The 98,918-nt window shown below is 59.2% G+C and carries 72 protein-coding genes and 6 pseudogenes (1 of these 78 running past the window's edge); 47 read left to right on the top strand and 31 right to left on the bottom strand.

Annotated elements, in window-relative coordinates; all coding sequences use genetic code 11:
- From AV059_RS22665 to AV059_RS01085, 7 genes and pseudogenes are all read right to left on the bottom strand, one after another.
- Positions 1-254 (bottom strand): hypothetical protein (locus tag AV059_RS22665; RefSeq protein WP_228841681.1); only part of this gene is annotated, 254 nt, incomplete at its 3' end.
- On the bottom strand, positions 251-868 hold the full coding sequence (locus AV059_RS22660; RefSeq protein ID WP_228841680.1) for a hypothetical protein: 618 nt from the start codon (positions 866-868) through the stop codon (positions 251-253). The genes AV059_RS22665 and AV059_RS22660, both read right to left, overlap by 4 nt.
- 138 nt (positions 869-1,006) lie before the next feature.
- Complete coding sequence (locus tag AV059_RS22655) at positions 1,007-1,150, bottom strand: hypothetical protein (protein ID WP_228841679.1); 144 nt, start codon at positions 1,148-1,150, stop codon at positions 1,007-1,009.
- Positions 1,147-1,662: a hypothetical protein gene (locus tag AV059_RS22650; RefSeq protein WP_228841678.1), complete on the bottom strand. Its 516-nt coding sequence runs from the start codon at positions 1,660-1,662 to the stop codon at positions 1,147-1,149. The genes AV059_RS22655 and AV059_RS22650 overlap by 4 nt, the downstream gene beginning before the upstream one ends.
- Positions 1,659-4,349, bottom strand: a complete 2,691-nt coding sequence (locus AV059_RS22645) for a hypothetical protein (protein ID WP_228841677.1) — start codon at positions 4,347-4,349, stop codon at positions 1,659-1,661. The genes AV059_RS22650 and AV059_RS22645 overlap by 4 nt, the downstream gene beginning before the upstream one ends.
- 227 nt (positions 4,350-4,576) lie before the next feature.
- A pseudogene (locus AV059_RS21335) lies at positions 4,577-4,795 on the bottom strand (IS6 family transposase); the annotation flags it as partial.
- 185 nt (positions 4,796-4,980) lie between these two features.
- Complete coding sequence (locus AV059_RS01085) at positions 4,981-6,033, bottom strand: hypothetical protein (protein ID WP_058991322.1); 1,053 nt, start codon at positions 6,031-6,033, stop codon at positions 4,981-4,983.
- A gap of 534 nt (positions 6,034-6,567) precedes the next feature.
- Here AV059_RS01085 and AV059_RS01080 point away from each other — a divergent pair.
- The 3 genes from AV059_RS01080 to AV059_RS01070 are packed head-to-tail and all read left to right on the top strand — an operon-like array spanning position 6,568 to position 9,057.
- Positions 6,568-7,401, top strand: coding sequence for a phosphoenolpyruvate hydrolase family protein (locus tag AV059_RS01080; RefSeq protein WP_058991321.1), 834 nt, complete (start codon positions 6,568-6,570; stop codon positions 7,399-7,401).
- A gap of 1 nt (position 7,402) precedes the next feature.
- A complete protein-coding gene (locus tag AV059_RS01075) occupies positions 7,403-7,828 on the top strand; it encodes a cupin domain-containing protein (RefSeq protein ID WP_058991320.1) in 426 nt (141 codons plus the stop codon).
- Positions 7,829-7,830: 2 nt separating this feature from the next.
- A complete protein-coding gene (locus tag AV059_RS01070) occupies positions 7,831-9,057 on the top strand; it encodes a Tm-1-like ATP-binding domain-containing protein (protein WP_058991501.1) in 1,227 nt (408 codons plus the stop codon).
- Between the two features lie 17 nt (positions 9,058-9,074).
- Here the strand turns inward: AV059_RS01070 and AV059_RS01065 are convergent, their stop codons facing one another.
- The 3 genes from AV059_RS01065 to AV059_RS01055 form a co-directional block, all read right to left on the bottom strand.
- Positions 9,075-10,439, bottom strand: coding sequence for a bifunctional UDP-sugar hydrolase/5'-nucleotidase (locus AV059_RS01065; protein ID WP_058991500.1), 1,365 nt, complete (start codon positions 10,437-10,439; stop codon positions 9,075-9,077).
- 241 nt (positions 10,440-10,680) lie between these two features.
- Positions 10,681-11,592, bottom strand: coding sequence for an acetamidase/formamidase family protein (locus AV059_RS01060; RefSeq protein WP_058991499.1), 912 nt, complete (start codon positions 11,590-11,592; stop codon positions 10,681-10,683).
- Positions 11,593-11,878: 286 nt separating this feature from the next.
- Positions 11,879-12,985, bottom strand: coding sequence for a tubulin/FtsZ family protein (locus tag AV059_RS01055; RefSeq protein WP_058991498.1), 1,107 nt, complete (start codon positions 12,983-12,985; stop codon positions 11,879-11,881).
- Positions 12,986-13,215: 230 nt separating this feature from the next.
- Here AV059_RS01055 and AV059_RS01050 point away from each other — a divergent pair, with 230 nt between their 5' ends.
- From AV059_RS01050 to AV059_RS00965, 18 genes are all read left to right on the top strand, one after another.
- Complete coding sequence (locus AV059_RS01050; RefSeq protein ID WP_369815284.1) at positions 13,216-14,328, top strand: FAD binding domain-containing protein; 1,113 nt, start codon at positions 13,216-13,218, stop codon at positions 14,326-14,328.
- A gap of 129 nt (positions 14,329-14,457) precedes the next feature.
- Entirely contained in the window at positions 14,458-14,967 is a 510-nt protein-coding gene (locus AV059_RS01045; RefSeq protein WP_058991497.1) for a universal stress protein, read from the top strand.
- 176 nt (positions 14,968-15,143) lie between these two features.
- On the top strand, positions 15,144-15,380 hold the full coding sequence (locus AV059_RS01040) for a twin-arginine translocation signal domain-containing protein (protein ID WP_058991496.1): 237 nt from the start codon (positions 15,144-15,146) through the stop codon (positions 15,378-15,380).
- A gap of 85 nt (positions 15,381-15,465) precedes the next feature.
- On the top strand, positions 15,466-16,308 hold the full coding sequence (locus tag AV059_RS01035; protein ID WP_058991495.1) for a hypothetical protein: 843 nt from the start codon (positions 15,466-15,468) through the stop codon (positions 16,306-16,308).
- On the top strand, positions 16,305-19,988 hold the full coding sequence (locus AV059_RS01030; RefSeq protein ID WP_058991494.1) for a hypothetical protein: 3,684 nt from the start codon (positions 16,305-16,307) through the stop codon (positions 19,986-19,988). The genes AV059_RS01035 and AV059_RS01030 overlap by 4 nt, the downstream gene beginning before the upstream one ends.
- Positions 19,985-20,566, top strand: a complete 582-nt coding sequence (locus AV059_RS01025) for a BREX protein BrxB domain-containing protein (RefSeq protein ID WP_058991493.1) — start codon at positions 19,985-19,987, stop codon at positions 20,564-20,566. The genes AV059_RS01030 and AV059_RS01025 overlap by 4 nt, the downstream gene beginning before the upstream one ends.
- Positions 20,563-24,405: a hypothetical protein gene (locus tag AV059_RS01020; RefSeq protein ID WP_058991492.1), complete on the top strand. Its 3,843-nt coding sequence runs from the start codon at positions 20,563-20,565 to the stop codon at positions 24,403-24,405. The genes AV059_RS01025 and AV059_RS01020 overlap by 4 nt, the downstream gene beginning before the upstream one ends.
- Before the next feature lie 59 nt (positions 24,406-24,464).
- Positions 24,465-25,385 (top strand): MarR family transcriptional regulator, encoded by a 921-nt coding sequence (locus AV059_RS01015; RefSeq protein ID WP_058991491.1) that lies wholly within the window; start codon positions 24,465-24,467, stop codon positions 25,383-25,385.
- A complete protein-coding gene (locus AV059_RS01010) occupies positions 25,382-26,194 on the top strand; it encodes a DUF6036 family nucleotidyltransferase (protein ID WP_058991490.1) in 813 nt (270 codons plus the stop codon). The genes AV059_RS01015 and AV059_RS01010 overlap by 4 nt, the downstream gene beginning before the upstream one ends.
- 85 nt (positions 26,195-26,279) lie before the next feature.
- Positions 26,280-26,960, top strand: a complete 681-nt coding sequence (locus tag AV059_RS01005; protein WP_058991489.1) for a hypothetical protein — start codon at positions 26,280-26,282, stop codon at positions 26,958-26,960.
- Positions 26,953-28,674, top strand: a complete 1,722-nt coding sequence (locus AV059_RS01000) for a hypothetical protein (protein WP_058991488.1) — start codon at positions 26,953-26,955, stop codon at positions 28,672-28,674. Before AV059_RS01005 ends, AV059_RS01000 begins: the two co-directional genes overlap by 8 nt.
- 136 nt (positions 28,675-28,810) lie before the next feature.
- Positions 28,811-33,181, top strand: coding sequence for a BREX-5 system adenine-specific DNA-methyltransferase PglX (gene pglX / locus AV059_RS00995; RefSeq protein WP_058991487.1), 4,371 nt, complete (start codon positions 28,811-28,813; stop codon positions 33,179-33,181).
- Positions 33,182-33,190: 9 nt separating this feature from the next.
- Positions 33,191-33,622 (top strand): hypothetical protein, encoded by a 432-nt coding sequence (locus AV059_RS00990; protein ID WP_058991486.1) that lies wholly within the window; start codon positions 33,191-33,193, stop codon positions 33,620-33,622.
- 2 nt (positions 33,623-33,624) lie between these two features.
- Positions 33,625-35,817 (top strand): BREX-5 system phosphatase PglZ, encoded by a 2,193-nt coding sequence (gene pglZ, locus AV059_RS00985; protein ID WP_058991485.1) that lies wholly within the window; start codon positions 33,625-33,627, stop codon positions 35,815-35,817.
- A 74-nt stretch (positions 35,818-35,891) separates the two neighbouring features.
- On the top strand, positions 35,892-40,088 hold the full coding sequence (gene pglX, locus AV059_RS00980; RefSeq protein WP_058991484.1) for a BREX-5 system adenine-specific DNA-methyltransferase PglX: 4,197 nt from the start codon (positions 35,892-35,894) through the stop codon (positions 40,086-40,088).
- An 82-nt stretch (positions 40,089-40,170) separates the two neighbouring features.
- On the top strand, positions 40,171-43,086 hold the full coding sequence (locus tag AV059_RS00975; protein ID WP_058991483.1) for a helicase-related protein: 2,916 nt from the start codon (positions 40,171-40,173) through the stop codon (positions 43,084-43,086).
- 102 nt (positions 43,087-43,188) lie between these two features.
- Entirely contained in the window at positions 43,189-46,377 is a 3,189-nt protein-coding gene (locus AV059_RS00970) for a PD-(D/E)XK nuclease family protein (RefSeq protein WP_195156598.1), read from the top strand.
- Positions 46,370-50,008 (top strand): exodeoxyribonuclease V subunit beta, encoded by a 3,639-nt coding sequence (locus AV059_RS00965; RefSeq protein ID WP_058991482.1) that lies wholly within the window; start codon positions 46,370-46,372, stop codon positions 50,006-50,008. Before AV059_RS00970 ends, AV059_RS00965 begins: the two co-directional genes overlap by 8 nt.
- Before the next feature lie 809 nt (positions 50,009-50,817).
- On the opposite strand, the gene phnE (AV059_RS00960) is transcribed toward AV059_RS00965, so the two are convergent.
- Genes phnE (AV059_RS00960) through phnD form a run of 4 tightly spaced genes read right to left on the bottom strand, consistent with a single transcriptional unit; the run spans position 50,818 to position 54,442 of the window.
- Positions 50,818-51,612: a phosphonate ABC transporter, permease protein PhnE gene (gene phnE / locus AV059_RS00960; RefSeq protein WP_058991481.1), complete on the bottom strand. Its 795-nt coding sequence runs from the start codon at positions 51,610-51,612 to the stop codon at positions 50,818-50,820.
- On the bottom strand, positions 51,612-52,427 hold the full coding sequence (gene phnE, locus AV059_RS00955; protein ID WP_058991480.1) for a phosphonate ABC transporter, permease protein PhnE: 816 nt from the start codon (positions 52,425-52,427) through the stop codon (positions 51,612-51,614). Before phnE (AV059_RS00955) ends, phnE (AV059_RS00960) begins: the two co-directional genes overlap by 1 nt.
- A 5-nt stretch (positions 52,428-52,432) precedes the next feature.
- Complete coding sequence (gene phnC, locus AV059_RS00950) at positions 52,433-53,248, bottom strand: phosphonate ABC transporter ATP-binding protein (protein ID WP_058991479.1); 816 nt, start codon at positions 53,246-53,248, stop codon at positions 52,433-52,435.
- 15 nt (positions 53,249-53,263) lie between these two features.
- Positions 53,264-54,442 (bottom strand): phosphate/phosphite/phosphonate ABC transporter substrate-binding protein, encoded by a 1,179-nt coding sequence (gene phnD / locus AV059_RS00945; RefSeq protein WP_195156597.1) that lies wholly within the window; start codon positions 54,440-54,442, stop codon positions 53,264-53,266.
- 299 nt (positions 54,443-54,741) lie between these two features.
- Here phnD and AV059_RS00940 point away from each other — a divergent pair, with 299 nt between their 5' ends.
- Both AV059_RS00940 and AV059_RS00935 read left to right on the top strand, forming a co-directional pair.
- Positions 54,742-56,043: an MgtC/SapB family protein gene (locus tag AV059_RS00940; protein ID WP_195156596.1), complete on the top strand. Its 1,302-nt coding sequence runs from the start codon at positions 54,742-54,744 to the stop codon at positions 56,041-56,043.
- A 121-nt stretch (positions 56,044-56,164) separates the two neighbouring features.
- Complete coding sequence (locus AV059_RS00935; RefSeq protein WP_058991477.1) at positions 56,165-56,956, top strand: HAD-IIA family hydrolase; 792 nt, start codon at positions 56,165-56,167, stop codon at positions 56,954-56,956.
- A gap of 53 nt (positions 56,957-57,009) precedes the next feature.
- Here AV059_RS00935 and AV059_RS00930 read toward each other — a convergent pair whose 3' ends face one another.
- From AV059_RS00930 to AV059_RS00910, 5 genes are all read right to left on the bottom strand, one after another.
- Positions 57,010-57,954 carry a glycerophosphodiester phosphodiesterase gene (locus AV059_RS00930; RefSeq protein WP_228841674.1) on the bottom strand — a complete coding sequence of 315 codons (945 nt, stop codon included), beginning with the start codon at positions 57,952-57,954 and terminating at the stop codon, positions 57,010-57,012.
- 374 nt (positions 57,955-58,328) lie between these two features.
- Entirely contained in the window at positions 58,329-59,468 is a 1,140-nt protein-coding gene (locus AV059_RS00925) for an ABC transporter ATP-binding protein (RefSeq protein ID WP_058991476.1), read from the bottom strand.
- A 9-nt stretch (positions 59,469-59,477) separates the two neighbouring features.
- Complete coding sequence (locus AV059_RS00920; RefSeq protein ID WP_058991475.1) at positions 59,478-60,380, bottom strand: carbohydrate ABC transporter permease; 903 nt, start codon at positions 60,378-60,380, stop codon at positions 59,478-59,480.
- A gap of 1 nt (position 60,381) precedes the next feature.
- The gene (locus tag AV059_RS00915; RefSeq protein ID WP_058991474.1) at positions 60,382-61,266 is read right to left on the bottom strand and encodes a carbohydrate ABC transporter permease; all 885 of its coding nucleotides are present in this window, start codon (positions 61,264-61,266) and stop codon (positions 60,382-60,384) included.
- Positions 61,266-62,462, bottom strand: coding sequence for an ABC transporter substrate-binding protein (locus tag AV059_RS00910; protein ID WP_058991518.1), 1,197 nt, complete (start codon positions 62,460-62,462; stop codon positions 61,266-61,268). Before AV059_RS00910 ends, AV059_RS00915 begins: the two co-directional genes overlap by 1 nt.
- A 440-nt stretch (positions 62,463-62,902) precedes the next feature.
- Here AV059_RS00910 and AV059_RS00905 point away from each other — a divergent pair, with 440 nt between their 5' ends.
- The 8 genes and pseudogenes from AV059_RS00905 (at position 62,903) to AV059_RS00875 (ending at position 72,868) form a co-directional block, all read left to right on the top strand.
- The gene (locus AV059_RS00905; RefSeq protein ID WP_058991473.1) at positions 62,903-64,021 is read left to right on the top strand and encodes an NADH:flavin oxidoreductase; all 1,119 of its coding nucleotides are present in this window, start codon (positions 62,903-62,905) and stop codon (positions 64,019-64,021) included.
- 727 nt (positions 64,022-64,748) lie between these two features.
- The gene (locus AV059_RS00900; protein ID WP_058991472.1) at positions 64,749-65,069 is read left to right on the top strand and encodes a hypothetical protein; all 321 of its coding nucleotides are present in this window, start codon (positions 64,749-64,751) and stop codon (positions 65,067-65,069) included.
- Between the two features lie 272 nt (positions 65,070-65,341).
- Positions 65,342-65,464: pseudogene (locus AV059_RS23110) on the top strand (transposase); the annotation flags it as partial.
- 370 nt (positions 65,465-65,834) lie between these two features.
- Positions 65,835-67,004: a beta-ketoacyl synthase N-terminal-like domain-containing protein gene (locus AV059_RS00895; protein ID WP_058991471.1), complete on the top strand. Its 1,170-nt coding sequence runs from the start codon at positions 65,835-65,837 to the stop codon at positions 67,002-67,004.
- A 29-nt stretch (positions 67,005-67,033) separates the two neighbouring features.
- Positions 67,034-67,465 (top strand): Zn-ribbon domain-containing OB-fold protein, encoded by a 432-nt coding sequence (locus AV059_RS00890; RefSeq protein WP_058991516.1) that lies wholly within the window; start codon positions 67,034-67,036, stop codon positions 67,463-67,465.
- 756 nt (positions 67,466-68,221) lie between these two features.
- Positions 68,222-69,409, top strand: a complete 1,188-nt coding sequence (locus AV059_RS00885) for an orc1/cdc6 family replication initiation protein (protein WP_050036536.1) — start codon at positions 68,222-68,224, stop codon at positions 69,407-69,409.
- A gap of 237 nt (positions 69,410-69,646) precedes the next feature.
- A complete protein-coding gene (locus AV059_RS00880) occupies positions 69,647-70,396 on the top strand; it encodes a helix-turn-helix domain-containing protein (protein ID WP_058991470.1) in 750 nt (249 codons plus the stop codon).
- A 60-nt stretch (positions 70,397-70,456) separates the two neighbouring features.
- Positions 70,457-72,868: a cation-translocating P-type ATPase gene (locus tag AV059_RS00875; RefSeq protein ID WP_058991469.1), complete on the top strand. Its 2,412-nt coding sequence runs from the start codon at positions 70,457-70,459 to the stop codon at positions 72,866-72,868.
- Positions 72,869-73,007: 139 nt separating this feature from the next.
- Here AV059_RS00875 and AV059_RS00870 read toward each other — a convergent pair whose 3' ends face one another.
- Both AV059_RS00870 and AV059_RS00865 read right to left on the bottom strand, forming a co-directional pair.
- Positions 73,008-74,246, bottom strand: a complete 1,239-nt coding sequence (locus AV059_RS00870) for an MgtC/SapB family protein (protein WP_058991468.1) — start codon at positions 74,244-74,246, stop codon at positions 73,008-73,010.
- A gap of 218 nt (positions 74,247-74,464) precedes the next feature.
- Positions 74,465-76,030, bottom strand: coding sequence for an AarF/ABC1/UbiB kinase family protein (locus AV059_RS00865; protein ID WP_058991467.1), 1,566 nt, complete (start codon positions 76,028-76,030; stop codon positions 74,465-74,467).
- 292 nt (positions 76,031-76,322) lie between these two features.
- Between AV059_RS00865 and AV059_RS00860 the strand changes: the two genes are divergently transcribed.
- The 8 genes from AV059_RS00860 to AV059_RS00825 all read left to right on the top strand — a co-directional run bounded on the left by AV059_RS00860 (position 76,323) and on the right by AV059_RS00825 (position 86,764).
- Positions 76,323-76,817 carry a hypothetical protein gene (locus AV059_RS00860; RefSeq protein ID WP_058991466.1) on the top strand — a complete coding sequence of 165 codons (495 nt, stop codon included), beginning with the start codon at positions 76,323-76,325 and terminating at the stop codon, positions 76,815-76,817.
- A gap of 3 nt (positions 76,818-76,820) precedes the next feature.
- The gene (locus AV059_RS00855) at positions 76,821-78,326 is read left to right on the top strand and encodes a UbiD family decarboxylase (RefSeq protein WP_058991465.1); all 1,506 of its coding nucleotides are present in this window, start codon (positions 76,821-76,823) and stop codon (positions 78,324-78,326) included.
- Positions 78,323-79,726 carry a UbiD family decarboxylase domain-containing protein gene (locus tag AV059_RS00850; RefSeq protein ID WP_058991464.1) on the top strand — a complete coding sequence of 468 codons (1,404 nt, stop codon included), beginning with the start codon at positions 78,323-78,325 and terminating at the stop codon, positions 79,724-79,726. Before AV059_RS00855 ends, AV059_RS00850 begins: the two co-directional genes overlap by 4 nt.
- 170 nt (positions 79,727-79,896) lie before the next feature.
- On the top strand, positions 79,897-81,579 hold the full coding sequence (locus AV059_RS00845) for an acyl-CoA synthetase (RefSeq protein WP_058991463.1): 1,683 nt from the start codon (positions 79,897-79,899) through the stop codon (positions 81,577-81,579).
- A 45-nt stretch (positions 81,580-81,624) separates the two neighbouring features.
- The gene (locus tag AV059_RS00840; RefSeq protein WP_058991462.1) at positions 81,625-82,791 is read left to right on the top strand and encodes an acyl-CoA dehydrogenase family protein; all 1,167 of its coding nucleotides are present in this window, start codon (positions 81,625-81,627) and stop codon (positions 82,789-82,791) included.
- Positions 82,791-84,575: an acetyl-CoA carboxylase biotin carboxylase subunit gene (locus tag AV059_RS00835; RefSeq protein WP_058991461.1), complete on the top strand. Its 1,785-nt coding sequence runs from the start codon at positions 82,791-82,793 to the stop codon at positions 84,573-84,575. The genes AV059_RS00840 and AV059_RS00835 overlap by 1 nt, the downstream gene beginning before the upstream one ends.
- A gap of 2 nt (positions 84,576-84,577) precedes the next feature.
- Positions 84,578-86,296, top strand: a complete 1,719-nt coding sequence (locus tag AV059_RS00830; RefSeq protein ID WP_058991460.1) for an acyl-CoA carboxylase subunit beta — start codon at positions 84,578-84,580, stop codon at positions 86,294-86,296.
- 3 nt (positions 86,297-86,299) lie between these two features.
- The gene (locus AV059_RS00825; RefSeq protein WP_058991459.1) at positions 86,300-86,764 is read left to right on the top strand and encodes a MaoC family dehydratase; all 465 of its coding nucleotides are present in this window, start codon (positions 86,300-86,302) and stop codon (positions 86,762-86,764) included.
- A gap of 41 nt (positions 86,765-86,805) precedes the next feature.
- On the opposite strand, the gene AV059_RS00820 is transcribed toward AV059_RS00825, so the two are convergent.
- Both AV059_RS00820 and AV059_RS00815 read right to left on the bottom strand, forming a co-directional pair.
- Positions 86,806-87,528: a class I SAM-dependent methyltransferase gene (locus AV059_RS00820; protein ID WP_058991458.1), complete on the bottom strand. Its 723-nt coding sequence runs from the start codon at positions 87,526-87,528 to the stop codon at positions 86,806-86,808.
- Between the two features lie 42 nt (positions 87,529-87,570).
- Positions 87,571-88,404: a CoA ester lyase gene (locus tag AV059_RS00815; protein WP_058991457.1), complete on the bottom strand. Its 834-nt coding sequence runs from the start codon at positions 88,402-88,404 to the stop codon at positions 87,571-87,573.
- A 214-nt stretch (positions 88,405-88,618) separates the two neighbouring features.
- Between AV059_RS00815 and AV059_RS00810 the strand changes: the two genes are divergently transcribed.
- Positions 88,619-89,494, top strand: a complete 876-nt coding sequence (locus AV059_RS00810) for an amidohydrolase family protein (RefSeq protein ID WP_058991456.1) — start codon at positions 88,619-88,621, stop codon at positions 89,492-89,494.
- On the opposite strand, the gene AV059_RS00805 is transcribed toward AV059_RS00810, so the two are convergent.
- The gene (locus AV059_RS00805; RefSeq protein ID WP_058991455.1) at positions 89,491-90,252 is read right to left on the bottom strand and encodes an enoyl-CoA hydratase/isomerase family protein; all 762 of its coding nucleotides are present in this window, start codon (positions 90,250-90,252) and stop codon (positions 89,491-89,493) included. The two genes, AV059_RS00810 and AV059_RS00805, sit on opposite strands and share 4 nt — an antisense overlap.
- A 74-nt stretch (positions 90,253-90,326) precedes the next feature.
- Positions 90,327-90,983 (bottom strand): helix-turn-helix domain-containing protein, encoded by a 657-nt coding sequence (locus AV059_RS00800; RefSeq protein ID WP_079990689.1) that lies wholly within the window; start codon positions 90,981-90,983, stop codon positions 90,327-90,329.
- Between the two features lie 106 nt (positions 90,984-91,089).
- Here AV059_RS00800 and paaA point away from each other — a divergent pair, with 106 nt between their 5' ends.
- The 6 genes and pseudogenes from paaA (at position 91,090) to paaE (ending at position 93,988) form a co-directional block, all read left to right on the top strand.
- On the top strand, positions 91,090-92,031 hold the full coding sequence (gene paaA, locus AV059_RS00795; RefSeq protein ID WP_058991453.1) for a 1,2-phenylacetyl-CoA epoxidase subunit PaaA: 942 nt from the start codon (positions 91,090-91,092) through the stop codon (positions 92,029-92,031).
- A gap of 5 nt (positions 92,032-92,036) precedes the next feature.
- Positions 92,037-92,210, top strand: a pseudogene (locus tag AV059_RS23105) (PacF protein); the annotation flags it as partial.
- A 48-nt stretch (positions 92,211-92,258) separates the two neighbouring features.
- Positions 92,259-92,564: pseudogene (locus tag AV059_RS23100) on the top strand (PacF protein); the annotation flags it as partial.
- Positions 92,564-93,397 carry a 1,2-phenylacetyl-CoA epoxidase subunit PaaC gene (paaC, locus tag AV059_RS00785; protein WP_058991451.1) on the top strand — a complete coding sequence of 278 codons (834 nt, stop codon included), beginning with the start codon at positions 92,564-92,566 and terminating at the stop codon, positions 93,395-93,397. The pseudogene AV059_RS23100 and the gene paaC, both read left to right, overlap by 1 nt.
- Positions 93,390-93,824, top strand: coding sequence for a 1,2-phenylacetyl-CoA epoxidase subunit PaaD (gene paaD / locus AV059_RS00780; protein WP_058991450.1), 435 nt, complete (start codon positions 93,390-93,392; stop codon positions 93,822-93,824). Before paaC ends, paaD begins: the two co-directional genes overlap by 8 nt.
- Positions 93,821-93,988, top strand: a complete 168-nt coding sequence (paaE, locus tag AV059_RS22220) for a 1,2-phenylacetyl-CoA epoxidase subunit PaaE (RefSeq protein ID WP_004594293.1) — start codon at positions 93,821-93,823, stop codon at positions 93,986-93,988. Before paaD ends, paaE begins: the two co-directional genes overlap by 4 nt.
- A gap of 111 nt (positions 93,989-94,099) precedes the next feature.
- On the opposite strand, the gene AV059_RS00775 is transcribed toward paaE, so the two are convergent.
- From AV059_RS00775 to AV059_RS21790, 5 genes and pseudogenes are all read right to left on the bottom strand, one after another.
- Positions 94,100-95,551, bottom strand: coding sequence for an aldehyde dehydrogenase (locus AV059_RS00775; protein WP_058991449.1), 1,452 nt, complete (start codon positions 95,549-95,551; stop codon positions 94,100-94,102).
- Between the two features lie 147 nt (positions 95,552-95,698).
- Complete coding sequence (locus AV059_RS00770; RefSeq protein ID WP_004594295.1) at positions 95,699-96,157, bottom strand: MaoC/PaaZ C-terminal domain-containing protein; 459 nt, start codon at positions 96,155-96,157, stop codon at positions 95,699-95,701.
- A 55-nt stretch (positions 96,158-96,212) separates the two neighbouring features.
- Positions 96,213-96,391: pseudogene (locus AV059_RS21795) on the bottom strand (IS6 family transposase); the annotation flags it as partial.
- A 100-nt stretch (positions 96,392-96,491) separates the two neighbouring features.
- Positions 96,492-96,977: an NUDIX hydrolase gene (locus tag AV059_RS00765; protein WP_058991448.1), complete on the bottom strand. Its 486-nt coding sequence runs from the start codon at positions 96,975-96,977 to the stop codon at positions 96,492-96,494.
- Positions 96,978-97,205: 228 nt separating this feature from the next.
- Positions 97,206-97,397, bottom strand: a pseudogene (locus AV059_RS21790) (IS6 family transposase); the annotation flags it as partial.
- Between the two features lie 110 nt (positions 97,398-97,507).
- Between AV059_RS21790 and paaI the strand changes: the two are divergent.
- Positions 97,508-97,903 carry a hydroxyphenylacetyl-CoA thioesterase PaaI gene (gene paaI, locus AV059_RS00760; RefSeq protein WP_058991447.1) on the top strand — a complete coding sequence of 132 codons (396 nt, stop codon included), beginning with the start codon at positions 97,508-97,510 and terminating at the stop codon, positions 97,901-97,903.
- 3 nt (positions 97,904-97,906) lie between these two features.
- On the opposite strand, the gene paaK is transcribed toward paaI, so the two are convergent.
- Positions 97,907-98,918, bottom strand: partial view of a phenylacetate--CoA ligase PaaK gene (gene paaK, locus AV059_RS00755; protein WP_058991446.1) — the 3' portion only. The gene runs 278 nt beyond the window's last position; 1,012 of the gene's 1,290 nt are visible here — the last part of the coding sequence; its start codon lies beyond the right edge, outside the window; it ends in the stop codon at positions 97,907-97,909.

Below are 98,918 nucleotides of genomic sequence, written 5' to 3'. Positions count from 1 at the left end.
ATCACAGTCAGTTGTCGAATCCGGCCCGTCGGCGGGTCAGCAGGGTCGTCGACACCCTCCGCATCGAAAATGTCGCTGGAGATGTCGCCGTTATCTGTGGCCTGGAGTCCCTGATCGAGACGCGCAATGTAGTCCGCGCGTTCCCGAACGTTGGCCGAGAACAGCGTGTCCCGTGCGTTCGAGAACGTTCGCTCGTGGGCCCCATCGGCGCGGAGCAGATCAGCATCGATCGCATCCTGGACAGACTCGTTCACGGCGTCAATACACGCTTCGATCCGTGTTCGGGGCCGTGGCTCTCTGCACCCTTGACGACCACATCGGCGTAGAGGGCTTCCAGGAACGCTTCCGAGTCGTTCACGTACGGTCCCCTGGTGAAGTCACGGAGTTCCGAATCGAGTCGTCGTCGCCACTCGTCGGCATCGTCCTGCACTGCCTCGAACAGGGCTCGAACGTACACGTCGGCGACGAATTCGTCCGGACGGTCCGGTGCTTCCCGTGTGGCGGTCGATTCGATCCTGGCGCTCACGATCTCGAGCCACTCGTCGGTCACCAGGCTGTCGGTGTGGGTTCGACCGACCGTCGCGAACGCCTCGGCGAAGATCCGTTCGAAGATGTCGGCTCGGTCGAGCTCGATCCAGTCGAGGGAGAACTGGTCGTCGAGAACCGACAGCACCTCGATTACACAGAAGCGGACCTCCTCAGACTCGACGCCGGCGGCGTGTCCGAGTGCTCCACCGAACACCGAGGCCACGTACACGACTGGATGTGGTGGATTATCCGGCGCGGTCGCAGCCGTTTCGATCTGTGACAGCACCGCCTTGACCAGTCGCTCGTGCGTGCGTTCGCCAACGTCAGACCGAGTCAGCACCGCAGTCAGAATCTCTGCGTCGACCGCCGCGACGCGTTGAACCAGGTCGTCTCGTCGGGCTCGTCGATGGACTCGCGACTGTGACGTAGCGACTGGACGAGCACCGTGACCCACTCCTGGGTACGACTCGATGCGCCATCAGCCGCCCATCGAAACGGCTGCGCCGCCGTAGACGTCTGCGAGGAACTGAACCGGGTTGTCGACCGATTCGGCCGAACTCGCCCGTGCTTCGATGCAGTCCGTGATGCCAGTGTACCACGTGTGCTCTTCGCGTGGCGTCACACTGGGGTCAGGTTCGGCCAAATCGCCAAACATGTTCCACTCGTCCCAGTGGCCCGACTCGGCCGACCCATACATCCCGTTCGTCTCGACGCTGTCGTCCGAATCGGCCGAGTCAGGTTCGAACCCTGAACGGCTGTCGAAAGGGCGTCGCGATACACGGCTGTCAGATGCTGGGTCCGTTTCTGGGTTGACTCCGTGGCGGCACCACCCCGTGTCACTGACTCGTCGTAGAGTGCCATCCAGTCCTCGAAGCCCAGGGAGTCGTCGAACGGAATCGATTTTACGCCGTACGGGTACTGACTGACCTGATCTGGGTATTGCTGCTCGACGTTGCCAAAGGCCGCGAGGGCCGTGGCGTGCAGCACTGCCCGGAGTTCCTGTTCGGCGTCGAAGTGGCCGGCGTCTGTGATGGAGTCGACGAAGACGGTGACACGTCGCAAACAACTGCTCGGCGCGGTCGAGGTTGCCCGTCTGGACGACGGTCCGAACGCACCCCCGTAGGCGTCCGTCACGAAACGCCTCGGGATCCACGTCGAGTGTCGACACTGTCGCTGTGTTTGCCATGCTGCGCCCGACGGCATCGAGCCAGGGGCCGATCCGGTCGTCCGAACACTCGTGTTCGAACACCCACTGGCCGACAGCGGCGACGTAGGACGCTTCGAGCATCCGCTGGTCCGGCGTCCTGATCGGTAATGATCGCGACCGCGTCGCTGGCACGGGACTGGATATCGGCCACCCAGTCAGCCATCGCCTCGGGCGAACAGTCGCCGTCCGCGACGGCCCGAGCATGGACCCGAAGCTCTGTGCAAGCACGACCGTCGTAAAGTGATCGTTGGGACTCGAAGCGTACTGGCGAACGAGTGAGACGATCGTCGCGAGACCGCCGTTCGCTGCCGGCTGGATTCTCCGCCCGTCGGACGATCCGGCCGACGGCCTTCCCGTAGACGAAGTGAAGCGGAAACCGCCACCCGTCGTCCGCGACCATAGCGTGAAGCGTTTCGTCGACACACCCGATTGCGCCGTGGTTTACCACCGATCCGTCCGGCGGCTGTGCGAGCCTCGCCAGTGCACCCGAGAACGCGGTGGCAAACGGCTCTAAATTCCCGCCGATACTCTCCTCGTGGGGATTCGATACCTCGTTCGTGACCTCTAACACACCGAGTGCGACCGCGTGGACCCACTCGTCAGTTCTCGGATTAGCCAACGCAACGGCTGTGATTGCGGTCTCGTAAACTTCGCCCCGGTACTGGAGAGCCCCCTCCGTGTCGGAACTCCGATTCCGCCCCACGTCCGCCACGAGGTCGTCGACAAACGAGAGCCACTGCTGTGCTGCGTCGGGCCCGTGTGTCGTCGAGACGATGTCGACAACCTCAGCAAGAACACGCCCCACGAACGCCCCATCGAGTGCGTGATCCGGAACACTCGCAATGGCTGCCAGGGTGCTCTGGTCGGCGACCGACTCGACGTCGACGTTCCGACGAGACGGGAACTGCACCGTGTTCCAGCCAATTGCATCCAGTAGCTCCTGCGCAACGGCTGCCGGGTCACGATCAGTCTCGACGCTCGGATCCTTGACCGAGAATTCGACGCGGTCAGTCCAAGCTGGAAGTTCGTCACAGCCAGCCCGTTCAGCGATCTCGTCGAGGCGCTCGCGATTGGTGTCGTCACAGATGAGCAGCGCGCCGGCACAACTTCCGTCCCCGACCCACTCGGGGAGTGCTCGGACGCCATCGTCGCCGAGTATCTTCGCTGGTTCGGCCCCGTACGTCGCGACGACGACCGTGTTCGGTGTCGCTTCGACCCCCGTCCGAATCTGGTCGGGGTTTCTCAGGTCGGGGAGTTTGACGGTCGTTCCCCAGTCCTCGAGTTCCGAAGCGAGTGTGGCAGCGACCTGTCGTTTTCCGCTCGATCTCGGGCCACTGAGGACGACCAGCCCGCCATCGAGCGCATCGAGGAGGTCGTCGCCACCGTTGCCGTCCTCTCCGTCGACGAACGACCGCCAGTCCAGCCCCTCCTCGTCGGTCTCGTCAGCCTCCTGAATCGTGCCCGGGAGCTCACGCTCGGCAGCAGCCTCGTGCAGTGCCTCCGGCCCGTCCCAGTGCCAGGCACCGACGAGTGGCGAGGAGCCATACGCTTCAGGGTCCGTGGAGACGGTTTCGAGCGATGCACTCTCCGACTGGAGCGCATCCACTGCGTCGTCGAGTGCTTCACGAGACACGTCGAAGATCGATTCCTCGTCGTCAGCCGTGAGACGCTCGCGAATCCGTGCTCGCATCGACTCCCCGGCGAAGACCTGGAGGTGGTCGACTGTTCCGGGCGGGAGATCCAGGGCACGTTCCAGTGCCTCAGCAGTCGGTGAAAGTGTCCGATTTCGAACGAGGGAATCGAGCCAGTCCCCGTCCTCGGCGATTCCAACGGCGACGAGCGCGAGCGCAGCCAGAACCGCTGGCGACCGCTCGTTCGGGATTCGGCTGGGGAGACCCCCTCTCGGAAGGAGTCGTGCGATGACATCCGCGAACTCGCTATCGAAGGGACCGCTCGTAATCTCATATCTCTCGAACACTCGTCTGACATCGCCAGGCAGGAGCACTGCCGACGTGTCGTGTTTCGAGAGGGGGAGAAACGCTTCCGGCGTGACTGTTCCGTCGTACCATCCCAAGTGCTCTTGCAGTTCCGAAGTGGTGAAGTAGTAGGGTGGATATCTGGCTCGTTCCAGGACGGCGGCTCGCTCGTCGTCACCCAACCCGTGCGTTCCACCTGAGAGACGCTGTCGAACCTCGTCGATTGCTGTCCCGGCAGCAGTCGGCGGCGTTCGAACCACCACTACCCTGTCGACAGTCTCGATGAAACTGCCCGACACGCCCAGATCACTCCGGCAGAGCCAGTCGAAACTCCGGGGATTGGTGACGAGTACTGCGCCACCCGATATGGAAAACAGCGATTTCTGCCCGTACTCGTAAAGGTAGGTCGAGAGGGACTCGTCGTCGAGGGCGAACGCTGCTGAGACGAAGTCCTCGACGATTACGAGTTCCCCGTCGTCAGCAACGTCCGTCTCGGGCAGTCGCTCGACGGACTGCCCCAGTGGCCGTAGCTGCTGTGATGTTCCGATACCTGGTGCACCGAGAACGAGGGTTACCTCGCCCAGTTCGATGGTGTCTGCCAGTTCGTCAGGTCTGACTTCTTGTATCGTGGTATCCATGAGTGTACTGCAACCGACCCTGTTGACGACTCGTCTGAGAGAACGACAACGGTAGGTGGATATATCCAGTTCGTCATGAATTTAATATAACAGTTTCTATTAGGCGGTAGTTATCCACTGATCGCCGGTCTGACTACAGCTCTTGATCTGGCGGCCGCGTCGATTCGCACGTCTGGTGGACCCAGGCCTATGTTTACGGTGCTCCGTTACTCCAACCGAGGTAATGTTTAGTTTGGAGCATTGTGCCAGCGAGCGAAACTCTGGAGCCAATTTTCAGCTGTCTTCGGTTCGACGTGACTGAAACAGTTTGAAAACGAAGAAGTTCGTCGTTTTATTTCTCGAAAGATACGTTCGACAGCATTCCGATTTCCGTGGCGTTCTGTCTGAAATCGGCGCCCGAATCGTTGCAGTGCAGCTTGGAGATGTTTCGCGCCATCGACGAGAAAACGGCGGTTTCGACATCACCAAATCTATCCAGTCTCTACTACCGCTGAGGCGGGCGATTTCTGGCATGAACCACTAAGAAATTCTCCCGCCTCACTTTTGATACTTAACTAAACACGACCGCTGAAGTCGCCAGAAGATCTTAGTAGCTAATTCTTGGTGATGCTTATCATCAGGATCTTGCCGCTCAGTCAGATATCTGTTTGAAACTCTGAATGGCGACTACGATTTTGTTTTGGGACGGAATATCCCGGACACTGTACTCATGTGGGTGCTGCTGATCGTGTGGATATTCGTCCGGTTGTGGGACATCATACGTTTTGCTGCCGCGGAAATCGCTCAGGAACTCTCGGGTGAGCATCGGTTCCACGAACGCCAGCTGTGACCCCTCTGTGTCACCGATATACCCTTGAATGAGTGTGTTGCTGAAGCTAGTAGGATCACCTCGACCGTCGGGGCTGCTTGGGAGTTCAGGCGCATCGTTAGGAGCTGCGTGTTCACCCATGTCTGTGATATACCGCTCATCAGCGACTGCCGGAGGTGGTCGCGCATACCCTTCTGGAAGTTGAGTGAAGTCGAAATTTGTCTCGATTCCGTCCGCTGTTTTGATATCGTACGGCGGAAGCTGAGGCCCCTCAACGTCATCTACTGTTGCGGGGTCACGCATATGAAAGTGGACATCGAAGTGTGGCTTCTCCCACGCTCCGTTACCACCAAAATGGCCGTCTGGATTCCAGTTGAGTCCTAAGAAGGTAAACGGCGTGCCAGCCGCATCTGGGAACGGCACAAAGAACTGGAGTGACTGTTTGAAATGGATCGTTGCCGCTTGTCCACTAAACCGATACTTATCAGTCTCCACAGGATTGTCTATCTCATTTATTTCTGTCTCGCTTGGAAGCCCTTCGAGTGCCGTGTGGTCGAACTCGACCCCGTGATACCTCGGCTCTCCTGACGGTGTTTCACTCGTAAACGTTCGCACCTCCCCGTTTCCGAGGGTGGCTTTCCGTCCATACTCAGTGATTCCACTCGGCGGAAAGTCCTCTGCGCGATTGCTGCTATCTCCAGAACCCATCTCGTCGGACCGCACCTGTCTAGCAACTGGTGTGGCCAGACCGACTCCCCCCAATATCGCACTTCCAGCAAGGGTCGACTGAAGTAGCGTCCGCCGATTTAGGGTGAACGTCGGCTGTTCCTCTGACTGACTCTCCTCTTTTCCTTTCGGGCTGGATTCTTCCACCATACTGGTTAAATATAGCTCTGTTTACACTTTAAGCTGTGCGCAAATAGAACCGTGTACCTACAACAAGTGTACCGTCATATCGGTCCGAAACCCTGTCCTGTGAATCGGACTGTGTCAACAACTAGTGCTTAATTGAGTGAAGCGGCCGGTGTTGGCTGGATCGCAAGCCGCAGAATCCAGCGCCACCGCTGCGAGACTGTACCGAGTGTCGTAGCCGGCGCTGGAGCATTGCTGTGGACAGCGCCGAAGGGCCCTCGTGCGTCGAACGTCGTCCGGCAGTAATACCGAGACATTCCCGTCGCTCACTGCGGCAGACAACACGCTGGAATTTCCGGACGATGCCACTTTGGGGTAGTCCTATCTGTGGACCGCCTCGGGGCCAAGCCCGACACACTCGGCTAGCTCCGCCTGTCGATCCGTTCTGACCGATTGACGGCGGCGGTCTATGACCTATGGTAATATTATGTGTCGTGGTAACTCCCCGTAATCATCAAAAAATTAATTACTATATTATGAAATGGTTCTATCTGACGTATGGAATTTACACGGCAGGAGTCCCTTGATCGACTTCAGGAAACAGTATCGGGCGGCGATCCGGTCATCGGCGCAGGTGCAGGGACCGGTATCTCAGCGAAGTTCGCCGAGCGGGGTGGCGTCGATCTACTGATCATCTACAATTCCGGTCGCTATCGGATGAACGGCCGGGGGTCGCTGGCTGGCCTCCTTCCTTACGGTGACGCCAACGAAATCGTCGTCGAGATGGGCCACGAAGTGCTTCCAGTCGTCGAGGACACGCCAGTTCTCGCCGGCGTCAACGGGACCGACCCGTTCCGACAGATGGATGTGTTCATCGAGAGCCTGAAACGGCGCGGGTTCTCGGGCGTCCAGAACTTCCCGACAGTGGGTCTCATCGACGAGGACAGCGGGTTCAGACAGAATCTCGAGGAAACGGGGATGGGCTACGACAAGGAAGTCGACATGATCCAAGAAGCGGCCGAGCAAGGAATGCTCACCTGCCCATACGTCTTCAGCGAGGAGCAGGCCCGCGAGATGACTGAGGCCGGAGCGGACGTGGTCGTCTCACATATGGGACTGACTACATCTGGTGATATTGGTGCCGAGACGGCACTGGACCTCGATGCCGCAGCCGAGCGCGTTCAATCCCATCACGACGCCGCAAAAGAGGTAAACGAGGACGTACTGGTGATCTGTCACGGCGGCCCGATCGCATGGCCCGACGATGCCCAGTACGTACTGGAACACACCGAGGGTGTCGTCGGATTCTTCGGTGCGTCGAGCATCGAACGCCTCCCGACTGAGGAGGCAATCGAAGCACAGGCCCGCAAATTCAAGGATATTACCCTCTAAAATGACTGATCACGAATACTTCATCACTCCTGATGACGTCGAAAGTCAGCTCTTCGATTGGGGCGTCCTGAAGTGGCTGAGCACGCCTGAGGTGACGGGTGGCGAGCGCTTCAGCGCTGGCGTCGTCAAACTCGAACCCGGAAAGGGCCATGAGCGCCACTCGCACCCCGACAGCGACGAGATCCTTTTCGTCATCCGGGGCGAGGGTGAACAAGAGGTCGCCGATCAGACACGCGATATCTCGGCCGGCGAGATGGTGTTCGTTCCTGAAGGCGTCGAACACGGAACCGTCAACACCAGCTGGGAACCGCTGTTACTGCTCGCGGTCTACGCGCCACCGGGTCCTGAAGAGGTACTCCGGGACCTTCCTGAGTGTGAGATCGTCCCGCCGGGCGAACTGCCGACACCCGAGAACATGGAGGAGTGAGTATGGCCGTCACAATCGTTGGGACGCTCGATACGAAAGGCGAAGAGATAGGTTTCGCCCGAGATGTCCTTCGCGCGCAAGGCGTTGACGTACACATCATCGACACGGGCGTGGTTGGCGACCCGGAGATCGATCCGGACACTGCTGCGAGTGCGGTCGCCGAAGCGGGCGGCACCACGCTGGGGCACCTTCGGGACGATGCCGACCGCGGTGAGGCAATCGAAGCGATGGGCAAGGGCGCAGCGGCGATTGTCCAACAGCTACACGATTCTGGCGACCTCGACGGTGTGCTCGGACTCGGCGGCTCGGGCAACACCTCGATCGCGACCACGGCGATGCGGGCGCTGCCGGTTGGTGTCCCAAAAGTGATGGTCTCGACGATGGCCTCCGGCGACACTGAACCGTATGTCGGTGCCACTGACGTGATGATGTTGTATTCGGTGGCTGATATTGAGGGACTCAACCAACTCTCCCGGAAGGTGATTGCTAATGCTGCCCTCGCGATGGTCGGGATGGTCACGAACCAGCCAGACATCGAAATTGAAGACCGCCCCACTATCGGAATCTCGATGTTCGGCGTCACCACACCGTGCGTCCAGACGGCTCGGGAGTATCTCGAAGAACGAGGCTACGAGACGATCATCTTCCATGCGACTGGGACCGGTGGGAAGGCGATGGAGGACCTCGTGAGACAGGGCGTCATCGACGGCGTGTTGGACGTGACGACGACGGAGTGGGCCGACGAGCTTGTAGGGGGTGTGCTTGCTGCTGGCCCCGACAGGCTGGACGCCGCCGCGGAGACGGGCACGCCACAGGTCGTCTCGACGGGCGCGCTGGACATGGTCAACTTCGGGCCACGAGACTCCGTCCCCGAGGAGTTCGAGGAGCGGTACTTCCATATCCACAACCCACAGGTAACGCTGATGCGGACAACGGCCGAGGAGAACGCTGAGCTGGGCGAGATCATCGCGAAGAAGCTCTCGGCAGCGAACGGGCCAACTGCTCTATACATTCCACTTGGAGGTGTTTCGATGCTCGACGTCGAGGGAGAGGATTTCCATGATCCCGACGCCGACACAGCCCTGTTCGAGGCACTCAAAACAAATCTGGCTGAATCGGTCGAACTGGTCGAGATGGAGACCGACATCAATGACGAAGCGTTCGCCCGGGCACTGGCCGAACAGCTTGACGCGTATATGCGAGAGGTAGATCTCGCTCCGGGGGAGTGACCCGGGCTTCTGGACCGTCAGCAGTCCTGAAGTCGTCCACCCACCTGGACAGTGATGCCCTCTTCACGAGCGTAGTCTGTGACAGTCTTGAACGGGAGACCGAACGAATCGGCGGTCGTCTCGTGTGGAATCGGCCAGTCATCGCTGTAGACGACGTAGGAGTTGGTGGCAAGGCTGTACTCTCGACTGGCTTCGAGACTCTGGCCGTTGACGGCCACACCGATTAGCCGTCCAGCCGCGGAATCGTACTCGACGGTCATTCCGCTGACGTCGCCGTGCCAGAGCCGTCCGTCCTCGCGGTGGGGACGGAAGGCCGCCTCCAAGAGGGCTCGTAGCTGTTCACCCGTGACGTGGAGGGCTTCTACCGTACCGCCGAAGGGGTGTACACTGGCCACCTCGCCAGCCGTGACTTCGCCGGACAGGGGTCGCCCCTCTCGAAGACCGCCATTGTGGACGAAGCTGACATCGGTATCAGCCGCCCAGCGATAGGCGTCGGCCACGAGATTGCCAACACGACTCTCGCCGCGGGTTCGCCGGTCGAGACCTCGATGGATCGGGTCGTCGACAGTGGCAACAGTCTCCAGCAAGCCGACATCGGCCAGCTGCTCGCGTGTCGTGTCAGCCACGGATTCGTCGAGAGGTCCCTCAGCTGTTGAGTGACGGGTGGCACTCGGCGAGCAAGTCCCGTCGAAGAGCTCGATTTCCCAGACCACCTGCCCGTTCGCTCCGGGACGGACGACCAGTGTTCCGTCGACAATCTCGTGGCGTTCCGTGTGGACGTGGCCGCCGAGGACCACGTCGACGCCCTCGACGGCCGCAACGGCGATCTCTAGGTCGCTCCGCAAGTGTGCGAGAACGACGAAATGATCGACACTGTCACCGAGTTCACTGACCGCTGTCCGCACGCTCTCGACCGGACTGGTCACGGTCAGCTCTGACGCGCCGGTGGGTGCAATCCGGGGAGTCGCCGGATCGATGACGCCGACGAATCCGACTCGCCGCCCGTCTCGGTGCAGGACCGTCGTTCCGTCTAACCCAGCGAATGGAACGCCACGCTCGTCCTCACTCGCCCCTTCAAAAACGTTCGCGACGATCCACTCCTGTGGACTCTTCGAGATCACGTCTAGAATGGGGGCAGTCCCAAAGTCGAAATCGTGGTTCCCTACCGTCTCGACGTCGGTACTCACTGCCCGGAAAAACGGCATCGCTTGATGCCCCTCGTAGTAATGGGCGAGGACACCCGGTGCAGTGTTGTCGCCGGTGCCAGCGACCACTGTATCCTCACCGCGGATCGACCGGATCGTTCCGGCAAGCCGACCCATTCGCACGGGGTCGTCGCAAGCGTTCTCAATGTCAGAGTAGTGGAGCAACCGGATCGACATCTTTCGGAACCGATTCCAGTGGGGCATAGAAGTGGATACCGTTTGCTTCTTGTGAGGGGACCGATAGCAGAAGCTGTCGGTTCTGGAAGGTCGCGAGTTCGTTCAGCGGTTACACCGGGTTCAGCGCCACTAGTTTGCGGAATACCAGTAGCAGGGCGAGTAGAAATCCACGATCCAGATGAGTGTCCCCATTGAAATTGTCGTCCTGCTAAGTACCAACAGGACTGACTCGCCGCGATAGTTAGAATGGATTTGAGAGATATTCGTTCGGAATTGAGTTACGCACAGTAACGAGTGGGTCGACGACTTGGCTGATTTCGAGGCCGCCAACAAGGCTCGAAAAGAGGTAGGCGTCGGTCAGCGTGTAATCGTGTTCGGCAGCGAGTAATTTGATGAGGTCCTCGTTTGCCATCTTGACCGCATCTTCCATCGTTTCGGCACTTGCAATCGTCTTCCACGCGTCACCAGTGTCGACGAGTGGGCGCTCAAGGTCGACAGCAGCGTCAGCGATTACTGAGACGGTGACGTCGATTTCGGTCCCGATTTCGGCACCAGTACCACACATTTCACCGTCTGCCATCGCAGCCTTCGAATCACCCATCGCTAACATCGCACCGTCTTGGAACACCGGAAAATATGCTGTCGTCCCGGTGGTCATAGCCGTCGTATCGAGATTTCCGCCATGGTCGTGTGGCGTCAAGGTCGACATCGCTTCTTCGGATGTTGCCACGCCAATGGTCCCGATGACAGGGTCAACTGGGATCTCCATATCCTTGAACGAGAGTGACGTACCGTCGTTGGTTATCTCCGTCACGCGCGTCGCTGGGTGTTCGATGTTTTCGTGATCCTGCAGGAGTCCAAACCCCGGTGCCGTAATTACGCGACCCAAGTCCTCGTTGACTCGTACGTCTTCGATCTCAACCTTGAGGACATCGCCGGGTGTGGCTCCTTCAACAGCGACCGGCCCTGTAGCCGCATTCACTTCTTCAGGGATCGCATCCATCAGATCAGCGTCTGACTGAACGGCTTTGTTCAGGCTATCGATGGTTTCAAACGTGAGTGATTCCCCGTCTGCAGCCGTATACAGCGGTTCCATGTTCGGAGCGAACTCATACACATGGCCATCTTTGTATGATATGACATTCCGTGCCATCGTACGATTTCGTTGAAAACTGTCACTTATAAATCTATTTGAGTGGAATCTGCTTTATCTCGGTTTTTCGGGACTTCGGGCCATCGCTAAACTGGGACGCTCCATCGACTTACCTTCGAAGGTCAGACGATGCGAGCGAAGAAAGTCGCAACTGGTAGAGTCCGTGGTTGTCAGTTGACGTGTAGCTGCACGGACGGTTGCCACTCGACAGTTCCACTCACATGTCCCCACCCCACGATGATTTGCTAAAGCTATGTGTACTAACGCGAGAATCTAACGGGCCGTCTTATTCCGATTCGTCGATCAGCGTTTTGAGTTCCACCAGCCGCGGCAGTTCTGAAACGCCGCTGAGTACGACCAGAACCGACAACGTGTTTCGACCGGGCGTCGGCATATCGCCGCTTCGCACCTCTGGTGACTGGAGCTCCTCCGTGAGCCATCGCCGCCCGTCGGTAACGGCGTCCCGGATCAACCACTCAGGCGGTCCGGCAAACACGGCCAGGGCTCTATCGACCGAATCCAGCCCGCACTGGGTCGTCAGTTTGCCGCGTACAGCGCGGCGAAGTGTCGTCTCGACGGCGTTGTATGCCTCGATTTCGTCGACGTCGTCTGAGCTGTCGCCGAGAAAACGGTTCTTGAGCTGGTCTATGACTGTCCCGTCACCCCCGCCATCGGCCGATTGCAGGTCCTGACTGGCGTAGCCAAGCGCCGTGAAACCTGAGTCTGAGAGGGTGTTGATTATTTCGCTGGCGTCGACGACACTCTGGCCGACTGCCTCGGATGCCGTCGCCTCGCCTGCTGCGAACAGCGCCGCCAGCCGCGTCACGACCGTCTCGTTCAGTGTCTCGGCGGCCGCCTCGACCGTCTGCCCGCTGCCGAGCCACGCTTCGTTATCGAACAGTATCTGCCCGTCGACGGTCGATTCCAGCGCCCGGAGTGCTTTGATGGTGTTCGCGGCTGCTTCGTCGTCTCGGCCGGCGGGCAACACCGCCAGACAGTAGACTGGGATCGTGTAAACCTCTCTGAGCGCATCAGCAATGTGGGCGGTGGCGCCGCTACCCGTCCCGCCAGCAAGCCCGGCCACGAGGACGATTGCGTCGATATCGCTCGTCACCAATTCATCTATTGCCCGGCGCACTTCGAGCCGTTCGTCTTCGATGGCGGCGGCACCGTTCGTCCGGTCCCCGTTCGTTCCGCTCCCGTTTGTTTCGGAGAGTCCGAAGGTGTGCCGACGGTCGTCCGGAAGTGCGTCGAGTTCAGTGAGTGCTTCGGTGTCCGTGTCGAGGGCACAGGCCGCGCCGAGATACGTCGTTTCGCGGCGTTCGTTGTCCTGCCATAGCCGCTCGACGATCCGGCCTCCAGCACCACCGATTCCGACTGCCGCGACTCGCATACGTCGCATTTAGTGTAGACTGACATTAATAGTCCGACTCGGTGTGAAGCAACCACTGGTACTTCGTAGTATGATAATTTACAGCGGAAGCGGCGCAGGAGTTTCAGTAGCGCCTCACAGGACTGTGTTCGGGATCGATACTGTCATCGGCCGGTGACCAGAGGCCTTTCGTACGGCAAGCGCTGAGAGGGGCCGTGTCTCAGGACCTCGCCAACGAACCATCCGATTCCCTGTCCGTCACCATCTCCGGCGGGTCGATGGGCGGCCTGTTTACCGGCATCGCTCTCGGCAGTGCAGGCCACGACGTAACAATCGCCGAACAATCGGCTGGCGACCTCCGAAGTCGCGGCGGCGGCATCGTCGCCCAGCAGTCAATCCGCCAGTTCCTCTCGCGCCACGAAATCGTCGACCCAGCGAACATAACTACCCGAGCCAGTGAGCGGCGCTTTCTGACCGCTGACGGCGATGTACGGACATCGACACCAGATTCAATGGTGTTCACCTCCTGGGACGCTGTCTATCGGCAGTTGCGAGCGGCGTTCCCGGATGACCGGTACCACACCGGTCGGACTGTCACGGGCGTCAGGGCCACAGACGGCACGGTTAGATTCGCCGACGGGGATCGGACCACCGCCGACTTGGTCGTCGCCGCCGACGGCGGGCGGTCTACAGCCCGGGCACAACTGTTTCCCGACACCGACGCGGAGTTTGCTGACTACGTCGCCTGGCGTGGTGTCGTCCCGGAGGCTGACGTTTCGGACGCGATCATCGACGCGTTCGATGGCCGTTTCACCTTTTATCAGGGGAAGCGAACGCTCATCCTCGCGTACTTCATCCCGGGCGAGGATGGCAGCACCGCCCCAGGTGACCGCCGTCTCAACTGGGTCTGGTACGATACGCTCTCCGGGCGAGAGCGTGAGACTATTTTCACTGACACAACAGGAGCGAGCCAGCAGTTCAGCGTGTCGCCGGGGCACCTCCAAAACTCGGTCGAAACGCGCCAGCGCGAGCGGGCGACCGAGATACTGCCGCCCGTGTTCGCCGACCTCGTTGCAACAACAGCGGCTCCCTTCGTGCAGGCGATTTACGACCTGCAAATCCCCCAGATGACAGTCGATAGAGTCTGTCTGCTCGGTGATGCGGCGTTCGTCGCCCGCCCGCACACGGCCGCTGGCACTGCGAAGGCGGCCAGCGACGCCGTCGAGCTAAAAGCCGCTCTCGACCGCCACAGTTCGCTCGGAGACGCACTGGCGTCCTGGGATGATGCCCGGACCAACTACGGAGCGCGTCTCGTTGCGCAGGGCAAGCGAATGGGCGACGAACGGTTGTCACTTGGGAGTTGATTGACTACCGTTCTACGTGCGGGTTTTCTCGGGTATAGGTTCGGTACTGGCTCTTAGATTCGGGCGCTGTCTTCCCGCGTTGTAAGAACGGACGGTATGTTACTTGTCTACTGCTCCGGTAGTCAGCATATGACACTCGTTGTGCCGTTCGACGGCTCCGAACTGGCCGAGGCAGCACTCGTTCGGGCGACGGAATTCGGCACTGTCTTCGAAGAGGACGTGTTGGCAATCAGTGTTATTCGGAACGAGAATGCCAAGTACGCCCGAGAACGCGACTGGATCGGGCCGAACGAAGAATTCGATCTGGAGACAGTCGTCACCTCACTGCATGAACAGGTGATGGACCTGTGTCCGAGTTCGGATTTCCGCCATACAGTCGTAGATCGATACGCGCCGGCTGGGGCTGTAGCGAAAGCTATCCGTAAGATGGCCAAGAGAGAAGACGCCTCAATGGTATTCATCGGGAGCGAAAACGCCGGCCACCTCGTCACGAGCATCAGCAGTGTCGGCGGGTCGATTGCCTCGGACGACGCCTACGACGTCGTCATCGTTCGCCATCGGAACCCGTCCAAGATCGCCCAGCTCAGGAACAAGTCCCCGCACAGACAATCGAAATCCGATTTTTATCTCCCGGAGTAGGTACAGATAGTCTTCGACAAGTCAAGTATTGAAAACAGAAGCCCGTCCTTAGACCATTTTTCGCCGAATATTTTCGTGCCCCGTCTCACAAATTGGGAACCTGTAGTATCGTTCATTTAGCAAAGGCCGTGGGTCCCACGTATGCAGATACACGCTGTCCAACGGAGTGATGTCCGGTGCAGCTGTCACGGCGCGACTTCCTGACCGCAGCGGGCGCTGGGACGGTCGGCGCGCTCGCTCCCGGTGAGTCGCTCCATCTCGTAACTGACACCCGTCCGGGCGATGTTAGCGGAGCTCTCGAAGATCGTACCTCGGCACCGCCACGGGTGGCCGTCGAACAGAAGGAGTCCGGGGTGTGGGCGCTACAGATATCCAAGACCGTTCCTGACCCAGCCGAAGACGTGACCTGCTAACCGACGCTTGAACGCTCGGGTTGCCAGCCGTCCCCGGTTCGCTTTTCCCTATCAACTAAGTGGTGTGGCTGGTTCGAGATGATATATGACTCTCCGCACCGACGGGAGGGGTGCTTCTCTACCGTCGCTCGACTCGACATTTTCTGACGACGAAGTGACGATGGTTCTCACTAAATGCGGGCTTCTCGTTGATAGAGCGGAGACGCTTGCTCGACTGTACGCCCATCATCGGGACTGGACGGTTGTCGAAGAGAAGTGGATCGAAGAGCGATTTGACGAGCGCAGCACGCGTGGGAGTTCGAAAGGAATCTACCGCGCTCTCAGTTCGCGGTTCAAGACCGCTGGTAGCGAGCTTCCGTCTATTGTCCAGCTCCCCTCTGTACTCGACCAGTGTGAAACGGTACGTGACAAAGCGCAGGTGTTGTATTTCTATTTGCTGGAAGACGATCCCCTCGTGAAGTACACGGTGCATCGATACGTCGACCGCCTGCAGGAGTCCGGTGTCGACGGACTGGGCTTCGAGCAGGAGACGTTAGAGCGTCTCCTAAGTGAGTTCCATTACGACGACGGGAGCGAGTTTGACTATGCGGAATCGACGACGCGCCGGTGGGGAGAGGGGCTCCGATCGGTGCTGCGCGATATCGGTGTTCTCGACACACAACAGACCTTGCAGGGACAGATCCCAAATCTCGGGTCGACGCCGTTACTCGTCGCATCAGGCTACTCGTGGGAGAGCCAAGGCGACGACTGGCTCTCCCAGCCGACCGGCTGGCTCTACCTCTTCCAGTCGGACCAGTACTGGGACTCCCTGGCCGAGCGCGTGAGCGACGATCCGAACTGGGAAGCGAGCGGGATTCACGGTGAATTACGGCTCCAGCCGGTCGACGACACGTACGGCTGGGCTGAACCGTGGGAGGGCGAAGTATGACAGACGAGGGCTGGTTCGCCGCCGATGTCGGGAGCGACTTCGAGGAGTCCGTGCGCATCGATCGCGAAGACGACGGGCGGGATCACCGGCTGGACTCGATCGATACCTACCACGTGACGGAGGAGTCCGAGGACTTCATGTCCGACTTCTTCTCGCGCCTGCTTGGCCGTTCCGAGGATATGCGGTCGGGTGCGAACTACTGGCTCTACGGGTACTACGGGAGCGGGAAGAGCCACCTCCTCAGCGTGCTTCGTGGTCTGTTAGACAGCGAATGGCTCCGACAGCGAGATCAGGTCTGGGAGCAACTAACCGATGGTCGTGAGCTTGACACGCTCGAATTCACGTGGTCGTCGATCCACGATGAGTACGAGGTCATCCCGATCTCGGTGAACCTCCTGAAGCATCAGGGCCAGAAGAAACTGAGCTTCAGCGAGATTGTCCTCCGCAGTGCTCATATGTCGGAACGGCTCACCGGTACCGAGGGAGGGCTCTCGTCGCAGCTCGACGTCGCCTTCTTCGAGGACTGGTACCGGACGACCGACGCGTGGGACAACCGGACCCCCAACACCCAAACGGCACTCCGGAGTACGGTTGACAGCCCCGAGAAGTACGACTGGGAGGACGTTCAGCAGTACAACGCTCTCGCGGACGCCGTTCTACCCACCCTCTTCGAGCAGGAGACCGGCACGGTGGATGGTCTAGACGACCTGATGCCGTCTGATCTCGACCCGCAGGCGATGGTCGAGCGCCTCGAACAGTTGCGGAGCGACCGCGAAGCAGAACTCGGCCGCCCAGTCAAACTCGTGCTGTTGCTCGACGAGGTCAGTCTCTTCATCGGGACGGATTTCGACCGCCTCACCGAGTTGCAGACGCTCGCGGAGAGCGTCGACGAGACCGGCGACGGCGACATCCAACTGGTGGCGACGGCACAGGCCAAAATCGAGGACGTCCAGCCGCAGTTCGCGGCTCGCGGGGCCGACTTCAGCATCGTCAAGGACCGGTTCCCGCATCGGTTTGGCCTGCCGAGCCGACACGTCGGCGAAATATCGACGCAACGGCTACTCAAGAAGTCGGAAGCCGGGAGGGAGGGCACGGAGCGCGTCCTCGACCGAACCAGCAACGAACCCGAGACACTGCTCGTGTACTCCGGCATCGAACAAAACACCGAACCCCCGCTCGACAACATCGATCGCGAGCGTCTCATCGAGTTCTATCCGTTCCTCCCGTATCAGCCACCGCTGTTCCTCGAGATCCTCTCGAACCTCCGGCAGGAAGCACACGACCCGGCGAAGTCGATCTTCTCGGGAACCGCACGAGCGATTCTGGCCCTCGTTCACGGACTCCTGCAAGAGTGGCTGGAGGCCGGCAACGAGACCAACGTCATTTCGCTGGTCGACTTCTACGACCTCATCGAACCGGAGCTCGATGACATTACGCCACAGGACGTGGGCGTCATCGAGGAGATCGAGGAACAATACGAGGCAGGCCAGCTGGAAGAGACCGACGTGGATGTCGCGAAGGCCGTGCTGCTCCTCCAGCACATCCCGGACACCATTCCGATGTCCGAGCGGAACCTCGCAGTCGCCGTGTTGAGCGACCTCGATGGCCCGACTCAGTTCCAGATGGAGAACCGCGTCGAGGATTCCCTCCAACGGCTTCGGAAATTCATCCGCCCCACGCACGACGAAACCGGGCCGAAGTACGCGTTCACGCATCCTGAAGAGCGCGAGATCATCGAGGCCGCCGAGGAAAATCTCGACAATCCGGACTGGCAGTCCATCATCGAAGCCGTGGACAGGTATCTCTGGGAGGACATCGTGCGCGACCTCTCACTGCCGACGTCGGCCGAGTACGGGGATACCGGCGAGCAGTATCCCGTTCGCTACGGATTCAGTATCGACGGGATCGAACTCGATACAACGGTCGACGCTGAGGACGCACTCGATGTCGAGGTCGCCGTCGAAGGAATTTCTCCCGTTGCAGCAGACGTCGACTACGACGGCGACCCGCTCGAATGGACGATTGGGCAGGACGGACTCGACGATCTCCGAGATAGCCTCATCGAGTGGTGGTCGCTCAGAGATGCCGTCGGAGACCATACGCTCCCACAGTCCGTCGAGCGTGACCTCTCCGACCGCGGGGCTCGCGTTCAGAGCAAGCTCGCGGGGGCCCTCAATAGCGGGGCATTCGACATCAAGGATCGAGGCGATCAGATCGGGGGCATGGGCACGGGAGTCGAGGAGTATCTCGATGTCAACTATCCCGACGACTTCCATCCCGTAATGCTGCAGGTCAGCGACGAACACTTACAGGAGCTCCAGGGCCTCTCCGCCCAGGACCCGCTCCCTGTGTGGGCCCAGCAGATCGATGTTGCGACCGAAGACCCCGAAACGCACGGTGGGTCGATCCAGAACAACGTACGCGCCTTCACCGGCCGACAGTTGAAGCAACGCGGCGGGAACCTCGCGATGGCGACGGTCCTCGACGGCATTGTGAAGAAGAAGCCGATCTACGAGGACGCCCGCCCGGCGCTGTGTGCAATTATCTGGGGCCTCTGCCGGAAGGGGGACTTCCTGCCCGTCGACGAAACGGGTGACTCCCTCGAACTCGACGCAGTCATCGATCTGAACAAACTGACGACGACACGTCTCAAGATCGCGGGGAATGGCGGTGTCCGAGGAACTCTCCGCGAGGGCGGATTCATCGACTCGACGGAAACCATCCCGGACGGAATCGTCAGGCTACAGTCCGCGAACGACACGCTCGAAGGTCGACTCGGTAGTCTCGTGGAGGACGTCAAACTGGTCGCCGAGAGTGACATTCAAACGAGACCCGTCCGCAACCTCCTTGAGTCGTTCGTCGAGGAGCTCAAAGCCGAGCAGCAGAGTGCGATCGACCGAAGAGAGGCCGTCAAGTCACGCAACACTGACTGGGAGGACATCGTCGAAGCAACCAATAACGCCCAGGAGTGGTACGACGACGCCGAGGAGGTGTGGAGTTTGCGCCTGCCCGCGCTCACACGAATCGACGCACAGTTGACTCTCGCCCAGCAGTCGTACGACTGGCTGACCGAGGAGTGCGACACGGCCAGCCAGACACTTCGCGAGAGCATCGACGACTACGATGGCGAGTGGTGGACACACGATGGCTGGGATCGGTTCAACGACGCCCAAACCACTGTACCGGCGCTTGACGACGCGATCGAGACCGCATGGCACTCGCTCCGAGCGGAAACTGAGATCGATGCGTTCGTCGACGAGTTGCAGGAGCATCGGTGGATTCAGCCCGCGAGCGAGTTCGGTTCGAACGTTCGGCCGGCCTTCGAGAGCGAGTACATCACACCGCTCCGCCGAGCTGCATCGTGGCACGAGGACGTCTCGGACGCGGTGTCGATGGTGATCAGCGGAACGACCAACGCCGAGGCTGACGACTCCATTCGAGCGACGAACACACTCCTCGACAGCGAACCCCTCGCTGTGGTTGCAGGCAGCGACATCGACGAATTACGGGATACGTTCGAAGAGCTACAGACACTCGTTGGGGAGCAGTCTCCCACAGACATCACGGCGATCGGGGTTCTCCCGTCGGATCGCGGACCGCTGGACTCCGAACTGGAACGGCTCGTCGAACACCACGACCTCAGTATCGAGCGGACTGAAACGGGGGTGATCATCCGATGACGACCAACCGTCCCTTCCAAGACTTCACAGATCGGGTCGCACAGTTCGCCGACGGGCGACGCGGCATCCGAAACCCGTTCGTCATCGTTCCCGTCCAGCCGAAGTACGAGCGACGCGTCGCCGAACAGCTCACCGAGTGGGCAACGAACCCGCATCGAACCGAAGAGTTCCCCGATGACGGAACCGTCCAAGTCCTCCGGCTGGACGAGCTGTTCGTCGAAACAGCAGTCTTCGAACTCGCAGTTGACCTCGGGAAGCACAGCCAACCAGCGACAATCACCGAGACGATGCAAGACCGGCTAGCGGAAGAACTCGTCGAGAGTATGCTCGATAGGATCGAGTCACCAAGCGAGCAGCGACACGTCGTCCTCCTCACGCATCTCGGCAGCCTCTACCCGTTCACGCGTGCGTCGGAGCTCCTCGACGAACTCGATCGTTGCAACGTCCAGTCCACGATCGGCATTCCGTTCCCCGGAGACATCGTCGGTGGGAAACTGAGCTTCTTCGGCGAGGAATCGCGCAACTACTACCCGGCCCACCAGATCGAAGGCCGGGTTGAGGGGGTGCATCTCCAATGAGCGACACACACATTCACGACATCTTCCAGCAATCACCGACTCGCGAACTCGAAGAAGTCCAGAAGGTCAACGCCAGAGCACAGGCCGAAAACGACGTCCGCGAGTTCTACGAGACCGCCAGCGCTCGCGACGTGCTCACTACGCTCGGAGATCTCGTCGACAAGTATCCACACGAGCAACCGCGTTTCCTCTACATCTCCGCGACGTTCGGGTCGGGGAAGACACACCTCCTGAAACTCATCGGCTTCGCCGCCGATACCGAATCGGAGTTTACCGATCTCGGCGAAGAACTGGCGAACAGGTGGCCGGGTTTCCAGTCGTTCCGACAGAGCGTCGCTGACTCGCACGTCGACCGACTGAAGCCCGTCTTCCTGAACCTCCTCAACCGGGACGCAGCACAGGAGCCGCCGCTCCCGTATCTCATCTACGAGGCGATCGGCCGCGAACTCGGGTATCCGACTGATCCGAACTGGCTGCTCGAATGGGCGTGGCAACTCGACATGAACCACGGTGACTGCTGGGAGCGGCTACAGCAAATCGAGTACGATGGACAGACGTTCGAGGATGTGTACGACGAGCGGGCGTCACTACGGAGCTGGCTGTACGACGCCGTTCCGACACTCGATGATTCACCGTTCGCGTCTCGGGCAGCGGTCAAGCAGTCGATCGACGACGCCATCGCGGAGGTCGATCCCGACGAGTTCGATCCCGACGAGCTCGTCGACCGCGTCGAAGCGGCGCAAGCGTCGCTGAGCACGCCGGAGACCGAGACGGAGTTGCTGATCGGGCTCGACGAGGTGGCCCTGTTCATCGGCGATGGCCGCCATCGCTACAGAGAGTTCCAGGAGACGATGGAAGCGCTGACCGAGCTCGGCGTCGGGCCTAACCCTCCGGTCATCGGGACTGGACAGTATCCGATCGAGCGTATCCACGGTGAGTTCGACGATACGGCAGTCACGGAGCAACCGTGGTACGGTGCCCAGGAACCGCTCGAAGGCGCGGACACCGAGATCATCGTCCGGAAACGGTGGCTGCAAAAGGATGTCGAGGGCGGACAGGCCGTCGAGACCGCGCTCCGGGAGCTGCCCGACCTGACACTCGACGCATACACAGATATCGCCGGGGCCGATCCGGACGCAATCGAATCGTACCCGTTCCGGGAGTACGATCTCGGGTTGCTCCGGACGGTGATTCAGCAACTGATGCCGCGTGGACGCGTGACTGAAGAAGAGTACGTGCAGGGTCGGGCGTTGCTCATCCTCGTCCGATCGCTGTTCACGCGGTTCGAGTGGGGAGACAAGCAGGTCGGTGCCCTCGTCACATGGGACGAACTGTACGACCTGCTGGTCGAGGAGACGACGTACGTCCCGCTCTGGGTACAGGAGATGGTCGAGAACAAACTCGTCCCATCGGCCGGCGGCGACGAGAACGCGTTCTCAGTTCGGGTAGCGAAGGCGCTGTACCTGCTGAATCAGGTTCGGTCCTCGGTGCCATCGACACCGGCAAACCTCGCCCGACTGATGGTCACGTCGACTAACGAGTCGTTCGAGTCCGTCCGAGACGACGTCGAATCGGCACTGTCTGCTCTCCTCAAGGATCGGAAGGTGCTGACGGAGACAAACGACCGTGGCGACGAGGAGTACCTGCTGGTCTCCGAGGAACAGGAGGATATCCTGACGCGGGCGAAGACCCGCGCACAACAGATTCCATCGCACCGGCTGTCGGCCAAGTTGGAGAATTCCATTCGCGAGGGCAGCGATCGCCTGCTCTCTGCTGGCAGTCGACACGAGGTGGATTTCGAGGGAGAGCGCAAAGTCCCGCTCCGGTTCGGCTACTCCGTCCTCGATCCGATCGAGCAAGCACCGACGCCGGCGTTCGACGCCGTTCGTGTGCGACTGGTCGCGAACCGTGACGCCGAGGTCAGCGATCAGGTTGCTGCGTGGCAGGCAACGAACGAGGGCCGGGACGGTGGTGAGCATATCCTCGTCGCCGTCAGTTTACAGCAATCGACGATCGATCGCCTGCGGGACGTGATGGGTATGCAGGAAGTGCTCTCGGAAGAGACGGACACCTATCCGGATCTGGAGTCCGATCACCGCGACGAACAGCGGGCACTCGAAGCGGCGATTCGCGAAAAGCTCGAAGAAGCAGACGTCTACGTCCGGACGGGCGGGACGAGAGGGCGATACGAGGACGCGTTCGATCAGGTCGTGCAAACGGAAGTCCAGTCCGTGTTCAGCGGAACGCGGTTCGTCCTGACGAACGGCATCACGGAAGTCGACGATGCCAAGCGGATGGCACAGTTCTTCCGTGGTGTCGCCGACTGGCCGCTCACGAGCGAGGACGCTGTCACGCTTGGGGTAGATACCGACCGCGCCGAACTCGCCGACGGCTGGTGTCAGGAATTTCTCGACGAGTACGCGGACACCCAGTCCCTTCGGGCTGAGGACGTGCTTACCCAGACTGTTCAGCGTGGCGGCGCGTATCGCGGAACGCCCCAGGAGTCGATCTCGGCACTGCTGATCACGCTTGCAACAGCCAACGAGATCGCACTCCGTCGGGACGACGAGTACATTACCGAACCGGAGGAGATCGGACGGGCGGTCAGAAACAAGACGAACCTGACCGAGGTACAGATCCGCTTCGAGTCGATAGGCAATATCGATCCAGAGCGGATTCGGGAAACCGTCAAGACGCTGATCGGCGAGGAGCCGGACGGGACCGACCCCGACGCGTGGCTCTCTGTGTTAGCCGAGTGGGTTGACGAGAACAGCGTGCTGGTGAAACGCGTCATTCGAGGCGTCAGCAGGGAGTTCGGCGACGGCGTTTCGCTGGACGAACTCGAAACAGCGCTCCAGCCCGCACTCGAGGGCGAATCTCTCGAAACGGATGCTTTCGCGTCCGAGACGGTCGAACAGCAGTCCGAACGGTTCGCTCGGGCCAGCGGGCTCTTCCAGCCGAGCGAAGACGGCCAGTCCCTCTGGGAGCAGTTCAGCCAGCGGACAGTAGAGATGAAGCGGCGCTACCCCGGTCCGGACATTACGGGGGAGATGCAAGCAGTCGTCGGCGGAGACGAAGTGCCAGCTGCCGACCGGCTGCGAACACTACTCGAAGACGCTGACACGCACAGGCGTACCGTCGTCCGTGCGCAGTACGAACGCATCACGGGCGAACCGCCGACGGACGAGGAGCCAGAGAGCATGGTTTCCAGTCTCGCCACGTGGCTCTACGCTCACGACGGGAGCAGCAAGGAAACCGCAGACCGCGTCGCCGTCGAATTCGACGGCGTCACCATCGACGACCTCTACGATCTCTTCGAGACGGCGTGGCGTGGTGACTCGTTCTCGGAGGAAGCCCTCGTCGACCCGACGGTCGTCCAGCAGGCCAGACGGTACGAACGGGCACGGCGGCTCCTCGAAGCCTCCGGTAGCGAGGCCTCGCTCTGGTCGCAGCTTCGGAAAGCATCGGAACGACTCGCGGAGGACCATCCGAATCACCCAGTCACGGCCGACGTGAACGAGATGCTCACCCGGTCGCAGCCGCCGAGTGTCGACGATGTAGAACAACTCCTCAATGCGGCGGAGAACCCATTCAAGATCGACGAGCGGCTTGCGGAACTCGCCGAGGAACTGCAGTCTGAGCATCCCGACCACGACATCACCGACGAGATCGTCGGTGCAGTAGAGGGGACCCGCTCACCGAGTGAGGAACGAGTGGGTGAATTGATCGAAGAAGCTGAACAAGTGCTTGCGGGCGTGGACGAACAGTTACGGCGGATTCAGGAGACGATGGATGACCTACCGGATGGCGCTGTCGTGCTGATCGAGTCGCTCGATTGACGCTCTAGTGTTGCAAAACACCGAATTTATTTATATTCACTTCGTAAATATGCAACACAGTGTACACTGAGGCAGAGCTTCGGGCGCTGGAAGCCCTGCAAGGAAAGTCGACAGTTTCGGGACTCGCCGAGGAACTAAACCGGAGTCGTAGTTACGTGTCCGAACTCGTTACCCGAATGGAGGCGAAGGGGTTGGTTCACACCAGCCGTGAGGGAAAGCAAAAGCAGATCAATCGGTCAGACGCCCGAGCCATAGAACTATTCGACAGCTTCGTCCAACAGTACACCCACATCCCGTTTCCCGAATTGCTCGGCGGCGCAACGCTACGTATTCTGTACTGCCTGCAGTCGCCGGCGAGTGTCACCCAACTCGCGGAACAAGCCGGCGTTCATCGAAGCACGGTACATCGGTCGGTGTCCCCGCTGGAGAACCGCGGGATGATATACAAGTCGGACGGAAAGTACAGGCTCAACGACGACTTCGAGGGGCTATCTACCGTGGCCCGTGAGTTTGCGCATTTGCGGCACAGACACCGCATCGAAGACCACACGGAGTCGTTCACAATTCTCTGGGAATCGCTGGACGAGTTTCTCGTCCAGACCCGCACCGATATCGAGGAAGATGCGTTCCACCTGACGGGGCCGGAATTGTTCCAAGCGTACGACCTCCCGTTGATGGCTCGTCAGCGTCGGTACTACCTGTACTCGGAGACAGTTGAACAGGTATCGCCGGCGGAGCTGTGTTGTCATATGCTCGTAATCGATGACGGAACGCGCTCGCAGTCCTACTGCCTCCTCTTGCTCAGCGAGACGGCAATCGACCGCGACGAGGTACTCCAAGCCGCGCAAAAGCACGAGGTCGACGAACAGGTGTCGAACCTCCTCGAATACCTCGATACTGAGGGGGAAAGTCGGTCGGGACGCCTTCCGCGGTGGGAGGAGTTCCGTGAGCTCGCCGACGAATACGGGGTGGCAGTATGAGGCGGCGGTTCGACAGCGAGTACATCGAGTCTGAACTGCGACGGGTCGGCAGGCAACTCGAAACTGAACTGACTGTCTTTCTGATCGGCGGCGGTGCGATGTCGTTCCGTGATCTCAAGGAGACGACCAAGGACATCGACCTCATCGTTAGCGACGGCGACGAGCTTCGAGTACTGCAGGCGGTCTTGCTGGACAACGGATACGACATCGTCAAAGAGCCCGGAGAGGAGTACGACGACCTCGGAGCGCAGCGGATTCTCGAGAACGACGACAGGTGTCGTATCGACATTTTCAACCAACAGGTGATCGACAAGCTCGTTCTCTCGGAGGGGATGCGCCGGCGGAGCGAAACCTATCTCGACGCCGGGAGACTGTCGGTTGCGCTGGTCAGTGCCGAGGACATCTTCCTGTTCAAGTCGGTCGCCGGGCGAACGGACGACATAGAGGACATGGTTTCGCTCGTACAGACCGACCTCGATTTCGACGTTATCGAGGACGAGTTGGAGCAGCAGAGCGACTTGCTGGGACAGGAGCTGTTCGTCACCCACGCGAACGAGGCATTACTGCAACTCGAAGAGCAACACAACATCTCGACGCCGTTGGCCGAGCGGGTCTCCGAAATCACCGAACGCGTGTACCGGGAACTGGAAGTGTTGCAGGCCTTCAACGAGTCGATTGCGCTGTCCGAACTCCGGAGCCGGCTCGACCACCCGGACGAGGAGATCGATGAAGCGGTACGAAGTCTGGAAGAGAAAGAGGTCGTAATCGTCGACGAGGGTGAGATCGTGAAGCAGTCGACGACCCTGTGAGCGTCGGATCGATGGGACGTTAGACGGCCTTACATGTGCTTATTTGTTCTGGGGTTCTATATGCGAGTGGAAGATAATATAGCATATGAGTGAGACCGAATCCCGAGAAGAACCCGAGCAAACTCCGGTTTCTGAAGAGGAGTTCAAAGAGCACCTTTCACACCTGTTTGAGGCGATGGTAGCAATCTCACCCACGCGGAACTATGTGAGTCAAATGGTTCATTTGTTGCCCGAAGAACGCCGACAGATGCGGTACGCGTACCCTGAACTCTTTGAGCGAATGGAAACGCAAGAGTTCCTCACGGAAGGTTTTGGGCTGGAGATTAGTGAAGAGGAGGTTTCAACGGACCACCGAGGCCCGAGTAGCGACCTGTCCTCCTTGATTAACGACGTTATGGAGTTCTTCGATGATGAGGAAAGGCGGCGGCTTCTAGGTGAATACCTTGATGAAGAGATTCCGAATCCCCGGCGTGAATGGATCGATCACAAGTTGAAGATGGCCGTTAGCGAGCCAAATTATGGTGAAGAAATCCGTTCAATCTTCAACGTAATGCGGAAGTACGGCGACCAACAGAACGGCTACCGACTCAACACGGAGCGTATTGAGGAACTCACCGATATTGAGGAGGGCCGAATACGGGATATCAAGCGGTTCTTGGTATCCGAGCTGGATGTTTTGCGGGATAGCAACGGCGAGTTTCGGTTTGAGAGTGTTATAATGGATTATCCGGGTGTGGTAGACTCGAACCTTCCCAGCGATGACTAAGAGATCGGCGAAACGAACGAAACGTACCGAGAAGAGAAAGGATGGAATTCAGCGCGAAGGGGTAACAGACCCAATTCCTGAGCCAAGCTATTCGGTCGGGGTCAAGAAGACCACTGCAGAAGCGATCGATAATGCGCAGAAACCGCAACGCTTCCCCTTCGAAATTCAGCCACACGTCATCACCTCAGAACCTCTCCCGGTAGTTCGGCACAAGCCGGGACTCCGTGAGACTCTAAATATCCCCCCCATTACGATTGAGACCGGCGGGAGCTTTTCGGACGAAACTCACCCTGAGATTGACCCTGCCGTACCCCGTCTGCGAATCTGGGAGTCAGCACGGATCCAACCAGTCACACCGCTTCACAGCTCCCTCGAAAGCGTCGAGGTCGGCCTCCCTCCTCGAAACCTCATGCAAGTCGAGCCTCTCGAAGATGATCGCGATATAACGTCGACTGAAGTAGATACACCGGCCGAGAGTGTATCGGAGACTGAAGAGAAACAAACGGATAGTAGGAAGGAAGCCGACACGTCTGTAGAAGGTTCTGATGAGGGCGCTGGAGATGCTGGCTTGCAAACTCCACCAGATCTCTATGACCTTCTTTTCAAAATGCCGGCGGGCTCTATCGGCATGGGTGCACCGGTCTGCATCGTGGCAGGGACGAGAAAGAGCGAGCGATATAGACAAACACTGGAAACACTCTGCCGAGAACAGTTTCGGCAAATCGTAGGGGGGCGTCCACTCGCGGATCTGTTCACTCCCGGAGAGGCGGAATCAGTGGAGGACACTCGGGTTCAGAATCGAATTTCATCACTAGACGACTCGGATAGTGACTACTTCGGGTTCGTCAGTAGACTTGAAGAAGAAGGGGGTATCACACGAGAATTGATCGAAGAGAAAGGAGATGCCGACCTGGAGCGTCTCCACTCCCGTATCGACGAGTTCTTCACACAGACACTCGGCTATCTCCTGCTCTTTGTCGATGAACAATTTGCTGGTGCTCTGTATGAGCACTTGCGTTCAACAAAAGACGTTCGCGAATCGGTCAATATTCGACCGCTCCGGGTACGCGACCTTCCTGACGATGTTAAGCGGGAACTCGTCCGGCTAGCGTGGGGCGATGTCTATCTGGAAACTGATCAGCGTGATCTCGATACGCTATTCCACGCCGGTGAAGAGAAATTCAAGCAGGCAATTGAGCCAGATCAGGGTGTAATTGAGGAGATCACCAGTCACAATCAGGGGGAAGAATCACACCTCCATTATTTGTTGAAGTGCTTCGTCGTCGATTTCCTCCTCAGACAGGAGAATCTGGATCCAGCGGGAGATCACCCTTGGGACGATATGCGTGAGCGAGTCCAGACAGAAACTGAGCCTTGGGCTCACTCTGAGATCCGACCAGACGTGTACAATTCAAAGACAAAGGAAGTCTATGAAATCGAGACACTCTTTGGTTCTGACCATCGGACGATAAATCGGACAATAGAGAAGTACGAGGGAGTGAACGTCAAAAGGATCAATATCATCATTCCGAATCTGACCTGTCTCCGAAATCTAAAGACGATCAACAGGAAGACCAACGAGAAGTTCGGAAATATGTTCCAGAACGAGGTCGAGTTCTGGGCGATAGATGCTAACCACGGAGAGCTGTTTCCGGTTCGAGAGCTAGTGCGTAGGCTCGTTGATCTGAATGAACGTGCCGAGGATCTGGCCTAAGAGTCTCACACCTCAACATGGACCTGTTTCGCATACCTAGTATTGTGGGAGATGTTCTCTCCGCAAGCGGGGTAGCCGATATGGACAATCTTCAAGACATCGCAATGGCTCTGCTTGAAACATCACGGATTCTCGTATGGACGGACAATCTACCCACCCCCGCAAGGCGCAACTCGACAAGGAAGAACGCGAGCATCTCGAAGACGTCGTTACCGAGATGCGCGACCGCGTCGAGGCGAACGTTCGGTATCAGCTCGAAGACGAGTACGGCCTCAACGAAAAACCCGACACCGTCGGAGCAAGCTCCGACGAGCCCTCCCTTGCTGACGCTCGCGAGGACGACAACGCGTCCCTGAGCGAGGCGCAGGAAAACCTGGTCGAGGCAATCGAACTCGAAGCCGCCGATGGTCACGATTGGGAGGACGCTCACGAGCAGTATATCACTGGCGTCGGCTACACCATTGTCAACCGTCTGGCGGCGCTCCGTTGCATGGAAGTCCGGGACTTCATCGACGACGAGGTCACGGCCTTCCGCGATGACGGCCTCACGCCGGCCGCCGACCGGCTAGTCACCGAGGAGTTCATGCTCGAAGAGGAAGCCGTCCTCGAAGCCTATCGGAACGCGTGCGACGACCTCGCTGATGAAATAGAGATTCTCTTCGACCGCTCGACCGCCTACAGCCTGATCGACCCTGACGACGACACCTACGAAGACCTCTGCAGTCTGCTTGATAAGGTGCCAGATGAAGTCTGGCGGGCCGACGACGTGCTGGGATGGGTTTACGAGTACTACAACGTCAAGCTATTGGATGATCTCAGAGAAAAAGGAAAAAACCATGGGTTAGCCGCTGAAGATGTGCCTCCGGCGAACCAGTTCTACACACCCCATTGGGTCGTTCGGATGCTCACCGACAATTCGCTGGGGAAGCTCTATCTCGAAGACCAGGGTGAGCTACAGGATGCAGTCGAGCGACAAGATTCACTTTCTCCTGACGAACGCAAGAACCGCCCACTTTCACCAGACCAGTCGCCGGACATCGCGGACTTCTGCACCTATCTCGTTCCTTCCGAGGAAGAAGGCGAACCACCGGCATTCGACGGCCCGGAGGACATCCGCGTCATCGACCCAGCTTGCGGGAGTGGGCACTTCCTATTGTATGCGTTCGACGTGCTGGAGCGAATCTGGCGAGCAGAAACCGAACTCGCCCCTGCCGAAATCCCTCATGAGATTCTGCGGAACAACCTGTACGGGGTCGATCTGGACATGCGGGCCTGTCAGCTCGCCGCGTTCAATCTCTACCTGAAGGGTCGTACACGTGCTGAGGCCGAGGGCTCGAGAGGGTTCGACATGCCCGAACTCGGTATCGTTTGTGCCGACGCAAAAATCGCTCATGTTGAAGGCGTTGAAGAAGTTTTCGACGAGGTAGCTAACGGTCAGTCCGACGTGGAAGATGCATTGCGGCGAATACTTAACGCATTCGAGGAAGTTCACGGACTCGGGAGTCTACTGGACGTGCGCGGGACGCTCGGTGACCTATTTGAGGACGAAGTTGATGAGGAAAGCGTCCAGATCACGCTAGAAGACGATCCTCGTGAGGATCATACACTTGGGCAGATTCTCCACAGTCTCCGTGAAGCGGTAGACCAGCACCGAGATGAGGATTCGTTCCTGGCTCAGGATTTACGGAGTTTCATCCGCCTAATAGATCTTTTGGCTCAAGAATACGACGTAGCATTAATGAATCCTCCATATGGGACGAGAAATAGAATGCCAGAGGTGGTTCAAAATTACGTTGAGTCAAATTATCGATACCCATCGGAATACTATGTGAATTTCTTTGAGGTGTGTGATAAAATCACGAAACATAACGGTCTTGTTGGAATGCTTATACCCGGTTCTTTTATGAATAAACGACGGTTTACCACTTTCCGAGAGGACTTCATAGGTGAGCGAGGTAATTTTGAATTCCTTTCTGAATTTGGATATGGAATTTTAGATAATGCAACAGTTCCGACAGTTGGTACCGTAGTTCGTTCTGAGTCAGAGCAAGGAGTAGAAGGCACATTTCTTAGATTCCATGACCTTGAGAAATCAAAGAAGGAGAAGGCATTTACACAAACTATTTGTGGGATTGAGGAGGCTGTGAAGCGATATTATGAAGTTCCGTTGACAGAGTTCGGTAAAATCCCAAGGACACCAATCTGTTACTCAGTTCCATCTGTGGTTCGAGATCTTCACAACTCAGAAATAAAGATTGATGCAGAAGGGGCAGATATTGATGGAAGATCAGCCTGTAAAGCCGTTACAGGTGCAGTGACTGCAAATTATTCTAGATTTACACGCCCTCAGTGGACAGTAACCGACTATTCGGTTTTTGAGCCTTTCTCCTACGGTGGATCAGATGCATGGATTTCTCCAAAAATTATCGAAACCGTAATTTGGGGTGACCGTGGCACAGAGTTGAAGCGTTCTAGTGATTCTGTAAGAACACCAAATCAAGAATTCTATGGGGAATCAGGTCTAAATTGGAACCACATCAAGAGAACTGGGAGACGGTTTGGATATTCTCCTGGTAGCCTCTTCAGTACTGCAAGCTTCATGCTTTTCCCAGAAGTTGACATATCGAATTTTGAATTGATGTCGATACTTAATTCAAAATTATACCATGCACTGTTCTTATCTAGAACAACTGAAAGGCAATGGAATATCAATGTGGTTGGTGGAAGTCCTTGGCTAGAGTCTTTAGAACAAATAGACCAAATTGACGAATTAGCAAAAAAGCAGTATGAGATAATGATGAATTTGCGAATTCACGAGCCCACTAGCCCATATTATATTTGTCCGCCGCTTTTACCCGGAGATGACGATTCTGATTATTTCTATCAACACCCGTTCACAGACGCCATGGCTGAAGAGATGAACATAAGCAGATCTGTGGGTGAGGCAAGTGAGTCTATTCCGACTGTAGCTCAGAGCCACGAGAAGCAAAAGATCCGATGTGAAAATCGAATAGAGAATATATCACAAAAGATCGACTCTTTGATATTCGATGAGCTAGATATATCCAAAAAAACTCGCAACGAGATTGATACTGAGATTTCATTACGAACCCCAGAGAGTGCTCATCGCGAAGTCCCCGACCCCGAGTCCGTTCCCGAAGTCCCCGAAAATCTCGGCGAACAGGTAAAAGATCTCGTCCACCACTTCGCAATGGAAGCTGTCCGGGAGGAATCGGACGGTATCATCCCACTTGAAGGCACAGATGAACAGGACGACATTCTCGACCGCATTGTCGAGCGATTCGAGGACGCGTACGGCGAGCACGCCGAAGACCGCCTCGTCGAGGTCGACGATATTCTCGGGGCCAAGTCCGCCGCCGACGAGGCGTACCCCAACCTCCGGTCGTTCATTGAGGACGACCTCTTCGCCTACCACGTCGACACGATGGAGAACACGCCCATCATCTGGAAGCTCAGTACGGCGCGGCTGCTGGCCGACGCGAAAGGTGAAGGCTTCGCGTGCTTCGTCGACTACCACCAACTCGATGCCAGCCTATTCGACCGCCTCAGCAACACCTATCTCGAACCACGGAAATCTTCCCTCCGCGACCGCCAAGCGGCGGCGAATCAGCGTCGGAACGACGAGTCGCTCTCTACGAGCGAACGTGCTGAGGCAACTGATGAATTCGAGTTCTGTTCGAGCGCACTCGAACAGATCGCCGAACTCGAAGAAGTGATGCAGGAACTCGGTTCCACCAGCGAGCGCGAATTCGACGACGATGACCGAGAACGCCTCAACAAGCTGGCCCCCAAAGTCGCCGCCTTCCGCGAGGAGACTGCGGAGCGCATCGAAACCCTCGAACAACTCCGAGAGATGAACGGCGAAGAGTGGTTCCAAGACACCTTCTCCGATGGCTTCTGGGACAAGGTCGACGAGTGGCGTGATGAGTGGGTGGACGCTCTTGGGGAACTGGAACACGCCTGCGAGGAGTACGCCAAGCCCAGCGACGAACCTGTCGAAGCCCATCTCGCGGACCTCTTCGACTACTTCAACTGGCGGCTCAAAGGCTCAGATCATTACTCCAGTACGGGCATCCTCTTCATGACCTACTACTTCGAGCGTGAAGGGAGCGACCTTCTCGATGAGGACGGCGAGCCATTCGACACCCTCACCGAGGACGAGAAACTGCTCGCCTCTCTCGCAACGGGCATCGACGACGCATCCGTCCTCGACGAAGAGTACCTCCAACAGATTGCGGACGATGAAGATGTCGACGAAGTGGACGAACTGCCACCGTTAGCGGAGTTCAAGGCGCTCGCCGAAGAGATCGACGATCGTTGCCAGTCGGTCTACAAGCAGATTCCTTCAGATTGGGAGGATCGTGCCCTTTCCGAAGTCACGACCGCTGGCTACCAACCCAATCACAAGCACGGCGTCACGATCAACATTACGCCGCTCGCTGAGCAGCGTATCGTCCCCGAAATTGTCGAGGACAAAGTACTGTAAGGAAGAACGATGAGCAACGAAGTCGAATTCCCGGTCGGGAAAGCAATTCTTGCGATGCTCTTCGGAGCATCGCTGTTCCCGATTACCTACCCTGTATCGTACTTTTTCGGGTACCTCGGGGTACTGAGTTGGGACTCCGTCGCGATGTGGGGATTTCTTGGCCCGATGTTTTTCATCGGTGTCCCAGTCATACTGTATGATCTCCCTGAGCGGTTTGCGGAGAAGCTGACTGGCTACTGGCTAATCGTGGCTAGCATCGGGTGGATTACACTCATAATTACAATGCAATTTTTCAATTCAGACGTCCCAGAGTCGCGTATGAATGTCTACGCCATGGGCACAACGTTGCTCATTGTTGTTTCAACTATCTCGATAGCAGCCTATCTTGACTACACCAACGCACCGGTAGACGAGTATCTCGACGGTCTCCGTCCCAACTGACTATGCAAGCAACACAAACGCTCCCTGAAGCCGCGAAAGACACCATCCGAAGCGAGTTCGACCGGGCCGAATCAGCAGACCCCATCGTCCTCTGGTGGGACGACGGGAACTACCTCGAAGACATCATCGAGCAAGCCTGCGACGAACTCGGCGTGCATCTGAAAGTCGCCAAGGAGACGCCGCTGGAACTCCGTGCCGACCCAGTCGACGGCGAACAGGTCTGGTACGTCCCACACGTCAAGGAGCCCGAAGACACCGAGGGTGACTTCGACTGGTTCCGCGACGTCGAGCACACGGGCGGCGAGGTGGAGATGAGCATCGAAGACCTCACCATCCACGCGTTCGAGCGCGGGCAACTCGACGCGTGGGAGCTGAAAACCACGACGCGGTCGGACGACCCCGCAAAGCGCCGCGAGATCGCGCGGATTCTCCACGACCAGCTCACCGGCGGCCAGCTCCCGACGCTCGAACAGCTCCGCACGCGGATCGTCACCGGCGGCTACACCGATCCGGTCGCGTTCGTGCTGGAGAACGGCTGGGGCGACATCGACGACAGCCCCGACACGATCGAGCAGATGCAGGACTTGCTGACCAGCGAGGGTGTCGACGCGGTCGCCAGCGAGGACGAACCCGCGGGGATCGTCGCGGCGACGCGTCGGTGGGCCGTCGCCGAGTGGCTGATCCACGCTGGTGTCGATGCCGAACGGTTCCCGACGGCGTTCCGCGCCGAGACGGCCGGCGATCACGATCTCCCCGAACTCAAGTCGCTGTTGAACAACACCACCTCGGCCGGTCTCATCGCCGACCGCTATCTCGGCGAAGCGACCTGGCCCGACATCGTCGCGGACGTCGACGAGCCGTGGGAACTCGCGGATTGTCTCGTCGACGCCGCGCTCGAACGGCGTCTCTGGGAGGCGTGGCACGCATCCTTCGACGCCGGCGACTACGAGGCGTGTCTCACGCGCGCGGAGGAGCGCTACGACGCCCTCCTTGGCAGCGAGGACTTCCGTGGCACCTACCGCGGTGCCTACGGTCCGGACAGTCCGTGGACGCAGACGTGGGAGCAGGCCGCGGAGGTCGCCCGCCTCGCACACCAGCTCGAGACGTGGGACGAGAGAGCCACCGACGACGTTGTCTCACTGTACGCTGACCCGGACGACGGAACGTGGCAGATCGACAATGCGATGCTCAACCTCGTCGTCGCCGGCGCACCCGAGTCCGACCTCCCTGCCGACCATCCTGCCGTCGCTACCCTCGACGACCTCCGGACACACCTCCAGTCGGAATACGTCGAGTACCTCGAAGCCCTCGGAGACCGCGTCACCGAAACTGTCGAGGCCGGCGCTCCGTTCGTCGACGAGGACCACTCCTATCAGTTCTTCACGAAGGAATCCGACGGCCTCGAAAGCGGCCAGACGGTCGCACTGTTTGTCATCGACGCCCTCCGACTCGACCTCGCACGCCGACTCGCGGACGAGTTACGCGACTACGTGGCGACGCTCCCGGCCGACGCCCCCGAGTTCGCCGTCGACGAAGACGTCTGGCTCGGGACGCTGCCCTCAGAGACTGAGTTCGGGAAAGCCGCACTCACGCCGGGAGAGATCCAGATGTTCGACGTCTCGCTGGTCGACGGTGAGTTACAGCCCCTTCGAAACAACCGAAAGGTAAACACGAATCGACGGAACTCGCTGTTGCACGGCGACGGCTGGACAGTCACTCGCGACACGGAGGACGGCTGGCAGTCGACGCGTGTCGCCTACTTCAAAAACGACCTCGACGACATCGGCGAGAAGGAACTCAGCGATCTCGAGGCGATGCTGGCCCGACGCGTCGACTCGCTCGCGGAGTTCATCGGTACGAAGCTCGAACAGGGAGAGTGGGACCAGGCATACGTGCTGACCGATCACGGGTTCGTCCTGCTCCCAGACAGCGCGTCACCGGAGAAGATCTCACGGCCGATGGAGGCGTCAGACTCCGGTCGGCGATGGATTGCCGGCGAGGACGTAGACGCGGATTCACCCGGCGTGCTACTCGACTCCAGCACCCGACTGGGGTATCTCGACGCTAACGTCAGCGTCCTTGCGAGCCCGCTCAAGCGGTTCAAAAAGCAGGGCCTCGGGGACGCACGGTTCTACCACGGTGGCCTGCTCCCACAGGAGTTCGTGCTCGATTTCATCAGCATCACGCAGGGGTAGCTGTCCTGGTCCATCGCGATGGGACAATATTCAAGAGACCACAGTTGTACTGGGAGAATATCACTGACTCTCATATGGACGGGAACGCTCTGGGCCCGCGAAAGGCGCAACTCGACAAGGAAGAGCGCGAACATCTCGAAGCTGTCGTCACCGAGATGCGAGACCGTATCGAGGCGAACGTTCGCTACCAGCTCGAAGCGTATGATCTGGCAGACCGCCCTGATGACGCGTCGCTGAGCGAGGCACAGAAAACCCTCGTGGAAGCTATCGAGCTCGAAGCTGCCGATAGCCACAGCTGGGAGGAGGCCCACGAGCAGTACATTACGGGCGTTGGCTACACGGTCGTCAATCGGCTAGCCGCGCTTCGCTGCATGGAGGTTCGGGACTTCATCGACGACGAAGTGACGGCCTTCCGCGACGACGGCCTCACGCCGGCCGCCGACCGGCTAGTCACCGAAGAGTTCATGCTCGAAGAGGAGGCCGTCCTCGAAGCCTATCGGGACGCGTGCGACAAACTGGCCGCGGAGATCGAGATTCTCTTCGACCGCTCGACCGCCTACAGCCTGATCGACCCTGACGACGACACCTATGAAGCCCTCTGTGGAATGCTGGACGAGGTTCCCGACGAGGTCTGGCGGGCCGACGACGTGCTGGGCTGGGTCTACGAGTACTACAACCGTCCCGTCGTCGAAGCACTCGACGCGAAGAACACGCTCGGACCGGAAGACGTGGGGCCGGCGAACCAGTTCTACACACCCCATTGGGTCGTCCGAATGCTCACCGACAACTCGCTCGGCAAGCTCTATCTCGAAGCCACAGGGCAGGACTCGGCGGTACCGGAACCAGAGTCGCTCAGTCCCGAGGAGCGCAAGGAACGCTTGGTCACGCCGGAGGACAGCCCGACCGTTCCCGAACTCTGTACGTACCTTATCCCGGACGAAGAGGCCGGAGATGCGCCGGAGTTCGACCATCCCTCGGAACTGCGGGTCATCGACCCGGCCTGTGGGAGCGGCCATTTCCTGCTGTATGCGTTCGACGTACTAGAGCGCATCTGGTGGGCCGAGACCGATCTTGACCGCGCCGAGATTCCGGCGAAGGTTCTCGAACATAATCTCTACGGCGTCGACATCGACCTGCGCTCGTGTCAGCTCTCGGCGTTCAATCTGTATCTGAAGGCCCGGACACGTACCGAAGAGGAAGACGGCCAGTTCGAAATGCCCAACGTCGACATCGTCTGTGCGGACGCCCGCGTGGCGGAGGTCGAGGAAGGCGCAAAAGTACTGGACGAGATCACCGGCGAAGGGACTGACCTGCGCGATGCGCTGAGCGAGATCATCGACACGTTCCAGCACACGGAAGCTCTTGGGAGTCTGCTCGACGTGAGTGGGACACTCGAAGACGTGTTCGAGAGCGGGCAGACGGACCTCTCCGATTGGGGTGACGGAACACACCAGTCACTGAACTCCTTCTTGAAGGCACTTCGAGAAGCCGTTGGTGAGCGGTCGTCAGATTCGTTCGGCGAACAGAACCTCAAGAGTTTCCTGAATCTGCTGGTAGTGCTAAGCCAAGCGTACGACGTGGCGCTGATGAACCCGCCGTATGGTTCGGGGGGACGAATGCCGGACACCGTGCAGGAATACATCGAAGAGAACGGGAATTACAAATATACGACGGAGTACTACATCAACTTCTTCGAGGCGTGTGATCGGCTGGCGAAGGCCGACGGACGCACGGGGATGCTCGTCCCGTGGTCGTTCATGTTCAACAAGTCCTTCCAGACCTTTCGGGAGGATTTCGTCGGTGGAAGAGGTGCGTTCGACTTCTTCTCGGAGTTCGGATACGACATCCTCGACAACGCAACCGTCGGCACTGTCGGGACTGTTGTTCGCTCCGAGGCAGACAGCGGCCAAACAGGGACGTTCATCCGCCTCCCGGATGTCGCAAAGGGTGAGAAGGAAGGGGAATTCATCCGCGCGTCTTTCGATGGTTCTGAAACCGGTGTCAAACGACTCTATCATCGAAACCTTTCCGAGTTTGCGATGGTTCCCGGCACGCCGCTTTCCTATTGGGTGTCACGAGACCTGCGAAGTATCTATCAGTCCGATACCGTTCTTGACGCGGATAATGCGGGCTTAGACGAACGGGAGACGCTGGGTGACATCAAACAGGGTACCGCAACCGCAGACGATTCCCGGTTCGTCCATACGTTCTGGGAAGACAGGGGCGCTGAATGGGTCCCGTTTGCGAAGGGGGGCGCTGATGCGTGGCTGTTGCCTCGAATAAAGAACACCCTCCTGTGGGGCGAAGACGGGACGGAAGTCGATAGATACCCGAAATCCTACCCCCGCAATACAGACGCCTACTTCAACGAATCATTGACGTACACCGTCGCAAAGCGAAGCGGCCGGAGGTTTGGGTATCTCCACGATTCGTCCGTCTTCGGTCACAAGGGCTCGGTGCTGATTCCGGACCGGGCTATCTGGAACGCCCTCTCGTACACGAATAGCCATCTATTCACTTACTTAATGCTTGCACAGACCTCCGAGCGAATGTGGGAGGTCGGATTTGTCTCGAAGGTTCCGTGGCGAAAAGAACTCGAAGACATTGACGAACTGGCCACCCTCTCCCGGGAAGCCGTCGGACACCTCATCTCGAAGCGGCAGTACGACTTCGTGTCGCCGCATTACGATGGGCCTGTCCTGCTCGATGCACTCGGTGTCGATGACCCACTACCGCAGTACGATCATCCACACCGCGAACTTCGAGACGAGCTTTCTCTCGATAGCCCGGCACAAACTGTGTCCACGGCAGACTCGCTCAATCAGGTCGGAACAGCCGCCGCGAAACACTTGGCGCGAGTCGAGCAAAGCCTCCAGTCCTGTGCGAACGACATCGACGATGCCGTCTTCGATTGTTTCGACATTACCGATGCGCAGCGCGAAACGATCCTTCAGGAGATCGCGCTCCGAACTATCGAAGATCCACGCGAACAGGAGGCGTATGATCCAGCAGCCATCTCAGAGCCAGCTAGCGACTTCCCGGAACAGGTCAAAGACCTCCTGCTCCATTTCACGCTCCGGGCGATCAACGACACCGATGACGGCATTATCCCCCTCTCTGAAATCGACGGCACGGACGACCTTCTGACCCACATCGAGGCGGAGTTCGAACGTGTCTGGGGCGAGCACGCAACCGACCGCCTCGCGGAAGCCGACGCGGTACTCGGGAACCGAAGTGCGAGTGACGAAGCGTACCCGAACCTTCGGGCGTGGCTCGAAGACGACCTGTTCGAGTACCACGTCACGGAGTTCGACCGGACGCCGATCCTCTGGCGGCTCTCGAGCGAGCGACTCGTTTCCGACGCCACGGACGAGGGCTTCGGCTGCCTCGTCGATTACCATCAATTGGACGCGAGCATCTTCGACCGTCTGCAAAACCAGTATCTCGAACCGCGGCGGACGCACCTCCGCGAACGGCAGGCGGCGGCAAACAGCCGTCGTAACGACGAATCGCTCTCGACTTCCGAACGAGCCACCGCCGCCGAGGAGTACGACCAGTGTGAGAACGGCCTCGAACAGCTCAGTGCGTTCGAAGAACGGCTTGGCGACCTTTCGCAGACCAACCCGCGTGACTGGCCCAGCGTGAATCAGGAACGCGCGGCCGAGGCAGCCGAACGCGTGGCGGAGTTCCGTGAGCGGACAGCAGCACGGCTAGACACTCTCGAAACCCTCGCCGATCTGAAGGACGTGGATATGGCAGATCTGTTCAGTCCCTCGTTCTACGAAACCGTACAGGAGAACAAAGACGAGTGGGTCGATGCGCTCGACGACCTACAGACTGCCTTCGAAGCATACGCCGAGGCTGGTTCCGAACCCGTCGAAGCTCACCTCTATGACCTCTTCGAGTACTACGACGATCTCGTCGGCTCCACACACTACGCGAGCAACGGGATCCTGTTCATGACGTACTACTTCGAACAGTTCGAGGATGCCGAGCAGTCACAGATCGGAGATAGCGATGTCGCCGAGCGGCAGCGACTGCTCGCAGAACTCGCGGCCGACGTTGACGAGTATCGGCAACTTGCCGACGAAATCGCCGCAAACTGCGACGAGGTTACGACCGAGATCTCCAGCGATTGGAAAGAGCGGGCGCTCTCAGAAGTCGTGACTGCGGGCTACCAGCCCAACCACAAACACGGCGTCGCGATCAACATCACGCCGCTGGCTGAGCAAGACATCGTCCCGGAAGTAGTTGCAGACAGAGTACTCTGAGGCAGTTGTGAACCGATTGCCGTCAGAGGGACCGGCTGACAAGGTTCAAGAGTCTATGCCGTTTTGGAACACGTAGCACTCGATGACGGAGTCTTCATTCTCGCCTGGGCAACGAGTCCTTCTCAACGGAACGCCGGCTGAAGTCATCAAAACACGGACGGTCGGCGAGATCGAATATTTGAGAGCGTATATCGACGGCGAAGGCGTCAAGACTGTCTGTCTCGACGATGTAGCGATTCAGCCACAGCAGTCCGGCATCGAGGAGCTGGCCAACCAGCGAATCGACGACCTTCACCCGGATCACGATGCGGTCGCAGCGCAGTGGTTCGACCTCCGGACGCAGGCGACGAAACTCAAACTCGCTCACGAACAGGGACAGCTCTTGAGCATCTCGAACTCGCTCGTTCGACTGGAGCCGTATCAGCTTGACGCCGTAAACTGGGTGATGCAGAAGCTCCGGCAGCGGGCGCTTATCGGTGACGACGTCGGGCTTGGGAAAACGATAGAGGCGGGACTCGTCCTCAAGGAACTCGCTGCACGGAATCGCGCCGACCGCGTTCTGTTCGTCGTTCCCGCCCACCTCCAGAAGAAATGGATCCGGGATATGGACCGCTTCTTCGACATCGACCTGACCGTGGCAGACCGCGCGTGGGTGGACGGTGAGCGCCGTCGGCTCGGCGAGGAGGCTAACATCTGGGCCCAAGACCAGCAACGGCTCGTCACCAGCATGGCGTTCCTGCGACAGGACGAGTTTCGGCCTGCACTCCGGGACGCGTTCTGGGACGTTGTCGTGGTCGACGAGGCACACAAGGCTGCAAAGCGGGGAGAGTCACCGAGCAAGACGGCACGGATGATTGATACCGTCACGGGGAACTCCGACTCGCTGCTGCTTCTCAGCGCGACGCCACACGACGGGAAGGGCGAGGCGTTCCGCTCGCTCGTGGAGTACATCGACCCGTTCCTCGTCGCCGAAAACCAGGAACTCTCACAGGAGACAGTCGACCGCGTAATGATCCGTCGCGGGAAGACCGACATCTACGACGAGGACGGTGAACGTGTCTTTCCAGACCGGGAGGTCAACTCGGTCTCGGTTTCGATGACGCACGACGAGCGGCAGTTCTACCGGGCGGTCACCGACTACGTCAAAAACGTCTACAACCGCTCGGAGAAGCTGAACGAACCCGCAGTCGGGTTCGCGATGGCGCTCATGCAGAAACGGCTGGTGAGCAGCGTCGGCGCGATTCACGCGACGCTCCGTCGACGACTGGACGACCTCCTCGACGAGGAGGCGGAAACGGACGGTCTGTCCGAGGAAGCACGAGCCTACCTCGATGGCGAGGACCTAGACGAGGACGACAAGCAGCACGCGGAAGACGAAATCGCCGGTCTGACCGTCACCAGCACCGACGAACAGCTCCAAGAAGAGATCGATACCCTCCGCGACCTCGTCTCGCTGGCGGAGGATTTACCGATCGACTCCAAGGCTCAGAAAGTCAGACGGTTCATCTCCCAACTCCTCGAGGAGCAACCGGAGGAAAAACTCCTGTTGTTCACGGAATACCGCGATACGCTGGACTACCTTCTCGAATTCGTGCAAGACGAGCCGTGGGCCGACGAGATTCTCGTGATTCACGGCGACGTTGACAAAGACGAACGGACCCGGATCGAAGACGAATTCAATCACGGCCAGTCACGACTCCTGTTCGCAACCGATGCAGCGAGTGAGGGGATCGACCTCCAGCACAGCTGTCACATCATGGCTAACTACGAGCTTCCGTGGAACCCGAACCGCCTCGAACAGCGGATCGGACGCATCCATCGCTACGGACAGGAAGAGGAGGTCAAGGTCTGGAACTTCCTCTTCGACGACACCCGCGAGAGTGAGATCTTCGAGATGCTCCAAACCAAGGTCGAGGAGATCCGGTCTCAGCTCGGAAACACAGCGGACGTGCTTGGCATCCTCGACGACATCGACGTGGACTCACTCATCATGGAGTCCATTGAGAACGACGAACCGCCGAGTGCGACCAAAGCGGAACTCGAGGAGATGATCGAGGAGCGTCAGCGAACGCTCGAGGAGTGGTACGAGCGGAGCCTCGTCGATACGAGCACCTTCGACGCGGAGAGCCGCCGGCAGATACAGCAGGTCGTCGACGAGTCAGAGGACGTCTACGGAAGCGAGGGAGACATCCGCGAGTTCTTCGAACGAGCAGTCGAAGCCTTCGGCGGAGAATTCGAGAAGCGCGGCACCAACCTCTATCAAGCCGAGCTACCGGACGGGATCAATTCGCCCGGCCAAGACGCGACCTTCGGCCCGTTCACGTTCGACCGCGACTTCGCGATGGATCACGAGGACATCACCTATCTCGCACCCGATACGGACGTCCTGCAACGGCTCATGGCACGCGTGTTGGAGGACGAGCGCGGTGAAGTCGGACTCAAACTTCTTCCGTTCATCGACACGCCGGGAATTACCTATAACTATCGCGTAGCGTTCGAGGACGGCACCGGCGACGTGATTCGTGAGGAGACCATCCCCGTCTTCGTCGATGCTGCGCAAGAGGACGCCCAACAGGCGCTCGGTGAGCGTGTGGTCGAGGGCAACTCGGTAGCAGCAAAGCCCGACGCCGACGACCTTCGGACGGTTCTCGACACTCAGTCCGACTTACGGACGGCTGCCGATCGCTATGTGAGCGTGCGGGTCAACGAGATCAAGAACCATCTTCAGGAGAAGCGTCACGAGGAGACCGCTCGGGAGCTGGAGAATCTCGAGGCGTACGCACAGGCGGAACGAGAACGGATCGAGTCCTTCATTGAGGAGTACGAGCGCAAAGCCGACGCCGGCTCGGACATGGATATCGCAATCCGTGGCCAACAGGAGCGTCTCGAACAGCTCGAGGACAGAATCGAAACCCGTCGCGAAGAACTCCGACGTCGAGAGCAGATCATCTCCCTTGCGCCCGAGGTTGAGAACTACTGTTTGACGCTTCCACTCTGAATTGAGTGGGGACTGTAGCTAAAGTGGCCGAGATACCTATCGGCTGACGAGATTGTCTCGGCAAAAGTGAAGTAAGCCGAAACTCTTGTTGAATAGTATTCGATGCACAATACGCTTCTAACTGGTCCCCAACATTCACGTTTGGAACAAGCTGCTTTTGAACGGGCCGACCAGATGGGTGCTGACCTTCTTGGCTCCGTCCTGTATATAACGCGGAATGACGCTCGTAGAAGTGAAGTTGCGGACAATTGGGCCACGACATACGACCCGCTCTGTCTTCGCGCCGAGACGCTCGATGCAGTGGTTCGTGAGTGGTACGAGCACCTTCACGGTCCGGTCCAACCACTCTCCGGACAGTTGAACCGCCGGCTTGCGGAGTACGCGCTCGACAGAACGACCGCCGAAACAGATAGCGCTCTCGCTGGTGAACCCGCCTCAGCCGCCCTCGCTGATGCGTTCAGCAGTCGTTTTTCACTCTTCGATGACGCCGGCATCGGGACTGCCGACGCACTGGCGGCAGAGTTCGAGGGCTCCGTGCTCGATGACCGTATCGCGACAGCCACTATCGACGCATACCGCCACTATCAGGATCTCCACGCCGACTCCGTCGACGAGTGGGTCTGTACCCGAGGGGAGATGTTCGACGCCGTCGCGACGACAGAGAAGTCACTCTCGGCCCTCTCTCCGGAACTGGACATCGTCATCTTATCGGGGTATCACGAGTTCCGTCCCGTCGAACGCCGCCTCATCGAACGCATCGTCGACGAACTCCCGGTGATTGCGCTGCTGCCGTTGCACCAGGATGGTCGGAACGGAGTCGATGCCGTGGCGCAAGACGCCCTAGAGGTCTATGAAGCACTCGACTTTGAGAGAGTGGATATCGAGCCCGTCGGCGGGTCCGGGCGGGCCTTCGGTACGATCACCGAGTCACTCTACCGCCCAGATCCCGACACCGTCCCTGTTCCAGACGGTCTCCGGTGGCGGGAACTCCCGACGCCCGAGCGCGAGATTCGCTTCGTCGCTCGCGAGCTCCGGACTGAGTTGGCCAATGGTCGCGACCCCGACGACCTAGCCGTCGTCGTCCCCGGGACCGAGGCCTATTCGGGGTACGTCGAGGACACGTTCGATACGTTCGACATTCCCCACGTCACGACAGCCGCCTCACAGCTGAACCGGACGTTTACCGGGAGCGTCGTTCACGATCTGCTGAACCTGGCCGAACCTGAGCCGCGTGCTGAAGACCTCACATCCTTGTTGGCGAATCCGCTGGTCGACGTCGTCGACACCCACCAAGCCAACGCGGTCACGGCAGCTGCTCGCCGGCGCGACACCGTTTCTGTGTCGCCCCTGCTCGACGATATCGACGACCAGGCGACGGCGCTGGTCGAGGATCTGCTGGCCACGCTGGAGACGCTTCGAACGGAGGACATCGAGGACGCAACCGAGACGCTTCGACGGCTGATGGACGACCGCTTCAACTTGGAGGCGGCGACGGAGGACTACGCCAGCGGCGCCGAGCAAGCCGTCGAACAGCGGGCCTACGACCTCGTGGACGAGGTTCTCTCCTCGTTCGAATCGCTGGCAGCGGTCAATAGTGATCTCTCTCCGCTGGCACTGTTCACCCGTGCGTTCGACGGCGTGCCGATCCGGGTTCCGCAACGCGCTGCTGGCGGCCACGTCGAAGTGATGGGGTTGCTCGACGCCCGGATGCGGTCGTTCGAGAAGGTGTTCTTCGTGGGACTGACGAGCGAGCACTTCCCGGTGACGCCGGAGCGACCGGCCTTCTTCGAGGAGATGACCGACGCCCATCCGCGGTTCGACACCGGCGACGAGCGCCTCCGTGGCCGCTATCTCTTCGCGACGCTGCTCGCGAACGTCGACGAACTCACGATCACCACACCGGAGACGGGCGACGACGAATCCGCCGTCGTCCGGTCGCCGGTCCTCGACGAACTCCAGCGCGTGACCGGCATCGACCCCGAAGACGGCGTCGACGACCGCGTGGGTTCCCGCGAAGACCTCCAGCGGCACGTCGCTGCAACGGCCGACCGGCGTGCGGCAGTCAGCCGCGCCGGCGACCGAGGTGACCTCTCCCCCGAGCAGACCAAGCGCACTGACCGAGGACTCCACTGTGCGGACAATAGGAGCACGGCTGGCCTCTCCGAACACGACGGCGTCTTAGAACCCGAGACAGTCGATGCGGTCTACCCTCCGTCGGAACGGGAACCCTACAGCGCGAGCCGAATCGAGCGATACGTCGAGTGTGGGTTCAAGTTCTACGCTGACGAAGTGCTCGGAATCGATGATCCCGATGATGTTGAAGTCGTCCCTACTCCCCTCGAAGCCGGGTCGTACGTTCACGGCGTCCTCGAACGGTTCTTTGCGGATCTACAGGGCGAGACCGAGGATGGCGTCGATCTCGCCGAGTTCGATCGAAACGACCTAGCGACGCACCTTCGCGAGATTGCCGTCGAGGAACTCCGGGATGCTGACTTCGAGTACGACGGGCTGTTCTACGAACGGTGGAAGGCGGAGCTATTCGCGGGCCTCACTGACGATGGGAGCGCCCCGTACGAGGCCGGGAGCAAACCCCACAACGCGCCGGAGCGAGGATTGTTCGCCACGTTCCTCGACAACGAACTCTCGCGGGACGGCGTCGCTCGCCCACACCTGTTCGAAGCCCCGTTCGGCGAGGGACTTCCCGACTCGGACGCTGGTCCGTTCACGGTTGGACGGCCGGACGGCTCGACTGTCTCGATTCGCGGGTACATCGACCGCGTCGACGTGAGTCGGGACGGCGAGCAACCGAGGCTTACGCTGTACGACTACAAGACTGGGCGGGCACCGTATATGACGAAGACGACCGGCGGCACGAAGTTCCAGCTCCCCATCTATCTGCTCGCTGCCGCCCAAGTCGTCGACGGTGATCTGTTCGAGCAGGGGGCGCTTTCAGCGACGTACTACCAAGTGCGACCTCCCAACGACCTCAAGGTTCCACGCGGTATCGAATCGAAGTTCGATTCAGAGGTCGAACTTCGTCGCTTCCTGAATGATGTCGTTCCGGAGTGGCTGGGCCAGATCGACGAGGCGATCGCCAACGGACGATTCCATACAACGCTCCTGTCGGCCCGTGGTGCGAACTGCCGATACTGTGACTACCGACGAGCGTGCGATGTCCGGCATCACCGCAAACGGGAGTTCGTCGACGAGGTTCACGATGACAACGCTGCGTACGTTCCACTCCGTGTTCGCGACGACGGGGACATCGAGGCGGTGATGAGCGATGACTGAGGACCCCGCGGAGATTCAGCTCACGGAGGAACAGGAGGACGCGCTCATCCAGGGCCGGAACGTCGCGATCACTGCCGGTGCCGGGACGGGGAAGACGACAACACTCACCGAGCGATACGTGACGATACTGGCCGAAAACCCGTCGCTCACGCCGGAGAACATCGTCACGATCACCTTCACGCGAAAGGCTGCTGCCGAACTGACCGAGCGCGTTCGGGAGGAGGTGTACGACCGGCTCAATGCTGTCGACTCACCAGAAGCCTACAACCGCTGGCGAAACGTCCTCGACGACCTCGAAGATGGCTACGTCCACACCATTCACGCGTTCTGTGCGCGGCTCTTGCGAGAACGGGCCGTCGAGGCCCCGGTCCCACTCGGCTTCGACGTGCTCGACGAAGACGGGGCCGCGACACTCCAGCGCGAAGTCGTGACCGAGTTCCTCGAACGCAATCAGGACGATGAGGATGTCGCCCTTCTCGCTCAGCTCTGGGGTCGCGACCAGTTGGTCGACATCCTCGCAGGGCTACTTGACGAACGCCCACAGAGCGAAGCCGTCCTCGATGAATGGCGTGGTGCCGACGTCGACGACTACGTCGATGTCTGTTGGGAGGTCGTCTGTGACCTCGACGTTGCCGACGCTCGACAGACGCTGTATGCGGAGGGGCTCCTGGAACAGCTACACACGGTCGCGGGCCGCGTCGACCGCGAGGGCGCTATCGCCGACGAGGACGGCCTTCGGGCCTACCGGACCCTCACCGAGGTTGCGACGACACTCCCCGACGGCCCCGAGGGAAGCGATCCCCGCGACTGTCAGCGCGCAATCCTCGAGCTGTACGAGGCCTGTGAGAAGAAGAACGGTGGCCTGTACAGCAGTTCGGGGTACGTCGTCGGTGACCGGGACGATTGGGATGAGTACGGTGATGTCTACGACGACCTGAAGGACGCTATCGACGCGGTCATCGCGGCCGTCGAACCGCACGCGGATGCAGTCGAGACGACGCCGGGGGAACTGGAAGCGAATAGCGCTCACTACGCGCTCGCCCTGATGCGGGTCTTCGACGATATCCTCGCAGTCTACACTGCCGAAAAGGACCGCCGCGATACGCTCGACTTTCCTGATGTGATCGAGACGACGCTCCAGTTCCTGCGAACCAACGATGCCGTCACGGAGCGGCTTCAAGAACAGTTTGCGGCTGTGATGGTCGACGAGTTCCAGGACACGGACCCGCGCCAGTGGGAGTTAGTCAAGCTCCTCACGGGTGTCGAGGAGGGGGCGGCGTCGAACGTCTTCCTGGTCGGCGACGAGAAACAGAGCATCTACGGATTCCGTGGGGCCGACGTGACGACATTCGGAACAGCGAGAGCAGAACTTCAGGCCGTCAACGAAGCCCGTGGTGTCGACGATGTCCCTGACAGCGAGGCCGAGAGTCCGACGGCGCTCGAACTCTCCGGGAACTTCCGGACACTGAACGAGCCGCTATCGTTCCTGAACGAGCTCTTCGAGTCCCTGTTCCAAGCAGAAGGTGATAGCCACGAACCGTACGAAGCGCCACCGCAGGAGTTGACCACGCAGCGCGACCGTGTCGAAGACATCGAGGGACTGAGCGGCAGCGTGGAGTATCTCGCTGTCCCCGACGATGCCGACACGGCGGCAGAACTCTTCGGTGACGACCACCCGGTCGCCGAAGGCGCGCTTGACCACACCATCGAGGCCGAGGCGCGAGCGCTCGCTGCTCGACTGACCCATCTGTTCAATGACCCGCCAGAAGTCCAAGACCCCGACACGGGTGTTCATCGGGCCGCTACGCCGGACGACACGGCAATCCTCCTCCGCCGGCGAACCCATCTCGACCGGTATCAGCGCGCGCTCGAGGAGTACGACATTCCCTACACTGTCGTCGGTGGCGCCGGGTTCTACGATACGCCCGAGGTCCAGACGCTCACGAACCTGCTTCGGGTACTCGGTGACCCACAGGACGACATCTCCCTCTACGGAGTGCTTCGGTCGCCGCTGTTCGGATTCGCAGATGATCGCCTCGCGCCGGCGGTCGCAGAGGCTGATTCAGTGTGGGACGCACTCGCCGAGACGGACGATCCGCAGCTGTCGGACGCGTTCGACCTCCTTTCGACGTGGCGGACCCTCAGCGGCTGCGCGACGCCATCCTCGGATGGCGTCCTCCCGTGGAACCGTCTGTTGTCCCGGGTGATCGACGACACGGGGTATCTGGCGAGCGTGAGTGCTGACGAACGCGGTCAGCAGGCCGTCGCAAACGTCGAAAAGTTCCGTGACCAGGTCCGAACCTGGAGCGAGAACGGGGTTCATACCGCTGCGGGGTTGCTTCACCGGATCGACCGCCAAGCCGAAATCGATCCCCGCGAGGGGGAGGCAGACATTCCGGGTGACGCCGAGGGTGTCCGCATTATGACGATTCATTCTGCGAAGGGGTTGGAGTTCCCGATCGTCACCGTCCCCGACCTCGGAAGTGACCTCAACTTCGGTCGCTCTATCGACGACCACGGCTACGTTCAACTCGTTTCGGGTACTGATACCACGCCCCCTGTCCCGGCGGTCGGTGGGCCGAATCCGGGCGATGCGTTCTCGATCGAGAAGACGGCCGTCCACGAGTACGCCGATCGACAGTCCCGTCCGCAGGAGCGAGCGGAATCGAAACGACTCCTCTACGTTGCGTGTACACGAACGCGGGACCACCTCCTGCTCTGTGGAACTCACGAGATCACCGTTGACGATGCCGGGACCATTGAACTCGAAGAGCCCCCTGCCTTCGACGATGCAACTCGGTGGCGAGACTGGCTTCAACCGTCGCTTCTCACTGAGGACCTCCTCCGTCGAGCGAGCCGAGAGGGGCAGGCGCGTGGACAGATCGGGGAGGCCAGCTATACGGTTCGCAAACCCCCGCGTCCGGTCGACTGGGGCCCTGACGAGGACATCGAAAACCCGGAGCCAGAGATATCGCTTCCCTTGCCGCAGACGCTGGCTTCGGCGAAACGAATCGCTGCGACGACGCTGGTAACGGCGGTAGCGGACGCATCCGGGGAGAGTCATAGTCACACGAGTGGCGAGGAGTCGGCCGGCCTGAGCCCGACGACGTTTGGAACCATCGTCCACCGACTCACCGAACTCCGCCCACCGAGAGACGAGTGGCCGACACTGATCCGGCGCCTCAGCCGGATGGCCGGCGAAGAACCGACGGAAACAGACCTCCGTGATGCCGTCGAGCACGCTGGTGATGCAGTCGAATTTGTAGACCACGTGGAGGCCAATATACACCTCCAAGCGACCTACGATGAGTATTCCGTCGTTGCCCGGCTTGATGACTCGCGGATTGTTGGTGATATCGACCGATTGCTTGTCACCCCCGGCAGCTACCGTATTATCGACTACAAAACGAACGACCTCTCAGAAGCCTCGAGTGCCGGATTGGCTGAACACTATCGACCCCAGATGCTCGCCTACGCGCTAGCGCTCCTCCAGCACGACCGGAGCCGCAGTGTCTGTGCGTCTCTTCGATTCACTGATGCCGGTGTCGAAGAGCGATTCGACTGGGACCCAGCCGAATACTCCCAGATAGAATCTGAGCTCAGTTCTATGGTTGAATTGGTTTCTGAGTGATACTAGCCCAGAAGAGAAGTGCCGCTCCCGATACAGCAGACAGGGTGGCAGTCAGTTTGGGAGAAGCTCCGGAATTTCCGCCGAAGGAATATCGTAATTGCGACGTGCTCGCTGACAGTCGACTGGACAAGACCCCTTCCGAGAGCGTGTTCGTGGCCGTGCAGCAATCACAGAACCGATAGACTGCAAGCAGATATCACAACTGTTTTTGTTACCAACTGTGTACCGGTAGGTGGGTTCTGGTCCTCGCTCCATTTCCCCCTTGAATCCGATTCAGATCATCGATTGGCCCGAGTCCAGAACCTGTCGTCGTGGATGACGACTCCGAATGGTGCGTTGCACGCCACTCCCCCCGGCTGCCCACCATTCTTTTGCTGACCTGAGTGAGGAGATGGTAGTCCTCGTGACACGTATCCAGAAGTCGTCCGCCGTCACTGCCGCGTCTTTCCAGCAGCGGTGCGGCCACAGACTGGTTCGAATATATCAGCGTGGCCCCAGTGTTAGACATCGTAATCACACGCATACAGATTGGTGTGGGGTTCACGGTTAGACAAGGTGTCCACTTCGGTATCCGTTCGCACTAGCGGCCCCGCTATCTTACCTCCTTGCGGAATGACTTGTCTCGCGACGCTGTATCCGTCGATAGAGGCACTCGCAAGACGGAGAAGGGGGAAACCAGGTTGGCAGACACTGGCGTTGGCCCCACTGGCTATATACACCCCAAATATATAAGTTTTTTGATAGTAATTCAACAATATTATGTATTTAATTGGTCGGATAATAATAGGCGATACGAGCTGACTGCTCGCCTACATTACTTTCTTGCGCAGATAGGCCGAGATGGCTTCACTGATGAGCACAAGGCCCAGAATCGAGATGAGAATCGTCAGGACTGCTTCCCAGTTGAAGTAATTGATCTCAGTCTGGAGCGGGACACCGATCCCGCCTGCGCCGACAAATCCGATGATCGTCGACGCTCTGACGTTGATGTCCCATCGAAGCGTCGCGACACTGATGAACGCCGGCTTGATCTGTGGAACGATACTGTAGATGAGCACATCGATCGGCGATGCTCCAGCTGCAGTGATCGCTTCGACAGACCCGCGGTCGATCTCCTCGATGGCTTCCGCGATTAGCTTTGCAGTGAACCCGATCGATCTGATCGAGATCGCCAGCACGCCAGCCAGGGCCCCAGGGCCGAAGATAACCACGAAGATCAGTGCCCAGATGATGACGTTGACCGAACGGGTAAACGAGATGATGAACTTACCCAGCAGGTACGCCGGCTTGTTGGGCGACGTGTTGCTGGCTCCGAGGAACGCAACCGGGATCGCCATCACGATGGCCAGTGCCGTGCCCAGGATCGAGATATTGATCGTCTCGAGCAGCGGCCCGACGATCTTCCGGGAGTATCCCACATTGGGCGGATACATCCGACCGAAGAGGTCGGCCAGCTCACGCGGGGCAGTCACGGCGTAGCCGTAGTTCACTTCCATGGCGCGCCAGGCTGCGACGAGAATGACGAGCCCAGCCAGCAGCCCGAAGAACCGGAGTAAGCGCTCACGGCGGTCGAACCGGCTCCAAGAGTCAGTGCTGTTTGACATTACTGGATCCGCCTCCGAGCGAGAGCGCTGACACCTTCACCGACCATGACAATCGCGACGATGACAGCGATAATTGCCATGCTGAACTGGTAATCGTACTTATCGAAGGAGTTCAGCAGCGTGATCCCGATACCACCGGCTCCGACAATCCCGACGACAGTGCTGTGACGGAGATTGATGTCGAGCCGGTAAATCGACAGCCCGACGATCCGGGGCATTACCTGCGGGAGAACGCCGTAGAGATACGTCTGGACGGGTGTCCCGCCGGCAGCAGTGATCGCTTCCATCTGCCCGCGATCGATGTCTTCGATCTCCTCTGCGAGGAGTTTCGCGAAGAATCCGATCGTTTTGAACGCGAGGGCAAGGACACCAGCGAGTGGACCGAATCCGACCGCTTTGACCATGATGATCGCAACGATGAGCTCGTGGAGCGAGCGCGTGACTGCAACGATGCTGCGACCGATATAGTAGACTGGCTTCGGCGAGAGGTTATTGGAAGCCATAATCGCAACCGGCACGCTGACGATGATCCCCATTGTCGTGGCGACAATCGTCATCACGATACTCTCGACGATGCCCTGAATGAGCAGCTCCCGCTGGGACGGAGTGTACGCTGGTGGGAGCATACTCGTGACGAGTTCGACACCGGCTCCGATCCCTCGAACGAATCGGCTGGGGGAGATCCGAAGGTTCCAGAAGCTATACGCGAAGAACAACAAGATAAGTCCGTAGATGAGATACTTGACTTTCTTGTTGTAGAAGACTGTGGGCCGCTCCCAAGATCCTTCAACGGCCGATCCAGATTCAGCAGCCATGTTGATTAGTCACCTCGTTCGGCAATGACGTCATCAGAGTCCGTGCTATTACCAGCACTCGGCCCTTCGCGCTCCGCAATGGATTCACCACCGCGATAGATTTCGTCTCTGGCTGCCTGATCTAGATCGTCAGGTGGGCCGTTAAAGACGATCTCACCGTCACTGAGTCCGATAATCCGGTCCGCGTAGTCGACCGCCAAATCGACTTCGTGGATGTTGATGATGATCGGGATATCGTCTTCGTGAGCGATGTCCGTCAAGAGGCTCATGACCTCCCGAGAGGTGTCGGGGTCCAGCGCGCTCGTCGGTTCGTCAGCGAGCAGGATTTTCGGCCGCTGAATGACGGCACGGGCGATACCGACGCGCTGCCGCTGGCCACCGGAGAGTTCATCTGCACGGTTGTTTTCGACGCCCTCCAGATTCACCCGACTGAGGATCTCCCGTGCGCGCTTGATATCCTCTGGTGGGAAGTTCCGACGGAACGCGTTCCACGTACTGAGATAGCCAAGGCGGCCGGAGAGTATGTTCTCCATCACCGTGAGGCGCTCGACGAGATTGAACTCCTGGAAGATCATGCCCATATCGCGACGGACATCGCGAAGGGCTGATTTGTCCAAGCCAGTCACCTCTGTATCATCGAGCAGGACACGCCCGCCAGTGGGCTCGGTCAGCCTGTTGATACTACGAACGAGCGTGCTTTTTCCGGCCCCGCTTGGCCCGATGATCGCAACGATCTCGTTACCACTGACTTCGAATGAGACACCTTTGAGTGCTTTATCACCGGAGTCGTACGTTTTTTCCAGATTATCTACAGAGAGCATTATTCGGTTCTCTTCTTAGCCTTCGATGTTATCGGTGTTGTACTTGATCTCGTTGTTCTCCTGAATCTGGAGGATGATATCGTAGGTCGTAGCGTAATCAATCTCCGTCCATTTTCCGCGACCACCGAATACCTCCGCGATCTTGGTGTCCGAGTAGTCGTAATCGAGGAATGCTGCCCTGATACCTTCCTGAATTTCTGGTTTCAGGTTGTAGCGGTAACAGAAGCTCGTTGTGGGGAACGGATTGCTGGCCCACACGACTTTGAGATTCGTCGGATCAATGTTGTCCGCCTCCGCAACACGCGTGACACAGGTGCTACAAACAGGGGCAGCATCGTAGTCGTCGTTTGCCACTCCGAGGATGCTCTGTTCGTGGCCGCCGGAATAGCTCACTTCGTAGTCTTCGCCTGGAGTGACACCCTGGTTCGAGAACAGCGCACGCGGAGCGAGGTTCCCGGAGTTAGACGACGGTTCGGCGTGTGCGACACGTTTGCCCTTGATATCTTCAAGCGACGAGATGTCGTCGTTATCCGCCTGTGTGGCGAGCCACAGCCGATATCCGAAGTCACCCTCCTTCGAGATCTGGAGCGAGAACGGGACAGCACCGGCCAGATTCACAGCGAAAGGCGTTGGCCCAGTAGAGAAACCGGCGACGTGGAGGCGTTCGGATCGCATCGCCTCAATCTGGGACGCGTACGAGTTGAGGGGGAAGTACTTGACCGATTTCCCCGTCTCTTCGGCGATGTTGTCCATCAGCGGTTGCATCGTATCCCGGTAGACTGCCGGGTCCTCCGTCGGTGTCATCGCAAACGCGATGCGGTCCGGGTCAATCAGGTCGTCTTGATTATCGGGAGTACTCTGGACGGGGTTACCGTAGCGAGGCTTCTCGCGTTCCTTCATGTTTTTCAGGTCCTGCAGGGACCCCGTTTCGAACCCCGTCTCGATGAGCGTCTGCATCAGCTGCGGGAACTCCGGGTTCGCCGGATCGAACTCGGGATAGTTGGTACTCTGTCCGGAACTACCGTCACCGCTACTGGAACCGTCACTGCTATCAGTGCTGTCACCACCAGATGAGTCGGTGTTCTGGCTACTCTCCTGAGAACAGCCTGCAACGCCTGCTGCAAGCGCAGTAGCGCCAATTTTCAACACAGATCGTCGGTCAAATGGGTTCTGTTTCATTGTCGACGCAGACATGTGCGAAACCTGGGTTAAAAAGTATTTATGTTTAAATCTGACAAAACCACAAACCCATCATGTCGAGTTTTAGACGCTCATCATATAGAAGTTGAAATAAGTATTAGAATTAGATATATGAAGGATACTGGACACTAAGCAGTGATCGAGGGCAACCATCGAGCTCCGCAGGGGCCACGGCAATATTCAAGCGAGCCTCAAGGCCAACACCTATTACCCATCAGTATATTTGTCTCCATATAGAATATAGTAGTATATAGACTATATAAAAATGACGGAACCACCGTTTGTAAGATAAGATGACTGTAATGAGTGCAATCGCGAATACGGCCGTTTTCGGAGGTATAGATGGGATAACTATCGATCCTGAGATACTACACCTTTTTATTGCAGGTGCACTTGGTATGCTGCTTGGGCTCGAACGAGAGTGGGCCAACAAGTCGGCAGGAATCCGCACGTTTACGCTGACCAGCCTGGTCGGCGCTGCCGCAATGTCGCTCAACGAGCCGATACTACTTGCTTCGGGAGGGGCACTGGTACTCGTTCAAGGAGGGTTGCTTGGGATCCGGGGCATAGTCGCACAGTGGACCGGCGAGGATAGTGAGTTGGACTCCGGGCTGTCCCTGACAACGTCGACTTCACTCCTTGTCGCGTACGCGGTCGGGATTTTGGTTGGAGCCGATCACGTCCTGATCGGCGTCATCATCGGTATAACGTCATCGTTCCTACTAGTCCTTCGAAGGGAGCTACACGACTTTGCAAACCAGCTATCGCGAGAAGAAGTACGCAGCGCCGGTGAGTTTGCGATCATCTCGTTTGTCGTGTATCCGCTCCTGCCCGGCGGAACGTACGGGCCATGGGATGCGATTGATCCGAAACTGGTCTGGATGCTCGTGATTGCAGTCAGTGGGATCGGGTTTGTCAACTATATCGTGATGCAGCGATACGGGAGCAAGGGGATCGCAGTCACCGGCTTCTTCGGTGGTCTGGTGAACTCCACTGCTGTGATCGGCGAAATCGCGGGCCGTGCAAAAGGCAACGCTGGGATCACAGAACTCGCGGTGGGAACGATACTGATCGCCGATGCGGCGATGGCAGTCCGTAATTTAGCAATCATCGTTGCATTCGTCCCCGAGTCGGCAGTCAGTGTTGGACTGCCCCTCGGCCTGATCGCGATTAGTGGCGTCGGACTCGCATATTACGATAGCGACTGGGAGGGTGATCTGGAACTAGATTTCGACTCGCCGTTTAGCAGCGCGAACGCGCTGAAATTCGGACTGCTCTTCCTCGCGGTCTTGGTTCTCACCGCCGGAGCACAGCGCATATTCGGAACAGCCGGCTTCCTGATTACGAGCTTCCTCAGCGGAATCGTATCGAGCGGCACGACGACAACGACCGCAGTAACGCTGACGTCGACTGGTCAAATATCGCCGGCAGTAGCGGCGCAGGGTGTGCTGGCCGGGACGCTCTCCAGTATCCTCGTGAAAATCGGGTTTGCAACGAGTATCAACCGCTCACTGCTAGCGCCGGTGGTGCGAAAGTCACTCTACTTGTCGCTGATCGGAATCGGCGGCGTGGTTATCAGCATCCAATTAGTATGAACGGACAGAGCTATCGGCGTGTTTCGAGGGTCGCCACGGTCCCTGCAGTGAAGAAAGCGCCTGTGATCTCGGCAGCAGTGGCTTCTGCGGAAGCGTCACGGTTTGAGACGGAGGACGCTAGATGACATACACCAGTGCAATTATCGATCTCGACGGTACAGTCTATCGCGGAGATTCGTTAGTCGAAAACGCTGCAGAGGGAGTACGGACAGTACGTAAGGCGGGGCTTTCGACGCTGTTCGTCACCAACAAGCCGATTGATCGGCGTGAAAAGTATTGCGAGAAGCTGAACGCACTGGGCATTGACTGCAGCAGTGATGGCATCATCACGTCCGCCACCGCATCAGCGGATTATCTATCCGCGCAGTATCCGGAGCGCGAAATCTACGTCATCGGCGAGGACGCCTTGGTTGCGGAGTTGCGCGCCGCTGGGCTGAAAACGACGACCGACCCAGAGCGAGCAGGCACTGTGATCGCGTCACTTGATTTCGGTTTTGATTACCAGACGCTACAGGATGCGCTAATCGCACTCACGGAGAACGACGCGCTTTTCATTGCGACTAACCCGGATCGAACGTGTCCTGTGGATGGCGGTGAGATACCCGATGCAGCGGGGATGATCGGGGCAATTGAAGGAGTAACCGGGCAGGAATTGGACCAGTTGATCGGCAAGCCGTCCAACGTCATCCTTCAGATGGCGCTGGAACGCCTCGGTAGTGAGCCGGAGCACTGTCTCATGATCGGTGATCGCCTCGGGACAGACATCAGAATGGGAAACCAGGCCGGGATGGAAACGGTACTGCCACTAACTGGCGTTACCAGTACGGCGGAGTTAGAAGAAAGTGACGTGAGTCCTGACCACGTTGTGACCGACCTTTCAGAGCTGGCAGCGATCGTAGAACACGGACAGTAGGTCCGGAAAAGGGAGGGAGTAACTGTTTCCAGCGGTCTCGATACCCCAAAAGTTCAGTCGAGCACGCCGGGGTAGTCAGCGATGATTCCGTCAACACCGGCCTCGACGAGCTTCTCCGCCTGATGCCATGTCGTTATCGTGTACGGGATTACCTTCCGACCTTCCTCGTGAGCGGTCTCGACCAGATCGATCTCGGCGAAATCCGGGTCTTCGAGGTAGTAGTCCTCGTTGAAGAAGGGCGTGTTCATGATCATATTGTACGGCGGCTGGATGTACTCCGCGTCCAGGTCACGGACGACAGAGAGACCCTCTTCAATTGAGTCCCAGAGCAAGTACGCTATCGGAACCTCGGAGTCTGAGTTACGAACGGACTGCAGCGCAGCCTTTTCGAACGACTGGACGATAAAGTCGTTCTCGTGATTGGAGAGGACATCAAGTGCCTGTTCCGTAAACGGGTCCCAAGTTTCGACGGCAGATGCTGACGCATCATCATCGGGAGAGACACCCGCAGCTTTCCACTCGATATTGAGCGGGATACTGTCCGGCGTCGCTTCGACGAACTCGTCTAATCGAGGGATCGTCTGACCGCTGTCACGGATTTCAGCGTTCAGAACCGTCTGCACGTCGTTCTCCCAGACGTATCCGGATTCGTCTGTTAGGTCGTCTAGCTTATCGTCGTGGAAAACGACGATTTCGAAGTCCTCACCCTTCCAGGGTTTCCCGCCTGCAGGCACGAGATCGCATTCCATCATATCGGTATTGTACTCGTGACTGCTAGGACCGCCGTACGCTGCCTGCTGAACTGCGGCGATGGTGTTTTGCGGATATAGACCCCGGTAGCCACGGTGTGCAGCGAGGATCGGTGAGGAAGCGATAGGCGGTTCGGTACTGCTGTGATCGTTTTCCCTGCCAGCCGCAGTGCCCACGATGGACCCGAGTGCGACAGCAGACGTACTCTTCAGCACGGTTCGACGGCATATGTCTGGTATTCGAACCATTCCGTGGCCTATTACCTACACAATCTATATATAACTATTGATTGCACATATCAGTATATACCGTTGCGTTTTCTTGAGTTTATTTTGGTTATACAGCGGTAGAAACGGTTGTAGAGTGGAGGTATATATTCATATATAGCACAAATACCGGATGTATCTCCGGCTTTGTTGTGTTTAGACTACATTTAACAAGCGAATCGGACGGAAATGAGCTTGCACAGCGTTCTCGCTAGCAGCGGCTCTGAGACAGCGTTCTGCCACTATCCCTTGTGGTCGATTCCAGTCGTCGCGTTCGAGACGGCCGCAGCACCGGATCGAGCCGAAGATGTCGGTGCCCTCGCGTCAGTCGGAGGATAGAGAATCAGTCAGAAAATCTAGAGAGTGCTATCGATGGGACCAGTTTCTTCGGGTGGTTGCGCCGCCGCTGCGTGATAGATGGCCTCGCCCGTCTGTGGGTCGAACAGGTGGAGCCGCTCGGTCTCAACTGTCAACGTAACTCGGTCGCCCGGCTCGACGGCCGTTCGGGGTTCGGCGTGTAGTTTGAACTCCTGATCGCCGGTCCGACACTCCAGCAGGAGGCTATCACCGAGCGGTTCGGTGACGGTTACTTCAGCGTCGAACGAGCTTCGGTTGGCCGAATCAGCCACCGAAAGGCTCTCCGGCCGAACGCCTAGCAACGCCTGACCTCCGGCGGCTGTTTCCAAACCGTCGCCCTCGGGTAACGGGATGCGAAACGTCGGCCCGACGGCCTCGTATCCAGTCCCATCACGGGAGAGATCCACGGAGAGCATGTTCATCGCGGGGTCGCCGATGAACTCCGCGACGAACCGAGTCTCGGGGTAGTCGTACAGCCGCTGTGGGCTGTCGACCTGCTGGATGCGGCCGTCGTTCATCACCACCACCCGGTCACCGAGCGTCAGCGCCTCTGTCTGGTCGTGGGTCACGTAGATTGTGGTAGTGCCGAATTCGCTGTGGAGTTTCGCCAGTTCAGCCCGCATCTTGATCCGGAGTTTGGCGTCGAGGTTCGACAGCGGTTCGTCCATGAGGAACACCTCCGGGTCCCGGACTAATGCGCGACCGAGTGCGACTCGCTGTCGTTCACCGCCGGATAGCTCGCCGGGCGTTCGGTCGAGCAGGTCGTCGATGTCGAGCACCGATGCGGCTTCTGCCACCTGACGGTCGATCTCCTCGTCACTGAAGTCACCGGCCGACTTCATGCCGAACGTGATGTTCCGGCGCGCGGTCATGTGCGGGTACAGTGCGTAGTTCTGGAACACCATCGCGACGTCCCGGTTTTTCGGTTCGACGCCGGTGACGTCCTGATCGCCCATCCGGATATTGCCGTCAGTAGCCTGCTCCAGCCCGGCGATCAGCCGGAGCGTGGTGCTTTTGCCACAACCACTCGGCCCGACCACCGTCACGAACGCCCCGTCCGGGATCTGGAGGTCGATATTTTTCACGGCGACGACACCATCGAATTCCTTTCGTACGTCCTGTAAGGTTACGTCAGTCATAATTTCCTCTCATTTTTGTTGAATCGTGAACGTCTCCAGCAGCTGTCGTCGGAACAGCACTAGCAGCGCCAGCGGTGGCAACAGGGTCAGCATCGACCCGGTCATCACCATGGACCAGGCCACTTCACCGGTGCTGGCCTGGCCGCGAAGCAGACTCAGCCCGACCTGTGCGACCTGCAGGCTCTCAGCGTTGATGATCACCAGCGGCCAGAGGTACTGATTCCACGTGTAGACGAACATGATCACCGACACGCCCACGAGAACGGCACGGGACATCGGAATCAGGACAGACCACAGGAACCGCAATGGACCGACACCGTCAACCTTCGCCGTCTCAACGAGTGAGGCTGGAATCGATAAGAAGTGCTGGCGCAGAATGAACACGGTTGTCGCGCTGGCCAGATACGGGACCGTGATCGCGAAGAAGGTGTTACTCATGCCAAGCTCCGTCGTCAGGCGATACAGCGGCACAAACCTGACTGGGACCGGGAGCAAGAGAGTAAAGAGGATAAACAGGAACACGGCGTTCTTGTACGGGAATCTGTAGTAGACGATCACCAGCGCGGCCAGCAGCGACACGATCAGTTTCCCGACGACGACGGCAACAGACATCAGGAACGAATTGAGCATAAATCGCCAGAATTCGAGGCCGATGAGCGCACGCCGGTAGTTCGACAGCGCGTGGCCGCCGGGTGCCAGATCGCCGATAGACGTAACGATACCCGCCCGCTTCGTGGAGACGAGCGCCGCGATCAACACTGGCAGTACGATCAGGAACACGACGGTCGCTGCGAGCATGTGCAGCGTGAGCTGCTCCGTCTCGAATCGCTGGAGGCGTTCACTGGTAGTTCGTCCCGCAGACCGGGAGCGCTCAGCAGCGGCGGTCAACGCAGTAAGGAGTGAGCCGAGCATCTTATCCTCCGTAGTAGGCATATCTGTCGCTCAGCCGGAACTGACCGTACATCAACAGCCCAACAGCGATGAACAGCACAACGGACTTCGCCGAGGCGAATCCAAACTCGTAGAACTGGAAGGCGGTCCGGTAGAGGTCATAAATGAGGATATTTGTCGCACCGGCGGGCCCACCTTTCGTCATGAGATCGACCATCGGGAACGTCCCGAAAAAGCCGTAGATCGTGTTCATGATGACCAGAAACACGAGCGTCGGCGAGATGATCGGGACGTACACGCGCAGCAGTCGCTGCGTTCGGGAGACGCCGTCGAGCTCGGCGGTCTCAGTCAGCGACTCGGGGACGTTGCCGAGCGCGGCTGTCATGAAGATAACATTGTACCCGATCTGCTTCCAGACTGCCGCAATCAGTACGACAACAAACGCCTGCGGACCGTTGCTGAACCAGTTGACATTGACGCCAAGGGCCTCGATGTAGCTCGTGAAGATACCGATGTTCGGGTGTGCAATAAACAGGAACACGAGCCCGGCGACGGCCGGCGGCAGTGCGTACGGCCAAATAACCGCCACCAGATACAGCCCCTTTCCGACATCAATCTCGTGGATAAGGAAGGAGACACACAGGGCAACGGCCATTACGCCGACGACGACACACACAGCGAACAGCACCGAAATCAGGACGCTCCGGAGATACTCCGAGGAGCTGGCTAACCGTCTGTAGTTCTCGAGCCCGACGAACACGTCACCTCGGGCAAGCGAGGCCCGGTACAAACTGAGTCCAACTGCACGGACCGTCGGGTAGTAGAGGAACACCAGCGATACGACCATCGTCGGTAACAGCAACACGCCGGCCTGCAGGCGGTCCGTAAAGACTTCGCGTGTGGACATTAGCTGTAGTATCGGTCCAGTTCGTCTTCGACGGCCGATTTCAGCTCGGAGAGTCCCTCGTCGACGCCGACATCGCCACTGAACAGCTCGACTGACATATCCTGAATTGTTGTCTGGACCTGTCGAGCTGGACCGATGAGCATCCGTTTCGTCGCCGGCGTGCTCTCGGCCTGTGTCAACTGGTCGAACGCGGTTCGGTACATCGGGTTCTCCGCAAACCAGCCGTCGTTTTCGAGCTGCTCGACAGCGCTCTGTCGAATCGGGTAGTAGCCAGTCCCCTTGTGCCAGGTGATCTGTGATTCCGGTCGTCCCATGAATTCGAGGAAGCTGCCGATGTCGTCCTGGCGCTCCTGTGGCAGTCCGGAGGGAACGAACCACGAAGCACCACCGATAACCGGCCCGGTTCGATCGCCGTCAATCGTCGGGTAAAATGCGTTGTCGACCTCGAATCCGTTTTCCTCTGCGCCGGAGCGGATACCAGTGACCGATGCCGTCGAGGTCATCAACATAGCGGCTTTCCCGGTAAGGAATGTGGACGTTGCTTCCCCCCAGGCCTCGATTCCGGGGTTGCTGAACAGGCCGTTATCAGCCATCTCGTGCCACCACTCATACAGCGACCGAGCCGTGCTGTTGTCCGTGTGCATCGTCGTCGGCTGGCCGGCATGGCCGTTCTCGGCGTCGAGTAGCGTCTGTCCGTCGACAGAGTAGAAGTGCTCGACGAACCAGACGTGGTTCGGCCAGGTGAGCCCAGCTTCGGTGACCCCTTCGTCGACAAGCGTCTGTGAGTAACTACGCACTTCCTCAAGCGTTGTCGGCGGGCTGTCCGGGTCGAGCCCGGCTTCCTCAAACGCCGACCGGTTGTAATAGAGAATCGCGTTGGAGTTGTTGAACGGCATCGATGTGAGCGTATCATCGATGGTGAAAAACGAGGTCACGTTTGATAGAAAGTCATCGACCGGGTAGTCGTCGGAGAGCAAGTTCTCGACGGGCTCGACTGCGTCCGTATCGAGGACTTGCTGGGCGAACAGACTGTCGATCTGGAAGACATCAGGGACCTCGCCGGAGTCGAGTGCGCTCAGTGTGTTCGTCAGCACTCCCTCGTAAGAGTCCTGAAAAACGAGGTTGGCGTTGATATCTGTCTCGGACTGGAACTGGTCGACTAACCCCTGCAGCGTCTCACCGTTGGTCCCACCCATAGCATGCCAGATAGTGAGACTGTCTTCGTTGACTGGCCGGACACTGGCACCGCTACTACTGCTACACCCGGCCAACCCCACGGTCCCAACCGTGAGTGCAGTCCCCGATGCTTTCAGAACCGACCGCCGCGATACATGGTCGTACCCGCCACCACTGTGAACCATATCCTGTGCGACCAAGGCATGAAAGATGAATGATTATAATTTCTCTCTATAGCAGACAGTACGCGTATATGGGCGTCATAACTGAACGATAGACGTAGCAAGTGAGCGGCTGGCTTCCGGTACTCCGTGCGTTTGGTGACTCTCCCAGTCACGCCAGAGTGACCACATTCGAAGCGTGCTTCGAAATTGCAAATTTATTATCTTTTCACTCAAAGAGGACTGGTTCGGCGTATGCTGAACCAGCCGTTAATTGTCTTATCCGCTTACCGAATGGTGTGACACTGTTCGACGGAACTACACTCAACGAGTTGTCGTTAGACAACCGAGTTGGCCTCGCGCCGATGACACGGGTGAGCGCCACCGACGACGGCCATGCGACGGCGGAGATGGCACAGTACTATCAGCGGTTCGCTGACGGTGGGTTCTCGTTCCTTATTACAGAGGGGACGTATCCAGACAACGCATACAGCCAGGGGTATCTGAACCAGCCAGGGCTGGCGACCGACACGCAAGCGGCGGCCTGGAAACAGGTTACCGAGGCAGTCCACGACGCTGGTGTCCCGATCTTCGCCCAGTTGATGCACGCCGGGGCACAGAGTCAGGGGAATCCACATATCGACGGGGAACAGACGATTGCCCCGTCGGCGGTGCAACCGGAGGGACAAAAGGCCGAAGCCTACGGCGGGAGCGGTGAATTTCCTACGCCCAAAGCAGCCACGGTCGATGAGCTAGCCGATATCCGTGACTCGTTCGTTACCTCGGCACAGAACGCCATCGAAGCGGGGTTCGATGGTGTCGAAATCCACGGTGCAAATGGGTACCTGCTTCACGAATTCCTCTCGGCAGAGTTCAATCAACGTGACGACGAGTACGGCGGTAAGCCCGCAAACCGGGTGCGCTATCCGCGTGAGGTTGTCGCCGCGATTGACGAGGCGACACCTGCCGATTTCGTCGTTGGCATCCGTGTCTCACAGTCGACCGCCCTTGACGAGACACACCGGTGGCCCGAAGGCGAGGACGCCGCAGCGGTGTTTTTCGATGAACTGTCGGCGGCTGGTGCCGACTACATCCACGTTACTGAACCCGATGCGACCACGCCAGCGTTTGGTGACGACGGACCGACCCTGGCCGGTGCCGCAACTGAGTACGCCGCCGATGAGACAGTCATCATCGACAACGGCGGGCTTGGAACGCCTGACGCAGCACGCGAGAAGGTCGATGCCGGTGCCGACCTCGTAACGCTGGCGACGAGCGCACTCGCCAATCCGGACTGGCCTGACAAAGTCTCGGAGGGTGAGGAACTGACTGCATTCGACCCTGCTGAGTTCCTCGCTCCGTCCGCAGAACTCTCGGAGCATGAACTGCAGACAGGCGGTGCCTCGGCCGACGACTGAAGCAGTCTGGACACCCAGTAGTTGAGACTGGCGCTCTCAATGCATACAGGCTAATTTTCCCGCAATTTCGTTCAGCGAGATGTTGACCGGATCAGCTACTCAGTAGGTTTGCAGATCTTGCACAGAGTCTGCACCTGAGTCAATCAGATTGGCTTGACGGATACGCGCTCTGTATCGAACAAACCGTTGTTCTATTCAATTTCTGTCACAATCGACGTGCAAGACTCTGAGGCACTATTACATTGCCGTCGTTGCTTCCGGCTCTCTCCTGCTGAATCAGCTGTTTAGTGCGAGGTCAAAGTCGGCCTGACCTCCGCTAGAGCGGCGGCGTCATCTGTACCGTGTGGTAGCTTTTCCGGCCGAGAAGCCGAGTTCCTCTGCGACTGTCACGGTGTTTTCATCCGTTTGCGTGAGGGCGACTATTTCATCGACAGAATGTTTCTACAACGAGAGAGTGGCCGCAAGGCGTGCCCAAAGCTTTCATGTGTTGCTTGGCCAATCGTAGACGATGCGCCCTCCAATAAACTGGCAAGTCATGGGACTGGTAGCCATGATACTCTTGGCCGGCTGTATTGCCCCGGAAGCCGGTACTGACATCTCAACACCGGCGTCCACTTCCCAATCTGGCGGTACTGACATCTCAACACCAACGCCCACTTCCCGATCTCCCGGTACTGCCACCTCAACACCAGCGTCCACTTCCCAATCTCCCGGTACTGCCACCGGTGTGGTCGCAGCTGAGAACAAAGAGGTGCGACTGATAAATGACTGGAACCAGAGCGTCGACGTACAGCTCCGTATCATCCGGCTTGCAACGGACGAGACTGTCCACAACGAGAGCTACACTCTGTCACCTGAGTCACGCCGGACCGCATACAATATCAGTAGCGCTGACACCGATGGCATCGAGTCCTTCGAGGTAATCGTCACAGCCCGAAATGTGACGGCACGTGACACGTTTTCCAACGATGCGTGTTATGGTGATATTCACGTGCCGGTCAGCTCCGATGGGACGTTCGATGGCCCCCTCTACAGTAGTATCTGCTAACCCTGTACTGACTACTGTCCACTCATATTGCTTAGCGATATTGAGAGCTGTATGTGTTTTCTCTATCACCAGTTAGACGAATCCAGAGCTTCGTGAGACGATTGAGGCAGCTGCGCGGATAATTCTGATTAAAGCCCAGAACGCAGGTGTTGCTGTTCCGCGCGAACCAGAACGGAACTTCCTGTCAGAGGACGACGAAGCGGACAACTCAGACACAGACGATCAAACCATCCTCAACAATACGGGATCGATTACGGACCACATCGGCCGCATCGTTTTGGCGAGCGGTTGATCTGCTCGTGCAGGTAGAGTTGACCGGTGAGTATGAACACCCACCAATTGTGACAGCGGACAATACGCTAACGCTGTTGAAGAAGGAAACTGGAATCGGGTAGAGAGGGTCTTCTCCCCGTAATTGAGCGACTTTGAGTGGCTACGCTGCCGGAAGTCGTCAAAATTCGCGTGTATAGTTGGTGGTTCAACATGATTGGGCGTTTGGAGAGCAATCTGAGTCAGTTTCCGTTCACTGGAGCGGCCGAAACCACGCATCACAGCTCCGCGAAACCCGCTGTAGTCTCAACTTCACGGACACCAGACACCGCGACACGATAGCCGATCCGGTGGCCGATTCGGGAGTGGATTAGATCACAACGGGCGATCACGGTGGCACCTGCGATGCTATGTACGGGGTTCGACGGTCCAATATTTCAACTATCGAGAAAATAGGAATGACTAACTAGGCCCGCAGAGATATGGGAGGTACAGATGCCAGAGCCAGTTATCGCATCGGTCGGTGCCTCACCACTCGGCCGAACAGACCTCCCGGGCCGTGACCTGTTTTCGGTCGCGCTTGCGGAGGCGTTCGACGACCTGCCCGACCCTGCCGACATCGTCGAAGCGGTGTACGTCGGCAACCAGTCGGAGACCTACGAACACCAGATTATGCAGGGGACGCTGCTGGCCGAGTGGGCCGGCCTCCGCCACGTCCCCGCAGAGCGAGTCGAGGGGTGTGCCGCCGCGGGCGCGCTCGCGCTGCGGCACGCAGTCAAGGACGTCCGCAACGGCGAACACGAGGCAGTGCTCGCGTGCGGCGTCGAGAAGATGACGTCCGCGGGCACCAGCGGCGCGACGGACGCGCTCTCGGCGGCGTTCGACCGCGCCATCGAGCAGCGGTCCGGCATCACCGCACCCAGCCAGTACGCACTGCTCGGTCAGCGCTACCTCCACGAGACCGACGCCACAGAACGGGACCTTGCCGAGATTGCAGTGAAGAACCACGCCAACGCCGCTCGCAACCCCCGGGCGCAGTTTCCGAAGGAGATCGACGTGGCGACCGTGCTGGAATCGGACCCCGTTGCCCCGCCGCTGAAGCTCTACGACTGTGCGCCGGTCGGAGACGGTGCCGCCGCCGTCCTCGTGACGACCGCCGAGATGGCGGCCGAGCTTGACCAACCACAGGTGCGCGTCGCGGGCACTGGGGCTTCTGCGAACAACATCGCGGTCGCTGAGCGGGATATGACCGACATCGCGGGCGCTCGCGTTGCTACCGAGACGGCTTACGAGGAAGCAGGCATCGACGCCGCGGCCGTCGACATCGCGGAGGTCCACGACGCTTTCACCGTTTGCGAGGCGTTGCTCGCGGAGGCCGCCGGCTTCGCTCCCGCAGGAACGGGCTATCAGAGCTACCTGTCACCAGCGGAGCGAGCTGACGGCTGGACGGACGTGCAGTTGAGCCCGAGTGGGGGACTGAAGGCCCGCGGTCACCCTATCGGTGCAACCGGGCTCCTGCAGGCGCTTGAAGCCTACGAACAGCTCACGGGCGTTGCGGGCGACCGGGCCGTCGAGGGTGCTGAGACGGCCCTGTTGCTCAACGAAGGGGGCGTTGGGGATGCGGTTACCGTTGGTCACGTGCTCACGACGGCGGAGGCACCATGACCGGCAACCTCGATGCCAGCCGAGACAGCATGACTGACGGCGGCCTCGATGCGACCGACCCGCGGACGCTGCCGGGCTTCTTCGATGCGCTCGCCACTGGCGAACTCCTGGGCGGGGTCTGTGCGGACTGTGGACAGGTTCTATTGCCGCCACGACCGGCCTGCTACGCCTGTGGCAGTCGCGATGTCGACGTCGAACCACAGTCCCCCGAGGGCCAGATCTTCTCGTACACGGCGGTCCACACGCCGCCGCCGGCCTTCGAAGCGGACGCGCCCTACACGGTCGCCGTCGTGGAACTCGCGGACGGTGGCCGCCTGCTTGGGCGCGTCGCCGCCGACTACGCCGATGTCACCATCGGGGACCCGGTCGAACTCACGGTGCGTGAGCCGACGGCCACAGAGCAGGAGGTCGCTCTTGACTACGAGACCGACTGGCCGGTTCACGTCTTCGAGCCGCGGTGAGAGACAACCGTCTCTACTCAACTGAAAGTAGCGGTAGCCACCCAGCAGTTTTGACAGGAATGGATCCACACCCCCACCCCACTGGTTCCGCTGTTAGGAGATAAATAGACGGCACCACCCCCATGGGAGGGGGTGCTTTGCTATTTTGTGTTAACGTCCTGCGGCTATGGTTTCTTTCCGAGGCACTTGAAGTTATTCACTAGCTCTAGAAATATTCAGGCTGTGATCTGGATGGGTCACCACCTACTTTCAGTCCTAACAGCGGAACCAGTGGGGTGGGGGTAGAGGTCAAAGAGGTATCCCAAGATACTCGACCTATTCAGGCTGGAGAAACAGCGTGGTCCTACACCGTACACCCCTTTCTATCGAGCTAACAGCGGAAGTAGTGGGGTGGGTGTGTCGCCCCACAGATCCCGCGAAACCCTGCTGTCTAACCACTCGCAGTTACTCGATCCCGTTCCTCGAACAGGGCACTTCTCTGCTACCGCGCTAACAGCGGAAGCAGTGGGGTGGGGGAGTAGGAGGGTCGCTATCCTATTTCTCATATAACAGCGGAAGTGGTGGGGTGGGGGAGTAGGAGGATTGCTATCCCATTTCCCATCTAACAGCGGAAGCGGTGGGGTGGGGGAGTGGTCAGTTAGGTGTTTCCTCTCATCTAACAGCGGAAGTGGCGGGGTCGACCATTTATATACTCAATCGAACAGCGGAAGCAGCGGAACCAAAGGTTAAGACACTCCGTGTTGCAACTACACACAAATGAGCGATATTACGTTTTCGCCCACCTCCACAATATTCGAACAGCGCGAGGCACTACTTGAAGAGTGGACTCCTGAGGAGCTCGTCGGACGTGACGAGGAGCTCCAGAAGTATCACGCTGCTCTCCAGCCAGTCATCAACAACGAGACTCCGTCGAACATCTTTTTGTACGGGAAAAGCGGTGTCGGGAAGACTGCTGCCACCCGATACCTTCTCTCCGCTCTGGAACGCGATGCAGCAGATGTCGACGGACTGGACCTCAGTACGGTCGAAGTCAACTGCGATGGACTCAATTCGAGCTATCAGGCCGCGGTCGCAATCGTCAACACACTTCGTGACCCAGCGAACCAAATCTCAAACACCGGATATCCACAGGCTTCGGTGTATCAATTCCTCTTCGACGCACTCGATGACCTGGGCGGCACGGTACTCATCGTTCTTGACGAAGTCGATCACATTGAGGACGATTCGCTGCTGTACAAGCTTCCCCGTGCCAGATCGAACGGTGATATCTCCGAAGCGAAACTGGGCGTCATCGGTATCTCAAACGATCTCGATTTCCGCAACCAACTGTCCTCGAAAGTCCGGTCGAGTCTCTGTGAAAAGGAAGTGTCCTTCTCGGCGTACAACGCCAACGAGCTTCAGCTCGTTCTGAAACAGCGTGAGGCCGTCGCGTTTCAGGATGATGTCCTCGATGACGGTGTCATAGAAATGTGTGCTGCGTACGGCGCGAAAGACTCCGGGGACGCCCGTCAGGCGCTGGACCTCCTCCTTGAGGCCGGAGACCTTGCTCGGGAGTACGACGATGAACTCGTAACGGAACATCACGTACGCGAAGCTCGGCAACGGCTTCAAACCGACCAAGTCGTTGAAGGTATCCGTAACTACTCCGATCACGGCCAACTCGTTCTCTATGCGCTCACCGGGCTCGCCGAAGACGATGACACCCCGGCCCGGACACGAGATATTCTGGGCGCGTATCAGGAGTTAGCACGTGATGAGGGACTGGACCCGGTTTCAGAGCGTTCGGTCCGTGACTATCTCGGTGAACTCACACAACTCGGCATTGTGTCCTCAGCGGAGTACAACCGAGGGAAAGGCGGTGGCAAGTACAAGGAATTCGAGTTAGAGCAATCCATCAGCTCGATCAAAACAGGGTTGTCAGAACTCCTGAAAAAAAGCCCGTAACCCCACTGGTTCCGCTGTTAGCCACCCCACTGGTTCCGCTGTTAGACGGAGAGCAAAATAGACTATCGACGCAATTCCGGACCGCGAGCGACAAGCCACTGAGAGCTACCGAATGCGGGGCCTGTCCGATACCGATGACGTGCTCTGCCTGTCGTCAACGCTGAGCGGAGCGTCCCGAAGTCAACGCTGAATGGCATCGTCCCGACGTGTTTTATCGAACCGGTACTTACGATGCGTATGCGCGAACTCGTTTTCGCCCTCGACTACGAGCCGGGCTCCAACAGGGTTGCAGACGCCCTCGCCGAGCACCCCGAGGCTCGTGTCCGCTCGCTGTCGCTGCATGCCACAGCTAACCGTCTCTGGCGCGTCGACCACGCTACCGGAACTCCCGAGGCACTCGACGCCATCGAAGACGCCTTTCTCACCAGTGACTACTACGCCGACTGTCTCGCCACCGAGGACTGCGGTGCCACCCAGACCACTCGCGTCCTCGACCGCGCCGACGACACGCTTGTCCTCTACTCCGACTGGGTACGCACCCCCGCCTGTGCCTCAGTTCCCCACATCGCCCGAGACCACCTGGGCGAGGGTGTGCTGTTCGAGACGCGCCACGAGGGCCGTCATTACACGTGGCGGCTCATTCACTCCGGCGAGGGCGACGTGGCCGCGTTCTTTGATGACCTCGCGGGGGCCGTCGGGGAAAGTGCTCAGATGGAGATACTCCGCACTGCGGACACGACGGCGTCGATGCGAGAATTCGATGGGACACACGGTGCCTTATCGCCGGAGCAAGAGGCCGCACTCCGGGCCGCCGTCGAGCACGGTTACTACGAGTCTCCTCGGGAGGTCGATGTCGGCGAGTTAGCCGAGCACCTCGATGTCCCCCGGTCGACGCTCACCTACCGACTGCGTCGGGCTGAGGAACAACTGGCGAAGCAGTACGTCGCGGGCAGGCGAGTGATTGAGGAATCATCGGTATCACGTTGATTCCCTGAATTGGAATATTCCAACAAAGCCTTATCGAACTCACGCGCCTATCATGAAGTGATGACAGAGAATCCGGATCCGACGGGGCAGGCGAGTGATGGCGGTCAGCAACAGGAGCTGACTGTCCGCCTCACAGTCCCAGAGATGGATTGTCCCTCCTGCGCTCAGAAGGTAGATAAGAGCCTCCAACGCGTCGACGGTGTTGTCGACGCCACGCTCCAGCCGACCACCGGAACGGCTACTGTCACGTACGATTCTGGACGTACCAGCGAGACAGACGTGGTCACGGCGATTGAGGCTGCTGGCTACAAGGTCGTCGGCGGCCCGGACTCCGACGCCGACGAGCAAGCGGAGACGGGTGGCGGTGCCGATATCGCACCGCCGTCGAAGGTCTGGACGAGTCCGCGAGCGAAGAAGACGTGGATCGGCGCGGCGCTGGTCATGCTCGGTCTCTTCTTCAAATTTCTCCTGACGGCACAGAACATCGCGGTGGCAAGTGTCCTCAGCTATCCGCTGCACGCCGCCGATGTGCTGTTTCTGGGGGCTGTCGCCGTCAGCGGTGTCCCCGTCGTCCGTAGCGGCTACTACTCCGCGAAGAATCTGAGTCTTGACATCGACCTGCTGATGGGGACGGCCATCATCGCTGCGACTGGCATCGGCTACTTCGTTGAGGCCGCGACGCTTGCCGTCCTGTTCAGCATTGCAGAACTGCTCGAAGACTACGCGATGGACAGGGCACGGGACTCCCTGCGCGAGCTGATGGAGCTATCACCGGATGAGGCCACCGTCATGCGCGGTGGCGAGGAAATGACCGTACCCGCCGACGAGGTGGAGGTGGGTGAGATAGTGGTTGTCCGCCCCGGCGACAAAATCCCGCTCGACGGCACCGTCGTTGAGGGCGAGAGCGCAGTCGATCAGTCACCGATCACCGGCGAGAGTATTCCCGTCGACAAAGCCGCTGGCGACGAAGTGTACGCCGGCGCAATCAACGAAGGGGGGTACCTCGAAGTGGAAGTCACGTCGACGGCGGGCGATTCGACGCTCTCGCGCATCATCGAGATGGTACAGGGCGCACAAGCGAAAAAGACCGAAACAGAGCAGTTCGTCGACCGGTTCTCGGGCTACTACACGCCAGTCGTCGTCGTGCTGGCGATTCTGACCGCCGCCATCCCGCCACTTGTAATCGCCGACCCAGTCTCGGTGACCGTGGCCGGGTACGGAATCAGCTTCACCGGCGACTGGCAGACGTGGTTCATCCGTGGGCTCACGCTGTTAGTGATTGCCTGTCCCTGTGCGTTCGTTATCTCGACGCCCGTCTCGGTGGTCTCGGGTATCACCAGCGCCGCGAAGAACGGCGTCCTCATCAAGGGCGGCAACTACCTCGAAGCGATGGGCGGGGTCGATGCCGTCGCCGTCGACAAGACGGGCACGCTCACGAAGGGCGAACTCGTCGTCACAGACGTCGTTCCTGCCGGCGACACCGACGTGGCGACGCTCCTCAGTCACGCCGCCGGACTGGAGCGGCGCAGCGAGCATCCGATCGCCACAGCGATCCTCGCCCGTGCAAACGAGGAGGGTGTTGACGACCTGCCTGGCCTGACGGGCTTCGAGAGCCTCACCGGGAAGGGCATCGCCGGGGAGATCGACGGCGAGACGTACTACGCGGGCAAGCCCGCGCTCTTCGAGGAGTTGGGCTTCGATCTCTCGCGTACTCGGTGCGAGACAGATGGGGGTGGAGCCACCGGAGGCTCGTCAGCTCATCGGTCTGACGGTGGCGTCGTGCCGGACGAGACGGCTGTGTCCGACGCCGGGGCGTTCGCCGAGGACGCACTCGCCGCACTGGAGCGGGAGGGCAAGACGGTCGTTATCATCGGGACGGAGTCGAAACTGCTGGGCGCCATCGCCATCGCCGACGAGGTACGTCCCGCCTCGCAACAGGCCGTCCAGCGCTTACAGGAACTCGGTGTCGAGCGCGTCGTGATGCTGACCGGTGACAACGAGGGCACCGCCCGCGCTATCGCCGATGCGGTCGGCGTCGACGAGTACCGCGCCGAACTCCTGCCGGACGAGAAGGTCGATGCAGTCGAGGAGTTGCAGGCGGAGTACGGCGAGGTGGCGATGGTCGGCGACGGGATCAACGACGCGCCCGCGCTCGCCACCGCGGAGGTCGGTATCGCGATGGGCGCTGCCGGCACCGACACCGCGCTGGAAACGGCGGACATCGCACTGATGGGCGACGACATCGGGAAGCTCCCCTACCTGTACGAGCTGTCACACACCGCCAACGGCGTGATCCGGCAGAACATCTGGGTGAGCCTCGGTGCGAAGTTCCTGCTCGCACTGGGTGTCCCACTAGGGCTTGTCAGTGTCGCACTCGCGGTCGTGGTCGGCGACATGGGGATGAGCCTCGGTGTCACCGGAAACGCGATGCGACTGTCGCGAATCGAGTCTGACCAGTTTTTCGACGCCTGAGTTTCGTCAGTCCATCGCTCACGTCCCAGCCTATTCTGAGAGCTTCCCGGAGCTTCTCGATACTCGCACGTTCACAGGCTGCTTCTTCACGGCTTTCAGACGCATTTTCTTGGGGCCGACGTGGCTTCGGCGCAGCCAATCACAGGACGACGACAGCGATGCCGGCGGCGGCGACGATTCCAAGAGCGGCCGTCACTCGCCGGCCCAGGTCGACGGTCCCCAATAGCCACGCGAGTCCGGCCTTCGTGAGCGTATTCGCGATAGCGCCGATGACGATGCCGGTAGTCGCGACTTCGGGCGATATCTCGCCGTCCGCTTCGAGCGCGCTCAGCGTGAGCGTGATCGCATCGACGTCAGCGAGCCCTGAGAGAAACGCAGTTGCATAGATGCCCGTATCGCCGAACCAGGTATTCGCGGACTGGGACACGAGGAGCACGATCGCGAAAACAGCGCCGAAAAACAGTGCCGGTCGGAGACGAAACGGGTTCTTGAGATCGGTCTCGACCGCGGACTCTGTCGTCGATTGCCAGTAGACGACGCCGGCGATACCCACGCCGACACCAGTCATCACTCCGAGCGGAACGACGACGCGAGGGAGTAAGGCCGGGTTGACGACGGCGACTTCGACGAGTGCACGCGGGAACATGACGATCGATGCGACGACAATCGAGAACGACCCGATCTTGTAGAGATCCGGAGTTTCACTGATTCGCTCGGCCATCGAGACCGTCGTCGCAGTCGAAGAGACGAACCCGCCGAGGATTCCCGTAAGGGCGATCCCCCGTTTGGCTCCGACAACTCGGCTCAAGATGTAGGCAACGAAGCTCAGGCCGGTGACAAAGCCGACCATCAGCCAGATGAATCGCGGATTGAGACCGTACAGGGCATCGAGTTCACGATCAGGCAAGATTGGCAGCACGACCAACACGACGAGGATGAATTTGAGTGAGGCACGTCGTTCCCGCTCGTCGATCTGGTCGACGAAACTGTGGATCGTCGGTTTTGCAGACAGGAGGACAGTGACGCTCCCGCCGAGAATGATCGCGAAGAGCGTCCCGCGTTCGGAGGACACTGCCAACGCACCGAGGAAGACAGTGAGCAAGGCAGCGGTCACCGTCGTGAGTCCGATATCCCCTTCAGTTAGAACTTTCCCGGCATACGCGACGGTTAGAGGGACTACAATAGCGAGGACAGTGACAGGCAAGAGAGCCGGAAAGAACGCCTGGACGGTTGCGCCGACGAGGGCAAACATCGGAAACGTCCGGCTGCCCGCGAACGTACCTCCAGATTTCGCCTGTTCCCGTTCCAGTCCGATGAGAGCGCCAATACCGAATGCAACGAGGAAACGAAGGAAGAGCGAGTCAATAATTTCGACCATCTTCTGGGATTTCACTTCTCCAAGTTGTCAAACTTCGGGTGTGAGGGTCGGCATCGGTCGTCCGCTGTGGTTGCTACAGGTCCGTGCTCGGTTTTCCCTGATGACCGGAGCACTGCGCGAGCCATTCCGGATAAGCCGACCACACCTGTTTCGCCACCTGCATTCCGACCCTCGGTCGGATCACTGTCCGTTCTTCTGGAGACTCGGTGAGTCAGGAGTTACGACTCGATGTTGATGAGATAGACGAGGAGAAAGCTGGCTGCACCGGCAAGCGCGGGAATCTCGTACGGGCGGTCGTGGAACGTCAGAACCGCTGCTGCCACAATGAGCGCTCCGGCGACCACCGCGTATCCGAGATTCTGCTCACCCGTTCCGCGTCCATCGACTGAGTCCGTGCGGACGACCAGTTCGCCACGTTCGAGCCGCGACAACGTTCGCTCGAACCGGGACGGGACCCGTGCCAGCGCAGGAAGCGACCGGCGCACGTCCGTCCACGTTTCCTCGATGATTGCGTCGAATTCACTCTCGATGAGGCCCTGTTCGACGAGGAACGAGCGAACAGCGGCGAGGAAGTCGAACTCCGGATCGAGCTGTCGACAGACGCCCTCACCGACAGTCCCGACCCGAATGAGTAGCATCACGTCCGGCGGAATCCGAAACGGGAACGCACGGAGGTTCGTCGTCAACTCCGTAATGATAAGTCGCCAGGTGATCTCCGATCGGCCTTCGAGGTTCTCGATGACGAGTTCGAGCACCCGACCGACTTCGGCGCGGTTGACGTGTGGCTCGAGAACATCGAGCGCAATGAGCGCGTCAACCAGATCGTCCACGTCACGGCGAACGAGTGCCCGATAGAGGGCGATGATATCGTCCTGAACCGTCGGTGGCAGGCGTTCGCTCATCCCGAAATCGAAGAGTAACAGACGGCCGTCGTCTGTGACACCGAGGTTGCCTGGGTGGGGATCAGCGTGGAACACGCCGTCGACGAGACCCATCTCCAGGTACACATTGATGATCCGTGTCGCCATCTCGTGTGGCGTCACGTCGACATCGTCGAAGGCGCTGTCGTCGGTTATTTTCCGACCGGTCAGATACTCCATAGCTAACACACGTTCCGAGCACAGGTCTTCGTAGATGGCAGGGATGACGACTCGCTCATCGTCGTCGAAGTTCTCCCTGATATCGGCCATGATCGTCGCTTCACGGTCGAAATCCAACTCGTTCAGGATGATGTCCTCAAAATCGTCAGCCGCGTTTTCGATCGAATACTGCTGGCGTTCGGTAGCGAAGGGGCGAATCAGCGGAATCAGCCCCCGGACCACCCGAAGGTCACGCGTAATCACGGGTTTCAATTCGGGACGTCGAACTTTCAGCGCGATTCGCTCACCCCGATAGTCTACCGTATAGACGTACGCGAGCGACCCGCCGGCGACCGGTTCGAGCGTCGACTGATCGAGTTCGTCGCCCAGTTCTTCCGCAACGACGTGTTTTGGATCCCCCCCTGCTCCCTCTGGAACTTCGTCCTGAAGGGTTCCGAAAACGTCGGCGTACACCGGCGGAACGATATCGGGGCGCGTCGAGAGGACTTGCCCCACTTTGATGAATGCCGGTCCGAGTTCGAGCATCGTATCCCGGATCTGCTCGGCTCGCTGTCGATGTTTCTCGTCTGGAACCTGTCTCCGCGAGCCAAACAGGACGAACCGCCGACGGTCACGGAGAAATGCCAGTGCAAAGGGTAGAAACCGGACGACGACAACCAGATACCGGCGAAACAATCCGTTCATCTATCGAAGCGAAAAACGGCTGAGTCGCGTCAATTGGCAGTGCATACTCTGGCTTCGATCAAGTGGCATATATAACTGAAGGAAACATTATATTGTCTTGTATAAGCACATACTTCCTGATATGCTCTCGACACTGGTGATCCGTACGTTTCAGTTCACACAGGTGGCCATTCGAGCGACAAACTGTGCCCGGGATGTACGGGTCAGTGAAACGGTGGACTGACGACGGTACATATATGCCATTGGGACAAGAGCTTGCTAAGAACATCAGCAAAACAACTGAGGGCAGGTAATGTCGAGCCACTACATCACGTCAGCAGACCATCTCCCCGAGGAAGCACAGACAGAAACCACACTACAGATCACGGATGCCCAAACGAAACGCATTTTCGAGGCACGCGTTCGGATTGCCAAGGAGCCCGATGCGCTCACTGACCCGGAACCGCTAACAATCGTCGCTGGACCACACGAGAGCGTCAGCGAGACCAGATACGTCGAATTGCTCGACGAGACTGATGCGACCGGTCTCGATCAGGAGCTGGTGACCCATCTGGCGGCCGAACAGGAGACGGCGTCGAACATCCTCAACACCCGGTCCGACGATCTGAAGGTTCTCTTGCAGTATCTCGTCGAGACTGGCGAGTACGAGTCAACGTCTGATGCGCTTCGCGAGATCGCGTTCGACCACCTCGCCACAGAACGACCGGCCCTGCTTGACGCCTACGCGGAGGTCCGCCGCGAACTCGACGACGACCCACTGAGGCGCGTCCTCGAAAAACAGGAGTGACTGATGGCAGTCAATTCGCTCCGCGAGTACCTCGATTTGCTCGACACGACTGGCTGGCTTCGGTCCTTCGACCAACCGGTGTCGTGGGACCTCGAAGCAAGTGCAGCGACGATGCTTGCCAATATCCGTGACGGCCCGATTCCGGTGTTCGAGTCCATCGCGGGGCTAGAGACGGAGTCGAAACTGGTTGGCGATCCGTACCGCGGCCCCCAGACGCGCCCCTGGGATCACTTCGCCCGCGCGCTGGGACTCCCAACTGGCCTTTCGGGCCGTACGTACTACGACCGAGTGATCGATCGCCTCAACGCGCCGAAAGCGCCCCGAACTGTCCCAAGCAACGAGGCCCCCTGCAAAGAAACAGTGCGGACGGGAACCGAGGTCGACCTCCTGTCGTTCCCGTGGCCATATATCCACGAGGGCGACGGGGGACGGTACTCGAATCACCACACCATCGTCGCACCGGACCCCGACACGGAGTGGGGGACGTGGTCGAGCCACCGCATGATGATCCACGACGGCTCCCAGGCCAGTCTGCTGTTACTGGCCGGTGAGCAGGTTCCCAACCGCTACTACTACGACTACGAACCCCGGGGCGAACCGATGCCAGTCGCGGTCGTCATCGGTGCCGAACCCACTGTCGAGTGTACCGCGGATATGTGGATTCCGACAGGGCGGAGCGAAGCGGCCTTCGCGGGCGGCCTGAAAAACGCGCCTGTGGACCTCGTCCAGTGCGAAACCAATGACTTGTACGTCCCGGCGACGGCCGAGCTAGTTCTCGAAGGGCACGTTCGACCCGACGACCGGCTTGATGAGGGACCGTTTGGCGACTACTTCGGCTACATGAACGGCCCGCGACGCTCCATGCCGGTGTTCGAGGTCGATGCGATCACCCACCGCCACGAACCGCGGCTACCGTTTTGCGTCGAAGGGAGCGGTGTCGGATACGGACAGAACTCGACGAGTACACTCCGACTCGTCGCAGCCGGCCCCGACGCGACCGTTGGACTCCGAGCCGCCGGATTCGACGTTTCGATGGCGGTCCCGTGGCGTTTCACCTCCCGCACCGTCTGGGTCATCGCGACGGACCGACCGTATCCGGGATATCTCCACGAACTGGCGAACTTTATCTTCACGACGTGGGGGATGCTCCACATCGACTTCTTCGTATTTGTCGACGCTGCTGTCGACCCACTTGACCCGCGGGCAGTGTTGACGGCCATCGCACTTGAGGCCGATCCGGACGCCGACTTCCACCAGTTCGGTGTCGAGCGGATGCCGAAAGTCCCGCTCAACATCTACCAGACGCCAGACGAAAAGGGCAGTGCGGATGTGGGGACTTCGAAGGCGAAGACGGCCAAAGCCTACATCGACGCAACGACCGACGGTGACGCGGCGGAGACGACGGCGACCACAGAAACACGGAAGCAAGCGCAGGAACGGCTGGTCGAAGCGGGACTGGACGCCGCACGATTCGACCAACTCGATGAGCGGGAGGAACAGTCACAGTGATACCGTTCACGCAGTACGTCCGCGGACTGGCCGGCGACGACGACCTCGTCCGACTCGACGGCCCGTTCGAGGTCCCGGTTGACGTGCTTGCAGCGGAGGCGCTCCGTGCGAGTGGGCCGGCACTTCGATTCCAGCGATCAGCCGGCACTGATCTAGTTAGCGGTGTGTTCAGCGGCCCGGACCAGACCCAGCAGCGCGAGGCTAGACCGTGGTCGCGGCTGTCGCTCGGGCTCGGACTCAATCCGGAAGCCACGCTCGTTGAGCTACTAGAGACAATCAGCACTCTCGGCCCGGTCGGCGAGAATCCGGAACCGACGTACACGGGCCAGGCGGCCTCGGGGACAGATATCGACGCACAGGACCTGCAGTTCCCGCAGGGCGAAACCGATACGTGGCCTGCAGTGACGCTCGGCGTCGCCTCGGTCTCGACCGCTGACGGCACACACTGGGCACCGGTTCACGGCTCGGTCGTGGGTGGCGACACGCTCAGAGTGCGTGTTCCGGACCCTCTGTCGTCGCTTGTCGGTGAAGGGACGACGATGGCGATAGCGCTCGGCGTGCCACCGGCGGCGATCACGACGGCATACCTGCTCGCTGTCACCGAGCAAACTGCTACGCCGATCCAGTCCTGTGGGGTGGCCGGAACCATCCCGCTCGTCCCGACCAACGGCGGACTCGTCCCGAGTGCGACGGAGGTCGTCATGGAGACGACGGTCGTGGACCGCCAGCCGGACTTCCGCTCCGACCGTCGAGAGGGCTGGGAGTATGTCGTCGAGAGCGGCCCGCTCTCGCTGTCGGTAGAGCGCGTCCGCACTACTGAAAACCCGGTCATCCCCATCTCTCCCGTCGGTCGTCCACTCGCGGATGACACCCGTCTCACGGGGCTCGCGACCGCCGCAGCACTCTATCATCGGCTCAACAACTACTGGGGCATCTCGCCAGTCGAATGGATTATGTTGCCGGCAGAAGCTGAACTCGGGATCTGTTTCGTGGCGAGTGACGTGCTCTATGGCGGCTTCGAGTGGCAACTCGCGAATATCCTCTTTTCGTTCTCGTCGCTTTTCGACACAGTCGTCATCGTCGACGCAGACGTTCCGCCACAGGACTTCGGCCGCGTTCTGGCCGATATCTGGCTGAAATCTCACCCGGCCCGCGACTGGACGTTCAGCGAACCGGATGCACCGGCAGCGACACGCCCTCACTATCGACAAGACAACGCGACCGGGTCGCGCCTGTACGTGAACGCAGCGTGGGACCCACGCTGGAAGGAAACCTACATCGCGCCGCGAGTCACGTTCGAGAATTCGTTCCCGAACGACGTCCGCGACGTAGCTCGTGTCCTGTGGGACGAACTCGCCACCGCTCCCGGAGAGACGACTGAAAACGAATCGCCTGATTGAATATGTCTCTCGAATGTATATATCTTCAAATATGTTGTAATCAGATCTGTTTTCACCTTACTGAGTCCGAATAATACCTACATAGGAAACAGAAATGAAATACATACAATATATTTTTTGCAAAAAATAACCGATACAGTTATACCGGAATCCGGTATTCCGAGCGGTGTATGGTCACCAGCCACAACCTCCCGGATTACGACACAGCGCGGAACGAGTTCTCCTGGGACGATATCTACGCGGCGGCGGACTGGGACGCACCGAACGACCTGAACATCGGGCACGAAGTTGCCGACCGACACGCGACCGACCGGGGACAGGTCGCACTCTATCAGGTCGGGACCGACGGAGAGCTGTCGAAAATGACGTTCTGGGAGCTTGCTGACCGCTCAAGCCAGTTTGCCAACGTCCTTGACGACCTCGGGGTTGCGCAGGGCGACCGGGTCTTCTCGTATATGCCTCGAATCCCCGAGCACTACGTGGCGCTGGTCGGAACGCTCAAACACGGCGCTGTCTGGGGGAGCGTCAACGAGCGGTTCGGGCCCGATGGGATCTCGTACCGTCTGGACGACTGTGACGCGAAGGTCGTCGTCACCACGACTGACAACCGGGACACGGTCGAAGACGCACTGAACGATGCGCCCGCGGTCGAACACGTGATTACCGTTGACCGCGGTGGCGGCGCACCCGCCGATGACGTGGTTTTCAATACCGCGCTTGACGGCGCGAGCACTGCCTACGAGGTTGCCGAGACCAGCGGGGAGGACGATGCACTGCTGTACTACACTTCGGGGACGACCGGGCTTGCAAAGGGCGTCCTCCACAAACAGCGCTGGATCGCCGGTGTCGCGGCAACGCAGAAATACGCCGTGGATCTTCAGGACGGCGACCTGTACTGGTCGACCGGCGACCTCGGCTGGCTGACCGGGGCAATCAACACACTTGGTGCCTGGTTCTGGGGTGCGTCGCTGTTCACGTACGAGGGCGAGTTCGACACCGACGAATGGGCCGCCCTGCTCGACGAATACCCGATCAGCGTCCTGTTTTCGGTTCCGACAGCGTACCGGATGCTTCGGGAAAACGAAGACGTGCTTGCCGATGTCGACCTCGATTTACGGCACGCGCTCTCTATCGGCGAACCACTCAGTGCTGGCGTCGTCGAGTGGGGAGAGGACGAACTCGGTGTCACGATCCTCGATACGTACGGGCAGACTGAGACCGGGAACATGATTATCAACAACTACCCAACGATGGAACTCAGACCCGGGTCAATGGGAAGGCCACTCCCCGGAATCGAGGCGGATATCGTTGACCCACAGAGCGGTGAGGTCTTGGAACCCGGCGAAACGGGCGAGATCGCACAGCGGGGCGAGTACCCGTGTTTCTTCGCCGAGTTCTGGAACAAGCCCGAGAAAACCCAGCGGGCGTTCATCGACGGTCCAGACGGGAAATGGTATCTCTCGGGCGATCTGGCACACAAGGACGAAGACGGGTATTTCTGGTTCGAGGGACGGGCAGACGACGTGATCCTCTCTTCGGGCTACCGCATCGGGCCGTTCGAGGTCGAGAGCTCGCTGGGGGAACACGAAGCGGTCGCTGAGGCGGCCGTCGTGCCCAAACCTCACGAAGCGCGGGGGAACATCGTCAAGGCCTATGTTGTGCCGAGCGAGGACGCGGAGCCGTCTGACCCCCTCAAAGACGACATCCAGAGCTACGTGAAGGAGGAACTCTCAGCACACGAGTACCCGCGCGAAATCGAGTTCCGTGAGGAACTGCCCAAGACCGTGACTGGAAAGATCCGCCGAACCGAGCTCCACGACGACGCCGAAGCAGAAGCTGAAGTCGAGTCCTGACACAGGGTATCAAGCAGTACGAACGCCAACGCATACACAACCACAATGAATTTCGAAGCTACAGAGGAACGCTCGATGATTCGGTCGACCGCAGCGGACGTGGCGGCCGAGTACGGACCGGAGTACTGGCGCGAGAAAGAAGAAGCAGGCGAGTTCGGAGAGGAGTTCTGGGACGAACTGGCTGCAGCTGGCTTCCACGGCCTGCTGGTCCCGCCGGAGTACGAAGGGGCCGGGATGGGCATACAGGAAATGGGGCTGGTCATGGAGACGCTCTGTGCCGAAGGCTGTGGCATGGCGGGCACCTGGTATCTGGTGCTCACCGCCGGCATGGCCGCTGTCGGTATCAGCGAGAACGGGACCGAGGCGCAGAAGCGGATCTATCTGCCGGACATCGCCAACGGCAAGCGAAACTTCTCTATCGGTATCACAGAGCCCGAAGCCGGGACAAATACGCTGAACGTCGCAACCCGTGCCGAGAAAGACGGCGATGAGTACGTGCTGAACGGGAACAAGGCCTGGATTACCTTTGCCGACCGAGCCGACAATATGATTCTCGTCACGCGCACGACCCCACGTGACGAGGTCGAGCGCGGGACTGACGGCATAAGCCTGTTCATCGTCGATATGGACGACCCCAACATCGACGTGTCTCCGATTCCCAAACACGGCATCAACTATTCGAAGTCCTGTGAAGTCTTCATCGAGGACGTTCGGGTCCCCGAGGAGAACCTGCTGGGCGAGGAAGACGACGGCTGGTGGACCCTGGTCGATATGCTGAACCCGGAACGCATCGGCTTTGCCGCCGCCGGGACCGGTATCGGGAAGCTAGCCGCCGACACTGCTATCGAGTACGCTAGCGACCGGGAGGTGTTTGGCGCGCCTGTCGGGAGCCATCAGGCGGTCTCGTTCCCGATTACAAAAGCGTACGCCCGCATGGAAACGGCGGCGCTCATGCGTGAGAAGGCGTCATGGCTCTACGACCAGGGCGAAGAGTGTGGATACGAGACAAACGTCGCGAAGGCGACGGCCGTCAGTGCTGGCATCGAAGCGGTCAAACAATCGATGCAGGCGTTTGGCGGCTGGGGCTACGCGAAGGAGTACGACGTCGAGCGCTGGTGGCGTGAAATCAACCTGACGCGGCTGGCCCCGGTTTCCCAGCAGATGGCGTACAACCATATCGGGCAGCACCTCGGCTTCCCACGATCCTACTAATGTTCGAGAAAGTCCTTGTCGCAAACCGCGGCGAAATCGCGGTTCGTGTGATGGCTGCGTGTGAGGAGCTGGGCATCGAAACGGTCGCCGTCTACAGCGACGCCGACCGCAACGCCGGCCACGTCGAGTATGCTGACGACGCATACAATGTCGGCCCGGCACCTGCAAGCGAGTCGTACCTCGACCAGACCGCTATCCTTGATGTCGCTGAGCGGGCCGGGGTCGATGCGATCCACCCAGGGTACGGTTTCCTCGCGGAAAACGCCGAGTTCGCTACCCGCGTTGAGGAGACCGATGGTCTCACATGGGTTGGTCCGCCAAGCGACGCGATGGAGACGCTGGGCGAAAAGACGAAAGCCCGGACAGTGATGCAGGACGCTGGCGTCCCAGTCGTCCCCGGCACAACGGATCTGGTCGACGAGCCAGAGGAAGTACGGGAACTGGGCGCAGAGTACGGCTACCCCATCGCGATCAAGGCTGAAGGCGGCGGTGGCGGTCGCGGCATGAAGATCGTCCGGAGCGAGGCCGAAGTTGCGGAGGCGCTCAAAAGCGCAAAGCGCGAGGGTGAAGCCTACTTCGGCAATGACTCGGTGTACGTCGAGAAGTACCTCGAAGCCCCAAAACACGTCGAAGTGCAGGTGCTTGCGGACGAACACGGCAATGTCCGCCACCTTGGGGAGCGCGATTGCTCGCTACAACGTCGCCACCAGAAAGTTATCGAGGAAGCCCCGAGTCCGGCGCTCGATGCCGAACTGCGTACGGAAATCGGGGCGGCCGCCAGACGCGGTGTCAGTGAAGCGGGGTACACGAACGCCGGGACCGTGGAGTTCCTCGTCGAAGACGAGGAGTTCTATTTCATGGAGGTGAACACCCGAATCCAGGTCGAACACACCGTCACTGAAGTAGTGACCGGGATCGATATCGTTCGCTGGCAGCTCCGGGTCGCCGCTGGCGAGCGACTGGACTTTACACAGGACGACGTGTCGATAGACGGACACGCCGTTGAGTACCGGATCAACGCGGAGAACCCGGCGGAGGACTTCGCGCCGACGCCGGGACCGCTGACGACGTACGCGCCGCCAAGCAGTATCGGTGTCCGGCTCGACCACGCAGTCTCCCAGGGCGACGATATCGGGGGCGACTACGACTCGATGATCGCGAAGCTCATCGTCGCTGGCGAGGACCGAGAGCACTGTCTGGACCGGTCGAGGCGTGCGCTCGACCATTTCACCGTCGAAGGGGTCCATACGACCATCCCGTTCCATCGGTTGATGCTTGATGACGACACCTTCCGCGCCGGAACGCACACGACAAAATACCTCGATCAGGAACTCGCCAACGAGGCCCTCGACGAGGCTGTTGCACGATGGGGGACCGACGAGGTCGGCGGCGACGCCTCAGCAGCGTCGACGGATGAAATCGCTGTCGAAGTCGATGGGAAGCGTTTCGATGTCGTCGTTACGGACGGACTGCCCCGCGTAGCCCGTGATGGCAACGCCAGTGGTGGCTCCGGCAGTGGCGCTTCGGGCGGCAGCTCATCCGGCGGCGGCACGGTGGACGTGACCACGTCGGGTGCGATTACGGCCGAGATGCAGGGAACCATTCTCTCGACTGAAGTCGCGCCCGGTGACGATATCGCTGCAGGCGATGTCGTTTGCGTGCTTGAGGCGATGAAAATGGAAAACGACGTGGTGGCATCCACAGGCGGCACTGTCGCGTCCGTCCCGGTCGCAGAGGGCGATTCCGTAGACATGGGTGACACCCTGGTTGTACTGGAGGAATAAGTATGCAAGTCAGAATTTCAGACGACGCGACCGAATCGGAAGCACAGGCCATTGCCGAGGCGCTGGCGACACACTTCGAGGACGACATTACCCTCGTTGTCGACAGCGGCAAATCGGTCAGCAGTGCCACGTATGACGGCGATCGGCGAGACGAATCCACGGAACCGATCGACGACGACCTTGGCCCGACTGAACGCGAAGAGACCCTGCGCGAGGAGATTGAAGAGATTCTCGAAGGTGGGCCGGAAAAGTACAAAGAGCAGTTACCTGAGGAGGGCAAGCTGTTTGTCCGGGACCGTATCGACCTGTGGTTCGGTGACGATTTCCTGTTCGAGGACGGGAAATTTGCGGAGTTCGACGCCGACGACCAGCTTCCGGCCGACGGGCTCATCACGGGGGCCGCGGAGTTCGAGGGCCGTGACCTGCATTTCATGGCCAACGATTACACGGTCAAACGCGGCAGCATGGCCGCAAAGGGTGTCGAGAAGTTCCTCCGGATGCAACAGCGGGCACTGAAAACCGGGCGACCGGTGCTGTATCTGATGGACTCCTCGGGCGGCCGTATCGACCAGCAGACGGGCTTTTTCGCCAACCGCGAAGGGATCGGGAAGTTCTACTACAACCACTCGATGCTCTCTGGGCGAGTCCCGCAGATCTGTGTGCTGTACGGTCCCTGTATCGCCGGCGCGGCCTACACGCCAGTTTTCGCGGATTTCACCGTTATGGTCCGGGATATGAGCGCAATGGCGATCGCCAGCCCCCGGATGGTCGAAATGGTCACCGGCGAAGAGATCAGCCTCGAAGAGCTTGGCGGCCCTGACGTACACGCACAGCACTCCGGGAGTGCGGACCTCATCGCCGACGACGAGGAACACGCCCGCGAACTCGTCGCGAAACTCATCGGCTATCTGCCCGACAATGCCGACGAAGACCCACCACAGACCAGCGGGACAGCCCCGAAGCGCTCGCCGGAGGGTATCGATTCCGTCGTCCCAGAGAAGCCCAACAAGGGCTATGATATGTTCGACGTGATCGAGCGGGTCGTCGATGCCGGATCGACGCTCGAACTCCGGCCCGAGTACGGCAAGGAGATCATCACGTCGTTTGCCCGGATAGACGGCCGTCCGGTTGGAGTCATCGCCAATCAGCCAGCCCAGCGAGCGGGGGCCATCTTCCCAGACGCGGCGGAGAAAGCCGCTCAGTTCATCTGGACCTGTGACGCCTACAATGTCCCGCTGTTGTATCTCTGTGATACGCCAGGGTTCATGGCTGGGTCAGGCGTCGAGAAGGAGGGTATCCTCGAACAGGGCAAGAAGATGATCTACGCCACGTCCTCGGCGACAGTGCCCAAGCAGTCCGTTGTGATCAGGAAAGCCTACGGCGCGGGCATCTACGCGATGTCCGGTCCCGCGTACGACCCCGAGTCGACGATCGGCCTTCCGAGCGGGGAAATAGCGATTATGGGGCCGGAAGCGGCTATCAACGCTGTTTACGCCCGGAAGCTCTCCGAGATCGATGACGAGGACGAACGACAGCAAAAAGAGCAGGAACTCCGCGAAGCCTATCGCGAGGATATCGACATTCATCGAATGGCCAGCGAAGTCGTCGTCGACGACATCGTCCCGCCCAGCGACCTCAGAACGGAATTGGTGAACCGGTTTGCGTTCTACGAAACCGTAGAAAAGGACCTCCCGGACAAGAAACACGGAACCATCCTCTGAGCTATGACAGGACTATACTACGAAGAGTTCGAGGTCGGCGAGACCATCGAACACGAGAAGCGCCGCACGATCAGCGAGCGCGACAATCAACAGTTCTGCGATATGACGATGAACCAGCAGCCGTTGCACTTAGACGCCGAGTTCGCGGGCGAGACGGAATTCGGCGAGCGACTGGTCAACGGGCTCTACACGATGAGTTTAGCTGTCGGACTGACCATCCCGGAGACGACCGATGGCACTATTGTCGCGAACCTGTCCTACGACAGCGTCGAGCATCCGAACCCAGTGTTTCACGGCGACACCATCCGCGTGCAGTCGACTGTGACCGACAAACGCGAGACCAGCGACGGTGAACGTGGCATCGTCACGATGCACGTCGAGGTGTTCAAACTCACAGATGCAGACGACACCCTCGTCTGTGAGTTCGAGCGCACCGTGCTGTCACTGAGACGCGACCACGTCGAGTAAGGCCGGGACGGATCGGCGACTGCCTCGCCAATCCCAGACACCTATTCTGGAACAGCGATGACCCACCGCCATCGTTGCGAAAACGTGCCATCGAGAGAGCTGAGGAGTTCACGGGCTCGCAGCACCCGTTCTTCGGTGTCGAGTTTCGGATAGAGCCGTGCGGCCATCGCGGGAATCGCGTGAAACAGCCGAATGTTTTCGGCAGTCGTCGAAAACTGCCACGTTCCTGTCGTCGTTGAGAACTCACCTCCGAGGGCGTCTTGGAGAGCCGATGTGTCAGTCGGGGAGCGTGACTCGCGCTCAAACTGTTCGAACACGTCCGTGCCGTCAGGACGGAACCAGCCAAGCGGCGCGACGGCCCCGACCACTCCACCAGACCGGAGCACTCTGGCGGCTTCCCGCACTGCGGCCGCTGGCTCGGGGACCAGAAAGAGCGAAGCGGTAAACGCCACCCCGTCAACTGACTGGTCACAGAGCGGCAGGTGGTCGAAATCAGCTTGCAATCGGGCAGTGGACTCGATTTCGCTCAGCATCTCGCGGCTGATGTCGAGCGCAATAGTATCCGCTGCCGTCTCGGCGAATACGCGCGTGCTCACACCTGTGCCTGCGCCCGCATCGAGCACTGTCCCAAGCCCGTCGTCAGTATGAGCGCTCATCTCGGCGGCGAGCAGGCGTGCGAGCGACGTGAAGCGATTGGTTCGCCGCTCGTACGTCGTGTAGGCGCCGACGCTGGCATCGAAGTTCTGCCGGACGACGTCTTTCATACACGACAGCAGAGTCAGGTCTCAGATAGGTGTTACCGTTGGCTACCGCTGCCCGGCCTCGCGAGCGCGTTCGAGGACACGCTCTGCCTGTGCGATAAGCGGTGCGTCGATCATTTCCCCGTCGACTTCGAACACCCCGGCATCTGTCTCGTCGTCAGCGGTGACGACGCGTTCGGCCCATGCTATCTCCTCGTCACTTGGGGTGAACGCGTCGTTGATGACCGCGACCTGATCCGGGTGGATCGCCATCTTCCCGTCGTACCCGAGCTGGGCAGCGAACTCAGTTGCGTCACGGAGGCCATCCAGATTGCCGTATTCCGGGTAGATCGTATCGATTGCATCGATTCCCGCGGCGCTGGCCGCAACGACGACTCGCTGGCGTGCATAGAGCACCTCCCGTCCGTCGCTGGTGCGACTCGCACCGAGGTCGGCTGCAAGGTCCTCAGCCCCAAAGAGGAGGGCATCGGTCGGGTCGGCGGCTGCAATCTCCGCTGCGTTAAGCACGCCAGCGGCCGATTCCACCAGCGCAAATACCGGGAGATCCGCATTGTACTCCCCGAGGAGCCGTCCCAATGCTGAGATGTCCTCGGCGGAACTAGCTTTCGGGAGCATCACACTGTCGGGGCTGGTGTCCGACAGTATCGCCCTAAGGTCGGCTGTGGCGCTGATTCCCACGGGATTGATGCGAACGCAGACGTGGCTGTTCGAGCTGACAGTCGAGAGTACCGACTGAACCGATTTACGTGCCTGTTCTTTGTCGGCAGGTGCAACTGCGTCTTCGAGGTCGAAGACGACGACATCAGCGTCACCACCAGCCGCTTTCCGCATTAACTCCGCATTGTCACCCGGTGCAAACAGAACACTGCGACGAACCATAGCCGTGCCTTCACCCCCCAGCAGTAAGATGGTAAGGGATAGATGCCCGGCCATGCACGGGATGACCGTGCGTCTGGCGGCCCGTTCCCTGTCGCAGCCAGCACGCCGCTTCGGGAATCAGCTATCGGTATCACGACTATCCGTCCACTTCGACGGGGCTGCTGTACAGCACAAACAGCATGGATTTTTATGACACTGGGTAAAATCTCTCTCTGTGACAACTGACCTCCCTGGTGTCGCCGACAAGCAACTGTTCGACACGCACGCGCACCAACCGACCAGTGAGTTCCTCCACGACGCCGGCGGCGAGATGATGCAAGACGCCGCCGACCGGTTCGGTACTGATCTGGAGACGTGGGATTACGACGAAATGCTCGCGGAGTACCACGAGGCGGGCGTCGGTGGCGCTGTTCTGCTTGGCTGGGACGCGGAGACGAACACCGGGAACCCACCCGTCCCGAACGACTACGTCGCCGAGGTCCGGGACGAGTATCTTGACTTCTTTGTTGGGTTCGGGAGCGTCGACCCACTGAAAGACGACTGCGTGCAGGAGGCGATTCGGTGCGTCGAGGACCTGGACCTTTCAGGGTTCAAGTTCCAACAGATCGCACAGGGCTTTGATCCCTCGGACGAACGCCACGACCATCTGTGGAGTACCATCGAAGACCTCGGCGTCCCCGTTGTCTTCCACGGCGGGAACTCGACACTGGGTGCCTGTAGCGCCGGCGGCCGCGGCCTGAAAATCAAGTACGGCAACCCGATGCTTATCGACGACGTGGCCGCTGCACACCCAGACCTCGATATCCTCATCGCCCATCCCGCCTTCCCCTGGGAAAAAGAGCAGCTGGCCATCTGCCAGCAGAAGGGCAACGTGTACATGGACCTCTCCGGCTGGGTGCCGAAGTATATCGACGACCAGGTACTCCATTACGCCGGCACGGTCCTCAAAGACAAGGTGATGTTCGGCACCGATTATCCGATGATTGACCCCGAAACGTGGCTCGAATCGTTCGCTCGCGACACTGACTTTGATGCGGATGTCCAGCGGAAGATTCTGTTCGAAAACGCCCAGGAGTTTTTCGACCGTTAGTCAAAATCTGGGGTTCGTCCGTCCAGAAACGCCTCGACGCCACGCGAATGTGCTGGTGTGTCGTACGCCAGTGACTGGATGCGTGCTTCTCGACGCAGCCCGGTTTCCAGGGGCTGGCCGATGTTGTCGTGGATGGCTTCCTTCGCCAGCCCGAGGTTCTCCGTCGGCTGTGCCCGAAGCGTTTCGAGCAGGTCGGCTGTCCGCGCATCGAGTTCGGCCGGGTCGACAGGTTCGTTAATCAGATCCATTGCGGCGGCGCGCTCTGCGTCGATCAGCTTCCCGGTGAACGCGAGCTCTTTGGTTTTCCTGAGCCCGATGAGTCGGGGAAGTATGGCGGTTGCGCCCATGTCCGGCACGAGGCCGACGCTGATGAACGATGCACCGAACCGCGCGGAACTGGCGGCGTACGCGAAATCAGCGACAGCCACCAGCGACAGCCCGGCACCGACTGCGTCGCCGTTAACCTTCGCGACGACAGGCACAGGTGCCGAGAGAATATTGCTGGCGACCCGGCCCAGCGTTGTCCGGACTCGCTCGTAGGCTTCGGTTGTTGTCTCCTCACGCTCGCTCATCGCCTCGATATCCCCGCCGGCACTGAACGCATCACCGTCGCCGGTGAGGACTACAGCATCGTGTGTTGCCGGGTCAAGGCCGTCGAGCGCATCGGCTAACTCAGTAGCGACTGCTTCCGTCATCGCATTTTTCACATCTGGACGATCGAATACGATTCGTCGAACAGCGCCGTCTTCAACGCGCATGGTCGTACTCACACGCCCGGGTACTTTAACTCCGAACCCGTCGCCCTCTGTCGTCGCCTGGTCGGCCGTCGCCGTTAGTCTCTACCGTCTCCGGGAGGGCCGTCGCCGACACCGCCGAACAGCTGTGTGAACAACGAGTGCTGTGCGCGATGAAGTCGTTCGAGGAATGCAGACTTACTGATACCGAGTTCGGCAGCGACTTCGCTCGCAGTCGTCTGTCGTGGGACGACAAAGTAGCCCATCTCAACTGCGTATCGGAGACTCTCCTCCTGTGCCGGGGTCAGGTCCCACTGCTGTGCGATAGACGCGTCCTCTGTTGCACGCAGTGCGTACACCCGCTGTAGTTTCACGCCGACAGTTTCCCCGGCCGTCTCCATGACGGTCTGGAGAATCTCGTGGCCCACCACAGCGCCAGTTAAAATCGCGTTTCCGTCCCGATACGTCAGCGATTCGACCATGAACCCCGCGCTAATGAGTTTGTGGACGACACACTGCTGGAGCGACAGACACCGATAGTTGTACCGACCCTCGGTAACTGACTGGTAGAGATAGCGGATCCGGTCATCCTCGTCGAGGTAGTCCCTGAGGTCGTCGCTCGCCTGTGCGCTGAACCGCAACAATACGTTACGGTCAGCCCGGAGGAGCGGCGGGGCCGCCTCGATGGGTGTCGCCGTGACACTGCTCGCATCTGCCAGTGGGCAGTCGTCACCCTCGATGCGAAATTCGACCATCAGACACTCCTCTATCATTACCTCGTATGTGTGCGAACGTCCTTATAAAACCAGTCTATATAGGGGCAAATTAGTAAGAACATTCCTCACGATTTATGAAATACATATGAACGTTGACGAAGTCAAAGCTCGCGCTGGACCCCGGGAATTCAGCCCGAAAGACGACCTTCCCGAGGAGTATCGGAAGGCAGCCACGCGGATGCTTGAATTCCACGCCAACAGCGAGATTATGGGGGCGTACCTCGAACGGCCCTTCATCAGAAAAGCCCCGAGTATCGAGCGAAAGATGGCATTCAGCGCGAAGGTGCAGGACGAAATCGGGCACGGTCAGATGCTTTACCGAGCGGCGGAGTCGCTCGGGATCAAGACCCGCGACGAGATGCTCGACGATCTGGCAAATGGAGACGGAAAGTTCCTGAACTGCTTCCACTATCCGATGGAGAGCTACGTCGAGACGCCGATGATCGCCTTCTTCGTCGACGGGGCCGCGATGCGTCGTCAGGCAACTCTCAAAAAGTCCAGCTGGGAGCCATACGCCCACGCGATGGACAAGATCTGCTTCGAAGAGGGGATGCACGTCAAACACGGTGAGTCCATCCTCCGCGAACTGATGAACGGCTCCCGGAAGGAACAGCGCATGACTCAGGAGGCCTTCGAGGAGTGGTGGCCCCGAATCCTGCAGTTCTTCGGCCCGACCGACGACCAGAGCACCCATCACGACTTCGCCGCGGAAGTCGGGCTGAAGACGTGTACGAACGACGAACTTCGGAACGCGTTCCTCAACACGTACATCCCGAAGGCCAAGAAATACGGGCTGGAAATGCCCGACGAGCCACGCATCCGGGACAACGGCGACGGGAGCTACGAGGTCGTCGAGGATGACCTCGACTGGGATGAGTTCTTCACGGTCTCACAGAATGAATACGAGGGCAGTATCGAGCAGATTTCCGGTCGTCGGCAGGCTCAGGAAGCGGTACAGTGGGTCCGTGACATGATGGACGACCAGACGACGACGAACAGCGGCCCGCAGTCACAGGCGGCGGACTGAGAACAATGATCTGGGAAGTATTCCGACAACAGAGTCCGGACGCGGATTTCGTTCACTGCCGGGACGTCCACGCACCCGACCGAGAGATGGCGAAGCAGTTCTCGGTCATCCAGCACGGACGACGGAAGCCAACCCACGCGCTCTGGGTTGCCCCGCAGGAGAAAATCACGCAGGTCGACCCCGACGCAGAGAGCCGTGATGAGGCTGGCGACGGCGCCGAGAAACCGTGGGCTGTCTTCCGGCAGGACAAGCCCGGTGGCTATCACACGCACTGCGGTGATGTCGACGCTGCCAGCGCCGCCGACGCAGAAGCGGCAGCGATCGCGGCGTTCACTGACGACGAGCCGAACAGTCTCTGGGTCGTCCAGCACCAGTACATCGGCGAAGTCACAGCGGATGACGTAAGCTTCGGTGGGACGACCAACAAGTCCTACCGGTTCGCACAGACGTACAACGTCGATCCGGCTGCTGAGGAGGTCGAAGCCTCCGAATCTGAGCAGATACAAGCTGAAAAACAGCGAGGTGAAATCTAATGGCAACAACAGAATCCGACCTCGGTGGTCCAACTGACCTTTCAGAGGAAGAACAGCGCGCAGTCGAGGCACAGCTGCTCCGGCTTGCTGACGACGAGTTGATTCAGGCCGAACGCTACACGTTCTGGCAGGTGCGTGCGCCGACACTGGAATCGGACCTCTCGATTTCGAACAACGCACAGGACGAGCTGGGCCACGCACGGTTGTGGTACGATGCAGTGCAGCAACTGGGCTATTCCGAGGAATCGCTCATTTACGAGAGCGATCCCAGCGACTTCCAGCACAGTACGCTCGTCGAGCTACCGTTTGCGGAAGGTGACTGGGCCGATGCCATCGTCAGAGCGTACCTCTACGACGTTGCTGAAGACATCCGCCTCTCCGCGCTTGAGAACTCCTCATACGAGACAATCCGGAACAGAACGAGTCGCATCCAGGGCGAGGAAGGCTATCACCTCGAACACGCCGAAAGCTGGCTGGACCGGATGGCACTGGACGAGGAAGCCAGTGAACGCGTGCAGGCGGCTATCGATGAGCTCTATCCGTACGCCCTCACGCTGTTCGAACCAGTCGGCGACGTGGAGGCCGACATCGAACGGCTAGGCATCCGGACGATGACTCTCGATGAGATGCACAGCGAGTGGGAGACTCGCGTCGAGTCGTTCCTGACCGAACTGGGATTCGACGTGCCGACCGACGTTGCCCCTGCAACGCCGACGGGCCGGGACAACGAACACACTGACCACTGGCATGACCTTCACGAACAAATGACCTCCAGCTACCGGAATCTGGGACGTGACAAAGCGACGCTGATAATGGCGAGAGACGATGAGTAGCGACTACGACCGGCCACGCGCAGACGCTGATGCCACCGCGTGTTCGTACACTGACTACGAGACTAAAGACCACGCAGCGGACGACGTGCCAGCCACGGGCGAAGGCGCTGACGGCATCGAACGCGACGTGTGGGCGGCCCTGTATCAGGTCGAGGACCCGGAGATGCCGGTCAGCATTGTCGATCTAGGCCTCATATACGGCCTCGACGTGTCCGACGGCCAAGCCACGGTTGACATGACGCTCACTTACAGCGGCTGTCCGGCGCGCGAGATCATCCTCGATGAGGTCGAAGAAGCCGCCGAGAGTGTCGACGGAATCGAGACCGCGTCGGTCCGACTGGTCTGGGCCCCGGACTGGTCGATTGATCTGGTCACCGAACAGGGCAAAGAAGCGTTGCGTGACTTCGGGATGAGTTTCGACGGATGAGTGAGCCGGACCCCAGCGTTACGACCAGCGGTGAACAGACAGGCGCGGAGTGCCCGTACTGTGGCTCGACCGACACCGAACGGAAGCATCCACGTGGACCGTCACGGTGTCAGTCGATCCATTACTGTAACGAGTGCCTGCAGCAGTTCAAGAAGTTCGAGTAAGCTGTTATTACTCGCTAGTTCTGGCGTCGTAGTTTCATAGTGTGACACAGAGCGGTGGTGCCATTGATGGCACTTAACTGGCGGCGTGACCACGACGCGTCAGCGGGAGCTTCAGCCGAGGTTTATATGGACGTTTTTCACCTCGGTGTAGCTCTCGATGGCCTGCTCGCCCTGTGCGCGACCATGACCGCTCTGTTTCGTGCCGCCGAAAGGCGTCTGTGGCCACGTGTTGGGCGTCTCGTTGACCATCACCATCCCGTAGTCCAGTTTGTCCGTGACGGTGTGAGCGCGAGTCAGATCGTTTGTCCAGACACAGGCGGTGAGGCCGAACGGCGAGTCGTTCGCGACCTCGATGGCCTCTTCCTCGTCGCTAACTTCTATTGCAGTGAGCACGGGACCGAAGATTTCCTCCTGTGCAATCGTCATCTCGTTGTCCACGTCGGCAAAGACGGTCGGCTCGACGAAGTGACCGGTGTCTCTGTCCGCGGGAACGCCACCGCCGGCCACAACAGTCGCTCCCTCCTCCTTGCCGGTCTCGATATAATCGAGAATCTCCTGTTGCTGGCCCGCGCTGACGACTGGTCCCATCTGGCCATCGTCGTCGATACCGCCGCCGAGTGGGATGTTTTCGGCGATTTCGGCCATCCGGGAGACCATCTCGTCGTAGACGTCTTCGTGGACGACAATACGCGAGTTCGCCCAGCACATCTGCCCGGCGTTCATAAAGATCCCGTACTGGATGCCACGGGCGGCGGCATCGAGGTCAGCGTCTGGGAACACGACTGCCGGCCCTTTCCCGCCGAGTTCGAGCGTTACGTCGGCGACCGCATCGGCAGCAGTGCGCTGGACCGTCTTTCCGACGCCGGTACTCCCGGTGAAGGTGACGTGATCGACGCCCTCGTGTCCGGTGAGTGCGTCGCCGGCCTTGGACCCTTCCCCGGGAACGACGTTGACGACGCCGTCCGGAAGGCCCGCTTCTTCGGCGGCTTTCGCGTAGTACAGCGCCGATAGCGGCGTCATAGCGGACGGTTTGAGGATAACGCTGTTTCCTGTCGCCAGCGCCGGTGCCAGCCCGCGGCCGGCGAGCTGGAAGGGATAGTTCCACGGCGCGATGTGTGCGGTCACACCGACCGGCTCACGAGTGGTGTAGTTGAGCCGGCCGTTCTCGACAGGAATCTCGTCACCGCGGATCTTGTCCGTCCAGCCGGCATAATGGCGGAACGTATCGATGACCATGTCGATTTCCAGCCCGGCTTCGAACGGCGTTTTCCCGTTGTCGTGGGATTCAACCATGGACAGTTCGTCTTTCATCTCCTCGATGGCGTCGGCCATCGCATGGAGTTTCGCCCGGCGCGTTCCCGGGTCCATCGTCGCCCACTCGGAACCCTCTGCGACGGCCGCCTCTGCCGCCTGCACCGCGTCATCGATATCGGACGCCTCGGCCTTTTGTACCGACGCGTAGGTCCGTTCAGTGGCCGGGTCCTCCGTCTCAATGCTGTCGCCGTTGGTCGCTTCTCGCCATTCTCCGCCGATATACAGGTCTGTCGGGCCGGTGTACTCCATTGCAATAACAGAGGGAGTGCGCGGCGTCTTAGTTGTTATTATTGATTATTAATGTCTGGGTGACGGGAGCGCTATCTAGGGGTTTCAAGTCGCAAAATTGCGGTACTACGCGCTATCGATGCATCGCTTTCGGACGCGTCAGTAGACTCACTCGCGCTTCTTGATCAGGAACTTCATATCGCCCTCGAAGACGACGGTCCCGTCCTGGTTCTCCATTTCAGTGTCGAGGACGACCAGCCCGGCGTCGTCGCGCCCGACTTCTTTGGTGTTGTCAACGACAATCTCCAGTTGGAGTGTGTCGCCGATGTGGACCGGATTCGGGAGGTCCATGTAGTTCATCCCAAGGAACGCGAATGCGGTCCGCTCGACGATCCCGGTCCGGTAGACGAAGCCGGTCGCCTGCACGAAGGTCATTGGTCCGTGTGCGATCCGCTCACCGAACTCCTGTTCTTCCGCGTATTCCTTGTTCGTATGCAGCTCTGTCCAGTCTCCCGACAGCGCAGAGTGCATGACGAAATCCGACTCAGTAACCGTCCGGCCGACACTGATAAACTCCTGTCCCTCTTCGAAGTCTTCGAAGTGGTGTGGCTCGTAGCTGTATGCCATATTTTTTCATCTAATAGCAGCCATTTATATTTTTACGCTCCGCTGACGGTCGTGTTTAGTTTGGAGCATTGTGCCAACGAGCGAAACTCTGCAACCAATTTTCGGCTGTTTCTGGGTGACCTGACCGAAACAATTTGAGAACGACAAGGTTCGTTGTCTGAGTTCTCGAAAAACTCGCTCAACGGCGTTCCGATGTCCGTGGTGATATCTCTGATATCGAAGGCCGCCTCGCTGACGGCGTCATTGGTGTTCGGGTGTCCGCTCGCGCTCCACAAAATCCGAATTAATCCACTTTACACCACCGCTGGGGTGAGCGCTCTCCCGCTTCACCTCACTAGTTCCGACGGTGGAATCCGTCGCTGTTCTGCGATTCACCAGACCCATCTTGTTGAGGTCGGTTCTTTTCCGCTACGTCCGCGAACCGTTCGGTAAAAGAAGGAACGTCGTCGTGGGACTTGATCTCGTCGTACGACATCCAGTGAACATCTGCGACTTCGTCTTTCGCACGAGGATGGGCATCGCCTCCTGCATACTCACAAAGCATCACAATATTCATGCAGCTCGTGTTATCCTCCGTTTCGAACGTATTGCTGTGCAGATACTGGATATCGCCGATAGTAACTCCGACCTCTTCATGAATCTCGCGCGAAACCGTATTTTCGATGGCATTCTGATTCCCTGGCTCTGCTTCAAGTTTCCCTCCAGGAAACGCTAACGCACCGCTTGCATGCTCTTCGTCTGCCCCTCTTTCTATCAACAAATACTCATTATCATTTACAACGATTCCATCAATGTTTACAACGTATGAATACTCTTTCATCGACATATAACTATCTTCTGACACATAAAAAACTCTCGCTATCACTGTCAGAAATCGGAGGGTCTCGACAAAATACGACGAGACCGTGCATATTGTCAGCTTACAACATTGGGATTTACCTGAGTCAACTGTGGATTTTTCTATCGGGATTTTGCAGGTTACCCATTGACTCTTTGACCACAATGAGTTCAGCAACGATATTGTGTGCAACTTGTGTCTGTATGTCGGGTAGTGTTCAATCGCTTTCCGCGACCGTTGGAGGCACAACGTACCGAGTAAACCGACGGTATTCGACAGCGATAGCTCCGCAATATGCGTTTGAATATCTAGCGCCACCGCTGGTTCGGGCATCCGCTCACGCTCCACGAAATCCAAATCAATCCACACACCAGTATCGCTGAGACGAGCGATTTCTGCCATAGCCCAGCAAGAATTCTCCGTCTCACTTTTCACGATTAATTAAACATGACCTCGCTGACAGCAGCAGTGACCGGTATATATTTATTATTCCTGATAGAACTACAGTCCGTATGTCCGGCGTCGCCGACGAAGTCAGAGAGCGTATCGAATCAGACGCGTACTGCGAAACCCTCGGTATCGACGTCGTCGAACTCGACTCGGGGTACGCCCAGACTGAACTGACGATTACCGAGGACCTGCTGAACTTTCATGGGACGCCCCATGGCGGTGCGGTCTACTCGCTCGCCGATGCAGCGTTCGCCGCGGCGTCGAACTCTCACGGCGAGGCGGCAGTCGCACTGGAGACAAACATCTCGTATTTAGACGCCGTAGAAACAGGTGAGACGCTGTCTGCGATCGCTGAAGAAACACATCTCGCAGGCAGCACCGCAGAGTACGAGGTAACGGTGACTGCGCAGGATGGCGAGCGCATCGCGACGTTTCGCGGACGAGTCTACCGGCCCTGACAGTCAGTCACGGTGGTCGTAGACGCGTTTTACTTTGCCGACCTGCGTTCGTTCGATGCTGCCGGGCGCAACGAGTTCGAGTTCGTCCGGGGTGAACGCGAGCACGTTCTCCAGCCGTTCGATGATTTCGTCTTCGAGTGCTTTGTCGCCCGGCCCTTGCTCCACAGTCCGTTCGATGGTGAGTTCCAAGATATCGAGGTTGTCCTCTCTGTAGAGGTCGATCCGGTAATGCGGAGCGACGCCGTCGATATCCAGCACAGCGTGTTCGATTTCACTGGGATAGAGGTTCACGCCACGGACAATGAGGAGGTCGTCTGTCCGACCGGTGACGTTGTCCATCCGTACCATCGTCCGCCCACACGCACACTCGTCGTAGTTCAGCGTCGTTAAATCCCCAGTCCGGTATCGGAAGACCGGCAACGCTTCTTTGGTGAGTGTTGTGAGAACAAGTTCACCCTCCTCGCCTTCCTCGACCGGCTCCTTCGTCTGTGGGTCGATGACTTCCGGGTAGAAGTGGTCCTCCCAGATGTGAAGCCCGTCCTGCGCTTCGTGACATTCACACGAGACGCCGGGACCGATGATCTCCGAGAGCCCGTAAACATCGATGCCGTCGACGCCCAGCCGATCTTCGATTTCTGCCCGCATTGGATCGGTACACGGTTCCGCTCCGAAGATAATCGTCGAGATCGGCAGGTCGCTGGGGTCGTGGCCCATTTCCTCAGCCGTTTCGGCGAGGTACAGTGCATACGACGGGGTACATGTGAACACATCGCTCTCTAGGTCGGTCATCAACTCGACCTGTCGCTGGGTCTGGCCGCTCCCGATAGGGATAATTGTGGCCCCCAGCTCCTCGGCTCCATCGTGGAGTCCCAATCCGCCGGTGAACAGCCCGTATCCGTAGGCGTTCTGGACGGTGTCGCCTGGTTCGGTCCCGCTCGCAGCCAGCGAACGTGCAACGACTTCACTCCAGTTGTCGAGGTCGTCGTCCGTGTAGGAGACGATTTTCGGCTTCCCG

The organism is Haloarcula sp. CBA1127 (assembly GCF_001485575.1).
Classification (GTDB): domain Archaea; phylum Halobacteriota; class Halobacteria; order Halobacteriales; family Haloarculaceae; genus Haloarcula.
The sequence above is the reverse complement of the archived record's forward strand: the minus strand, read 5'-3'. Positions and strand labels throughout refer to the sequence as shown.

Excerpts from the sequence above, each read along its gene's own strand:
- AV059_RS22645 (WP_228841677.1), bottom strand. The coding sequence starts at position 4,349 with ATGGATACCACGATACAAGAAGTCAGACCTGACGAACTGGCAGACACC.
- AV059_RS01085 (WP_058991322.1), bottom strand. The coding sequence starts at position 6,033 with ATGGTGGAAGAATCCAGCCCGAAAGGAAAAGAGGAGAGTCAGTCAGAG.
- AV059_RS01080 (WP_058991321.1), top strand. The coding sequence starts at position 6,568 with ATGGAATTTACACGGCAGGAGTCCCTTGATCGACTTCAGGAAACAGTA.
- AV059_RS01075 (WP_058991320.1), top strand. The coding sequence starts at position 7,403 with ATGACTGATCACGAATACTTCATCACTCCTGATGACGTCGAAAGTCAG.
- AV059_RS01070 (WP_058991501.1), top strand. The coding sequence starts at position 7,831 with ATGGCCGTCACAATCGTTGGGACGCTCGATACGAAAGGCGAAGAGATA.
- AV059_RS01065 (WP_058991500.1), bottom strand. The coding sequence starts at position 10,439 with ATGTCGATCCGGTTGCTCCACTACTCTGACATTGAGAACGCTTGCGAC.
- AV059_RS01060 (WP_058991499.1), bottom strand. The coding sequence starts at position 11,592 with ATGGCACGGAATGTCATATCATACAAAGATGGCCATGTGTATGAGTTC.
- AV059_RS01055 (WP_058991498.1), bottom strand. The coding sequence starts at position 12,985 with ATGCGAGTCGCGGCAGTCGGAATCGGTGGTGCTGGAGGCCGGATCGTC.
- AV059_RS01045 (WP_058991497.1), top strand. The coding sequence starts at position 14,458 with ATGACACTCGTTGTGCCGTTCGACGGCTCCGAACTGGCCGAGGCAGCA.
- AV059_RS01035 (WP_058991495.1), top strand. The coding sequence starts at position 15,466 with ATGACTCTCCGCACCGACGGGAGGGGTGCTTCTCTACCGTCGCTCGAC.
- AV059_RS01030 (WP_058991494.1), top strand. The coding sequence starts at position 16,305 with ATGACAGACGAGGGCTGGTTCGCCGCCGATGTCGGGAGCGACTTCGAG.
- AV059_RS01025 (WP_058991493.1), top strand. The coding sequence starts at position 19,985 with ATGACGACCAACCGTCCCTTCCAAGACTTCACAGATCGGGTCGCACAG.
- AV059_RS01020 (WP_058991492.1), top strand. The coding sequence starts at position 20,563 with ATGAGCGACACACACATTCACGACATCTTCCAGCAATCACCGACTCGC.
- AV059_RS01010 (WP_058991490.1), top strand. The coding sequence starts at position 25,382 with ATGAGGCGGCGGTTCGACAGCGAGTACATCGAGTCTGAACTGCGACGG.
- AV059_RS01005 (WP_058991489.1), top strand. The coding sequence starts at position 26,280 with ATGAGTGAGACCGAATCCCGAGAAGAACCCGAGCAAACTCCGGTTTCT.
- AV059_RS01000 (WP_058991488.1), top strand. The coding sequence starts at position 26,953 with ATGACTAAGAGATCGGCGAAACGAACGAAACGTACCGAGAAGAGAAAG.
- pglX (WP_058991487.1), top strand. The coding sequence starts at position 28,811 with ATGGACGGACAATCTACCCACCCCCGCAAGGCGCAACTCGACAAGGAA.
- AV059_RS00990 (WP_058991486.1), top strand. The coding sequence starts at position 33,191 with ATGAGCAACGAAGTCGAATTCCCGGTCGGGAAAGCAATTCTTGCGATG.
- pglZ (WP_058991485.1), top strand. The coding sequence starts at position 33,625 with ATGCAAGCAACACAAACGCTCCCTGAAGCCGCGAAAGACACCATCCGA.
- pglX (WP_058991484.1), top strand. The coding sequence starts at position 35,892 with ATGGACGGGAACGCTCTGGGCCCGCGAAAGGCGCAACTCGACAAGGAA.
- AV059_RS00975 (WP_058991483.1), top strand. The coding sequence starts at position 40,171 with ATGACGGAGTCTTCATTCTCGCCTGGGCAACGAGTCCTTCTCAACGGA.
- AV059_RS00970 (WP_195156598.1), top strand. The coding sequence starts at position 43,189 with ATGCACAATACGCTTCTAACTGGTCCCCAACATTCACGTTTGGAACAA.
- AV059_RS00965 (WP_058991482.1), top strand. The coding sequence starts at position 46,370 with ATGACTGAGGACCCCGCGGAGATTCAGCTCACGGAGGAACAGGAGGAC.
- phnE (WP_058991481.1), bottom strand. The coding sequence starts at position 51,612 with ATGTCAAACAGCACTGACTCTTGGAGCCGGTTCGACCGCCGTGAGCGC.
- phnE (WP_058991480.1), bottom strand. The coding sequence starts at position 52,427 with ATGGCTGCTGAATCTGGATCGGCCGTTGAAGGATCTTGGGAGCGGCCC.
- phnC (WP_058991479.1), bottom strand. The coding sequence starts at position 53,248 with ATGCTCTCTGTAGATAATCTGGAAAAAACGTACGACTCCGGTGATAAA.
- phnD (WP_195156597.1), bottom strand. The coding sequence starts at position 54,442 with ATGTCTGCGTCGACAATGAAACAGAACCCATTTGACCGACGATCTGTG.
- AV059_RS00940 (WP_195156596.1), top strand. The coding sequence starts at position 54,742 with ATGACTGTAATGAGTGCAATCGCGAATACGGCCGTTTTCGGAGGTATA.
- AV059_RS00935 (WP_058991477.1), top strand. The coding sequence starts at position 56,165 with ATGACATACACCAGTGCAATTATCGATCTCGACGGTACAGTCTATCGC.
- AV059_RS00930 (WP_228841674.1), bottom strand. The coding sequence starts at position 57,954 with ATGGTTCGAATACCAGACATATGCCGTCGAACCGTGCTGAAGAGTACG.
- AV059_RS00925 (WP_058991476.1), bottom strand. The coding sequence starts at position 59,468 with ATGACTGACGTAACCTTACAGGACGTACGAAAGGAATTCGATGGTGTC.
- AV059_RS00920 (WP_058991475.1), bottom strand. The coding sequence starts at position 60,380 with ATGCTCGGCTCACTCCTTACTGCGTTGACCGCCGCTGCTGAGCGCTCC.
- AV059_RS00915 (WP_058991474.1), bottom strand. The coding sequence starts at position 61,266 with ATGTCCACACGCGAAGTCTTTACGGACCGCCTGCAGGCCGGCGTGTTG.
- AV059_RS00910 (WP_058991518.1), bottom strand. The coding sequence starts at position 62,462 with ATGGGTGGGACCAACGGTGAGACGCTGCAGGGGTTAGTCGACCAGTTC.
- AV059_RS00895 (WP_058991471.1), top strand. The coding sequence starts at position 65,835 with ATGCCAGAGCCAGTTATCGCATCGGTCGGTGCCTCACCACTCGGCCGA.
- AV059_RS00890 (WP_058991516.1), top strand. The coding sequence starts at position 67,034 with ATGACTGACGGCGGCCTCGATGCGACCGACCCGCGGACGCTGCCGGGC.
- AV059_RS00885 (WP_050036536.1), top strand. The coding sequence starts at position 68,222 with ATGAGCGATATTACGTTTTCGCCCACCTCCACAATATTCGAACAGCGC.
- AV059_RS00880 (WP_058991470.1), top strand. The coding sequence starts at position 69,647 with ATGCGCGAACTCGTTTTCGCCCTCGACTACGAGCCGGGCTCCAACAGG.
- AV059_RS00875 (WP_058991469.1), top strand. The coding sequence starts at position 70,457 with ATGACAGAGAATCCGGATCCGACGGGGCAGGCGAGTGATGGCGGTCAG.
- AV059_RS00870 (WP_058991468.1), bottom strand. The coding sequence starts at position 74,246 with ATGGTCGAAATTATTGACTCGCTCTTCCTTCGTTTCCTCGTTGCATTC.
- AV059_RS00865 (WP_058991467.1), bottom strand. The coding sequence starts at position 76,030 with ATGAACGGATTGTTTCGCCGGTATCTGGTTGTCGTCGTCCGGTTTCTA.
- AV059_RS00860 (WP_058991466.1), top strand. The coding sequence starts at position 76,323 with ATGTCGAGCCACTACATCACGTCAGCAGACCATCTCCCCGAGGAAGCA.
- AV059_RS00855 (WP_058991465.1), top strand. The coding sequence starts at position 76,821 with ATGGCAGTCAATTCGCTCCGCGAGTACCTCGATTTGCTCGACACGACT.
- AV059_RS00845 (WP_058991463.1), top strand. The coding sequence starts at position 79,897 with ATGGTCACCAGCCACAACCTCCCGGATTACGACACAGCGCGGAACGAG.
- AV059_RS00840 (WP_058991462.1), top strand. The coding sequence starts at position 81,625 with ATGAATTTCGAAGCTACAGAGGAACGCTCGATGATTCGGTCGACCGCA.
- AV059_RS00835 (WP_058991461.1), top strand. The coding sequence starts at position 82,791 with ATGTTCGAGAAAGTCCTTGTCGCAAACCGCGGCGAAATCGCGGTTCGT.
- AV059_RS00830 (WP_058991460.1), top strand. The coding sequence starts at position 84,578 with ATGCAAGTCAGAATTTCAGACGACGCGACCGAATCGGAAGCACAGGCC.
- AV059_RS00825 (WP_058991459.1), top strand. The coding sequence starts at position 86,300 with ATGACAGGACTATACTACGAAGAGTTCGAGGTCGGCGAGACCATCGAA.
- AV059_RS00820 (WP_058991458.1), bottom strand. The coding sequence starts at position 87,528 with ATGAAAGACGTCGTCCGGCAGAACTTCGATGCCAGCGTCGGCGCCTAC.
- AV059_RS00815 (WP_058991457.1), bottom strand. The coding sequence starts at position 88,404 with ATGGTTCGTCGCAGTGTTCTGTTTGCACCGGGTGACAATGCGGAGTTA.
- AV059_RS00805 (WP_058991455.1), bottom strand. The coding sequence starts at position 90,252 with ATGCGCGTTGAAGACGGCGCTGTTCGACGAATCGTATTCGATCGTCCA.
- AV059_RS00800 (WP_079990689.1), bottom strand. The coding sequence starts at position 90,983 with ATGGTCGAATTTCGCATCGAGGGTGACGACTGCCCACTGGCAGATGCG.
- paaA (WP_058991453.1), top strand. The coding sequence starts at position 91,090 with ATGAACGTTGACGAAGTCAAAGCTCGCGCTGGACCCCGGGAATTCAGC.
- paaC (WP_058991451.1), top strand. The coding sequence starts at position 92,564 with ATGGCAACAACAGAATCCGACCTCGGTGGTCCAACTGACCTTTCAGAG.
- paaD (WP_058991450.1), top strand. The coding sequence starts at position 93,390 with ATGAGTAGCGACTACGACCGGCCACGCGCAGACGCTGATGCCACCGCG.
- paaE (WP_004594293.1), top strand. The coding sequence starts at position 93,821 with ATGAGTGAGCCGGACCCCAGCGTTACGACCAGCGGTGAACAGACAGGC.
- AV059_RS00775 (WP_058991449.1), bottom strand. The coding sequence starts at position 95,551 with ATGGAGTACACCGGCCCGACAGACCTGTATATCGGCGGAGAATGGCGA.
- AV059_RS00770 (WP_004594295.1), bottom strand. The coding sequence starts at position 96,157 with ATGGCATACAGCTACGAGCCACACCACTTCGAAGACTTCGAAGAGGGA.
- AV059_RS00765 (WP_058991448.1), bottom strand. The coding sequence starts at position 96,977 with ATGAAAGAGTATTCATACGTTGTAAACATTGATGGAATCGTTGTAAAT.
- paaI (WP_058991447.1), top strand. The coding sequence starts at position 97,508 with ATGTCCGGCGTCGCCGACGAAGTCAGAGAGCGTATCGAATCAGACGCG.